This window comes from Paenibacillus sp. NPDC057886, assembly GCF_042796655.1.
In the GTDB taxonomy this organism is placed as follows: domain Bacteria; phylum Bacillota; class Bacilli; order Paenibacillales; family Paenibacillaceae; genus Paenibacillus.
Window position 1 is genome coordinate 518478 of sequence record NZ_JBHVMZ010000006.1, and the last position, 91014, is coordinate 609491.

Consider the following 91014-nt stretch of genomic DNA (forward strand, 5'->3'; position numbering starts at 1 on the left):
TGGGGAGGTAGGTGAGTCAGATGCGGGAGATCTTTTTTATCGCTGGCAGATTGAGCCGGGAATTTTACTGAACTGGGCGAATGATGAGGATGAACATGCGGGAAAAAACACCATTTTTGTACAGCCTGACTTTGAAATTATGGTTCTGCCAAATGTAACACCTCAGGTCCGCTGGAATCTGGAAATGGGTGCAGAGCTTGTGAGTCGTGATCGAATGTCCATATACCGGATGACAAAGGAACGAATTGTCGCAGCATCAGAGATCGGTCTTACAGCGGATGTAATGATAAACTTCCTTAGACGGTATGCTGGCTCGGGAGTGCCTGAACATGTGGAGCTAGCGATCCGGCAGTGGGGACAGGAGGCAGGCAGACTTCACATGGACGCTCTGCAGAACGCTGATCAGGATGAATTGGTGGATAAAGTTAAGAAAAGGGATACATGGATATATGAATCGAGAAGTGAATTACCTGAGAAGTTGAATCTGTTAGGGGCGGAAACCATTGCAGATGAGTCCATTGTCGGAGCAAATGGGTTAAATGTCGGACTTGAGGTGCAGAAGGAACTCTTTTATATTCGTGGAAGGGTAGGGCTCATTCAAGTTGACTCCAATCTGCACACGTATGAACAGGATTATTCCATCACGGAACAGTCCGGTCTGTTTCCCGGTTTCGGAGAGATTCCGGAGATGTGGCACAACGAGTGGCGAGGGTATCATGTGTCCACAGCTCGTCAGATTGCTGCAAAAGCCATTGAATGGCAGACAAAATTGGGTCTGAAGCTGGACAGCAATATCGTTTATGTTATCCCCGATCAGATTCACGGTCATGAAGATTGGACACTAACGGGCTGGTCCATATCGGATGGTGGAACAGATCCCGCAGAACGCCGTACTTTCTCACCTAACGAATGGAACCAGATACGCCTGATTATTCCGGACCATGCATAAACTTGATCACCTTTGCCAAAGCAGATCCCATGTTCCCCTTATTTCTATTTGCAGGAAAAACTCTTCTTAACTTTTCGGGGATATGATATGATGAAGTAGTCTACGTTAAGTAGAACTTTATATATAGATAGGATGAATTTCATGAGCGTAGCGGAAATGAACACGGTCGATATGGCCCAAGTGTTAACGGGCGCATATGAACTGGGCGACATGATTAACCAATCAGCCGAAGTATCGGATTATTTATATTGGAAGCAGCAAGTGGAGACGAATCCTGAAATTCAGGCGGGAATACGCAAGCTGGACGCCAAAAAGGAACTATTCGAAGAAACCCAGCGTTTTGGGCATTTTCACCCGGACTATCACGCCGCAAAAGATCAGGTTCAGACTTTAGAGCTGGAATTGGAACATTTCGAGGCGGTAGCCCGCTTCAAACAGGCGGAGAAAGCATTGGACGATATGCTGTTCCAGATGTCGGAGACGATTGCATTCGCCGTGTCAACGACCATCAAGGTACCGAGCAATGATCCGAATCCGAAGGGCGGCTGCGGTAGCGGAGGCAAGTGTGGTTGTAGCTAAGATTTGATAAATAAATAAATTCATGACAGACCGGACCTTTCCGAGGATCCGGTCTCCATTATAGAAAGGCGGGGAAAATGATGTTTGCGGAAAGGACAGGATTCATTATATGGGTCAGTGATTTAAAAGCGGCTCGTAATCTCGAAAAGTATGGCACCGTTCATTACATCTCCCGCCGTATGCATTATGTCGTCATGTATGTTAATGCAGAGCGGGCTGAAGATACGATGAAAAATGTGAACAGACTTTCCTATGTGCGCAAGGTCGAACGTTCCTACCGGAATGAGATTAAAACAGAGTATGCTAGCAAAACGATGGACAAAACGAGTTTTTACGGGATATAACAAAATGGTTTGGGAATGTACAGTGAACTTGTTGCCACTGAACATTTCGAAACGATTAACCAGAGGGGCCCTTCGGGGCCGCTCTTTTATTGAATTAGGCATAAACTGGATTTTGTGAAAAAATCTGAACTTACGCCTTGAGGTTGCGGGACTTATGTTGTAATATATTGGGTAAATAAATAGATAGAAAGTCCTATCTGGTGGAGAGTGATTCCCATGCGTGATAAGGTGATGCAACGTTGGAGCACGTACGAGCCTTTTTTCGTGGCTCTTGGAGACAAAAAAGTGGCCGACATCGTCATTACCAATCATGCCAAGATGCGGTATGCAGACCGTATTGAGCCGGCACGTAATGATGATGACCATATTGCGGCATGGTTATGGGAGTGTCTGAAGCAGGACCGTATTACACCATACTACCGTAATGAGCAGGATGTTTACCTGATCGACGAAGATCTGGTCGTGGTCGCTGAATTTTCCGAACTTGAAGGGGAATATGATATTGCTGGCAATCCGCTTCATAAGATGATTGTTGTTACGTTTCTGGGGAAAATGTCCGAGACGATTGAACTGCGGGATTTAAAATCGTATTATTCTTGGCTAAGACATTCAAGACGAATGACGCTTGTCAAGAACAGTCGCAAGCACAAGTAAGTTGGGAATAATCCATATTTTCGAATTGATAGATTCAGGTTACATCGCATGCAGACAAGCTGCATGCTTTTTTTGTTGGAATTCAGGAAATCGGCTACAATGGGGAAAGCGTACAGAAGAGGGGCGAAGATATGAATTTTCATCAATTGCATATTTTTTATACCGTAGCAGAGAAGGGAAGTTTCTCAGCGGCTGCGCAAGCACTACATATGACACAACCTGCAGTGACGATGCAGATTCAATCACTTGAGGATTATTTTGGGACCAAGCTGCTGCATCGTTCTACCAAGAAAATAGAATTATCCGAGGCGGGTCGGACATTACTACCTCATGCCAAACGCAGTGTAGAGTTGGTCAGACAGACAGATGAGGCGATGTCCGCGTTTACACAGATGCTGCAAGGCAGATTGCAGCTCGGGGCAAGTTTGACGATTGGTGAGTATGTGTTGCCACGAATGCTGGGTCCTTTTGCTCGCCAATACCCGGATATCTCGATCGTTATGAAAGTAATGAATACTACGCAAATTATGGACGATATCTTGAAACATCAGCTTAACTTTGGACTGATTGAAGCGCCAGTTCATCACCCGGATATGATTGTAGAGCCGGTTATGCAGGATGAATTGAAGCTGGTTGTTCCGGCAGGACATGCACTGGCAGATCGAGGGGAAGTAGAGCTGGAAGATGTGCTAAACTATGCATTTGTGTTGCGGGAGAAAGGTTCGGGTACCCGTCAGGTGATGGAAGATCAGTTGCAGAAGAGAAATATTGATCCGCAGGACATGAATGTGGTGATGGAACTTGGCAGTACAGGTGCTGTGAAATCCGCCGTGGAAGCGGGTGTGGGTATCACGATGTTATCCCCGTCGTCGGTTCAGCATGAACTAGCCCTTGGACTGGTTCATATCGTGGATATTCGTGGGCTTGAATTCAAACGACAGTTCTACGCCATACATTTGAAATCTTCATTGCTTCCCTTATCAGCAGTAGCCTTCCTGAATTATTTACGTCAGCATGAGCAGACAACATCAGAAGGACGAGCGGAATAAGAAGGTCATATTAATTTTAAATTTGTTCTGCTAATTGCTGGATATAAAAGGATATAAAAAGGAGCTGTTGTGCATGCATCAATTGAACGGACGTTGTGATCTTCATACCCATAGCCAAGCGTCGGACGGAATGCAGCCACCTGCCGAGAATGTAAAGCTCGCCAAAGAAAGAGGACTGTCTGCGGTGGCGCTGACGGATCACGATACAGTAGCGGGTGTAGCCGAGGCACAGCGGGCTGGCCATGAATATGGGATTGACGTTGTTGCTGGGGTAGAGATTAGCACCCGTGCGGGCGGCAAGGATATTCATGTGCTGGGGTATTATGTGAATACAGAAGATGAGAAATTTCTGGAGCGATTGCGCGGGCTGCGGGAAGCGAGAGAGGAACGCAATCATCTGATCATTGCCAAGCTGCAGGAGCTTGGACTCGAAATCAGCTGGCAGGAGGTCATTGATGGCCTTGGCCGACCGCTGGAGCCGGATGAAAGCATCGGTAGACCTCACATGGCCGATGTGTTGGTACGGAAAGGGTATGCCGCTGATATGAGGGATGCGTTCAATCGTTATCTGGCTGAAGGCCAACCGGGCTTTGTGTCAGTTCCCCGAGTTGCACCGGAAGATGCATGCCAGTGGATTAAAGATGCGGGTGGTGCTGCTGTTATTGCCCATCCTGGTTTATACGGAGACGATGAATTGGTTCGTCGCATTCTGGTGGACGCCCATCCTGACGGTATTGAAGTGGTTCACTCGGATCATGGACCAGAAGAAGAACGCAGATATGCGGAGTTGGCACAGGAATTTGGGCTCATTCAAACAGGTGGTTCGGATTACCATGGTGTAAGACAAGGAGTAGTTTTCCACGGGGATCTGGGTAGCAAAACCGTAACCATTGATGTACTCGATAAACTCCGGGCTGCCGCCGGAAAGTCTTGATTCGGAAACTCCTTTCATATGTTGAATGAGACTGGGGTAGAAGAGACGGTTGTCATCGTGCAGAATGGAACGAAAAAATAATGAAAGGACATAGAAATGGGGTGAGCGTTAGCCGCTAGCCATGTCTCTATGTCCTTTTTGAATCCATTATAATTAGGTTAGGTGATGGAATAATTCACCCATGTGCCGCGAGCAGCTCCGAGACGTTCAAATAATTGCTGTGCCCGCTCGTTGGTTGCTGCTGTGATCCAGGACATGTAAGCACATCCGTGTTCACGTGTATACTGCTGACAATGTTCAAACAGTCTGGTCTCGGCTTCGCCTTCTCTCCAAGCTTCCGTCACAAACAAGTCATTCATAATGGCAACGCGGTTTGCCTTCATCGTGCTATAGGTAAAGTAGAGTGTAGCGAACCCGATGAGTTCACCGTCCTGCTCTGCAACGAATTGAACACCTATCTGCTGATCAAGCAGGTTTTTAATCAAAAGTTCGATTGCCTGATCACCAGGCCAGGGGTTGTTGTAAAACCCGACGACATAATCGTGTATTAATGCACTCAGCGGCAGTAAATCATTAGGCTGAGTTGGTCTGATATGTAGAGTCATGGGACACATCCTTAGAAGATTATTTATAGGTTTCACGATTGAATTATTATACATTAAAATGAATTTATATTCAAAATAAAAAGTGAATCAACAGCATTACGTCCATATTTATCTGAAAAACAAAGAAAATCCCCCGAACAGTCTTTTGTTCCGGGGGATTTTACGTTGTCTAACAGGAAGTGAAAGCAGGCATCCTATCCATTTTTGATCATGGATGGCAAACTTTTAACCAGTTCTTCGTTCGGTGTTACAAACAAGGTCTTCTGGTGGTCATAAATGACAAAGCCTGGTTTGGAGCCACTTGGCTTGCGTACATGTCGGATAAAGGTGTAATCCACAGGCACGCTGCTGGATTCTTTGGCCTGACTGAAGTAAGCCGCGAGTTGAGCAGCTTCCTCCAAGGTTGCTTCGCCAAAGTCTGTGCTGCGAATGACGACATGTGAACCTGGGATGTCTTTGGTATGCAACCAAGTGTCATTGGAAGAAGCCAAACGGTTGGTGACGTACTCATTTTGCAGGTTGTTTTTGCCTACGAGAAGTTCAATTCCCTCCGAAGAAGTAAACTGATGCACTGTAGGGCGGTCGTTTTTCTTTTTCTTTTTGCCTTTTTTGTTGCGGTCACGAAGATAACCTTGCTGCACAAGCTCTTCGCGAATTTCTTCGATGTCATTCATGGATGCAATAGACAGTTGCTGGAGCAGATTGTCGAGATAGTCGATCTCGTCTTTCGTTTTTCCAAGTTGCTCATGAATGACAGCCAGACTGTTCTTATATTTGTTATATCGTTTGAAATAACGTTGAGCGTTGTCAGACGGTGTAAGCAATGGGTCAAGCTGAATGGTAATGTTGGCTTGATCTTCATCATAGAAGTTCACAAGCTCCACACTTTTGTCCCCTTTACGAACCTGATGCAGGGAGGCAAACAGCAGCTCACCCCATAATCTGAATTTATCCGCATCGTCGGCTTCCAGCAGATCCTTGTTCAGGTTGTCCAACTTTTTGATATTTTTGCTTCGCTCATTTTGCAGAAAACGCAGCAGATCGCTCACTCTTTGCTTGACAGTATCCCGCTCGGCCTTGTCTCCGTAATAATCTTCCATACACTTGCTCATCGTGTCATAGGTTTTCTCTGCGTCCTGAATGCTCTGAAGCTGAACGGCAGAGAAAATCATTTTGCCTTTGGCATTCAGCCCTGTCACGGGAGTATAACTGTTATCTCTTACTGGTCCCATGACGGACTCAAAAGCAGTCCACAGCGCATCGGCTTCGATTCGAGCCTCACCTTCGCTTGCAGTTTGATCGTCACCTTGATCGGCAGATACCCGAGAGGTAATCTCTCCTGCGATCAGCGGACTAAGACCGCTGAATGAATTCACCAGCCAGCGAGAGGCATCTTCTTCAGCAGCAGTATAGCTATTTTGGAATTCAGTGCTGCTCACTTCCAGCGGATTGCTTTTATGCTGCTCTGGTGGTTCGGTGTACGAAAATCCAGGCATAATGACCCGGTAACTACTGATGGACGGGGTTACGTGATGAATCCCATCCAGAATCGTTCCCGTTATCGGATCGACTAAAACAATATTACTGTGACGCCCCATCAGTTCAATGATGATTCGTTTGACCGAAACATCACCCAGCTCATCGCGCTGACGCACGTCAATATGAATAATCCGCTCCATGCCAATCTGACGAATCTCCTCAATGATCGCTCCCTCACAGTGCTTGCGCAGCAGCATGCAGAACATCGGAGCTTCAGTAGGGTTAACAAACGTTTTTTCGGTAAAGTGCACACGCGGATATGTTGGGCTGGCCGAAATAAGCAATTTGCTATTCCCGCGCTGAGCACGGAGGGTCAGTACAACATCATGACCGTTAGGTTGATGAATTTTGCTGATACGTCCGCCCTTGCAGCCTTGCAGTTCATGTACGATCGCTCGTGTTACGATGCCGTCCAATGCCATTTTTTTCAACGTCCTCTCTATCTATAACTGAAATGAACACCGGGATATGTAAAAAAGAACCCGTTGCAGATTCGTATTCGTTTGCATAGCAAAAATTCGGATTGCCACTGCGTGTATGACCGCAGACCTTTATTTTAGCTTATTCTGCCCATCAGGGAAAGGATTCGCCATCGGGTGCTAATTAGGGTCCTGTCCGAATACATATAGAGCAGGTAGTTTGTCCGGCATCGCGTACAACCTGTTGATTAGCATAGCCGGTGAAGTAGGTGTGACGTTTTACAGAGGAAATACAGACTGGGAGGGAATTTTGAAGCATGGAACATACCAAGTGGCACCAACTAAGCGTTGAAGAGCTTCGTAACACTCTTGGCGTCAGTCTTGAGGAAGGATTAACCGAAGAGACTGCAACAGAGAAGAGGAAGGCTGCCGGTTCGAATGAACTGAGCGAAGGAAAGCGCATATCTCCAATTACGTTATTGCTTAATCAATTTAAGGATTTCATGGTTCTGGTGTTGATGGGGGCCACATTGGTGTCCGGATTGCTTGGAGAATACTTGGATGCTGTAACGATTGTTGCCATCATCGTCCTTAATGCCATTCTTGGATTTGTACAGGAATTCCGGGCGGAGCGTTCCCTTCGTGCATTGAAACAATTGTCGGCACCACTGGCCAAAGTACTAAGGTCGGGTCAGGAAGTACATCTTGCAGCCAAACTTCTGGTGCCAGGGGATATCGTGCTTGTGGAGAGCGGTGATCGTATTCCTGCCGATGTGCGCTGGCTGTCTACGAACAGCCTTGATGTGGAAGAATCTGCACTTACTGGGGAATCGGTTCCTGTAAGCAAACATTGCCTTCCCATAGCAGCGGATGACGTGCCGTTAGGAGATCAGAAGAACATAGGATTCATGGGAACAATGGTCACTCGCGGTACCGCCAAGGGCGTTGTAATCCGGACGGGCATGGATACCGAGATGGGCAAAATCGCTGATCTGATCCAGAATACGGAGGAACAGGAAACACCGCTACAACACAGGCTGGAGCAACTGGGAAAAATTTTGATTTTTGTGGCGCTCGGATTAACCGTCATGGTTGTTGTTGCAGGTATTCTGCATGGACAACCGGCAGTAGGCATGTTTCTGGCAGGGGTCAGCCTCGCAGTGGCCGCTATACCAGAGGGGTTGCCAGCGATTGTAACGATTGCGCTAGCCCTGGGCGTACAGCGTATGATCAAGCGAAAAGCGATTGTACGCAAGCTTCCCTCCGTCGAAACCCTTGGTTGTGCCTCGGTTATCTGTTCAGATAAAACGGGTACGTTGACCCAGAACAAGATGACGGTTACGGACGTGTGGCTGGAGGGACGCAGCATCAAGGTCACCGGGGATGGTTATGCACCGGAAGGGAAGATGCTGGAGAATGGTCGTACCTTGGAACTGAAGAGTGATCAGACATTGCGGAGAATGCTCCAGATTAGCGCACTTTGTAACAATGCCAGTATTATCGAGAGTGTTACGGATGAGATGCGGAATAAAAAGAAAGGCAAAGAGACAAATAAGGATAGTAAGAAAGAAGCAAAGAAAGGTACAAAGAAAGATCATGTTAATGAAATGGTCAAGGAAGACAGCGTGGTATGGGAGCTGAAAGGCGATCCTACGGAAGGGGCACTCGTAACACTGGCCTCCAAAATGGGGCTTACCCCCGCTGGCCTCAAAGAGTTATATGCACGTGAGCAGGAGTTCCCGTTTGACTCTGACCGGAAGCGGATGTCTGTCTTGGTTCATCATCAGGGTGGGCGGATGGTCTACACCAAAGGTGCACCGGATGTGCTGATTGGGCAATGCAGCTACATTTTGTGGGAAGGCAATGTTGTACCTTTCACAGGAACGTTGCGGCAGAAAGTCATGGCGGCGAACGAGAGTATGGCTGGTTCTGCACTGCGGGTTCTCGGGATGGCTTACCGCGATGTACGGCCGAATGAAAAAGTAGAGAATGAACATGCGGCTGAGAGCCAGCTCGTCTTTGTCGGGCTTGCAGGCATGATTGATCCACCGCGGCGTGAGGCGCGGGATGCAATAGCGACTTGTCGCAGAGCAGGCATACGCACCGTTATGATTACCGGCGATCATGGCACGACGGCAGAGGCTATCGCCCAGCAGTTGGGTATCCTTCCACGGGGTGGGGCTTCACTTAGCGGCCAGCAGTTGGCGGGCATGACGGACGAGCAACTGGATAAGCAGGTGGAGGGCATTTACGTGTTCTCACGAGTATCGCCTGAGCACAAACTGCGGATTGTAAAATCATTGCAGCGCAAAGGACATGTCGTAGCGATGACTGGAGATGGCGTGAACGACGCACCAGCCATTAAAGCAGCAGACATCGGTATTGCGATGGGAATAACAGGCACGGATGTGACGAAGGAAGCATCGGCGTTAATCCTGAGTGACGATAATTTTTCTACTATAGTAGCTGCAATTGAAGAAGGACGTAATATTTATGAGAACATCCGCAAGTTTATCCGGTATTTGCTGGCATCCAATGTTGGCGAGATTTTAACGATGTTTTTCGCGATGATGATGGGATTGCCTTTGCCACTCGTGCCGATCCAGATACTGTGGGTCAACCTGGTGACGGATGGATTGCCAGCAATGGCACTCGGTGTGGATCAGCCGGAAAAAGATCTGATGGAACACAAGCCGCGTGGCGCCAAGGAAAATATTTTTGCCAGACGACTGGGTTGGAAAATCGTCAGTCGGGGTGTATTGATCGGACTTTGCACACTCGGGGCATTCTGGCTTACCTTACAGGCCGCGCCGGATCAACCGGGTCAGCTCATTAAAGCTCAATCTGTAGCCTTCGCTACTCTCGTTTTGGCACAGCTCATCCATGTATTTGACTGCCGAAGTTCCCGTTCCATTTTCCACCGGAATCCATTGCAGAACAAGTATCTGGTGTTTGCAGTCATTTCATCCATCGTGCTGATGCTGGCGGTCATGTATGTAGAGCCGTTGCAGCCTATCTTCAAAACAGTACCATTGGGTATGCGTGAATGGGCCATTTCCATCGTTGCCGCAGGTATTCCAACCTTCCTCATGGGAGTGGGCAGCGTGTGGGGAGGTCGTCGCAACCGTCGCCGCATGGGCCCTGGGCGCTTCGTACCGAAAAGTACAAAGTTTTCGGCATAAAATCAATAGCAATTGCTTATCGTTTTCGTTATGCTATCCTCAAAATGATTCGAGGCGAGATCGCTCGGCATTTTGCAGGATAGCTTTTTTTATTGGGAATGTTGGATATGAATTTTCCAGGAGTATCCTGTAGAGGAGTAAGAATAACGCTTTGGCAGCAGACTGCCAAAAGGAGTGGGCAAGGTTATGGAATTTACAAAAATGCATGGACTCGGCAACGATTTTATTGTTGTGTTTGGAGAACAACAGCTTCCGGCTGATGCCGCAGAATTGGCTGTAAAATGGTGTAACCGTTTCTTCGGCATTGGTGCGGATGGCCTGGTTTATATACTGCCTTCTGAGAAGGCGGATTTTCAGATGCGCATCATGAACTCGGACGGTTCGGAAGCAGAGCAATGTGGCAATGCCATACGCTGTGTATCCAAATATGTATATGATCACGGCCATGTGACTCAAGAACAGATTACGATTGAAACCATCGGTGCGGGTGTACAACCCGTGAGCTTGAACATTCGTGATGGTAAAGTGGAAACCGTTCGTGTGGACATGGGGGAGCCTATCCTGAATGGACTTCAGGTTCCAACCACTGTTGATGCCAATCCGGTGGTAGATCATTCCATTGAAGTGAGCGGACAGGAGTTCAAATTTACGGCAGTCTCCATGGGTAATCCCCATGCAGTCATCTATGTAGATGATGCTGTGAATTTTGATCTCTCGACATGGGGGCCACTTCTTGAGGTTCATCCCATGTTCCCGAAAAAAATCAATGTAGAGTTCGCAACAGTTCGTGATCGCGGATATGTAGACATGCGTGTGTGGGAACGCGGTGCTGGACCAACACTTGCCTGTGGAACCGGAGCTTGCGCAACCCTGGTATCCTCCGTTCTGAACGGACATACGGATCGCACAGCGGTGATCAGCCTCAAGGGTGGCGACCTTCATATTGAGTGGAGTGAAGCTGATAATCACGTGTATATGACTGGACCTGCTGAGGTTGTTTTCAAGGGAGTCACTTCGTAAAGAATACGTTTAAATGAGGAGGCCTGAGGGCCTCTTTTTTTGCAGTTGTACGAATTCATACTTATTCAGATGGTTATGGAGACTGAATTTCACGAAAAACCTGTGTTTTTCTTCGTTTTCAGATGTTTTTTGTGTTACATTAGTATGAAATGATCAGTCAGGCGGGGGGAAAAGGGATGAAGGCGGATTTACGCAGTGTAATGCAGGAACGGGTCCTCATAGGGGATGGGGCGATGGGAACTTTCCTGTATCAGATGGGATTCCCGGTAGGGATTTCTTATGAAGAGTTGAACTTGATATCACCTGAAGTGGTGGCAGATGTGCATCGTCGTTACCGCGATGCGGGTACGGAAATTCACGAAACCAATACGTACTCTGCCAATTATGATAAGTTGTCCAAGTTTGGTCTGGAGTCCAAGGTGGAGGATGTCAACCGTGCCGGTGTACGTATCGCCAAAGAAGTAGCAGGCGCAAACGGTTATGTTCTGGGCGCGGTTGGGTCCATTCGTGGAGGAAAGCGGACGAACGTTTCAACAAGTGAATTGAAGCGTTTCTACCAGCAACAGATTTTTGCACTGCTCGATGAAGGAGTAGACGGCATTCTGCTCGAAACCTTCTATGATATCGAGGAGATGGACATCGCCCTTCTGCAGGCGCGCAAGCTGAGTGATCTGCCGGTAATTGGACAGTTTGCTGTTGAGGATGTAGGGCACACACTGGATGGATATACGATGCCTGAAGCTTTCCGAATCATGCGTGAGCAAGGGGCTGACGTCATTGGTTTTAACTGCCGTTCCGGTCCAAACGGAATTATGCGGGCGATGGAAACGGTATCAGGCCGTATCGGTGTCCCCATGTCGGTTTACCCGAATGCGGGTGCAGCGGATTACGTCGATGGTCAGTTCCGCTATGGAGCGTCCCCGGAATACTTCGGACAGACCGCAGTGCAATTCGCTGATCTGGGCGCACGTATTATTGGAGGCTGCTGTGGTACGACACCTGATCATATCGCGGCAATTGCCCAGGCTCTTGTTGAATATACACCTGTTCCGATACTGGAACCTGATCCATCCGAGTCGAAACCGCGTATTATCCTGCATGAGAATGTAGATGAACGGTCTGGACGGGGTGGGCAGCCTACGATTGTGGATCTGGTCAAACAACGCCATACGGTTATCGTCGAACTTGACCCACCGCGTGATCTCGACATTGCGAAGTTTATGAAAGGTGCCGAGACATTGAAAGCGGCTGGTGCAGATGCGTTAACATTGGCTGATAATTCCCTTGCGGTTACCCGGATGAGTAATATGGCTCTCGGTCATCTTGTTCAGGACCGTACAGGATTGCGCCCACTGGTGCATATTGCATGCCGTGACCGGAATCTCATCGGCACCCAGTCGCACATGATGGGGTTTGATGCGCTGGGCATTAATCATGTACTTGCGGTAACAGGTGACCCTGCACGATTTGGTGATTTGCCCGGATCAAGCTCGGTATACGATCTGACTTCTTTTGAAATTATACGTATGATCAAGCAGTTGAACGACGGGGTGTCCTTCTCCGGTAAACCGCTCAAGCAGAAGGCAGGCTTTGTTATCGGTGCCGCATTCAACCCGAATGTGAAACATCTGGATAAAGCTGTACAGCGTCTTGAGAAAAAGATTGCTTCCGGAGCCGATTATATTATGACGCAGCCGGTGTACGATCCCGAACTCATCGTAGCCATGCATGAAGCGACCAAGCATCTGGATGTGCCGATCTTTGTAGGGGTGATGCCGTTAGCCAGCGGCCGAAATGCAGAATATCTGCATAATGAGGTTCCGGGTATTCAACTGTCAGATGAAGTGCGCTCCCGGATGGCTGGTCTCGAAGGCGAAGAAGGTCGAGCAATGGGTGTGAAGATCGCCAAGGAGCTTCTGGATGTAGCAACAGAACATTTCAAAGGAATCTATTTAATGACTCCATTTATGTTCTATAGTATGACGGCCGAACTGACCCAATATGTGTGGGAGAAGTCGGAGCATCAATGTCCTACTTGTTTCAACCCTAATAATCAATTACAATAGTGTAACGGATGTGATGCCGATGTCATTCAGTATGACCGGATACGGTCAATCCGCCTTTCATTTTGGAGGCTATAAGGTACAATTGGAAATCAAGTCTGTCAATCATCGTTATTGCGAAGTGATGATGCGTCTCCCGAGAGAGTGGACGTGTTATGAAGACGGATTGAGGAAAAAGGTACAGAGTCGCTTAAAACGTGGGCGGATTGATGTTTATGTGATGAAAGAAAAAGATGAAGACCAGGCTCTTCCCGCTGTTCTGAATGAGCAGGCGGTCAGGGCCTATCTTCAGGCCGCAGAGCAATTGGAGAGCCGCTATGGTATGCAGGGCAAACCGAGCATTATGGATATGCTGGTACTTCCAGAGGTCATGGTTCATTCGGATGGGACGAGTTCGCTTCCGGAAGAGCAGAAGGACGAATGGGAGCGTGTCCTGCAGCAGGGGTTGGAAGAGGCTTTATCCGGTCTGGAGCAGATGCGCGCCCGCGAGGGTCTTCATTTGGCCAGTGATCTGGAACGACGTGTCAGTCGTCTGGAATCGCTGCATACCGAGATGCTTGCTCTTGCGCCGACTGTGGTGAGTGATCATCGCAACAAGTTAAGACAAAGGCTTACGGAAATGCAGGAAGAAGGCTCTTTCCCTTTTGACGAGCATAAATTGGGTATGGAAATTGCTATGTTTGCCGATCGTTCTAACATAGAGGAAGAGCTTACGCGTCTACTGAGTCACTTTGGACAGAGCAGGGAGCTGCTGAAAAGTGATGAGCCAGTAGGCCGCAAGTTGGACTTTCTTATTCAGGAGATGAATAGGGAAGTCAATACGATTGGATCAAAAGCCAACCATTTGGCTCTGGTGAACCGTGTTGTCGAAATGAAGGCGGAACTGGAGAAAATTCGTGAGCAAGCGGCGAATATCGAATGAACGGTCATATTTCGGCAAAAGAGTCGCATGTATAGGGGGAAGAACCTGATTATGGCAATCAAACTCATTAACATTGGATTCGGTAACATCGTATCGGCGAACCGGATTATATCCATCGTGAGTCCGGAATCGGCGCCGATCAAGAGGATTATACAAGAGGCAAGAGACCGTCATATGCTGATAGACGCAACGTACGGAAGACGTACTCGTGCCGTTATTATTACGGATAGCGATCATGTCATTCTGTCTGCGGTTCAGCCAGAAACGGTCGCCCATCGTCTTTCTTCGAAAGATGATGACAACGACGAATAAAATGGAGTGTAATATGTCTAAGGGATTACTGGTAGTGTTGTCCGGCCCATCTGGGGTCGGGAAGGGTACAGTATGCAGCGCTTTGCGCAAACGGGTGCCGGAATTGATTTATTCTGTATCGGCTACGACTCGTCAGCCACGTCTGGGTGAGGAACATGGCGTCAATTATTTCTTCAGAAGCCATGAAGAATTCCTGAACATGATTGCTGAAGATCAATTGCTGGAACATGCAGAATATGTAGGGAACTATTACGGAACACCGCGTGATTTTGTGGAGAAAACGATTAACGAAGGCCGGGACATCATTCTTGAGATTGAAGTTCAAGGCGCGTTGAAAGTGAAAGAAAAGTTTCCGGAAGGGATCTTTGTATTTCTGTTGCCTCCTTCATTGGACGAGCTTAAAGATCGCATTCAAGGCCGTGGTACGGAAAGTCAGGCGACGATCGATCATCGGATGTCCGTCGCGGTAGATGAGATCAGTTTGCTGGAGCAGTACGATTACGCTGTCGTTAATGATGAAATTGATTTGGCGTGTAAACGAATAGAAAGCATCATTATCGCCGAACATTGTAAGATCAATAAATAATCCATTTGCCGCCGCAAAATGCGATAATCAGTGGAACTGCTGTCATAGAATATATGTAGAGCAGCTCCAGTCTGGTTAGCGTATCGAGCGGTGCACTATGATTCCGTCAGGCGGCGAATTGTGATTATACTAATGCAAAGAGGTGTTTTGTAAATATGCTGTATCCTTCTATTGATGAAATGATGAACAAAGTCGACAGCAAGTATTCCCTTGTTGTTGCCGCTTCCCGCCGGGCAAGACAGCTTCGTGAAGGTGAGAAAACGGATTTGAGAAATGCCAGATCCCATAAACAGGTTGGCGTTGCACTTGAAGAAATTTATGGTGATCTGCTCGTTGTCATCAAAGGACAGGACGAAGAGGAAGAAGAGTAAGCCGCTTGCGGCTGCTCTTCAACTGCATACGGCGCAAGCCGGATTTATTTGACAACCGCGAGGTTGTTATTTTTTTCTCTATTCATCCTTATAAACGTCGTATATATCGGGGGGATAACCATGTTGAACGGTAAAAAAATCGTGCTTGGTGTGACTGGCGGCATAGCCGCATACAAGGCGGCTACATTGTGCAGCAGGCTGGTGCAAAAAGGAGCGGACGTTCATGTCATTATGACGAATTCCGCGAAACAGTTTATTACCGAATTAACGCTGCAAACCTTGACCCGAAATGTGGTATATAGTGATACTTTTGATGAGCGGGAGCCTTCGGTCGTCTCGCATATCCATCTGGCTGATATGGCCGATCTTGTGTTGGTTGCGCCGGCAACAGCCAATGTAATTGCCAAAATGGCACATGGCATGGCAGATGATATGCTCTCAACAACCCTGCTTGCAACCACTGCTCCGGTGATGATTGCGCCAGCGATGAATGTACATATGTATGATCATCCGGCGGTACAGCATAATATGTGCCTGTTAACCGAGCGGGGAACCATGATGATTGAACCGGGTGAAGGTCAACTGGCTTGCGGGTATGTGGGCAAAGGGCGTTTGGAAGAGCCAGAGACGATTGTCGATGTGGTGGAACGTTTTTTTGAACAGCAGGAGTCTGCCAAACGGGAACGCAATGAACAGCTTTCTTTATTGAGCGGGAAGAAGGTTGTGGTCACTGCAGGAGGAACCATTGAACGCATTGATCCGGTGAGATATATTACCAATGATTCTTCAGGAAAAATGGGTTTTGCCATTGCAGCAGCAGCTCGCGATCTGGGGGCAGATGTGACTTTAGTTATGGGGAATACCCAGGTTCAGCCACCAGCCAATGTACATGTGATCCCGGTACAGTCTGCGCAGGATATGTATGATGCGGTAGCAAGCCAATGGGATGATGCAGATATCGTGGTTAAGGCCGCAGCTGTTGCGGATTATCGCCCCAAAGAAGTGTACACGGAGAAAATCAAGAAGAAAGGCGATACATTATCGCTTGAACTTATTAAAAATATAGATATTCTTGAAACGCTGGGCAAGCAGAAGAGCCATCAATTTTTGATTGGTTTTGCTGCGGAGACAAATTCAGTAGAAATGTATGCACGTGAGAAACTGGAACGGAAAAACTGTGATCTGATCGTAGCCAATGATGTCACCCAGGCGGGTGCCGGATTTGGAACAGATACCAACGCGGTGCACATCTATGACCGTGAAGGTTTGGTGGAAGAGCTTCAGGTGGTGGCCAAGGAAGAGGTGGCTCGCCGGTTGCTTTCGATTGCGGCGGAGCGCATTGCCGGGAGGAATTAATATGGAGATCGCCAAAGTTATTGTCGATGTTCCTGTGAAGGAAACGGACCGGCCGTTTGATTATCTGGTGCCGGAATCCATGCGTGAATGGATTGAAATTGGCAGCAGGGTAGGTGTACCTTTTGGTCATCGGACGGTGCAGGGCTTCGTGATTGATCTGGTGCCTCGCACGGGCACGGAGACTTTCAAACTCAAACCGATTCAGGAATTGTTGGATATCGTTCCACCGTTGTCTGAAGATTTGGTTGAATTAGCCGAATGGATGAGTGAACGTTATGCCAGCAACCGCATTCTGTCTTTGCAGGTGATGGTACCGACTGCGCTGAAAGGGAAAGCAGAACGGTATATCTCACTTGGAGATGCCCTGGATGGACAAATGGCAGGTTCGGCGTCAGGCGAAGAAGTTCTTTTTGTGTGGGGAGAAGAATCGACCTCGGAAAAGGTGCAGCAAGATATTATTCGTTTTGTGAAGAGTCGTGGGCAGGTTCCCCTCCAGCAACTGAGTCGTAAATACCCCAATCATGCTGCGCTGATCAAGAAGTTGTTGCTCAGTGGTGTTCTGCTGGAGAGCCAGGCAATCAAGGACAAGCTGAATAAAAAAACGATGAAATCCATTGATCTAGCTGTAGATGTAGCGGCTGCGGAGGAGGCATTGGATTCATTTCCGGCAAAGGCACAACGGCAGAAGGAAGTTCTGGCATTTTTGCTGGAAATGAAAGAACTGTTGCCAATGGCGATGAAAGAATTGCTGTCCACACTTCAGGTATCAGCGGCTACAGTCAAAGGACTGGAGGAGAAAGGGTTGGTTGTAACGGAAGACGTCGAAGTCTTTCGTGACCCTTATCAGGGACGTAAGTTCCGTGCGACCGAGCCACTGACTCTGACCGACGAGCAGCAGCATGTCTATAACAATATTAATGGTCGATTGCAGGAAAGGCGCCATGGCGTCTTTTTGCTTCATGGTGTAACAGGCAGCGGCAAGACGGAAGTATACCTCCAGACCATTCAACGCTGTATTGAACAGGATCGGCAGGCGATTGTGCTTGTACCCGAAATAGCACTGACACCACAAATGGTTGAGCGTTTTAAAGGACGTTTTGGTGATCAGGTTGCCGTGATGCACAGTCGTCTGTCTGGTGGAGAGCGTTATGATGAGTGGCGCAAAATTCGGGAAGGTCAGGTGAAGGTTGCCATTGGCGCCCGTTCAGCAGTCTTTGCTCCGTTCAGTCGTCTGGGTCTGATCATTATGGACGAGGAGCATGAGACTTCATATAAACAGGAAGAAACCCCGAAATATCATGCCCGTGATGTAGCGGTAAAAAGAGCTCAGCAGCACCAGGCGGTCGTTGTCCTGGGCTCAGCGACACCTTCGCTGGAAAGTTACTATGCTGCTCGTTCACAGAGTAATGATGACTTTGCACCACTTTTGTTGGAGATGCCTACCCGCGCACTTGGTAATAAGCTGCCGGAAGTACGGATTGTTGATATGCGCGAAGAGTTGAAGGACGGAAATCGCTCGATGTTCAGCCGCGCCTTGCACAAAGGACTGGAAGAGCGGTTGGAGCGTGGGGAACAGACCGTTCTTTTGCTGAATCGACGTGGATATTCCACCTTTGTGATGTGTCGCAGTTGTGGATACGTCGCAGGTTGTCCCGAGTGTGATATTTCATTAACCTATCATCAGCGCTCCAACAATCTTCGTTGTCACTATTGTGGATATGCGGAAGCCGCACCAGAAGTGTGCCCGGATTGTGGCAGCGAGCATATTCGATATTTCGGTACAGGCACACAGCGGGTAGAGGAAGAATTGGCGAAGCTGTTCCCAGGTATTCGCGTTATTCGGATGGACGTGGATACAACGAGCGAAAAAGGTTCGCATGAGAAGCTATTGAAGCAGTTTCGCGAGAAAAAGGCAGACGTTTTGCTGGGTACCCAAATGGTTGCCAAAGGGCTTGATTTTCCTGATGTCACCCTGGTTGGTGTAATCACAGCAGACTCGGCACTCAATTTGCCGGATTTCCGGGCTGCCGAAAAAACATTTCAGCTGCTCACCCAGGTGGCAGGCCGTGCAGGTCGACATCAACTACCGGGCGAGGTGTTTGTCCAGTCCTATACACCAGAGCACTATTCGATTGGGCATGCGAGCCAGCATGACTATGTTTCGTTTGTCCGTGAGGAATTATTGCATCGGCGCAATTTGCAGTACCCGCCTTACTGTCGCCTGATTTTGGTGACTTTCTCACATGAGCAGCTTCCGGTACTGATCCGGCTGGCTGAGAACTACACACGAATACTGAAAGAAAAGGCAAACGCTGCTGGCTGGTTAGGTAGTTTGGATCGTTTCAGCAATGATGCCTTTGACGTGCTTGGCCCGGTAGCATCACCGATTCCTCGGATCAAGAATAGATACAGATTCCAATGTATGATAAAATGGCGGGGGGATGTCGACGCCATTGGACTGGCGCTCGCGACGGCCCGGCGCATGGACGACGATGTTCAGGCGCAGAAGCTGCAAATTAGTCTGGATGTAGACCCGCAAATGTTAATGTGAGCATTGGTAGTAAAATGCGGATGTAAACAAGCGGTATAAACATAGATTAAAAACAACATGAATGATGGCTCGATCTTAAAATCAGTTTTTGATACCTGCTACATAGCAGAAAATCAGTACTTATTTTTGAAATGAGCCTGATGTCCTGAAATTATGATGAGGATTAGGAAGGTGCTTACAACATGTCGATTCGTATTATCGTGAAAGAACCGGATGAGGTACTACACAAAAGAGCTAAAGAAGTAACCAAAGTTACACCCAATGTACAGAAACTGCTGGATGATATGGCAGATACGATGTATGACGCTGAAGGCGTAGGTCTTGCTGCACCACAGGTTGGTATTTTGAAGCGCCTCATTGTGATCGATTGCGGAGATGAGCAGGGCCTGATCAAGATGATCAATCCGGAGATCATTTCGAGCGAGGGAGAGCAATTTGGACCCGAAGGCTGCTTGAGTATCCCTGGCATTAATGGTGATGTGCGTCGTTTTGAGACGGTTACAGTCAAAGGGCTGGACCGCGAAGGCAAGGAACTGATCATCACGGGCAGCGGATTGTTGTCTCGCGCATTCCAACATGAGATTGACCATTTAGATGGCGTACTCTTTACGGATATTGCTGAAAAGGTGTACGAAATTGCAGCCGATCAAACCGGGCCGCGTCGTAACTAAGGAGTGATCGATTTGAATATTGTTTTTATGGGAACGCCTGAATTTGCAGTTCCGTCTCTAGATATGCTTATTGAAGAGGGATATAACGTGGTTGGGGTAGTGACACAGCCGGATAAACCACAGGGTCGCAAAAAGGTGCTTACACCAACACCAGTCAAGGCTGCGGCAGAACGCCACGGCCTGCCTGTATTTCAACCAGTGAAACTGCGTGCTCCAGAAGCGGTAGCCCGATTGGCTGAATGGAAACCGGATCTGATTGTGACTGCGGCTTTTGGGCAGATTCTGCCCAAAGCTGTGCTGGATATGCCCGTTCGTGGTTGTGTGAACGTGCATGGCTCTCTTTTGCCAAAATATCGCGGTGGTGCCCCGATTCAACGTTCCATTATTAATGGAGAGCCGGTGACGGGAGTTACACTGATGTTCATGGCAGAAGGCTTGGATACGGGAGATATGATCTCACGTGTGGAAGTGGCGATTACGGATGAAGATACGTCAGGGTCCATGTTTGTAAAGCTCAGCGAAGCGGGTTCCAAATTGCTTCAGGAAGAAATGCCGCGGCTGGTTTCAGGCGAAACAACGGCTGTCCCGCAGGATGAAGCCGAGGCTTCGTATGCACGTAATCTGACTCGGGATGACGAGAAGATGGACTGGAATCGAACGTCGCGTGAATTGTTCAATCAGATTCGCGGTCTTGTGCCGTTCTCGGGTGCATTTACGATGTGGGATGAGCAGGTCTTCAAGGTCTGGGCAGCAGCAAACCCGGAGCAGACGGATGTGCTCACGTCTTCGGATGCTGGACAAGCTGAGCCGGGAACGGTGTTACAATTGGGCAAAAACGGCATTGAAGTTCGCACAGGTGACGGCTCTCTCTGGCTTACTGAGGTTCAGCCCGCAGGCAAAAAAGTAATGCAAGCTGCTGACTTTGCCCGTGGTGGTACCCTGAAACCAGGAACGGTGCTGCAATGAGCGGAAATACATCGGGCCGTCCGTCAGGAAATGGTCATAAAGTCGCAGGAAATGCGTCCGGGCGCGGAGGAAACCAGCGTCGTCCGAATTCGGGAAAATTGGGTCTTGCAGGAAATTCATCTGCATCCCAATCTGCCGCAAATGGTGCATCTCGCTCCCAGAAACTTAAAACATCTGCTCGTGCACTAGCCGTTAAGGTACTCAGCGCCGTTGAGCAAGAAGGAGCTTACAGCAACCTTGAGCTGAACCGGCGTCTGAAAGAAGCTGAGCTAAGTCCGGCAGATGCCGGACTGGCTACAGAATTGGTCTATGGTACGATCGCGAGACGGAATACCCTTGATTATTTTCTGGAACGCTATGTAGCCAAAGGTGTATCCAAGCTGCAACCTTGGGTTCGCAGTCTGCTGCGCATCAGCGTGTACCAGATGTTATATCTGGACCGTATTCCGGAACACGCGGTGGTAAGTGAAGCTGTCAATTTGGCTAAGAAATTGGGTCATCAGGGCATCTCCGGTATGGTGAATGGCGTTCTACGGAACATGATTCGCAATCGGGATGAACTGCGCATTCCCGAACATTTGCCTGCAGCTGAACGTATCTCACTTGAGCATTCTCACCCGCTGTGGATGGTCGAACGTTGGATCAGCCAATATGGTGAAGAGACAGCGGAAGCGATTTGCCGTGCAAATAATGAACCGCCTGCGGTTAGTGTTCGTGTGAACACGACAATGACTACACGTGAGAAACTGATGCAAGAGATGGAGAGCACGGGGGCGATCGTGGAACCTTCCCGACTTAGTCCGGACGGTATTCTCGTTCGCAGTGGTGGCAACATGGCTCTTACGTCCTGGTATCGGGATGGCTTGCTGTCCGTTCAAGATGAAAGTTCCATGCTTGTAGCCGAGGCAGTTGGGCCTGAAGAAGGTCAGACTGTACTGGACTGCTGTGCAGCTCCCGGCGGAAAGACAGCCCATATGGCGGAGAAAATGCAGGACCGTGGACGGATTGTGGCCAATGATGTACATGCTCATAAACGTCAGTTGATCATGGATCAGGCAGATCGTCTGGGACTTAGCTGCATTGATGCTGTAACAGGTGATGCGCTTGATCTGGATGAGCGTTATCCAGAGGCATCATTTGACCGCATTCTGCTGGATGCGCCATGTTCAGGTCTAGGTGTTATTCGCCGCAAGCCGGATGTCAAATGGACGAAAACTGTGGAAGATATCCAGGAGATCTCCAATCTGCAAAGTGAACTGCTGGATCGGGTTGCACCGCTATTAAAGCCGGGTGGTATTCTGGTGTATAGTACGTGTACAATCGAGCCTGCGGAGAACGAGCATAGGGTCGCTGACTTTTTGGACCGGCATCCGGAATACAAAGCCGCTGAAGAGTCTGGCTGGTCTGGTATGGAAACAGCCGAGTGGAAGGTTGTGAACGGTGGCGTGCAGATCCTGCCACAGTACGCTCACAGTGACGGATTTTTCATTGCCAGGTTGACAAGGATGGCGGATTAACAGTTTAATAGAGCACTGAAGGATAGCCGCCGAGGGGAACTTCGGCGGATTTCTTTGTGATTAGACTGAAGGTGTTCAACATCAGTAAAATGTGATGATAGGGTGCGATGCAGGCATTGAGGTGTTATAATGCATGAAGTAAAGGCATCAAGGGTATACATGGATGTAAAGTGGTCTTTGTGATAGAATAGTACGAATGGAACGTAAAGAAGCAAGCCAAATGAAAAGAAAAGAAGGAATAGGTGTTGACAACAAAATGAAACCTTTTATATATGATTATTCCCTGGAGGAGCTGCAACAGTGGGCTGTTGAGAACGGGGAGCCGGCTTTTCGCGGTGGTCAGATCTTCGACTGGATTTATGTGAAACGTGTGAATGATTTCAGTGAAATGACGAACCTGTCCAAAGCGCTGCGTGAAAAGCTGACTGAACAATTTGAATTCGTTACACTTACTGAAATTACGAAGTTTGAATCCAAGGATGGAACGGTAAAATTCCTGTTCGGTCTGCATGATGATCATGCGATCGAAACAGTTATCATGAAGCACAACTATGGTAACAGCATCTGTGTAACAACACAGGTTGGATGCCGGATTGGCTGCACGTTCTGTGCATCCACGCTGGGCGGACTCAAACGTAACCTTACAGCTGGTGAAATTGTCGCTCAGGTTGTGCAAGCCCAGAAAATTCTGGATGAACGCGGTGAGCGGGTCAGCAGCATCGTGATCATGGGTTCAGGTGAGCCTTTTGAGAACTATGAAGCAACGATGACGTTCCTGCGTATCATGATCCATGAAAAAGGGCTGAACATCGGTCAGCGTCATATCACGGTGTCCACAAGTGGAATCGTACCGAACATCTACAAGTTTGCAGATGAAGATACACAGATTAACCTGGCGATCTCCATCCATGCGCCAAATGATGCATTGCGTTCCAAATTGATGCCGGTAAACCGCCGTTTTCCTTTTGACGATGTAATGGAGTCATTGCGTTATTACTTGGCAAAAACGGGTCGCAGAATTACGTTTGAGTACGCACTTATCGGTGGTGTGAATGATCAGCCGGAACATGCGGCAGAACTGGCAAGCGTGCTTAAGAACATGCTGTGCCACGTGAACCTGATTCCGGTCAACCATGTACCTGAGCGCAAGTACGTAAGAACATCCAGAAGCGACATTTTCAATTTCCAGAAGATTCTTTCGGAGCAGGGTGTTAATGTAACCATTCGTCGCGAACAGGGACATGATATTGCTGCCGCTTGCGGTCAGCTTCGTGCAAAGCATATGGAGTTGAGGTGAGAACGTTTTGATCAAAACAGTTCATGTGAGCCATATCGGACGGGTGCGTTCGGTGAATGAAGATTCAGCCTGGATTCGAAATCTCGATACAGGTTATATTCTGGGTATTGTTGCCGATGGTATGGGCGGACATCTTGCAGGAGATACAGCGAGCCGCCTGGCGGTAGAGACGTTGGTGCAGGATCTGGGAACGCTTGAGCCGGGTCTTTCATATGCGTCTTTGTCAGCCGCATTGAGCGATGCTATTTTGCATGCCAACGAAGTGATCTTCCGCACTGCCTCCTCGGATGATAATTACCACAACATGGGGACCACCGTGGTTGCGGCATTATTGAACGATACGGAAGGCGTTATTGGTCACATCGGTGACAGCAGAGCATACAAAATTGCAAACAAACATGTGATCCAGTTGACCGAGGACCATACGCTGGTCAATGAATTGTTCAAAAATGGTCAGATCAGCAAAGAAGATGTCTCTCATCATCCGCGTCGCAATGTGCTGACACGTGCACTTGGGACAGACGCTGAAGTGAAGGTGGATCTGGATACCGTCAAATTGGAAGAAGGCGAAGTTCTTCTCCTGTGCAGTGACGGGCTTAGTAATCTGGTCAGCAATGAGCAGATCATTCAGGTCGCAGGTAATCTGGAACTGGCATTGGAAGATCGGGCAGATCGCTTGCTTCAGCTGGCTTTGCTTGCTGGAGGAGATGACAATATCACGGTGGCATTATTCGAACTGCAAAAGGAAGGTTCCGTGACATCGGAAACGGGGTGTGAGTCATGATTGGGCACCAGCTAGGCGGACGCTATGAAGTGATTGAGCGTGTCGGCGGTGGCGGCATGGCTCTTGTGTACAAGGCCCAGGATCTGTTGCTCAACCGGAACGTTGCCATCAAAGTGTTAAGGCAGCAATTTGTGCATGACGAAGAGTTTATTCGCCGTTTCCGCAGGGAAGCACAGTCCGCAGCATCTCTGTCCCACCCTAACGTGGTCAGTATCTACGATGTGGGGCAGGAAGATGACGTTCATTATATTGTTATGGAGTATGTTGAAGGCAAAAACCTGAATGAAATTATTAAAGAGCGGGCGCCTCTGCAGGTGGACGAAGCGGTTCGGATCGCCTCCCAGATTGCAGATGCTCTCGATCATGCACATCATAATCAGATCATTCATCGGGATATCAAACCGCACAATATATTGATTGGTCGTAATGGCCGGGTGAAAGTAACGGATTTCGGGATTGCCCGTGCGGTTACGTCCACAACGATTACACAGACCGGCTCGGTGGTTGGTTCCGTACATTACTTCTCACCTGAGCATGCCAAAGGCATCGTGACTGGCGAGAAGTCGGACTTATATTCTCTTGGTATTGTACTCTATCAAATGCTGACTGGGCAGCTTCCATTCCTGGGAGAGAGTCCGATTAGCGTTGCTTTGAAGCATTTGCAGGAAGAGTTTGATGAACCGCGCAAATTCAATCCGCTTATCCCGCAAAGCGTGGAGAACGTTATTCTGAAATCCATGCGCAAAAATCCGCAGGAGCGTTACCAATCCGCCAAAGAAATGCAGACGGATCTGGAAACCTGCCTGATGCCGGAAAGACGCAATGAATCGAAGATTGATTTTCCGGATGAGGATGATATCGATCAGACCCGTGTTATGCCGGCGATCAAGCCGGAGCCGCGTGGAGTTACATCCACAGGTGCTATACCCGTGATGGAGTCTGACGAAGATAACAACAAGGGCAAACCCAAAACAAAGAACTGGAAGAAGCCGGCGCTGCTGATCTCCTTGACAGTGCTTATTCTTATCGCGATGGTTGGAGTTGTGTGGTACGTGAAGGGTATGCTTGTTGTGCCTGATGTGACTGTACCCAATGTGATTGGCCAAACCGAGGAAAAGGCTCGTCAAATGTTGCAGGATCAAGGGCTTGTGGTCAGTGATAATGTCATCCGGGAGTACAAGGAGGATGTGGAGCCCGGTATTGTATTTGAACAGACCCGAAATGAAGGCGATGTGGTCAAGGAAGGCTCTGAGGTCCAGCTGAGTGTTGGGGCGGAAAAAGAACTGACCAAAATGATCAGCGTTGAAGGCAATACCTATGATGAGGCTGTCAAGAAATTGATCGCTCTTGGCATCAACGGGGATCAGATCAAACGCAAGGATGATTTCTCGAATGACATTGCATCCGGGAACGTGATCTCCCAGACCCCTGGAGTCAATGAAGAATTTGATCCTGAAGCGACTGAAATTGTTTTAACCGTTAGCAAAGGCTCCAAAACGATAAAAATGCCGGACTTGAAAAACCATACTCGAAGTGAGGCAGAGAGTATGCTCAAATCCGCTGGGTTAATCCTTGCTCAGGTTCAGGAAGAGTTGAGCTACACCGTAGATAAAGGCAAAGTGACACAGCAATGGCCTGTGGAAGCTGGTGCAGAGGTGAATCCGGGTGATAAAATTACCATTTTCATTAGTACAGGATATCCGCCAGAGGCACTGAACTACGCCTATAACATTAACGTTTCGCCAAAAGAAGAAGGAAAGAGCAGCAAAATTCGAATTACTTTCGAGGATGCTCGTGGCAAAAGTCAGGAATGGGGAACCCGTACAATCAAGTCTGTCCAAATGCTGACAATTCCGCTTATTCTGGCTCCAAACGTCGATGGTGTTGTCTCCGTCTATCGGGATGGCCAATTCCTGGATACGTATCTGGTGTCCTACAGTGATGCTAAAAACGGAACGGTAGTTGTGCCTACCATTGAGCCCGAGAAGGGTGCAGACCCCCCTCCAACAACGGAGGAGCCTGATCAAGGCGGTGGTGGTGATGAAGGCACCGTGGATACGAATCATGAAGGTGAACCGGATACACCTGTTGAGGGTGAAGGGGAGAACAACGAGGGCGATACTTCTGCGATGAAGACCGGAAATGGTCACGCCAAAGGTAAAGATAAGAAAAAGGAAGTCGTTAACGCATCAAGCCGTCCATAAGGGCGGCTTATTGCCGACGTTCAGGGTAAATGTACTATAAATTAAAGGAGGGCGACGGAGCTATGCCAGAAGGTATCATCGTTAAAGCGCTAAGCGGTTACTATTATGTCATGCCACTGGAAGACAACAAGGTGCCTTCGGTTGAAGGCTCCGCCGTTCAATGCCGGGCCAGAGGCATCCTCAGAAAACGGGGTACCTCACCGCTTGTGGGTGACCGTGTCAGCTACATGCTGACAGAAAACGGGGAAGGAACAGTAGATGAGATCCGAAAACGCGAGACGGAGTTAATTCGTCCACCTGTTGCCAATGTAAGTCTGGCTGTTCTGTTATTTTCCGTGAAGGAACCGGACATGAATCTCAATCTGTTGGACAAATTCCTGGTACATATCGAACAAGCCGGACTGGATGCGCTGATTGTGCTCACGAAGCAGGACCTGGCTGATCCAGAAAACGATGCTCGTGATACAGTGACTGAAGTAAAAGCTTTGTACGAGCAAATTGGATATGAAGTTATCTCTACCAGTTCACGAACCGGTGAAGGTAATGAACTGCTCAAGGAGCGTCTTGCTGGCAAGATTAGCGTATTCTCCGGGCAATCCGGTGTAGGTAAATCTTCGATGCTGAATGCCTTGATGCCAGGTCTGACCCTGGAGACCAGTGCAATCAGCATGCGCCTTGGCCGAGGGAAACACACCACCAGGCACGTGGAGCTCATACCGCTGGATAATGGTGGTTTTGTCGCCGATACGCCGGGATTTAGCCAACTGGACTTCCTGGAGATTGGTGTGGAGGAGTTATCCACTTGTTTCCGGGAGTTCGCTCAATATGCGGATCAGTGTAAGTTCCGAGGCTGTACCCATACGCATGAACCAGGTTGCCGGGTGCTTGCAGCCAAGGCGGAGGGAATGATCTCCGAAAGTCGTTATCAGCATTACGAACAATTCCTTACAGAAATGAAAGACAAAAAGCGGAGGTATTAATATGATTAAAATTGCCCCATCTATTTTATCTGCGGATTTTGCCCGTCTCGGCGCGGAAGTGGCGGAAGCCCAAGCTGCTGGCGGAGACTGGATTCATGTTGATGTCATGGACGGCCATTTCGTCCCTAATATTACGCTTGGACCTGCGATTGTAAAAGCGATCGCTCCACATACAAGCTTGCCTCTTGATGTGCATTTGATGATTGAGAACCCAGAGCGTTATGTGGAGGAATTTGCGAAAGCTGGCGCGGCTGTCATTACGGTTCATGCCGAGGCTTGTGTGCATCTGCACCGGGTTATTCATCTGATTAAGGAACAGGGAGTTAAAGCAGGGGTTGCCCTTAATCCGGGAACTCCGGCGAGTGCTATTCAGGAAGTGCTGGACGATGTGGATATGGTGCTTGTCATGACCGTAAATCCCGGTTTTGGTGGACAGGCTTTCATCTCCGGCACTATGAACAAAATCAAGCAAATTCGTAGCTGGCTGAACGAAAAAGGACGTCATGACGTGCATATTGAAGTGGATGGCGGTATTGCTGCAGACACGGCTCCGCTTGTGGTTGAAGCTGGAGCGGATGTGCTCGTTGCGGGAAGTGCTGTATTTGGACGTGAAGATCGCGCTGCCGCCATTGCCGAAATTCGCAGTAGTTACGGAGGCTGAGCATGAACCTCAAGGAGACGCTGTGGACAATGGCTGCGAGTCTCGTTACGGGACTGGTGCTTGCTATGTTTGCGGTTATTCAATCCCCTTACAATGCGATTACGTCATTGATCGGGGTTGGTGTTGTCATTATGTACTTCCGCAAATTTGATCGTACAGGACTTCGGGTTACTTTTGTGATATTCAGCATACTGTATTACTTATTGAGTGTATTCATGATCGCTGTCTATCAATATATCCCTGCCCAAACCTAAATGACCGAATAACAGGCTCGTCATTGTGGAATAGGGACAAAGGGTTCCGCATAAATATGGTTACATGAGCAGGTTTCTCATGTAGCCTTTTTTGTCGTGTTTAAGGCAAAGAAGGCCTGGAGCATAGGATACGGCGGATGCATGAGCATGATGGGGAGGGTGAAGTATGAAATTTTACACATTCAAACTGCCGAAGTTTTTGGGAGGGTTTGTAAAGGCGATTCTTAATACGTTTCAAAAGAACTGACATGATTAAAAGGTTCCATTGGCGAATACCGCCGCTTTGGCTTCAGGATCATCTGGAATTCGAACCTGCGAAGCGCCATGCGGCGGCCATTCACATGCTGATGTGTGTATTCATGATTTTATTTCTGAATACCAAAAAAGCACCTGCAAGGAACAAGGTGCTTTTTGCTTACCCGATTTATAGTAGCTTTGCGTGATTATACGCGAGTCACTTTACCGGCTTTCAGTGCACGGGTGCTTACGTATACACGTTTTGGTTTACCGTTCACGAGAATGCGGACCTTCTGAACGTTTACGCCCCAAGAACGACGGTTACGGTTGTTAGCGTGGGATACGTGGTTACCGGTGCCCGGTTTCTTACCTGTCACATAACATTTGCGAGACATAGATTACACCTCCTATCCTAAAATAACCAGTTGCCCTAAGGAGACACGAATGCCATTCCATACGGGCTAAATTGTTCTTCCTGACCGCAATGGTCAGGTTCCAGTAGCTAATGGCGTTGTTCAAGCCGGCATAGCCGGATCATTTCCATTACTAAACCTGCATAAAACAATACTTGAATATAATATCATATTGAAAAAAGCTTCGTCAACTGATCCAAAAACTTTATTTATTTCTCCTGTCTAATATAGTACAATGTTGAATAGTCCATAATACAGCGGTGAACAGGCTGTTGCCGCGGGGAAGCCGGAGAAAAAACCGGCCTTAGAGGTCGGTGGTCTGCTTTTTTGGCAACGCTGTGAGCTGCGGCATTCCATCATTGGCACCAGTCTCCATGCGGCATTCATGCCGGCTCTTGATACCGGTGCATATCCGTATGCCCCGAAATAGGGGTTACAGAGCAATTGCAGGATATCGGTTGCCCGGCCGCCCAGACCGTTAATCCGGCTGACATGTTGTATTATATGCCTGTGCCGGACAAGGTATGGACGAAGAATAACGCGATAAGCGTTTGCGCATGAACAGACCAGGTAACATCTTGGTGCAAGATGTTCGTGTATCAAGCTAGGAAGGGGAATTCTCACTTGAGTATACGTTCTTTAAATGGAACAGATTTCACCGCAATGGTACTTGCCGGAGCGGAACAACTTGGACAGCATGCAGAGCACGTCAATTCCCTGAATGTTTTCCCTGTGCCGGATGGCGACACGGGAACGAACATGAATTTGACTATGAGTGCAGGAGTAGCAGAGATTAAACGCAAGAGTTCTGCCTCCATCGGAGAAGCTGCCGGTATTTTATCAAAAGGCCTGCTTATGGGCGCACGGGGGAATTCCGGAGTAATATTATCGCAATTGTTCCGCGGATTCAGTCGTTCAGCTGCTCCTTACGAGGAACTGAATACACTCCAGTTCGCCGCAGCCCTGCAGAACGGTGTGGACGCAGCTTATAAAGCCGTAGTGAAACCCGTTGAAGGGACCATTCTTACCGTAGCCAAGGAAGCGGCGAAACATGCCAGCTACTACGCAAGACGGACGAATGATATAACTGAATTAATGAATGAAGTATTGTTAAAAGCAAAAGAAGCACTGGCAATGACTCCGGAATTGCTGCCTGTATTGAAACAGGTCGGTGTTGTGGATTCAGGCGGTCAGGGGCTTGTATATATTTACGAAGGCTTTATGGACGTTCTGTTGCAAACGGACGGGGCAAGTCGTACATCCTTCCAGAGAGACGTACAACCAACCGTAGCGGCATCTGCATTGAAACCGGGTGCACCGTCAGAAGTGGTTTCTGCGAAGCCTGTACAGCAGGTAATCGTGCCGGAGATGCCAATGTCTGCCCAGGCGCGACTGGAAACGGAAGATATTGAGTTCCTGTATGACATGGAGTTCTTTATTAACCGCGAGCTTGGAGAGAACGCAGGTGTTGCATTCGATGACGAAGCATTCCGGAAAGCGTTGTCAGTTAACGGGGATTCCATCATTATCATTGCTGACGATGAAGTGATTAAGGTTCACGTGCATTCCAAGACACCTGGGGATGTATTAAACCTGGCTCTCCGTTATGGAGAAATCACACAAATTCACATTCTCAATATGCGTGAGCAGCATCGTGATCTGCTGACTGCAGGCATGGACATTGCTCCTTCTCCTGAGCTGTTCGCAGAGATTCCACCTGAAGCGACGCGTAGTGTGGAACATGCCGTGCCACCAGCAGATGAGATGGCACCATATGGTTTTATCGCGGTATCTTCCGGTGATGGCATTGCGGAGATTTTCCAGAGTCTCGGCGTGGATGTTGTTCTGTCGGGTGGACAGACGATGAATCCGAGCACTGAAGATTTTGTGAAAGCGGTGCGTTCGATCGCGGCAGAACAGGTATTTATTTTGCCGAACAACTCCAATATTGTACTTGCTGCGCAGCAGGCTCGGGAGCTGCTTGAAGATGAGCGTCGAATTATTGTGATTCCGAGCAAGACGATCCCTCAGGGCATGGCAGCGGCTTTTGCTTTCCAGGAGGATGAGTCTGCGGAAACCAACCGTGACCATATGCTTGAGGCGATTAGCCGGGTCCAGTCCGGTCAAGTGACTCATGCGGTCAGAGATACACAATATGATGAGCTTGATATCAAAGCGGGACACTACATCGGTATCCACAATTCCAAGATCGTGGCAACGGACGAAAGCATGCTCCATGCATGTGAAAGCCTGTTGCAACAGATGATGGAGAGCGGAGATGAAGTGGTGACCATCCTTGAGGGGGACGAGGCTGCCCCTGAGATTACCGCTGCGCTTGTAGCATGGCTTGAAGAACAATATCCTGATGCTGAGGTGGAGGTGCATCTTGGAGGACAGCCGGTTTATTATTATTTGTTCTCTGTAGAGTCCTGAAGCACTTAAGCAAAGAGGAGGGGGATCTGATGAGCCACAAGGTTGCGATCGTAACCGATAGCACGGCAGATATACCGGAAGAACTGATCCGTAAATACGGGATTCATGTCGTTCCGCTGCGTGTTTTGTTCGGGGAAGAAACTTATGCAGACGGCGTTGATCTGACTTCGGAACAGTTCTATGTAAAATTGGAGAAGGCATCTGTGCTGCCTACAACCTCACAACCTTCTCCCACCGATTTTATGAATATCTATAACACACTGTTGGATGAGGACCCGGAACGGCCCATTGTATCGATTCATTTGTCTTCCGGCATGAGTGGCACCTATCAATCGGCACTGCTTGGCAAATCGTTGCTGGAACGTGAGGGCGATATAACGGTACTGGATTCGAAGTCTGCATCCTATGGATATGGTTTATTGGTCGTACAGGCTGCCGAGCTTGCCGAACAAGGCAAATCCGTTGCGGAGATCGCTGCGGCTGCAGCAGCCATGCAGCAGAGCCGCAAGCTGTTCTTTCTCGTAGATACATTGGAGTATTTGCAGAAAGGCGGTCGGATTGGCAAGGCTGCGGCCATCTTGGGAACACTGCTGAATATTAAACCGATCTTGTCCATTGATGAGGAAGGCGTTATTTACGCAGTGGAGAAAGTCAGAGGTCACAAAAAAGCCATGGCACGCATTATTGAGCTGTTTCAGCAGGATCTGGCGGGTCAACGTGTTAATCTGGCGGTAGGTCATACCGCAGACCCCGGATCAGCGATCGCTTGTGCAGAGCAATTACGCGGACATTTTACACTGAATGAAGTGGTATATACCAATATTGGGGCCGTCATTGGCAGCCATGTTGGGCCAGGCGTAATTGCCATCTTTATGTGGCCTGTTCCGGAATGAGGGATTAGACATGAAATGGGAAGAAATATCGGTAAAACAAATTAGCGGCGTGAGTGCTCTCAAAGAGGGAGAGCTTCACGCCTTTGGCATCTCTACTGTAAAAGACTTGCTTGAATATTATCCGTTCCGTTATGAGGATTATCGTCTTCGTTCGCTCAGTGAAGTAAAGGATGGGGACAAAATTACGGTACAGGGTAAAGTGATGGGTATCCCGGTGTTGCAGCGTTATGGCAAAAAGTCACGCCTTACCTGTAAGGTGATGACGGAAGAATGGATGATTTCAGCGACCTGGTTCAATCGACATTTTCTGAAGGAGCAGCTTACGCCCAACCGAGAGATTGTCATTACGGGAAAATGGGAACAGAAGCGTATGCAGATGACCGTAACGGATTCGGAATTCCCGGATAAAGGGGAAGGACGATCAGGCACGCTGCAGCCTGTGTATTCGGTAACGGGTAAGCTTACGCAGTCCTGGATGCGCAAAACGATTAATCAGGGCTTAGTCCAATTCGGGGAAATGATCCCCGAAATTCTGCCTCAATCGCTCATGAAGAAATATGGATTTATGCCTCGCAAACAGGCGATTGCTGGGATTCATCGTCCGCAGGATAACCGGGAAGGCCAGCAGGCCAGACAGCGGATGGTGTATGAGGAACTCTTTTTGTTTCAACTCAAGATGCAGGCGTATCGTGCATTGAACCGGGATCGCATGGATGGTGTAGTGCACACAACGGATAATACGACGATTCGCGAGTTTGTTCGCAGTTTGCCATTTGAACTGACAGATGCGCAGAAGAAGGTAGAGCTTGAAATTCTGCATGATATGCGTTCACCATATTCGATGAACCGGTTGCTGCAGGGAGATGTAGGCTCAGGTAAAACGGTTATTGCAGCAATTGCCCTGTATACGACAGTTCGTTCCGGGTTTCAGGGGGCTCTAATGGTCCCTACGGAGATTCTGGCAGAACAGCATATGCGCTCACTGCAAAAGCTGTTTGAACCTTTTGGCGTAACTGTGGGGCTGTTAACGGGTAGTGTGAATGGACGGAAGCGCAAAGATCTGATTGCATCCTTGCAGATGGGCATGATTGATATCGTTGTGGGTACACACGCTCTGATACAGGAGGATGTATTTTTCCGCGATCTGGGTCTTGTCGTTACAGATGAACAGCATCGCTTCGGTGTGAATCAGCGCAGCGTTTTGCGGCGTAAAGGATATAACCCGGACGTGTTAACAATGACGGCGACGCCGATACCGCGAACACTGGCTATTACGGCTTTTGGTGATATTGAAGTATCGACCATCTCGGAACGTCCAAAGGGACGAATTCCGATCTCGACGTACTGGGTCAAGCATGACATGATGGACCGGGTTCTTGGTTTTATTTCGCGCGAAGTGGACCAGGGACGCCAAGCCTATCTGATCTGCCCGCTCATCGAAGAATCGGAGAAGCTGGATGTACAGAATGCCATTGACCTGCATATTCAGATGCAGCAGAACTTTCCGAAGTACCGTGTAGGTCTGCTGCATGGACGGATGACGGCTGGTGAGAAGGAAGAGATGATGCGTAACTTCTACAGCAACGAGATTCAGCTTCTCGTCTCGACAACGGTTGTGGAGGTCGGGGTCGATGTGCCTAACGCAACGCTGATGGTCATTATGGATGCGGACCGATTCGGTCTGTCGCAGCTGCATCAGCTTCGTGGCCGGGTTGGTCGGGGCGCTCATGCCTCCTATTGTGTGCTGATTGCTGATCCCAAGACGGAGGTCGGGCAGGAGCGCATGAAGGTCATGACGGAAACCGAAGATGGATTCGAAGTATCCCGTCGAGATCTGGATCTGCGGGGACCAGGAGATTTCTTTGGCACGAAGCAAAGTGGATTACCCGAGTTCCGTCTTGCCGACATGGTTGCGGATTTTGCCGTATTGGAGCAGGCGCGAGATGATGTGTCCAGCCTCATTGCGGATGCGAGTTTCTGGACGTCTGTTGACTACGCTCCTTTACGTGAATTTTTACAGCAGCAGCAAGTATTCCAGGGTGATCTGATCGATTAATTGGGGCTGTAGATGTGTGGTTTTCCACATTTTCCGTGTAAAAATGTCAAGTGTACAAGCCCTCCTGTCATATGAATAAGAAGTGAGTTCATTATTCAGGAGGTGCTGTACGTTTTGGGTTACCAACAATATGGAATCAGTCCGCAGCTGGTGGAGCGGATTAAAACAAAGATGAAAAATCCCGCTGTCAAAGAGCGTATCAAAAAGTTGATAGATGGGGTCACCAAGTCCGATTTGCAGGATAAGGCCAAGGTGAGAAGGATGGTCAAGTCGTCAGCGGTCATTTTGAACGAGAATTTTTCTGCGACTCAGGAGGAGCAATTCGTTGCTTTTGTTCTCGCGCAGAAGATTGATCCGAACAATACGTTTCATTTGATTAAGTTGTGGGGCATGTTTAGGTAGGGATTTGATGTAATGTTGGGTGGCATAAAATGAAACAGTTTCATTTACACGGGGCACTACGATGACAGAACAACCTTCCGAGCGCTGTTATCCCCGGATTTTTTGAATTACCTTTTTCAAAGGGTAAAATCCGGGGATAAAGGCGCACGCTTCGCTTCTTCAGGTTTTTTCTGTCCTCTCCGTTATTGTGTAAATTTGGTTTCACTTTATAAAAACCAAATTACATCAAATGTGTATGAAGTAATTTTAGTGGAAGGGGCGGTCCATAAGTCAGGGAGATGACTTATGGACCGCCCTTTTGAATGTTTGAGTCAAGAACAAGTATTTAATGACATTTGAAAAAGCGATTATGCATAACGAAACGGAGCGATTGCTATTTGTGAAGGTGGAGAATTCTGATGGTTTGTGCTTGTGAAGATCCTTTAGTATCATCTCATCACTCTTTATTCTTAACAAAAAAAGGGCTGGTAGCTATTAATGATGCTATAAATACTAAAATTAAAATGGCATTAGAAGGTACTGTTTCGTATATGTGGTTTTCAACTATTAGGACGAGGATCGAAATACATAAAATCACTCTCAGCACATGAGCAGACGAGTGATTAGGCTTTTTGGTACGCTTCGAGATAAAGTAAATGATGAACCACAAACCACTAAACAGCAGAAGTGAACCTAAGAGTAGCATTACAAACATTTAACTACACCTTTCTTTTTCACAGGATTGACTTTGCTTTCCTTCTGGGGGAGCGGTAAACTGTTGCTTACGAGCATACATGGATTTCAAGTGAGGAAAACGCTGCTGCGATAAGGGCGTTTATTTTTGACGGATGTGGAGGAAGTCAGATTGACGGAGATGTTTACGATGCTGCTGGGTTTGTTTGAACGGGCGGCACTGCTGATTATTTTTTTATTCTTTCTGTCGAGGATACCGCGGTTTAGACAGATTTTGCAAAAGGGAAAATTGAGATGGCAGGAGTACATTGCGGTTACGTTGTTATTCTGTGCATTTGCCATCTTTGGTACGTATACCGGTATTAATGTGGAAGGCTCACTGGTGAATGTGCGCATTATTGCGATCATGTCTGGCGGCATTCTGTTTGGAGGGCCTGTGGGCATCATAACAGGGATTGTCTCCGGGGTGCATCGGTACTTGATTGATATGGATGGGGTCACGGCGATTCCGTGCCTGATTACGAGTATCCTTGCAGGTCTGGTCTCCGGGTATATACATAAGTATACGCATAAGTCGAAGCGTTGGATGATCGGTATTGCAGCCGGAATGATCTGTGAGGCGCTTACGATGCTGCTTATCTTGTTGTATTCCTATCCCGATCCTCTTGGGGCCGACATTGTCTCGAAGATTGCGCTTCCGATGATATTGGGTGAGGTGAATATTGGGCTAATCGTGCTGCTGGTGCAGAGTGTGGAAGGGGAAAAGGAAATGATTGCAGCTCGTCAAGCCAAGCTGGCGCTGGAGATTGCCAACAAGACCTTGCCGTACTTCCGTTCCATTGATGAGGACTCCCTGCGGACAATCTGTCGGATTATTCAGGAGGATATTCAGGCTGATGCGGTTGCGATTACGGATACCCGAAATGTACTGGCTTATGTGGGATTTGGGGAGGAACGATATCACATCGGTAATGAAATTATTAGTGAGATGACGAAGAAGACGATCTCCAGCGGAGAGATTACAATCAGCAATGATGTAATTGACGAAAAAACGCCGGATATTCACTCCCTCCTCATCATTCCGCTCAAAGAGCGGGGCGAAGTGACGGGTGCCCTGAAAATCTATTACCGCAAAGCGTACAAGATTACGTATCCTTTGCAAACGATGGCTGTGGGTCTGTCCCAGATTATTTCCACCCAGATGGAAGTATCCCGTGTAGAGGAGATCAAGGCGGCGGCCAATAAAGCGGAGCTGCGTGCATTGCAGACCACGATTAATCCTCATTTTCTATTCAATGCGCTGAACGCCATTGCTTCATCCATTCGCACCAAGCCGGATCGGGCGCGCGAGCTGATTGTGAATCTGTCTGGATATATGCGTTATAACCTGGAGCTGTCGGATGAGCTTATTGATATTCACAAGGAGTTGGAGCAGGTCCGCAATTATGTGGAAATTGAGAAGGCGCGCTTCGGCAGCAGGCTCAACGTCATCTATGATATCGATGAGGTGGCTGTGCATATACCAAGTCTGGTCATCCAGCCGCTTGTGGAAAATGCCATTATACACGGCATTCTCAAGGTAAAAGGACCCGGGACCGTACGGATTCGGGTACAGGATTATGCTGACTTTGTGCGAATTGGGGTCAGTGACACAGGAGCAGGCATTGGAGCCGACATTATTGAGCGTGTATACCATGACCGTATGCCTGCCAACCAGATCGGGTTGTACAACGTGCATCGTCGGGTGAAACTCATTTATGGACAGGGTTTAACGATTACACGGCTGGAGCAAGGAACCGATATTTTATTTGATGTACCCAAAGGAGATGTAGTAACAAGGTGATGAACGGTCAATGAGAGCCCTTATTGTTGAAGATGAAATTCCGGCAAGTGAGGAACTGAATTACTTGATACAGGAACATAGCCAAATTGAAGTAGTAGATTGTCTGGAAGATGGACTGGATGTGCTGAAGTTTCTGCAGGAGCAGGAAGTCGACGTTATTTTTCTCGATATCAATATCCCTTCGCTGGATGGCATGATGCTGGCACATCATATTGGGAAATTTGCGAGCAAGCCATATATCGTATTCACAACGGCGTACAAGGAACATGCCGCTGAAGCGTTTGAGCTGGAGGCGTTTGACTATATTCTGAAGCCCTATGATGAGAAACGAATTGCCACGATGCTGAATAAACTCGAAACGGCATTTAGACGGGATCATGAGACGGAGGAACGTGAACGTAGCAGCGACGATGGACAGACTCACAATACGGCTCAAGCAAACGATGAATGGTCTGCATCCAACAGGCAGGAGCGGGAATCCAATGCCCAGAATGGACGACGTATCAACCTGCTGCGCAATGACAATATTATTGTGACAGACACCGCCGATATTTATTATGCGGAAGCACAGGAGAAAGTAACGAAGGTGTATACCAAAAACGGTGAGTTTACGATGCCGGTCAGCATTTCGGATTTTCACGGCCGATTGCCGCAGGAAACCTTTTTCCGCTGCCATCGTTCTTACGTGGTGAATTTGTCTCAAATCCGTGAAATTGTGCCCTGGTTTAACAATACATACCTGCTTCGTTTGCGTGATCTGGAGGCTGAAGTACCCGTTAGCCGGGGCAAGGTCAAGGAATTCAGGCAGCTCATGCGCATCTAGAGGCATTTCATTCCGCATCTGATGCAACTCATGCTCAAATCGGTGTAATGAATCCCCTTTCATGTATGATTAGCTTGTGAACGCATTCATATATATGACATCGGCAAAGGGGAGATCACGATGAAAGCAGCTATTTCATCCGCACCTAATTCAGCATTTGCATCTATGAAAATGAACCGCTGGCTTATTGTACTGGGAACAATTATTGTACAAATGGGTCTCGGAACCATCTACACCTGGAGTTTATTTAATCAACCGTTGTCTGATCGTTTCGGATGGGACGTCAGCTCGGTCGCGATAACTTTTTCGATTACCAGTTTTGCTTTGGCATTTGCCACACTATTTGCAGGTCGACTGCAAGAACGATGGGGGCTTCGTCGCCTGATTCGGGTAGCCGGAGTTGTGCTTGGTCTGGGACTCGTGCTCAGTTCTCAAGTGAGTTCGTTGACACTGCTCTATATTCTGGCCGGATTTGTGGTTGGATTCGCGGATGGTACGGCGTATATTACTTCCCTGTCCAACCTAATCAAGTGGTTCCCTGAGCGAAAAGGTCTGATCTCAGGTATTTCGGTCGGGGCCTTTGGTACGGGCAGTCTGTTGTTCAAATACGTGAACTCGGCATTAATCGGTGCCGTTGGTCCTGCTCAAGCCTTTATGTACTGGGGCATTATTGTATTGGTATTAATTGTGGGCGGCTCGTTCCTGATCCGTGAAGCGGTTGTTCGTGAACAAGCTCCAGCAAGCCGCACGGACGGTGGGAAGCAACAAGAACCGCGTCATGATTATACGGTCAAAGAAATGCTGCGCACGAAAGAAGCTTATATGCTGTTCGTTATTTTCTTCACGGCATGTATGAGTGGACTGTATCTGATCGGTATTGTGAAAGACATCGGTGTGCAGTTGGCAGGACTTAACGTGGCTACAGCTGCGAATTCAGTGGCGATGGTTGCCATCTTTAACACGGCTGGACGTATCATTCTGGGGGCGCTGTCGGATAAAGTGGGACGGATGAAAGTTATTGCCGGAGCACTGCTGGTTACGGCTGTTGCCGTAATGACGCTGAGCCTGGTACCTCTGAGCTTTGGCATCTTCTTCGCCTGTGTGGCCGCTATCGCATTCTGTTTCGGTGGCAATATCACGGTTTTCCCGGCGATTGTGGCAGATTACTTTGGATTGAAAAATCAGAGCAAAAACTACGGCGTTATCTATCAGGGATTTGGATTTGGTGCCTTGGCTGGATCGTTTATCAGCGCCCTGCTGGGCGGATTCCATCTTACCTTTATTGTGATCGCTGTACTGTGTGCCATCTCGCTCTTGCTGGCGTTGATTATTACGCCTCCGGGTCAAGGACGTCGTACACGTCAACGTGAACAGCAGATGAATCTTAACCCTTCATCCCGGGCAAGCTGAGTGTAGCCAGGGACGAAGTTCTATTTTATAAAAAGCAAGCTGGGCGGTCTCTGCGGAGGCCGCTTTTTTGGTACCTGCTCGACTGGAGAGGAATGAGACTTTTGAACATGAAGCGGTTGTGTGCAATGCATACTTTGCTTCTGGTATACTCTAGGTGAAATAAAAAGAGCAAGTCCTTGTTAGCCATTTGGAGGAGGTATGTTCGTCATGAATTTCTTAAAATATGCACCATCTGATTTTGCTGATTATTATGCTCTCGTGTCCAATATTGAAGTCATGCAGCAGATTACCGAACGTGCTCTGCCTGAGCATGAAGCTACAGCGGAATTTGAGTCCATGCTGAATTATAATCTCGGCAACAATTGTGGCTATTATCGGATATCTGGTGAAGATGGAGTAGGAATGGCCTACGCCAAACTGATCCCGGATGAATCCGATCCGTCCCGGGCGGAAATGGGTTATATGATTTTGCCGGAGCATTGGGGGAAAGGACACGGGACTTCCATCGCAGCTCGGCTGATTATTCAGGCACAGGCGGCGGGAATTGCTGTACTCTACGCGGTTATCGATCCGTCCAATGCGGCATCCCGTCGAATATTGCTCAGACAGAACTTTGTATCCACATGGGTTGGGGACTATCATGGGTTACCCGGCGAGATTCTGGAGTTGAATCTTCAGGTGAAGCGGTAAGGGATCAGACTCGCGGGTAATACATACTATGCCGGGCATTTTGCATCACTCCGATGGGAACTTGTCATTCGGATGCGTGTGAAATGCTCATACAGAGATTTGGAGGAGATGGAGATGAGCAATACTGCAATGGAACGTCTGAATCAGTTGCTGCCGGAATGGCTGGAGACCAGCCGTCTGCACACCGGACAGGGGAAAGTGGCTTCTTATATTCCCGAGTTGTTCAAGGCCTCACAGGACGAACTGGGTATACATATTATGAACGCCGAAGGCAATCATGTGTCAGCCGGAGATTGTGGTGTCCCGTTTACGATGCAAAGTATCTCCAAGGTATTTACACTCATTCTGGCTCTGATGGATCATGGGGAGGAAGCCGTCTTTTTTAATGTAGGAAAAGAACCTACCGGAGATGATTATGACTCCATGATCAAGCTCGAACTGGTCGAACCGGGCATTCCGTTTAATCCATTGATTAATGCGGGTGCGATTACGGTATCGTCCCTGATTGCCGGGGATTGCAAAGAGGAGAAGTCACGGCGCATTTTGGAATTTTTTCGCAAGCTGGCGAATAATGATCGGCTGGGCTATAACGAGGCGGTATATCGGTCCGAATCGGAAACAGGCCATCTGAACCGCTCGCTTGGTTATTTTCTGAAGCACAATGGTGTGCTCAAGGATGACGTCGAAGATGTGCTTGCCGTCTATTTCCGCCATTGCTCCATCGAGGTGACTTGTGCGGACCTGGCCCGTATGGCACTGGTGCTTGCTTATGACGGGACAGATCCCATCACCGGGAATGAGCTTATTCCTCGTCGTTATGTACAGATCGCCAAAACGTTCATGACTACCTGCGGTATGTATAATGCATCAGGCGAATTCGCGATTCAGGTCGGGTTGCCTGCCAAGAGCGGAGTGTCGGGTGGAATTCTGACTCTGGTTCCAGGACAGTTTGGCATCGGTCTTGTAGGTCCGGCTCTGAATCGGAAAGGAAACAGCATTGCAGGCGTACATCTGCTTGAGCGTCTTTCCAATGAATTTGACTGGAGTTTGTTCTAACGAAGTTATCCCCCTACCCTTCTGAGTAGCCGATGAATCACCAATTCGTCCTTTTGCTTCTTTGGAACGAAGTGGTCCGATAGGAATGTAGCTTGTCGGCTGCTTCAGTTTTGGTTCAGTACGTGTAGGAAAACGGTCCTGCATGGCAACGGCTGTGCTGCATCTATTCCGGTATACCCGCAACCCCAGCCCGCATCATTCATTCGCGAGTACCACATCCGTAATAAGATTCATCTGAATGTCCCGGGTCCCGCTCTCCATCAGCAGCTTAAGGGTACGGGCAGGGGAGTCCAATCGGAGCACCTGTCCGGTAAAGCGGATATCATCATGTTCATGGAACAGGGTGATGGTGACTGCATCCCCAAGCAGCATGGAGTTACTAAGCAAACGGGACATTTCCTCCGCTGCCTGGGCATCCAGGGATGGTCGGGTACGGGGAGCAAGTTGTTCCTGATGAATGATGTAGGCTTCCCGGTGTTCGGGAAGCATCATGCGCGACGACTCAAAAATCCCGTTTTGCTGTAATTTTTTACTCATTTATAGTGACCTCCAATTTTATGAGAACGGTCCTGTGCCTGCGCGGACGAGCAGAGCGAGGAGGCCCGCATGATTGCGGTATCTCCGAACTTGCGCTTGATGTCATCCGTGGCACGTTCCAGTTCTCTTTTGCGTTCACGGTCATCGAACCAGGATAGCTGTACTTCGGAATCGGGCACGAGTCCGGTCAATGACACGCTGATGCGGCGAATGGGTAATCCGTCCCAATGGCGCAGAAACAGAGCTGCTGCCGCATCGTATACTTCATCAGTGATGTTGGTAGGTTCATTCACCTTCATCTGGCGGGAGAAGCCGGTTGGACGATCGTAATCCTGCCCCCGACATCCTACAGAGACGACATTGCCCATGAGCGATTTGTCCCGGGAACGCCGACTGACCAGCTCTGCCAGTTCGAGTAGCACCACCTTGATGTCTGCCCACGATTCATAGTCCCGAGGCAATGTCATCTGATGTCCAATGCCCTGCTGCTGGTGAGCATATGTCCCGGGTTTTACCGGAGAATCATCGATCCCGCGGGCAATACGCCACAGTACCTCACCATTTACACCCCAACGCTCTCTCAGCCGGGATAATGGAGTCTGCGCTAGATCACCGATCGTATGAATCCCCATCTTATAGAGATGCTGCCCCATCCGGGAACCGACCATAAACATGTCTCGAATCGGTTTATTCCACAACGTTTTCTGCATGTCCTTGCGCGGCAGTGTATAGATGCCTCCTGGGACTTTTTTGGCATACAGGTCACAGGCCATCTTGCTGACAACCTTGGTGTCGCTGATGCCGACGCGGATATAGACGCCAGTCTCTTCCATGACCCTGTCCTGAATGCTGCGGGCAATCGTTTCAGGACTGCCGAACAGATCCAAACTTCCGGTGACATCGAGAAATTGTTCGTCAACGCTATACGGTTCAACCAAGTCGGTATAGGACTGAAGGATACGGGTAATGTGTAGGGAAACACGAATATATTCGGCCATCCGCGGACGAATGACGACAGCATCGGGGCATTTGGCAAGAGCCTCACCCAGCCGTTCTGCTGTAGTAATTCCATAGGACTTGGCGAGTGGGCAGGCTGCCAGAATAATGCCTGAACGGCGTGCAGGATCTCCCGCAACAACAAGCGGACGGTCTCTGTATTCGGGATGTGCAGACTTCTCCACACTGGCATAAAATGACTGGCAATCGGCCAGCATAATGACACGTCCGTCTTTGCGGGGCATAGTACTTCTCTCCTTTTATTCATGATTCGGCTGCTTCTGTGCAGTGATGAGGTTCATTCAGCCAACGTTATTTTACAGTTTATTTACAGTATGGAACAAGTGTTCCTGTTTTATAAGCATATCTGACATAATTAAATGTGGCAACCGGAATTATTTTGCAAATTGGACACAATTGTTGAATGGACCTAATAGAGTTAAAATTTAGGAAATAAGTTGTATTTTTTTACATTTCATGTAAGGGATCCGTGACTTCCGGGTGATGACCGGGTGTTCATTCGGCTTTTTGTAAAAGTAAGATAAATGGGTACAGTCCTATAGGGGGGGACTGATGTCCTTTTTTGGTTTTCTGCACTTTTCAGAAAACCTTGATAGGGCGCGGATTTTCAAGGATACGTTATCGGACTATAGTATCAATTTTGTAATCTTTATGGTTAATACTGTAAAAATGTCCGCAACTTTAAAATATCATTAGCGTTTAATGGGGTAAGCGTTCAAGCGGAAACAGATCTCGTAATCCGCGTTGCATATAACAATAACGGGTAGAGATGTGCCAGGCTGGAAGAACCTCAAAAGGACGGTTAAAGTGGAAAATAATCATGTCCAAGGTGTAAAGGGCCAGAAGGACTCCTGGATGCTAGTTGATGGCGCATTTTACGAATTATGGGCAGAATGTTGCAGTTCATGTTTGCTTCCATCAGCCTAGTTACAAATGCAGAGTCTTAGAGCTATAGTGAGAACTACACCGCTGACATCTCTACCCAAAGCGGACATCCGATGCGGGATTTCCCGCAGACCTTCATGTCATTTAAGATCCGCAGGTGAAGCAGGATGCATACTAGAGAGGTGAGCAATTAAGAGCCATGAGCAGACGAAGACGAAGACGCTGGTTGCTAACGATGCTGACAGGAGCGGCCGTAGTGACAGGTGGAATACTTGCCGGCTGGCACTATATGCAACCTCAGCTCGTTACGTACACAGCGGAGAATGGCACCGAGATGAAATTCAAGACCGATGGAGACCGGTTCATGGAATATGGACCCGATGGCACATGGCGGGAGATGTTCGTGAAAGGTGTGAACCTCGGCGCTACATCACCAGGACATTACCCGGGTGAATTTCCGTTGACCAAAGAGGATTACTTGAAGTGGTTCCAGCAGATTGAGGATCTGGGGGCCAATGTCATCCGGGTGTACACGGTACATGAGCCGATTTTTTACACCGCATTGGTTGAGTATAACCGTGGCCGGGAGCAACCGTTATATTTTATACAGGGCATATGGTCGCCGGAAGAAGAGTTGATCGAGAAGCAGGATGCCTATGCTGACCATATTGAGCAGACGTTCAAGCAGGAGATTGAAAAGGCGGTATCGGCTGTATATGGAGATGCGGACATTCCCGATAAACCGGGAGAGTCAAGCGGCAAATACAAAACGAATGCCGGGAAATATCTGATGGCTTGGCATGTGGGTACCGAGTGGGACCCTTCGATGGTGAACAACACGAATGAGAGCCACCCCGATGTGCCGCAGTACAAAGGCGTTCATTTTTCCGGGACGCAAGATGCATCACCGTTCGAGAATTGGCTGGCAGAGCTGCTGGACTATACCGCCGTATTGGAGAAGAAATACGGGTGGGAGCATCCGATGACCTTCACCAACTGGGTAACAACCGATGTGCTGGATCATCCGGGCGAGCCACTGTTCGAAGAGGATTTGGTCAGTGTGGATGCGCGACATATTCAACCGGAAGAGTGGCAGGGCGGATATTTTGCAGCATACCATGTGTACCCTTATTACCCGGACTTGTTCCATACGGACCAGACACTCCAGACGATCAAGGATGAGAATGGCGAGTACAACACGTACAAAAGTTATCTGCGCAAGCTCAAAGCCGAGTTTTCCGATATGCCTGTAATGATTACAGAGTACGGTGTACCGTCTTCGCTTGGGATTTCCCATCTGGGTATGGGAGGTCGAGATCAGGGCGGACATAACGAGGTCGAGCAGGGCGAGATCGACGCATCGCTGACTCAGGATATTTATGATGAGGGGTATGCGGGAGCGATTTTGTTCATGTGGCAGGATGAGTGGTTCAAGAAAACCTGGAACACGATGCCGTTTGAAATTCCGGCTGATCGGAGAGCCTACTGGCTGAACGTGCTGACAAATGAGAAGATGTTCGGTCTGCTCGCCATGGACCCCGGTAAGCAGGAACAGCTGACCATCGACGGGAAACTGGATGACTGGAATGTGCTGAAGAAGGAAGAGGTCACCGTCTGGCAAGGCAAGGTAGAAGGCATCAAGGAAATGAAAATGACCCATGATGAAGCCTACCTGTACATTGGTATGACGCTGGACCAACCTTTTGACCCGAATCAGACTTTGCTTCGTATCGGAACAGATACGCTGGATGGTGGCAATCAGCCGGGCACGAGACTTCCGGATCGAACGCTCAGTGATGGGCTCGAAACGGTGATTACACTGGGGCAGGATGATGAATCACAAGTGGAGATCGCCAAGGACTATGACTTTAACCAGCGCCTCTATGGCAAGGAAGGTTACGGGATGCTGCCCGAGGAGCAAGAGAATGCGGCAGATCCATTCCATCCATGGAACCTGGCTGTCAGCCTGCGGATGACTCCACCGGATACCCGGTCGGCCCAACCGTTCATGAATGAGAAGGTTGGTACATTGAAACGGGGAACGACAGCTCCGGATCAGTCCGATACCGATTCATTAACCGCTTGGCAGTATAACGGTAATCAGGTCGAGATGCGTATTCCATGGATGCTGCTTGGATTCGGTGACCCAAGTTCACTGCAAGCGATCAAGTATGGAGCGCTGAAAGGTGGGCGGGAATTCGAAACCGTCGCAGTCAAGGGTGTAACCCTGGTTCCGTGGCTAATGGATCGTTCTACTGGAAATATCTCTTGGCCTGGTGGTGAACAGAAGACACTGGATGTGAAGACATTGCCTGTGTACAGCTGGCAGCCCTGGGAGCAGGTACAGTACAGTGAACGACTGAAACTGAGCTACGAGGAAATGAAGAAACGGTATGAACAAATTCCAAGTTTTCAGACCGAATAAATGAGTATAAAGGAGGACCTTTTCACATGTTTCCGAATTTGGCCTTGGCTTATCTGTTTCTATACATCTGTACGGCGCTCGTCGCTGTGGGTGTAATCCTGCTGTTTGCCATGAAAATGTCCCACAACGGCAAACGGCGCAAGATTGAGTTTTATAAATTAAAGCAGCGTGACTACTTTACGTACCTGCAAACGGCGCTGACAGAGGACAGTCCCCTGAGATTGCCACCTGGGAAGCTGGCCCCACTTGAGCGTCGGGTCATCCAGAGCAAACTTATAGAATGGATTGATCAGTTCAAAGGGGAGTATCGCAACAAATTAATTGTACTCTGCCGTGAAGCCGGATTTGTAGAGCATGATCTGAAGGAACTGAGTCGTATTCGTTACGGACGCCAGATCGATGCGGCTTATCGATTGGGTGGCATGCGTTGTCCAGAGGCCGTTCCAGGTTTGATGGAATTGCTTAAAGATGAGAAGCCAGGTCCAATGGCGATTATGATTGGTCGTTCAATTGCAAGATGTACCACTCGTCAGGGTGAACTGAAAGACATGCTCGCGCTGCTGTTGACCAAAGGAAAATCGATTCATCATCTGGCAGCAGATATTTTGCTCGAAACCAGTCTGGACACCAGTCGAATTCTGATTGAATTGCTGGAAGATCGCAATCCTGACTTTGTCAAAGTGGGACTGGTTGCGATGTGGGGACAAGCTGTGCCGGAAGTGATGCCTGCACTCGACAGACTCGTTGGCGCAGAACATCAGGATGTACGGGCAGAAGCGGTGAAGCTGTATCTAAGCGCAAGTCCGGCACTTCAGGACGAAACCATTCTGAAGCTCATGCAGGATTCGGACCCGGAGGTGCGTGCCGAAGTGGTTCAGGCACTCGGTTCAAAACATGCGGCAGGCAGCATTCCACTGCTGCGTAAAGCGCTGCGTGATGAAGATTGGGGAGTACGCTATAACAGTGCGGAGAGCCTGGGCAAGCTGGGTGAACCGGGATTTGAAGCCTTGTGTCAAGCCGCTGTGGAGGGCACAGGTGCTGAACGGGAAATTGCAATGCAGCAGATTGAGAGCACGATGCAGCACTCAGGAACAGACCACAAAGCCGTTGACCAGATGATTGCACATAACAAAAAAAGGCTGCTGTATGATCGGTACTTCGGTCCCGTACGCGGGAACCGGACAACAAGCAAGAAACGTACAGGTGTGGCTGCGGTAGGAGGGGATTACACTGCTTAGAGATCTACTATTAATCTACGGCATGGTCGCAATCTATTATGTCGTAGCCGTAAATACGCTTTACTTTTCCATTCTGGCCTTATCATTCCGTAACATTTGGACGATCTTCAGGCGGTCGCATTATTCCAAATACAATACGTTGTCAGGCTCGGAGCTGGTACCATCGGTTTCCTTGCTGGTTCCCGCATACAACGAGGAACTGACGATTATTGAAAATGTGAACTGCCTGATGACGCTGAATTATCCAACGTATGAAGTCATCGTGGTGAATGATGGTTCCAGCGATACCACCTTAAAGGTGTTGCTGGAAGAATATCGTCTGAAGCCGGTACCCAACACGAAGATTCGGGGCAAGATTTCCTGTCAGAAAATTCGCGGGATCTACCACAATCCGGAATTCCCAGACTTGTATGTCATTGACAAGGAAAACGGCGGGAAGGCCGATTCCCTCAATGCCGGAATCAACCTGTCTCATTATCCGTTGATTTCTTCCATTGATGCCGACTCTTTGCTGGAGAAGGATGCCCTGATTCGCATGGCTCGCATGTATATGGAGAATCCGGAGGAGACCGTTGCTATTGGCGGGGATGTACGGATAGCTAACGGCTGCAAAATCGAGAATGGGGCAGTGCAGGACGTTTCACTGCCTCGCAAGATTTGGCCTATGTTCCAGTCCATTGAGTATCTCAAAGCCTTTCTCGGCGGACGGATCGGCTGGAGTCACATGAATGGTCTGATTATCGTCTCGGGTGCCTTCGGCATGTTCCGAAAGGATGCGGTTATCGCGGTTGGGGGATACCGGGACGGTTATCCGGGTGAAGACATGAACATTATCATCAAGCTTCACCGTTATATGCTGGAAAACAAATTGAAATACCGCGTAGCCTTCTGCCCTGAAGCCGTGTGCTGGACACAGGCGCCGGATTCCTACCGGATCTTGTCCAGTCAGCGCAAGCGCTGGGGACGTGGAAATCTGAAGAACATGCTCGAAAACCGCGGCATGTTGTTCAACCCGAAATATAAAGTCATGGGCATGCTGACCATGCCGTACAACATCCTTTTTGAAGCGCTGAATCCGTATTTCCGCATTACCGGACTTCTCGCTCTCACGGGATATGTACTGATGGATATGACTCAATGGCCGATACTTCTTCTGTTTGGATTGCTCAACGTAGTGAGTGGTTATCTGCTGAGTGTGGGAGCACTGGTGCTCGAGGAAATTGCATTCAAGCGGTATAACAAGCTGTCCGATCTGGTCAAAATGCTGGTCTACTCCGCTCTGAAATTCGTCGGCTATCATCAGCTCGGCGTGCTGTGGAGATTGCAGGGGCACATTCAGTTCATGCAAAAAAACAATTCATGGGGTACCATGACACGCCAGAGCTGGTCCGAAGAAGAGAAGACAAGCGAGGCGGCTTAAGCACAACGTAATCAAGGTAATACAGCAGAAACAATATAGATGTTCAACTAAACATTTACACGAGAACGGAGAGGACAGAAATAACCTGAAGAAGCGAAGCGTTCGCCTAAAAGCTTTCTGAAAGAAAGCTACATCGGAAGCATACGCTATCCCCGGATTTCCCCTTTTCAGAAAGGAATCAAAAAATCTGGGGATAACAGCGATTGGAAGGTTATTCTGTCATCGGAGTGTCAGTGTAAATACCCATTAGTTGGACTTGTATAGATAACCGAGGGAGAAGGGTGGAAAAGAACATGCCAAATACGGCGACATTGCAGCGTGAGGCTGCCGTTAATGTGTACCGCAGTGTAGAACAGGGATTGAAAGAAACGGGTGCCGAAACATGCGGCTTAATGTTCATCCATTGTGCAGGGCAGTCTCAGCCGGAGCAGCAGGTCAGGACACATCTGGAGCAGACCAGTGAGTCTGCCTTCCAGGTCTGGCAGGATGGAGCCACACAGGCGATTGCTGTCCTGCTGCCAGGGTTGACGCTGGATGAGGTTCATTATGAGGGGCTTCGCATCAAGCATGAATTGCAGGAGACGGTAGCTGGTGCCGATCCGCAAATTACGCTGGCAAGTTTCCCGGCAGGTGAGCGTCCTTCAAAGGCAACCATTCAACATATGGCTGAGTCCGCCAAGCTGGTAGACCCGTCGGAAATTCATATCTACACGCTGGACAAGACGGCAGACGAGCCGGAACGAATTTTGATTGTGGATAACGATCCGACGGTACGCGAGTTTCTGCAATTGCGTCTGAAGATGCAGGGGTACGAAACCTATGAAGCGGTGGATGGACTGGCTGCACTGGAACTGATTGAGAAAATCACGCCCGATCTGGTGCTGACCGAACTGAACCTGTATGGCATTGATGGCCTGCCGTTCATTCAACATATCCAGAACCTGGACATGGAGCAACCGCCCAAAATCGTCGTATTGACGGAACAACGTGTGGAACAGACGATCAGCCAATGCTTCCGCAGCGGAGTCGATGATTATATGACCAAACCGTTCTCACCTGTGGAGCTGGATGCCCGAATCAGACGTTGCCTGCACTAAACGCAACCACAAGCAAAGCCAGGAGAAACAAATAGCCTTCATCAATCTTTATCAGCCAAACAAGTACATCTACAGACAAACATCTATCAAATGGATTCATTAATCAACCAAACAAATACACTGCCCGGAGGGAATATCATGGAGAATCAACAATTCCACACATTACTGAATGCGATTGAAAATAAAGAAGCGGTGCTCGGCGTGGTCGGGCTCGGTTACGTAGGATTACCACTTGCGGTGGAAATGGTCAATCAGGGGTTCACGGTAATCGGGATTGATCTGGATGCATCCAAAGTGGAAAGCATCTATCAGGGAGATTCCTATATTCACGATATTTCGTCTGATGAATTGAAAAAAGTGATGCAAAGCGGCCGCTTCCAGCCTACAACGGATTACAGCATGCTGCGTGTGATCGACGCGTTGAGCATCTGCGTGCCTACACCGCTTAGTGAAAATCAGGACCCGGATACGTCTTATATCGAGACAGTTGTGGATCAGATTAAACTGCACATGAAACCAGGCATGCTGATTACACTGGAGAGCACCACTTATCCGGGTACAACGGAAGAACTGATCCAGGATGAGCTGGACAAAATCGGACATGAAGCAGGCAAAGACTACTTCCTGTGCTTCTCGCCTGAACGTGTGGACCCGTCCAACGGACGATTCACTACTTTTAATACACCGAAAGTGATCGGGGGAACAACTGAAGCTTGCCTCAAACTGGGAACAGCATTGTACAGCAAATACGTTGAAACGGTTGTACCTGTATCTTCGCCAAAAGTGGCTGAAATGTCCAAACTGCTGGAAAATACGTTCCGCAGCGTCAACATTGCCTTTGTTAATGAAATGGCAATGATGTGTGACCGTATGGGCATCGATATCTGGGAAGTTATCGACGCAGCTGCGACGAAGCCGTTTGGCTTCATGCCTTTCTATCCGGGCCCTGGCATCGGTGGTCACTGCATTCCGCTTGATCCGATGTACCTGTCCTGGAAGGCCAAAGGATTCCGTTTCTACAGCAAATTCATTGAGCTGGCGCAATCCACCAATGACAACATGCCATATTATGTACTGAACAAAACATCAACTATTCTGAATGAGTACGCGAAATCGGTACGTAAATCCAACATTCTGTTGCTTGGTATGTCGTACAAGCCGAATATTGCCGATTTGCGTGAATCTCCAGGACTGGAAGTTTATGAACTGTTCAAGGAAGGTGGAGCCAACGTCAGCTATTATGATCCACATGCTGAGTCATTCCTGGACAAGCATGGCGAGACGGTATATAGCGAAGTGTTCAACCTGGAGCAGTTCAAGAAGTACGATTGCATCGTGCTGATCACCAACCACAGCGATTTGCCTTACTTTGATATTGCCGAGATGGGTGTGCCGATTCTGGATACACGTAATGCGTTCAAAACGTATACACATCCGCACATTTACAAGATTGGTCATTCGGTACAGCACCCTGTGCTGGAGCCAAGTGAAGCGTTGCTCGTCTGAGGAATATAACGAACAAGTGGGGCAAACTGTCGGTGAAGGCAAAATGGGCCATCTTGGCCCTGCTGTTCTGCCTGCTTCTTCTGCCCTGGCTACTCAAATGGTTTTCACATGAGGAACACAAAGCGACCTGGCTGTGGGACGCTTCCATTATTGCAGAGCAGACGCCTGAGATTATCTCCTTCTCCAAAGAACAGGGCGTGGATACCATTTTCCTGCAAATTCAGGATGAGGTACCTGATGCGACATACCGCAAATTCATCGCGGCAGCGCGGCAGGCTGAGATTGAAGTACATGCCCTTAACGGTCATGCAGACTGGGCCTATACGGAGAAGCGGGAAGAGGGACTTGCATTTATTGAAAAAGTACGGGCATACAATGCAGCTTCGGCCAAAAATGAACGCTTTGAGGGAATTCAGCTGGATGTGGAGCCTTATCAGCTAAAACGCTGGGAGGACGAGCAGAATAGCGTTATTGCGGAGTGGAGCGACAACATGAAGGCATGGACCAAAGCTGGTGATGATGCCGGACTCTACATGAGCGCCGCGATCCCTTTCTGGCTGGATGCACGCGAGTCGGCAGAAGGCGGAGGTACACTCAGCCGCTGGGTGATTGATCACTTTGATGCGGTGGCTATCATGGCTTATCGGGATAGTGGTCAGCAGATGTATGATCTGTCCAAGGAAGAATTGGACGAAGCGGATGAGCTTGGCAAGAAGGTATGGGTTGGAGCCGAGCTGGCAGACACGCATGAGGGCGATCATTTAACCTTTTTCAGCAAATCCATCACCAATATGGACGAAGAAATGAAGAAAGTGTTTGATCTCGGCGCTTCTCATTCCTCTTTTGCCGGTGTAGCGGTGCATCATTATGAAGCATGGTATGCAAAGGAAAACGGAATTCCGCTGGCTCGAAAAAGCGAGGAGAAGAAGTAGCGGGTGTATATGGTTACAAAAAGATCATTGTAAGTTGTAAGCAGGAAAAGGCAAGTCTCCAGTCAAGGAGGCTTGCCTTTTTGCTATTCGTAGCGTGCGGCTGACGACAAATCAGCTTTTATTGTTCTCGGCCGTTCGATATCGGTTGGGAGGCAGACCGACCTGCTTTTTGAACGCTTTGGAGAAAGAAAATAGGTCAGGATAACCCACCGAGTGCGCTACTTCAGTTAACGTTAACGGGGTCTGAACAAGCAGCCGTTTGGCCTGATTCATTTTGAGACGTTGAATGTACTGGACAGGAGACAGGCCGTAGGCTTTGCGGAATTGTTTGGCAAAATGGGTCCGATCCACGCCTGCGTGTGAAGATACACCTTCCACAGTAATGCCGCCTGCAAAGTGAATATCCATGTACTCCTTGCCCTTTTGCAGCCATGGTGTAGCAGAGTCTGGTTGAAGCACCCGGGTAGCGGGGGATTTGGCAATCCGGTCAAACAATCCGAGAAAACGGGTAAGTCGTCCCAGGTCGCTTGCGCCTCCCTGAGGTTTGCGAACCTCTTCCATAAAAGCACGCATGCCACTTGCCGTCTCCGGCGTGAGTACACCTGAACGATGTGGCGCGTCCGGAGTAAGCCCGATTCGTGCCAAAAGTTCAGCTGCATGTTTTCCATCAAAGGCAATGAAAATTTTGTGCAAAGATTCCTTTGGGTCGGACCAGTACTCATGGGTAACCTGTGGATACAGGCAGAATGCATCACGGGCACGCAGGGAATAACGATGTCCGTTCTGTATGAAAGTACCCTCGCCCTCCAGAACAAAAATTAAATAATGAAAAGGCGTCGTTCGAGGGCCAATATGATAATTGCTTTTGGCTATATTACGGCCAATTCGAATCGGCCATGCTCCACCGGCTTTCTCGAATTCAGACGGAGTAAAAAAAATAATATCCAAAAACTCGTGGTGGTCCTCCTTCATGCTCTCGATCATCAGGAACACCTCTTTAATATAAGTATAGTTTGTAATCTCTGAAAGTTTTTCTTATAACCTATTATACAGGTGGGTTTTGTAAATATTCAAGATCGAGAAGAACTATTCCTGTGAATTCACCACAAAATGACAAAATAAAATTACCGCGAAATGACATTGATCACAGACAAGGCAATTGTTATGATGTCCATACCTATTAAACCAAGTTAATTAATCGGCATTTGGAAGTATTCATCTTTATAAATTCAACTTTAAGAATTACACAGCAACGTAGGGGACAGAAAAGACCTGAAGAAGCGAAGCGTGCGCCTTTGTCACCGGATTTTCCCTTGAAAAGGGAATTAAAAGAAATCTGGGGACAAGAGTGATCGAAAGGTTTTCTGTAACCGAAGTGCTTGAGTGAAACCATTCATTAGATCAATTTATGACCAGAAGGGATTGACTTGCGTGAGCGAACAGGAAGAGATGAAGTTTGGCTGGTTTTTGCCTACAGCAGGAGATGGAAAATATGTGGGGGTTGCCCCGGAGCGGGAACCGAGCCTGGATTATTTGGTTCAAGTGGCCCAGACAGCGGAGACGGCAGGTTTTGAATTTGTATTGATTCCGACAGGGGGAGCCTGTCTGGATGCGTGGGTTGTGGGTTCGGCTGTCATGAGTCACACGAAAACACTGCGTCCACTTGTAGCCATTCGCCCAGGTCTGGTTACCCCTGTATTGGCGGCACGAATGGGAGCGGCACTGGATCAACTGTCTGGCGGTCGTGCCATGATCAATGTGGTGACAGGCAGTTCGGTTCGGGATTTGGAGGAACTGGGAGATCCACTGGCTCATGCCCATGATGAACGTTATGAACGGGCGAGCGAGTACATGGAAGTGATGAAACGCTCATGGACGCAATCAACCGGGCTCAATCTGACTGAGTTTGCCGGAAGCGGAAGTGGTGCTGAGGCAAATGGGGAAGCTGCGGCCAATCAACCATCGGAGTTTAACGGTAAGTATTATAATTTCAAAGGTCCGGTAGGCATGCCTGAAACGGTACAAAAGCCGTATCCGCCGTTCTACCTGGGGGGAAGTTCACCGATTGCGAAACGGGTAGCTGTTGAACACGCAGATACATTCCTCATGTGGGGAGAGCCGCATGACTGGATTCAGGAGCAGATCGAAGAAATTGAAGTCATTCGCGAACAGATCAAAGAGGAAACGGGTCAAGATCGCCAGTTGCGTTACGGCATGCGGGCACAGGTACTCATTCGGGATACCGAAGAAGAATCTTGGGCGGCCGCCTGGGAGATTATTAGCAAAGTCCCACCTGAAGCGATCGAGAAAGCCAAAGCAGCCTTTGCGGAAACGGATGCGACCAACCAGCGCAGACAGAATGAGCTGCGGGAACTGTCCGAGAAGCAGCAGTTCGTCGTAGGTTCTAACCTGTGGACAGGGTTATCCGTTGTACGTTCGGGCGGAGCGATCCTCATTGTCGGTACAGCAGGACAGGTCGCAGAACGATTGATGGAATATGGGGACTTGGGCGTAACGACATTCATTCTGTCCGGTTATCCGCATCTGGAAGAAGCCGAAATTTTCGGCCGGACCGTGATGCCCATTATTCGCGAAAAATGGAAAACAAGACAGAAGAAGCATCAAGTTACTACTAACTAAGTAAGTTCAACTAATCTTTTTATACGAAAACGGAGAGGACAGAAATAACGTGAAGAAGCGAAGCGTTCGCCTTTATCACCGGATTTATCCTTTTAAAAAAGGAATCAAATAAATCTGGGGATAACAGCGATCGGAAGGTTATTCTGTCATCGGAGTGGTCAGTATAAACAATCTTTAGTTGAACTTATAGAACATTAATCATCCTTCAGGAGGTCTTCTTTCATGAGAAAAAAACAAAAATATATTCTGCCCCTTGTCAGTATGCTGGTGATGTCCATCCTGCTGTCTGCCTGCGGTGGCGGGGATAACGCGGCATCAGGAGGCAACGATTCCTCTGGTTCAGGCAAAGTAACGATCAGCTTCATGCACTGGCGTGGAGAGGATGTGGAAGCACTGAACAAGACGATTGATGCGTTTGAAAAGGAAAATCCGAACATCCATGTGGAAATGCAGACTCTTCCTTCAGACCAATATCAATCGACTGTACAATCCAAAATCAGTGATGGTTCGGTTGGGGATGTATTTGCTTCCTTCCCTGGTGCACAGTTCGAAGCCTTCAACAAAGCCGGATTGTTTACGGATCTGACTGGATCGTCGTTTCTGTCGGCCTACAATCCAAAGCTGATTGAAGCAGGACAGCACGATGGCAAGCAATATGCAATTCCTTATCAACTCGTATACAACGATCCAATCTACAATGTGAAGCTGTTCGAAAAATATGGACTGACGCCGCCGACGGATTGGGAAGGCTTCCTGGCGCTTTGCCAGACGCTGAAAGACAACGGCATTATTCCGATTGCATTTGCTGGAGCGGACATTGGTCCGGGCCAATTCATGAATACGATGGTGATGAACAATGCACCGAGTGACGACATTTTTACCAAAGTGGAAGCCGGAGAGGCCAAACTGACGGATGAGTTTTGGGTGAAAACATTAACTCAGATCAAAGAACTGAACGACAAAGGTTACTTCCAGCAGGACGCACTAGGAACGAAAGATCCGGCAGCGGGAGCGCTCTTTATCCAGGAGAAAGCAGCCATGCTGGCGAGCGGATCGTATCAGTTAGCACAGAACAAGCTGCAAAATCCAAATTTGGAGCAGAAGCTGCTCGCACCCATTACAGTAAGTGCAGATCAGGCGAAGTATGAAGGTGTTCATACCACGACATTTATGCTTGCGGTGAACAACAAGTCCAAACACCCGGAAGAAGCGAAGAAGTTCATTGAATTCCTGAGCAACCCGGAAGTGGCTGGCGAATATGCCAACCAGACGGGACAGAATGTAACGGTGAATGATGTGAAGTACGATACACCTGAGCTCCAGGTTGCCGGAGATTGGGCGAGCAAAAAGACCGTGTTCCAGCCACGGTTCACCATCCTGAACGGAGATAATCAGAAAGCAGTAACCAACTCCATTCAGGCTGTACTGAGCGGCACTTCTCCAGAAGAAGCAGCGCAGCAGGCACAGGCGATCATTGATCAGCATATCGGGAAATAAACGATGAAAAACCGTATTCAGCTATCCCTGTTTTTGTTACCCGGGTTGCTGCTGTACGTTGCACTGTTCGTATTTCCTACATTGACGGGGCTGTTCTATTCCTTTACGGATTGGGACGGGGTATCCCCGTCGTATGCATTTGTAGGGCTGGATAATTACAAGGACAGTCTCAGCAGCATCGTATTTCGCAAAGCTTTTGGCAACAACGTTGAGTTCATGTTAACGGTTGTCATTGCGCAAACGTTTATTTCACTTGTTCTGGCGCTGCTCCTGGTACGTAACACCAAGACACGCATCGCGCTCCGGGCGCTCTATTTTCTGCCTGCGATTCTGTCCTCCGTATCGGTGGGTCTGATCTGGGCATTTATGTATGATCCTTCGATCGGGCTGATTAACTATGGATTGAACGAGGCAGGTATGGGGACCATTGCCCACAACTGGATTGGTGATCCCAAGATCGCCATCTACTCGATTGCCGCGGTACAGGTCTGGGCACATGCCGGGCAGATGATGATCGTGTTTATCGCAGGTCTGCAAGGCATTCCGGCGGAGCTGTATGAAGCAGCACGTATGGATGGTGGCAGCAAATGGCAGGTATTCCGTACCGTGACCTGGCCACTGCTCGCACCTTCGGCAACGATTGTCGTGGCATATACCACGATTCAATCTTTCAAGGCTTTTGACCTTATTTTCACCATGACGGATGGAGGCCCGAACTACGCTACTGAAATTTTGACGACATACATCTATCATACCGCCTTTGGCAGCTACTCATTTGGCCTCGCTTCTGCGGGTTCGATGATTTTCCTGGTTCTGCTGGCGCTGCTGACACTATTACAGTTCAAAGCGCTGCGTGCCGACCGGGTAAGCTATTAACGATTGGACGGATTGATATGTTCGTGAGTATGTGAATTATTAAGTTTTATTCTGCCCGGAAGCATCCAAGCAACCAAAGGAAGAAGGGAGGGAATTTATATGTTTTTAAAATGGTTCAACCGCCTGATTTTATTGGTGTACGCGCTGCTGATTATCGTGCCGCTGTACTTTGTATTTGTATCATCGTTCAAAACGAGCAGCAACTTCTTCATCAGTCCATTTAGCTGGCCAGACCCGTTTACGTGGGATAATCTCACTGGCATGTTCCGCAGTCAGCCGATGTGGCAGTATTTCGGGAACAGTCTGGTCGTAACGCTGGGTACGGTTGCGATTGAGTTATTGCTCAGCAGCATGATTGCTTATGCCATTGTACGCTGGGGCGGAAGCGTGGGCAAAATTGTGTTTGCTTTGTTCGTGGCTGGGCTGATCGTTCCTTCCCAAGTGAGCATGCTGCCGATCTATTCCCTGACTCGTACACTTGGATGGTCGGACAGTCTGACAGGACTCATTGTAGTATCAGCCGCGATGTTAATGCCTGTCTCCGTATTTATGCTGACAGGCTTCATGCGTATGCTGAATGCGGAAATACTGGAAGCGGGCAGTATGGATGGAGCAAGCGAGTGGAGGCTCTATACACGAATTGCGCTACCACTCGCTGCACCTTCTCTGGCAGCTACAGCTACGTTCCTGCTCGTGATGGTCTGGAATGACTTGCTCATTCCGATGCTGATGCTCAGCAGTAAGTCCAAGCTGACGTTACCACTCGCGCTCATGCAGTTCCGCGGGGAATACGTGACGAACTATCCGATGATGCTCACGGGTGTGCTGGTAACAGCCATTCCGATGATCGTGCTGTTCATTCTGCTCCAGCGTTATTTTGTAGCAGGCCTGACAGCGGGTTCACTCAAGGGGTAAGGTATGGGAAGAAGATCAACGGATATGGGTATTTTACATTGATTTCTGGATCATTCTGCATAATAATGGTTTAGTGTCAGAATGACTACATAGAGATCAAGGGAGCTATAAGACATGAGCAAACTGGAAGTATTGCGGAATCCCAAGCAGCGCAAGCTGCTGTTCAGTGCCGGCATGAGCTGGCTGTTTGATGCAATGGAAGTCGGCATGATTTCCTTCATCGTGGCTGCACTTGCCAAGGAATGGAGTCTCAGTCCCGGACAAGTCGGGGTGCTTACGAGTATCAACTCCATCGGTATGGCGCTAGGTGCATTGCTTGCGGGGGCACTTGCGGACCGTTTCGGCCGAAAGGCCATTTTGATGTGGACACTGCTTGTATTTACGATTGCTAGTGGCCTGTCAGCATTGGCGACCGGATTCGCCGTATTGTGTGTACTGCGTCTAATTGCAGGTATCGGCCTCGGCGGGGAGCTGCCCGTTGCATCTACGTTGGTATCGGAGTCGATGCCTACGGCAGAACGTGGACGTGCAGTTGTACTGCTGGAGAGTTTCTGGGCAGGTGGCTGGATTGTATCAGCACTCATTGCCAACTTTGTTATCCCGGAATATGGCTGGAGAATTGCTTTTGCCATTGGTGCCGTTCCAGCTTTCTATGCGCTGTATCTGCGCCGTGCCATTCAGGACCCGCCTCGTTACAAGAACAATACCAAGATTAAGAAAATCACGTTCCGCGAAAAGGTTGCGACGGTATGGTCAGCACCTCATCGCCGCACAACGTTAATGCTCTGGATCTTGTGGTTTACCGTCATTTTCTCTTATTATGGTATGTTCCTGTGGTTGCCGTCGGTTGTTATGGCAAAAGGCTTTACGCTGGTCAAAAGCTTCCAGTACGTGCTGATCATGACGATCGCACAGCTGCCAGGTTACTTCACGGCGGCGTACTTCATTGAGCGGTTTGGCCGCAAATTTGTACTTGTCGTTTATCTTACATTGACAGCAGTAAGTGCGATTGCTTTTGGACTGGCAACAACGGAAGCGACGATTCTGACCGCAGGTATCTGTCTTTCCTTCTTCAATCTGGGAGCTTGGGGCGGTCTATACGCGTATAGTCCGGAATTGTACCCCACTTCCGTTCGTTCCACAGGTGTGGGTCTTGCCACATCGGTAGGCCGGATTGGGGGCGTGCTTGCTCCATTAATGGTTGGTATGTTGGTTCAGCGTGAGGTTGCAATCAGCCTGATTTTCACGATTTTCTTCGTGACCATCCTCATTGGCGCAGCCGCTGTGCTGTTCCTGGGCCGGGAAACGAAGGGTCTGGAACTGGCCGAATAAATGTCAATAAATACAACGCAACTTTTGTACGGGTCAACCTGCCTACGGAAATGATGGGCTGGACAAGCGGTACAAGGTTGATACAAGAAGAGGCATGACTATGGCGTGACCATGGGCTCATACCTCTTTTTGCTATGTTTGAAGTGGATTTTCGCCTGCGCCATCGGTCCGATAGACGACACTTTTTCTATATCCTATAATGACACTCGGGATGTAGGGCCGTGAGGATTCAGGGGAAAGAAGTGGATCTGGATTCAAAAAAGTGGAGGTTAATGGAATGATGAAGAACAAATTTGAAATGGATCAGACGTGTGAAATGAATGAAAAGAATACAATGAATGAAAAGCATATGATGAGTGAGCAGCATAGCGTGTGTGAAGTGGTACGTGTGATTGAGAATGTCGGGATGAATGTGATGTACAGCTATAGTGGCAACGATAGGATGAGTGAGATAAACGGGAGGTATGATGTGATCGATCTTACTCCTGTAGAAGTGATGAAAGATATGAAGCAGATGAAGGTGACAAGCTATATTTACAGCTCAGATGAAGAACTTAGATTCGATAGCAGGGATGAGAGGCTTGATCAGCATGAATTGCACACAAGCACTGACCACATGGAGCCTATTACCGTCAGCCGGAAAGTCACCCATCGCAGGGGGAGAAAGGCTGGCAAAAGAGCAGGTCTGGTCAGTATGTTTCTCGGTGCCTGCGCGATGACTCTGGGATTGACCGTGGCAGCTCCTTTTGCGGGAGCCCAGAAGCTGGAGCAGGGCGTTCGCAGTGAACATGTACTGCAATTGCAGGAGCAATTAAGTGATCTGGGGTATTTTAAAGCTGGATTGACCGGATATTACGGTTCTATCACCAAAGGCGCCGTCCGTAAGTTCCAACAGGCTCAGGGGCTGAGTGCAGATGGGATTGCAGGTCCGGCAACACTGAATAGACTGAACAAGAAGGCCAAAGCCGAGGGCGAGACGCTGCGCCAGTTGGCAAAGCTGATCCATGGTGAAGCGCGCGGAGAATCCTTTGAAGGACAGGTTGCTGTAGGCGCGGTTGTCTTGAACCGGGTGCATTCAAATGCATTCCCGTCATCAATTCCGAAAGTAATTTTCCAAAAAGGGCAGTTCACGGCCATAGACGATGGACAGTTTAATACCAAGCCTACGGCGACCTCTTATAAGGCAGCACGTAAAGCTTTGAATGGTGCTGATCCCACGCATGGAGCGCTGTATTATTATAATCCGAAGATAGCGACGTCATTGTGGAGTAAGAGTAGACCAACGTTGCTGACGATTGGGCAGCATGATTTTACGAGATGAGTTTAAGTAGAGATATATCGTGTAATATTTGAAATGGTAATGATGAACCTCGGCTGTACGCTGCTGAATGCAGACGTGCTAACGGGGTTTCTTTTATATTTTGGTTGTGCAGGCGAGGAGAGTGGGGAAATCTTCCGTATTTTTATGTCCCTCTTTTCAATTGACAGCGGTAGAAGAATATTGGAATGGTCTCTGGATATCATTGAAACCGAAAACGAATTTACAAAGTATATATAAAGGAGGATATAATTAGTTGCAATTTATAAATTTGTGCTTGGTTACATCCATAGAGGGGAGGACGAATATGCCATTTATTGGGGGAATCATTTTAATCTTTATCCTAGCATTTATTCTATGGTCATTAATGTTCCCGCTATTCAATAAAATAGGTAGTAGAATTTTGAAAAAATACAATAAATTCAAACAAGAGGAGAATGTAGATGAAAAATTCAAAGACGTTTAGAGTAGGGGCGATCACGGTTGCATTGGTTATTATAGTGGGAGTATTACTGGTGACTTTCTTTCTAACACGAATTCCTAACGGATATGTTGGGGTCGTATATTCACCCAATGGAGGGGTAAAAGATAGTACACTGAGTCAAGGGTGGAAACTGGTTGGAGCGTTTGATAAAGTAACGAAATATCCGATCCGAATTCAAACGGTAGAATACAGAGACATTCAGATTGCAACTTCTGACGGGAAAAACATCACCATCGATTTTGCTTACAACTACCAGGTAGAACCAAGTAAAGTATCTTCTATATTCAATACATTTGGGCCAATTAGCATTCAAGAAATTGAGGATACATATCTCAAAACACGTTTCCGTGACGCAGCTCGTAAAGGTATTTCCAAGTTTACAGTCATTGATGTGTATGGTGAAAAGTCATCCGAAGCAGGAGTGGACGTGCAACAACGTTTCTCTGATGACGTGAAAGAGTTAGGCTTTATTGTATCCAACGTTACCGTAGGTGTTCCTCAACCTGATGCCAAGACTCAGGAAGCAATCGATAAGCGTGTCGAAGCTTCTCAAGAACTGGAACGTAAAACGACTGAACTTGAGATCGCGAAGAAAGAAGCAGAGCGCAAGCGCGTGGAAGCACAAGGTAATGCAGACAAACTATTGATCGAAGCAGAAGGTCAAGCTAAAGCCAATAAAGAGCTTCAACAATCCTTATCGAGTCAACTCGTTGAATATGAAACCATCAAGAAATGGGATGGAGCCCTTCCATATGTAAGTGGGTCCAACACGCCAATGATTCAATTGCCGGGTACTAAAGTAGAGCAAAATAGCGCTGCGGGAAGCGTATCTCCCTAATAGCGGTTGAAAATGCAATGCCTTGCTTTCTCACCCAATTGAATTTATTGAATTGTAATGAACAAGCCGGTCCAATCGTTGGGCTGACTTGTTCATTTTTGAGTCTTTTCAAAGATACCGCGAGGAGAAACAGTGAGCTTCACCATTGGATTCACTTAGCCAATCCTGTACAATGGATAACGACAATAACAACGGTAGATTAAGGATGGATCAGCACGATGAGAATTATCATATCACCCGCTAAAAAGATGAAGATCGATACCGATCTTATGGCTATTGCGCAGATGCCGCAATTTATAAATGAGTCAGAACAGCTATTGAGTTTGCTTCAAAAGTTATCCTATGACGAGCTCAAAGCGATGTGGAAGTGTAACGATGCAATCGCCGAACAGAACGTGGAGCGGATTCGAAATATGAATATAAAAGCAAATCTTACGCCAGCCATCTATGCCTATGAGGGGATTCAGTATCAATATATGGCTCCGGGTGTTTTTCAAAATGAGGAACTGGCGTATCTTCAGCAGCATTTACGCATATTATCCGGCTTTTATGGCATGTTGCGGCCTTTAGATGGGGTTACACCTTATCGGTTGGAGATGCAGGGCAAGCTGCAAGGTCCGGGTTTCAAGTCACTCTATCATTTCTGGGGCAGCAAGCTGGCAGATCAGCTTCAATCGGAAAGCAACTGCATTCTGAATCTGGCTTCCAAAGAGTATAGCAAAAATATTTTGCCGTTTCTGAAGGAGGAAACCCGGATGATCACTTGTGTTTTTGGACAAATGGTTGATGGGAAGCTTATTGAAAAGGCAACCCGGGCCAAAATGGCCAGAGGTGAGATGGTGCGATATATGGCAGAGCGGAAGATTACAGATGTGGAGGACGTAAGAAACTTTGATCGGTTAAACTTTGCCTTTTCAGAAGAACGATCCGACGAGAGTACGTATGTATTCATACAAGCAGAGGGAAAGTAGCCTGCTGTACAACGGTGGGTTCCTATACAAAGTCGGCCCTTTAATGTCACAAAGAGAAAAGACGCAGGGGATGTATATCCCTGCGTCTGATCAAGAATCAAATCCGTATCCAAAGCTGATGAGCTTTTGGGCTTACCTCCCGTATTCCTCATGATAGAACCAGGATAGCCAATTCCCCCAATATTCAGATTACATCTTTCCTGTTAACGAACATTAATCCAAGCGGTCCACTGTGTTGGAATGTTAATGGAATAGACCGTACCTACAAATTGTCCGCCTGTTGTATTAGGGGATTCATAAACCCAAGAATGGGCAAAAGCATCTATGACACGATCACCGTCCAGATCAATAGCTTCAGACCAGTTATTAGTCATTGTATTGCCGGCGAGTTTGCCGTAGTGACTGCTGTCATAACCGATCTGGAACGTAATACACTGAATCCAAGCCCCACCATGATCATTGGTCGTGGAGAGCGGGTTATTATTGAAGCCGTAAATTTCTTGACCGCCATTAGGAGATACAACACCGTATACATTAATGTGAGATACCTTCGGTGCAGGCGCAAACAGAACTGGACCACCCGCATTATCAGCCTTTTGCGATTCAAATTCAGCCTTAGCCGCTTTCACAGCTTCACGGAATTCTTTGGAATTAATAATTTCTTCCTTTGTCAACGGTTTGGCTTGAGTCACGTCACCATCTGCATAGGCAGCTACATTAAACGAAAGCACTAGAACAAGAATAAGAGCTAAACTAAACATTTTTCTCATAGCAATAAATTCCACCTTTCTTGTTATGGGTATTCTTTTACAAAACATGCCATTACGACAAATAGACCTACTTGCAGATATAAAGCCCCTTGCCCTCCTCTCTTATAAAAATGGTTCTTCCCTCTTTTTCTTTACTGAAAACAGAAATAAAGAGATAGAACTCTACAGGCTAGAAAACTCTATGAAGTAGGAATGTATATGTAAAATGAATGCCTGCCAATGGTTAAGTGTTGCAGACAAAATGTAAAACTTATTTAAAAGTATTGATAACTTAGCTGTGGTAGGCCCTGATACTCATGGTGAAAATATAAGATTTCAAAATGATTATTTAAATTGAAATATATTCCATTTATATAAACATATAGTACATCTTGCTGTCACTTTGAGTCAAGTATTTTCATTAATACGATGAATTATTAAAGTTTTCCACTTGTCGCGAGTAAAATGTCACGTTATCCTGTAGTCGTTAAATAAAAGGAAGCCACTACAACATGTATACACCTGCATAGAAATCGTATGGGACTGAAGGACGGAAATAAATCATTTTTAGCGTGAATTCATGCAGTGAAATCAGGAGATTAGCCGGATGTCATTGGCATTAAACTTCTGCTAACATAGTCTTATCATATTTCAGATGAGCGGTGAAAATGGATGAGTACCATTAAAGTTACCCCTGAACAGTTACATAACGTATCGAATCAAGTAGATCAGGCGAGACAGCAATTGGAGCATATACGGGAGGATCTCTCAAGACAGATCATGTTCCTTCAGCAGATGTGGCTGGGTGTGACGCAGGAGCGATTCTATTATGAGTTTGAGCAGTCGCGCCCTATATTGGGTAAAGCACTGGAGAGTATGGTGGGCATCTCCAAGGAACTCAAGGATATCGCCATGCGGTTTGAGAATGCTGATGCTCAGAAGGTGAGTTTGGGTAATGCCGTTGGTACTGTTGGCGCTGTAGCGATGATGGAGACCTCGAGATATTATGCCGGTTCGGATGATAAGGGCTATGGGATGGCACAAGTCAATGTTTTTGGGAAGTGGATGTCGATGCCTGTCAACGAGAATGGAGTTACGGATCAGTCTGCGCTCCAAGCTTATGAGAGAGATCAAGGGCATTTGGATATTAATCGAATGCAGGCTGTAACTGCTGAACCGTCAGGGGAAGATATTTTTGCGATGCAGATCAAAGCCTTTGAAATGGGAATTGATCCGTTCACAGGCGAGCCTGTATCCGATAAATATGCTCAGATGATGTTGACTTCTCTAAAGTTCAGCCAGCTATTTATGGCATTTCAGATGGTTCGCGGGAGTATGCCGGGTGGCAAAGGGCCTTTTCGGTTGCCTTCAACTCATCCAGCTGTGGCGAAGATTAAAAAGAATTTGGAAGCGGCTGAAGCAAGGAAAGGTAGTAAGATTAAGGGGACGGGTGATGTTTCAGGGGTTAAGAGTGCAAAAGAGGTTGAGATTATTAATAAAAGGGGAGAATCTCTTGGTGAATTTGATGAAATTGACTTGAAAAAAGGAGTCTTCTATGAAGATAAGTCTGCTCAAGGTCTTCATAAAGTTAATCCTAAAACAGGACTGCCTGCACAAACACCACAAGAATTCGCGGATAAACAAATACTTACGAAAACGCGAAATCGGATTTTTGCTCTAGAGAACGCCACATCGACAAGAACAACTGTGCATGGGTCGCAGGAAATACCAACACTTCAAGAAATAAAAGGCATTAAAGAGTTTGTTTTTAGACTAGACGGTGATACACCTAATTTGAGGCAAGCTGTTAACAAAAGCATTAATAAACTAAAAGAAGAGTTCCCTGACTACAAATTTAGTGCTACTTTTGGAGGTGAATAAGTGCATGTCAATCAGTGCTGTAATATATGAACCGCAAAATGATTTTGAACAGAGTTTCTTTATTCCCATTGCTACAGAATCGTTTTTTAAAGAATGTTGGCAACCTGCGATTGAAGCACTAGGCTTACAATGGACAGACCTCTTTTCATCAGGTGTTGATGTAGAGGAGGAAGATGTACCGTCAATTATTGAGGAACTAATTCAAATCAAAGATTGGGCGGTAAAAAACTTAACTGAGGAAAAAAGGGATAAAATGTTCGAAAGAATAACAATTCTTCAAAATAAATTGCCACTAGCATTTCAGCGCAAAGATGCTGTTATTTTTATAGGATAGATAGGTTATTCGTCATGTTACAGTTTGAGGGGACTACCCAGTGCAGAATGAATCCATCATTCAATCAATAACATAAGATCTGTATAAAGACTTCATCAATTGAGTTGTACGGAGGAAAAGGCTTTGGGTTCATCCCTAATTAATGTTACTCTGTTACATCGAACAGGTGGATTATGGTTAGATACCACTATGATTGATCTGTTTTTTTTTACCTTGGTTCTTCTGCGTATTTTAAGAAATGACTTGGACACAACTGATTGGAGATATCATCATGATTAGATATAGGTATACAATCGAATATAAAGAAGATTTCAACGAAGTTATCGTGGACTTAGGCATCGATTCATCGTTAAAGAATGGTTATCTGATTAGTAATTCTTTGGGATCGGATATATTTGGAGACTTGGCAACGATCCAGGAAGAGATCGGAAATTTAATCGAATTACTGAAAGGGAAAATAACGTTATACGAGGGAGGAGGGAATGTAAACTTAATAAAATCTGACAAGTCTTTCACAACTTTTGAAGATATCTTTGCAGAAGAAGATGAAGAGGACAGTACATGTGAAATTGAGACGTTAGAATATGTAAAGATCCTATTGTTATGGGCAAAAGAGAACTTTCAATATAAAAGCCAGCGAGGCGTTATCTTGAAAGAAGAAGCGGAATTAGCATTAGAGTGGGTAGACGAAAAATATATTGAGGTTTTCGTTTTTGGTCAAAAGATCGAGCGTATCAACAATAGATATGTAATATTTTGCCTAGAAAGGTGTAATTTTTCATTTCTCAAAAGTTACTACAGTATAGTGAATTCGGAAAAACGTGTGCGATTCAACGATTAATAATATATCAAGAAAGTAATTAATAGATCCATTACATATACCTAAATTGTTTCACTAAATGCGCGTAAGAACCAATTCATCTGCAATACTCAATGAATTTCCCAAAGGAATAACATCAAGAGCGCGAAATTCAAAATATAAGGAATCTTAAAAGACAAAAAAGCCTAAGCCCTCAGTATCTTGAACGAGGAATTTGGCTTATGATCTTCAGCTTTAACAGCTGCATCCGATTGGTGATAAAAATTATCCATTCATTTCAAATTCTTTATCACTAGTTTCTGTATACTCGAATCCGTTTTGCTCTAAAACTTTTTGAGATGCTATATTGTTAGTGGTTGTTTTTGCCTTAACTTCTTTTATATCTAAATCAACTATTGTATTGAGTAATAATTTTAATGCTTTTTTAGCAATACCTTTTCCAGTGTGGATTTGTCCCACTCTGTAGCCAAGAAATCCTATTTTATAGGAATCATCAATATCAACTAAATTTATTCTTCCAAGAATAGAGTTATTTTCGTCTTTTATTAAATAAAAAAAGGAGAGTCCTTTGACTTGTTAATGAAGGAGAGATTCATTTCTTACTTTAAAAACCTCAGGTATGTAATAATCATCTCCTCGAGACGGTACCATTTCCTCGAAAAAAATTCTGTTTTCAATTTCGAATTCATACAAGTCTTCAATATCTGTATCTTTTAACTTCTCAATTATTATATTCATGAACCCTTTCCTCCAATCAACTTAAATGCTAAATACTACGAATCTGCTTCTATAAACTATAATTTGTACTATGATAGTTTGTTCTAGTTCCGTATTTTGCTTATGTTGAATGAATATTGAATTTATTGCAATTAAGTTTTTATACAGCAAGTATAATATCCTATTTCGTTATTCAACATTATGGGCGATTAATGGATATTCAAATCCCTAGTAAATTTGAGCAATCTTTGGATGAACATTATGGAAACCTAGGCTCGAAGATGTAGGTGTATATTAAAGGTCAACTGGAACAAAACATGAGCAATTATATAAACAACGATTCTGCGGTCTTACAACTACCCGATGACGATGTACTTACTTCCCAATTGACTGCAAGAAAATGGTCAATGACCAGCAAGGGCAAGATACTTCTTGAAAGTAAGAAAGACATGAAGAAGCGTGGATTAAAGTCACCTGACCGAGCTGACGCATATGTTCTCACATTCGGTGAATATTTGATGGGAACCCCTCAGTCTATTATAGTTCCAACAATAGGCGGTGTATCAATAAAAAGATAACAAGAAACTTTGAAATCATATTAAGAGGGAGGGTGATTGTAAAGTAACTTGTATCTTCAATAAAAATAGATCTGCTGCGGGCAAGACGGCAAACGCTACGATTCTTATAGAGAAACAGCGTTGGGTGTACAAAAGATATGACTTCTATACACACCAATTGGAAAGGGCACAACGACTAATCAAAGACGAAGAAGCCCGTATAGCCGTTGATTACAGGTACATTCAAGGTTATTCACGCAAGGAAACGATACTCTTCTTCAGGCGTTCACTCAGTGACAGTACTATCAAACGCAAAATCGATGAGGGACTGGAGAGTGTGGCAAATATTTTGAAGCTTATCGGCTTTTTTGAGCAAGATGATGCTGAATTCTAAAAGAGAAGCTGACGATTAATTCGTCAGCTTCTCTTTTTTTGCATTATTATCCTTTAATGAAATCTTGCAGTTCGTTTTTAAAGAATTCCAGTTTTTTTGGAGTATTATTTAACACTTTTTTAGTCAGTTCCACTCCATGATCTACTTTATTATAGTGTAAAGAGTAATTTTTAAATAATCGTTCTAACACTTCACTTCCAACGACATCTTTTAACACATCTATAGAACCTCTAGGAAATAATTTAATGTCATCGGCTGCTAATAATAATTGTTCAATATCGCCCTTTATTCGATTTGGGTCTGTAACAACTATTGATGTATATTGGTTAATGATTTCAGAAAGCTCTTGAAAACAGTCCAAAAAGTAGTTCTCGTACTCTCGTCGTCCCAAGATAATTATACTATCTCCATAGCTTTCTCTTAATGTGAGAAGTTTTTCGTCGGTTTTGTTATCTGCATCAATAATTATTTTATAAGGTATTGGGCTCTCAGATATGCCACTTAGAATTAAGTCAAGTTTGCCTTTATGCTCTCGCATAGAAGAATTCTTAGTGAAATAATTACCAGTTCCCTTCATGTTTAATATTCTGTAATTATAACCGATCTGTTTTAAGCCGAAATGAGAGAGGATCATCGGAAGTACAAGTTCTTCAGTTTGTCCTTCTACAAATATTACTTTATCAGACAAAGCATAGTCGCTGTTACTTACACCTATATCCTGTAGTACTTCTTGTATTTGTTCTAATTGTGTGAAAGTACTTTTACCTTTCATCTTATTAACATGAATTAAATATTTTTCTGAGGGATAATTAATTAAGATAGGTGAGTGCGTAGTGAATATAAATTGGTGCTCACTGCCCTCACTTACTAAATCATATATGGCCTTCTCTGCAGAAGGATGTAAGAATACTTGTGGCTCATCAAATAGAACAACACTATTTTTTTTTGTATAGAGAACACACAATAATAATAGAACGTGAGTATAACCACTTCCGCAATCTGATAGGGGAATCGGTGTATCAAAGCCTTCAAAGGATACACTAATAAAAGTTTGCCTCGCACCGTTAATAGGAGTTCTAATAGAGGTAACATCAGGGAAGATTTGAATAAATGTTTCCACAATTTTATCAAAAATTTCTTCCTCATTGTTATGCAGAGTATAGAGCAAACCATGGAGATTAGAGCCATTAATATTCAAAGAACGGTTTAAAGTGGAATCTTCGGTCGGAAGAACGTGTCTGGAGCCAGCTATATATACTATTTTTTCCTTGAGAAAAGTCATTAAATTTTTTAAGAAGGTAGGTGTGTCTGAAAAGGAGACAACACCTGAATTATTTATATACATTAATTTATAACTTGGAGTCTTATTATTATAATAATTTTGATTAACGTAAAAAGGTTTATATGAACTCTCATGATAGACTTCTACCGCACCAATAGTAGTAGCAAGGGTATTCTCACTATATTTAATAGAGATACTAAATTTGGGATAATTGTCCACTATATATTCGCTTTCAACCTTCTTATTTAATTCATAAATTTCTTCGAATGATAGGCTTACTTCTAAAATGATTTCTGTTGAATTGAAAGTGTCTGCTATAACACTTTCCAGATTGCCTCCTAGGACTTTATATATAGCTTCAATGAATGCCGATTTACCTGTATTATTTCTCCCTGCCAAGGCATTGATTTTATTATGTAAATCAATTTCTTCTGAATCTTCAATACTTTTGTAATTTCTAATACGTACACTAAGTATTTTCATTATGTATACCTCGTTTCTTTATTTCGATTTAATAGAACAATATCATTATAGTCTATCTTAGCTTGTAATTTGAGAGGGGATTATTGACCCGAAGGTAAACCTAGTCTGCCCTAATTTTAAAACCATGTTGAACTCCACGTGAATATTTTTACATGATACATTAGGAGCATAGAAAAAGGCGAGAATGAAACGCACAACTGCAATAGCGGTATATATGACTGGGGCGTTCCTCTTATCGCTTTCTGTTAACTTACGAAGGTAATTCAATTTAGGTACCGAATTAGTTGTAGGGGAGGTGTCGATCATTGGATTTCTGGCAACTATTAATTGCATGGATTGGTATCATCTGCTGGGTAATCGCGTATAAAGATCGGGTAAGCAGTTGGATACTGTATCCTGTGTCGCTTGTTTGCTTATTTGGTACATTCATATTTTGGATTCTTAATCAATAAAGTGAGAAAATAGACAAGATCAGGAGCTAACGAAAAGTTATTCTACTATAATGAAGCATAGTGTTTTTGACTCAATAATGTAATCTCAGTAAAATGGTCTTGTTCTTCCTGTCTTGTAACTTAGAACGTATGCATTTAAAGCAAAGAGCGTAGCGTTTTTGCTGCGGACGGTACGGACGCCAATCTTTTAATTACACAGGAGGTGATATTCTGGACATAATAGGAGAAACGGGGAAAAACACTTTTAACGCCATGGCCTATGCAATTTTTGAGACGTTTGGTCTATATTTAGTTTTACCAGCAGTAGCAATAGCAATTATCTTAAGGTTTGTTTTAAGATTGAGAGGATCAAATCTCAAAATCACATTTAGCATTTTATTTCTCGTATGCGTATATTTCTTTATATACAAAGGAATTCCTCAATTCGAAATTGCATATCAAAGCAGGTTAAATCAATAAAGTACATATTACAGCCAAAGTCGTTCCTTCACTGGATCGGCTTTTTTTATTTGAAGGTATCGAAGTGATCAGCAGCAGAAGACGGAAGAAGATACGTATTCGCCCCAACAAGCAGCCTGAGAAGTGCAACGGATGTGTATGGGGTAGATTGGATGGGGTTAAGCAGTTTTGTAGTTGGCCTATATGTCCCAAAGAGGAAAAACCTTCCTGATGTCGAATTATGATGTCGAAGGAGGTGAATACCTTGGATAATACAATTAAATATGCGTTGGCTCTAAATGTATTAGGAGATAAAATCAATGCTGTTTCAACTGAACTTAAAGAAGCTGAGAAGCTTGCGTCAGAATTAAAATACAATGAGCTTCTGAAACATAAGAGCGTTCTTGAGAGTGCGATTAGTCGATATGCTTCAATTAGAAACGAGCTGGCTGTTCTGGACCGTCCAGCAGTAATTGAACGGGAGCACCATCAGCTTGTTGATGCTTTCGATGAATTAATTCATGGTACTAAGTTAATGGATCAGGGTTTGAATTTAAAAGATATGAAAGTTACACCTGAGAAGATTCTCAATGGGTTTCAACTTCAGTTGAAGAGTCAAAAAGATACAATGGATGTAACAAACCGTATAGTGGAGAAGCTTAGTAAATAGTAGCGCCTGCAAAGGCGTTTTTCTTTTGCTCTCATATGACAGAATGTGAGCCGATCTGAGCCTCTTAACATAAGAACGTACGTTTGCAGGGATCAGTCGATTGAAGAGCAGAGAACAGCGTCTGAGTGAGCCTACGCATGCATATAATGGTCACCCAAACGTTGAAACCAACTCAACACAAATGAATAAAAGGATTTCTCTTAATTACGTCGAAAATCGACATTAAAGGGGGAATCTTGATGGGGTTTGATTGGGGAAGCTTTACAGGTGGTATAGTGGGGACGTTAGGAGCTATAGGGGCTGTTAAGTATTCCATGCATCTACAAGAAAAGAAAGAGAAACCAAATAAAATTAAGCAACAAGTACAAATTATTGATATCCTAATAGGCATCTTTGAGCGTCATTGGGTTGAAGTTAATAAGGAACCTTTAGATACTTATGAGAATGCTTTCGAAAAGACAATTACTATTGTGAATACTCTAAGACAGTATTTAACGGTTGCTTTAGATAGTGACAGAGAACTTGTTTCTTTCTTATTGGGTGCTATTGATGAATTTAATAAAACCGGTAATGATTTTTCGCAACGCGAGAGATCCCGGGATGAGTTGTGGAGATTTCAAACAGCGATTCTAACTGTTATTGGCTTTAAACAATCTGATTTAAGAAAAATGAAAGAAAAACTATTTTCAGAGTATAAGTAATCTTAATTTTAGACTCCAAAGAGCGTCTTTTTTTATTGGAGGTAGAGAACATGAACATCAGAGTCGTACCGATCGATCAGATTAATTCAGCAGCCTACAACCCCGTGTTGATCTTCAGCCTGGGGATGTTGAATATGATAAGCTTCACCGCAGCATAGAGGAATGAGGAATTCGGTTATGTTGAACCAATTGTCTGGAACGAACGTACCGGAAACATGGTCGGTAGCCATCAACGGTATAAGATCATGGTCAATGAACTTGGCCACACTGAGTTGCAGGTATCCGTGGTGATCTGGACGATCAGCAGGAACGGCTCCTGAATATTGCTTTGAATAAGGTATCAGATGATTGGGATGAAGATGTCCTATCGCAGTTACTTGTTGAGTTGCAACAGGAAAACGTGGATATTTCCTTGTCCGGGTTCGACGATGTGGATCTGAAACAGATGCTTGGTGAGATTGAGATCCCGAATTTCGATGCGGGTACTTCCGAGGATCAAGGCGATTTGGATGTGTTGAGTTCAAAACTAGTGACTTGTCCGCACTGCAAAGAGGAATTCGAACATGATTGATTTAAAAGTGGATTGAGCGACACATGCAGCAGCGAAGTTTTCCTGTGAGAATTTCCACTACAGCCGCAGCTTGCCCGCAGGGAAGTCGGTCAAATTGGGAGCATGGGAGGATGGCCAGTTAACCGGTGTTGTTATATTCAGCCGCAGGGTGTCTCAGAATATTGGTTCTCCATGTGGCCTGACACAGCGTGAATGCTGTGAGTTGACACGGGTTGCCTTAACCAAGCATCAATCATTTGTATGCGAGATCCTTGCCAAAGCGATCCGGTTTCTTGCAGGAGCAATCCCCCAACGTGGAGTTGATCGTCAGTTATGCAGACGTTGAGCAAAAGCATCACGGCGGAATTTATCAGGCTACGAACTGGATCTATGAGGAGAAGACAGACGGGGAGCATTACTTCATCATTCGGGGCAAGAAGACACATCCAAAATCGATCCACAGCAAGTATGGTACCGGCAGTCGACGCATCGATTGGATCAGGAACATCCTGGATGCCAATGCCGAATTGTACCGGACAGAGGGGAAGCGCAAGTACCTGATTTCCTTGAACAAGAAGATGCTGCCAAAGATCATGCCTTTGCACAAACCATAACCAAAATATAAAAGGGAAGATTCCTGTTTTCTAGGACGATGGAGATTGATCCGAAGTTTTGCGAAGCGGCGAACCCATTTTAGTTAGATTGATCTTTTAGAGAGAAGGAAAAGTTATATAGATCGACTGATGAAAACTATTAACATGCATTTAAACATGTGTTATAATTTACCAAATATCCGAAAGGAATGAGAACCATGTAGTCGCATTAATTTTTGGTCCTCGAGCAAGATCTCCACCTTCTTCTTTCTATTAATAATGTAAGAAGAAATAAGGATGAAAATTGAGGAGGATCAGTATATGAGTAATTACATTTGGGCTGGGATGAAAGTTAGATTGCGCCCGGTATCACCAACAGACGGGGAAAAGTTTCATTTCAATGATCAAGATTCGGAGAATGCAAGATTATGTGACGAGTTACATTTTCCAAGGTCAGAAGAAGGTACAATCAGTTGGGCAGAGCATCAATCCAAAAACACTTCTCATGGCGACAACGTTTTTTTGGCTATAGAAACGCTTGATGGAACACTTATCGGGAGCATTTCTACAAACAGTTGTAATCTTCGATGTGGTACATTTAAATATGGAGTTTCGATATTCCGTGAGCATTGGCGCAAAGGTTATGCATCTGATGCTATTAAAACTATGCTGCAGTACTACTTTGAGGAATTAGGATATGTGAAGGTGAATGCTCATGTGTATGCATTTAATGAGGGATCTGTAGCATTGCATGAGAATCTAGGCTTCATTCAAGAGGGAAGAATAAGAAACATGATTTTTACAAAAGGACGGCACTATGACGAATATATCTATGGTCTAACTAATAAAGAATTCGATGAAATTCATACGTTAGGGAAGATATAGCAGTTCTTTGTACAGTTTCGTCATATCATGAAACGATAGCTCAGTAAAAACCGCCTATCAATGAAATGACCCCGTAAAGTTAGACAGATTATATCTTTAGGCAACTTGTTGGGCATGAATCCGGTACCATACCGGACTCATGCCTTTTAGTTTTGTCTTAATGCGTTTGTTGTAATAATCGATGTATTTGGATAGCTCTTGTTTAAAATGTGAGATATTTTCAAATTCCTTTACTTTAATTTCGACTCAATAAAAAACTAGCGGATTTTTCGCTAAATTCCCATCTCACCTCATCCCTTGAGTTACAATCTCCATGAGGTGACCTTACCATGAAAGATAAAGTATCAAACCTGATCGAAGATTTGTTTCACGGGAACTTGCGGTTGGATGAGTCGATTCTTCCTGAGCAAGAAGAGTATCAGGAGATCAATCGCCAGATATCGGACCTGATGCAGGACTACAAAACACAGCTTACGGGGAACGAATACGATGCCTTGGAACAATTGATCGACTTGATTGGACAATCCACATCCATGTATGTGGAAGCGGCATTTGAGCAAGGTTTTCGCACAGGCGGCAGATTGATCATTGAGGTTTTAGCCAAAACGTAAGTATTTATCTATCTACCTTATAAGCCAGTAGACAATACAAAGTAATTTAAAAATCCCCTCCCCCATACCAGCAATCGGCTGGTATGGGGGAGGGGATTTTGCATTTAAATTATTCTTTTATCTTATTTACTCACATACCTACCTCGCACCAATATTCGAACCCGATGGCGTACCCGATCCAATCAGATCACTACCACCCGCAAGCTTCAGGAAATTGCCTAGGACAGGTGTTCCATCCGCGCTACGCGCTACCGAAGGCACGAGGGAGACAAAGTCGGCTGCGCTGGCGAGCAGGCATTTGTCGTTAACGCTTTTTTTGTTCTTCCACCAAACGTTGGTGCTGCTGACATCGGTTCCGCTTGTTTTGTCGCTGGCGCCACCTTGGAAGGACAGGTTGTTGGTGAAGATGTGGGTGCCTACATCAAAGGCAAAGTTGCTTTGCCCGTTGTTCCAAGAGGTGTTATTTTTCATCTGGATCGAACCGGGATTGCTGTTGTAGGTGAAGCCGTGCTTTTTGTTATTAAACGCAATGTTGTTCTCCACAATATGATTGACCGCAATTTTCTCGCCGCCGAGCTTAAAGCCGTTGCCATCACTGTTGGAGGTAGAAGTACCGTCTGATGTTGCACCGTTACCGTAGGCGATGCTGTTGCGGATCGTGACCGCGCCGATGGCGCCTGTATCCGTTTTGCTATACAAATCCCAGCCATCGTCCACGTTATAAGCGGCAATGCAACCGTCAAAGACGTTTCCTGGGCCTACCGTCAATTTCGCGGCAAAACCGTCTGCATCCTCGCCATCATCCGGGTCATAGTTGTTGTGGGAGTAGGAACGAATCACTTCATTATACGCAGGCCATTCACTCTTGGCGGCTGTGGAAGCATAACGTCCCATTTGAATGCCCGTATCCCGGTTGTGATGGGCTTCGATCTGCTCCAAGCGGTTGTAGCTGCCTCCGATGAAGATGCCGTTATCGCCGGCACCCTTCACCTCAAGCCCTTTGACGAACCAGTAGTCTCCGAACATTTGCAGCCCGCGATTGGTAGAAGCGAAGGCTTGCGCTGAGAAGTCAAAGACCGGTTTTTCCGATCCATACGCCACCAGATTTTTGCGTTGTCCGGATGTGCCGCTGTTGCCACGTTCAATGGTAATGGTTTGGGAGAAGTTATAGGTACCGCCCCGTAGATAGATCGTTTTGCCTGGTGCGATCTGGGATAATGCGTTAGCCAGTGACGTTGGACTGTTGATCGTACCCGGATTGCTGGCTGAACCGTTAGGAGACACATACAAATCACCGGCAGCAAGTGTGATATTCGAAGTGGCTACCGATTCAGAAGGATTTTGCAAGCTGCTCTCAATCAGTTCCTCAGCTCCAACCGACCCACCACCAATCAGTAAAAGAGGGAACGCGGCGCTCAGACAGATCTGGGCCATTTTCGATTTCAGAGAACGTTCGGATCGTACAGATGCATGAGTGGATGTGGATGGGAATAATTTCATTACGGAAACCTCCTTGGTTAATTGGGAATAAAATGAAGAGCATGTGGTAGCCGTGTTCCAGACCGTGATCTATGAGGAAAGTCAGGCCGGCTGGTTAAATACAATCTCCAGGGCACAGGTTTATGGTAAATGTTGTAAGCGTTATCATCAATAATCATCTGATCAGATGGAGTTACATGCAGGCAGGTCAGGCCTGGAAGCTTCCAATGCCTGTAATATCACTGGGTTTATGTAATCTTTCCATTAGGTGATAGCTCTCATTTAACGAAGAATCATCTGAAATGAACGTAAAGAAACACGCTTTTCCATCCTCGGAGCACCAGTCTTACTTCTGATCCACTCCTATGAACTTCATTTAATTTAAAATAAATAGCAGCATGCATCCTGAAGTGAAGATTACACCCCAAGCTAATTATGAAAAAGCCCTGATCGCAGCTGCAACTGGCAACTTGACGATCAGGACTATGTTTATTCAGAATGCAAATTGCTTACTCAAAATACTCACACACATGTATTAACATTGTCAGACTTATCAGTCTAAACACTGTCCAGCCACCTTAATAACCATCCGTCTCACGACTGCGTTTCTCTGCTTGCTCGAGACTTGGTTCATGTTTCGGTTGGACTGTCGCACTATCATCGGTTGGTACAGAAGCCAGTCCTTCGGAGACGCGACGACCGTAATCCGCATCGGCTTGAGTGAAGTAAGAGATCATGCGCTCCCGGATATCCGGTTTGCATTGTGCCAACGCGCCGACCATGTTGCTGATCAGCTCATCCCGCTCCCAATCCTCGAATGCCCGGTACGTATCACCCGCTTGTCCAAAGTCATTGGTACGCTCAATCTTCTCACGAACAAGACGACCCTCAATGTGAGGTTCATGTTCCTTGCCGCGTGGTACTGCTTCCTTTAGTCCACCGAGCGAGGAAGGTTCGTAATTCACATGCGGGTTCTGACCCGGTGCACGATATACCTGATACTGCATCTGTCCGCCGCTTTGATTGGTCGCAACACGGTTCTTCGGCGCATTCACAGGCAGCTGCAGATAGTTCGCACCGACCCGGTGACGCTGTGTATCCGAATAGGAGAAGGTGCGTCCTTGCAGCAGTTTGTCATCCGAGAAATCGAGCCCATCCACCAATACACCTGTACCAAATGCCGCTTGCTCCACTTCAGTGAAATAATCCTCGGGATTGCGATTCAACGTCATTTTGCCTACAGGCAGAAACGGAAACTGATCCTGTGGCCACAGCTTGGTAGGGTCTAGCGGGTCAAAATCCAGCTCCGGATTCTCGCCATCCTCCATCACCTGAACGCACAGTTCCCATTCGGGATAGTCGCCTTGTTCAATGGCATGATACAGATCCAGCGTAGCATGATTGAAATTTTGCCCTTGAATCTCGCTTGCATCTTTTTGCAGCAGGTTGCGTATCCCTTGATTGAGCGGTTCCCAGTGGTATTTGATGAGTACGCCTGTGCCTTCCTGATTGACCCATTTGTATGTATTGACACCTGATCCTTGCATCTGGCGATAATTGGCCGGAATACCCCAAGGGGAGAAAAGGAACGTCACCATATGGGTAGCTTCAGGACTTAGCGAGACAAAATCGAAAAACCGCTCCATATCCTGTGCATTGGTCAACGGGTCTGGTTTGAATGCATGTACCATGTCCGGGAATTTGAGCGGGTCGCGAATGAAGAAGATTTTCAGGTTGTTACCAACGAGATCCCAGTTGCCATCTTCGGTATAGAATTTCACGGCAAAGCCGCGCGGGTCACGCAGCGTCTCGGGAGAATGCCCACCATGAATAACCGTTGAGAATCGAACGAATACGGGGGTTTCTTTTCCTTTTTCCTGAAACAGACGTGCACGTGTGTACTTCGATACCGGCTCATCTCCGGCCGTTCCATACGCTTCAAATACGCCATGAGCGCCAGCGCCGCGGGCATGAACCACCCGTTCTGGAATACGTTCACGGTCGAAGTGAGTGATCTTTTCAAGAAAATGATAGTTCTCCAGCGTGGTTGGTCCACGGCTGCCCACAGTTCGTACGTTCTGATTGTCTGTTATGGGGTGACCCTGTCGGTCTGTTAATGTGTCTGCCGCTGTGTCTGAGGAATGCTCAGGTTGTGAAGACTGATTATCATCCATGGAGCACCGCCTTTCCTTAAAGTGGATTCCTGTATATATTTTCCCTGTAAATTGGTTCTATACATTAAACCTCGCAAATAACCTAGCAAAAAAAGCTTGTCACCAGCCTCACTGCGTGAGATAATTAACTTTTGCCCAGCGGCCTTTTTTGAACGGAAAATGAAATTCGGACCGCTTGTCTAAGAATGGAGGCTGACCTAGGATTGTCTACACAACGTTATCCTTTTGCATATGATCCGGCAGAGCCCTTTGTATCCCGTTTAGGGGAATGGGTTGCCGATGTTTTTTACGATATTTTGCCTGAGTCCGGCTTCGAGGTACGGGATGAACAGATTTTTATGGCGTACCAGCTCGAACGGGCCTATGGAGATAAAAAGACCATTATGGCTGAGGCCGGTGTCGGAACAGGCAAGACATTAGTCTATCTGCTCTATGCGGTCTGTTATGCTCGTTATACGGGTAAACCGGCGGTAATCGCCTGTGCCGATGAGTCCTTGATTGAACAGTTGGTGAAGCCGGGCGGAGATATTGCAAAGCTGGCTGCACATCTGGATCTAGAAGTGGACGCACGTCTGGGCAAGTCACCCGACCAATACGTCTGTCTGAACAAATTAAGTGCTGTGCGATTTGCGGATGAGGATGCACCTGTCATTGAAGAAGTGCATGAGAGCCTTCCGGATTTTGTGAATACGCCGGGTACGCTTCAGGCTTTCCATCCGTATGGTGATCGCAAACAGTATCCACATCTGAATGATCGTCAGTGGAATAAAATTAACTGGGACCCGTTCCAGGATTGCTTTGTTTGTCCCAAACGTCAACGCTGCGGCCTGACGCTGTCGCGTGACCACTACCGCCGTTCCAAAGACATCATCATCTGTTCCCATGATTACTACATGGAGCATGTGTGGACCTATGAAGCGCGCAAACGTGAGGGACAATTGCCACTGCTGCCAGATCACAGCTCGGTTGTATTTGATGAAGGACATTTGCTGGAAGAAGCGGCTCTGAATGCACTGAGCTACAAATTGAAACACCGCATCTTCGAGGAACTGGTGACCCGCCTGCTTGAAGGTGAGATTCGTGAATCCCTCGCCGAGCGTGTGGATGAAGCGATTGAGAGCAGTGAGCGACTGTTTGCATTGCTGGATACGTATACGGTAGCAATTCCCGGATCGGAACGGAAAGAAGTGCGGGTAGAACCGCCGCTGCTGCGTGAGATTGAACGACTGACCAGCGTATTGGATGCGATCGGCGAAGAGTTGGTATTTGAGAGTGGATTGTTCTCGCTGGATGGCTATCAGATGCGAGTAGTGGAAGAACATCTGGACATGATTCAGTCTGCACTTGCATTGTTCCGTAAGGAAGATGGGTACATCTGCTGGGCTGAAGAGAGCGAAGACGAGACAACCTTATCGATTATGCCGCGTACCGTGAAGGAAATTCTGAACGAGCGTGTGTTCAATACAGGTATTCCGATTGTTTTCTCATCCGCAACGTTATCCGTGGACAGTTCATTCCGTTATGTAGCGGACAGTTTGGGGATTGATGATTTTGTATCGTTCTCCGTCGCTTCTCCGTATGATTATGCGGACAAAATGCAGATGAAGATTACGAATGAAGCCATACCAGGCCACCCGGAGAACGAAAATCGCTTGCGTGACGCGGTGTCCATGCTCCAGGAGAGTGGAGGCCGTGCGCTGATTCTGTTCCGTACGATGGAGGAATTGCGTGCGTTTAAGCAGGACATTGTTCAGGTTCCTGAAGCAGAAGGATTGCGATTTATGTACGAGGGCGACCGGGAGATCAGTGATCTGATTGCGGCGTTCCAGCAGGATGAGGAGAGTGTGCTGTGCTCCGTCAATTTGTGGGAAGGGCTGGATGTTCCAGGACCATCATTATCCAATGTCATGATCTGGTCGCTTCCGTATCCACCACAGGACCCTGTCTTCAATGCGAAACGCAGTGCGTCAGCAGCACCTTACGAAGAGATCGATCTTCCATATATGCTCCTGCGGGTGAAGCAAGGTCTCGGACGTCTGATTCGGACAAGCACGGATTCCGGTTCTGCGGTCATTCTCGATGAATCGTTGTATAGCAAAAAGGAAGCCAAAGACCGCATTGCGGCTCTGCTTCCCGAAGGTGTAGAATGGACAACCTTGACACACTAGTTCACATTCATATTTAGATTTTTTAACTGGCTCCTTTCCAGAGTAAGTACTTGTACGCTGCGGATTCAACGTTCGGCTGTGATCAAGCGCTCATTTTGGAGGGGAGTCTTTGGCTTGTGTAAGAGTTTTTCTTTGTTAAAAAATACCCATGCTCAAATACCGTTCCCCGGTATCGGGCGCAATGCAGAGCACTCGGTGACCCGGCCCCAGTTCCCGCGCGATGCGCAGGGAGGCCCACACCGAAGCGCCAGAGGAAGGGCCGAGCAGCAGCCCTTCCCGGGCAGCAAGCTGCCGCATCGTATCCAGTGCATCCTCATCGGACACCTGGATGATGGCATCCCATACGTCGGTATTCAGAATGTCCGGAATGAACCCCGGACTTGTACCGACGAGCTTGTGCGGTCCGGGCTCGCCGCCGGACAGCACAGGTGAACCTTTCGGCTCTACCGCATAGATGCGAATGTCCGGCAGCTGCTTGCGCAGTTCTTCTCCAGTTCCGGTAATGGTACCGCCAGTTCCCGCCGTGGCAATGAAGGCGTCCAGCTTGCCTTCCATTTGCTGCATAATTTCGGGAGCCGTGGTGATTCGGTGGATGTCCGGGTTCGCTTGATTCTCAAATTGCTGGGGAATGAAACTTCCAGGAATGTCGGCCTGAAGCTCTTTGGCCTTACGAATCGCACCAGGCATCCGTTCCGCAGCAGGGGTAAGTACGACATCTGCGCCATAGGCTTTCAGGATGTTGATGCGTTCCTTGGACATGTTGTCCGGCATGATCAGAATGGCCTTATATCCTTTGGCAGCGGCATTCATCGCAAGACCGATCCCGGTATTGCCGCTGGTCGGTTCGATAATGGTTGCACCGGGAAGCAGCAGTCCTGCCCGTTCAGCCTGAATGATCAGGTTGTAGGCGGCACGGTCTTTGACGCTGCCGCTGGGATTGAAATATTCCAGCTTGACGTATACGTCAGCGGAATCGCTGCCTGTAAGTCTGTTCAATTTAACGGCAGGTGTCTGGCCGATCAGTTCGGTCACATCTGCGGCAATGCCTGTATGTGCGGGTGTTTGATTTTGAATTAAATGCGAATTCAAGTCCATGAAGTACAACTCCTTGATTGATAAGACGTTGAAAGCAATTCCAATGAACAAGTCTGTCCGCCGTTAATGGCTGGCAGGCTTGTTTGGTTATAGGAATCAATTTTCATTGCAAGTCTGAACGGAATGTACAGACAAGTCTATTCCATCTTAATGAACGCAGCCTCCCGGGGTCAACCTGTTTCGATTTAATCAGGGAGCTTCGAACCAGAGGAGCCGTGGATAGGAGAAAGCGAGTATAAGTCGGACTCGAACGTAATGACGGATAAGTGGGTCAGATCCATCTGCTGAGATAACAATAGGGCGTATGCCTGGGTGCAATGCTGTCAAAGCCATCAAGTTTGCGCCAAATCCATATCCAGATGCCGACTGAGCTCTTTTTTGACTTCATTCCGCGCAAACGTCCACAGCATATAGAATCGCTGCAAATAGCCTCTGCACAGATACTGGGTTTCGATTCCATCGACTTGCCGTTTCTCCTCCAGAACCTTGACTCCACGGGTTCTCATCTGTTTGCGAAGCGTCAGCATTTCCTTAAGCACATCATTCTGAATGCGGGTTAGAGATAGAATGTAGACCTCTGGCATTTTCAGCTGCAACGTATCCAGTGTGCGAATATCCCGTTCAAGCACATCCAGCAGCAGGGTGCGTACAACCATACTTTTAATCAATCGGTGGTCTTCATCCGCAGGGGATGGGGCGGAAGGGGATGATGCCATACTTTCACTTCCTTAACCTTGAATATTAAATCGATCAAATTAAGAACAAATGTTCCTGCTCTGTATTATAGTCAGCATAAGCTTGACTCATACTGGTTTCAACCTGAAATTTTTTACAATCCCTTTATTTAACATAGGCTTGATCGCTTGAAACTCTTATATAATACGGGTCAAAGCTCATATTCGGAACACCGTTATGTAGTAGAGAACTCACCACTTTAGCATAATGTTCAGAATCGGTTCAGAATCAATCGTTATAATGTCCGTACATTATCTAGTTACACAGGAGGGGAGAGTAAAAGTCAGAGATACATATCAGAAGAGTATACGTAGCTAATTCGTCTACCAGCAAAGTAGCTATTTTTTTCAGTAGATTTCGTAGGATGTGCATGCAGATAGAGTACTGATTGTGGATGTGGATTAACAAACGGATGTTATAAAGCAAGGGAGAGGATGAGGATGATGAATAGGAAGGTGCTGAAGTTTAAAAAAACGGTAGCCATACTGTTGGTGTGTCTATTAATTTTTGGAGGTTTTCCCGTATTCCAAACGTTAGGCATGGATCGCGCCTATGCTGCAAGTGGGATATGGACAGATGTAGGTGGGGCTGGATTCACGACAGGGCAGGTAGAAAATATTTCGTTAGTTTTTGACAGAACAGGTATACCTTATACGATTTTTAGGGATGCAGACAATGATAATAAAGCAACAGTTATGAAATACATCTCTGGCGGATGGCAATCTGTTGGACCGGTCGGCTTCTCTATTGGTGAAGTCTGGACTTCATCGCTCGCATTTGACTCTCAGAATGTTCCATATGTAGCTTACCAGGATATGGACAATAGCAACAAAGCCACCGTTATGAAATTCAACGGAAGTCAATGGGAAGTGGTGGGCGGCGCTGGTTTTACAGGTGCAGCGGCGGTGTACGTTACAATTGCATTTAGCCCCGATAATATTCTTTATATTGGATACCGGGATCAATCTGTAAATGATAAAGTGACGGTTAAAAGATTAAATGGAAATCAGTGGGATACGGTTGGTTCCTCCGGTTTTACAACAGGTGGTATAGTACTCGAGATGTCCAAACTGATTTTCGATGCTAACGGAATTCCCTATTTTGCTTTTATAGATTTAAATAATCGTAAAGCCACTGTAATGAAGTTTGCAGGCAATCAGTGGGAAATTGTAGGAGCGGCAGAATTCACACCAGGACAAGTATCATATCCTTCGCTAGCTTTTGGTCCCGATAATGTGCCTTATATTGCTTTTCAGGACGAGGCCAACAGTTACAAAGCAACCGTAATGAAGCTGAATGGAAACCAATGGGAGGCCGTTGGAAGTGTAGGGTTCTCATCAGGAGCATCGTATAATTTGTCTTTGGCTTTTGATCCGCAAGGTGTGCCTTACACAGCGTTTAGAAATATAGTTAATCATAGCATGGAACCGCAGGGTGTAATGATGAAGCTGGACGGTAATCAATGGACTGTAGTTGGAGGTAAGCCGTTCTCTGCCGATCAAATAAGCGAAACTTCACTTGCTTTTGGCCAAAACGGAATGCCTTATGTTGCTTATGTAGACAACTCAAAAAGTAATAAGATGACAGTCATGACGCTTTCTACGGAACATTCAGTGGTTTACAATGCCAATGGTGCGACCACAGGAAGTGTCCCAGTAGACAATCTGAAATATGAAAAAGATACAACAGTGACAGTGCTGGATAACACGGAAGCACTTGAGAAGGAAGATTATCAGTTTACAGGGTGGAACACAGCCGCAGACGGGAGTGGCACTAGCTACAGCGCAGGGAATACTTTCTCCATGAATGATAATGACGTTACCCTGTATGCACAGTGGCAACCCCTTTATGTAAATATCAGTTTTGAATCTAACGGGGGAACAGAGATTGAAAGTCAAAAGGTGAGCTATAATAGCTCGGCAATCATTCCTGACGCCCCGGAAAAGACGGGCTACACGTTCTTTGGCTGGTATAAGGACGGCCAGCTGCAGCAGGCTTTTGATTTTAATACCAATTTGACGAAAGATATTACACTTTATGCAAAGTGGAAGTCTTCTACAGCAATTCTCTCAGGCCTGACGGTAAGTTCAGGAATTTTGACTCCTGATTTCTCAGTAGAGGAACTTGATTATCGTGTGGATGTCGAATCTGGTGTGACGAGTGTAAGCTTCTCCTTTGGGAAAGCAGATGCAGGACAAGACGTAACCGTAACAGGTGCTACGTATGAGGCGATGACGGATGATATATACACATACACCATTTCGGAGCTGGCATATGGATCGAACCCCGTAGTGATAAACGTTCAAGCAGAGGACGGCAGTAGTAACAGCTATACCCTTAATATTAACCGCATCGACATCACTAACGCCAAACTGAGTGCAATAAATCTAACTAACGTCACATTGTCTCCGGTGTTCAGTTCGGATGTGGAGTTGTACGAAGCGACGGTCAGCAATTCGGTCAGCACGACTGAGATTAGCGTTGAACCGGATCAAACAGGTGTTACGGTAAAAATTAATGGTGTTAGCGGCAACAATACAGTTGTGCCATTAGTCAGTGGAGTCAATACAATCACTATTGAAGTGACTGCATTGGATGGAGTAAGCAAGAAAACATATACGCTGAACATCAAGCGCAATAGTAATAGTTCAGGTGGATCGGGTGGAAATGGTAACTCCGGTGTGGGATCTGGCGGCTCGGGTGGTTCCAGTTCTGGAGGAAGCAATGTAAGTACACCAGGGACCACCACAGTCGTAACTCCGCCATCGACAGGTGCTCAGGTGCTCGTGAACGGTAAAGCCGAGAACGCTGGAAGCTTGACTACTACTGAAGTGAATGGACGAAAAGTCATAACCCTTGCAGTCGACCCAATTCTTATTGCACAAAAGCTCCAAACTGAGGGGAACAACGCCATCGTCACGATTCCCGTGACAGGCAACAGCCAAGGAGATCAGATTGTAGGTGAGCTGACGGGCCAGACGGTCAAACTCATGGCTGACAAACAAGCAGTGCTGGTGCTTCAAACCGATTTTGCCTCCTACACGTTACCTGCACAGCAGGTTAATATTGAGCAACTCGCGCAGCAACTTGGTGTGAAATCCAGCACTTCTTTGGAGAACATTAAATTGCGCATCGAAATTTCACAGCCATCAGAAGTTGTCATACAGACAGCACAGTCAGCAGCTCAGCACAATGGATATGCTCTTCTGGGATCACCGGTTGATTTCAAAGTAACAGCCACCTTTGATAACAAATCCGTTAGCGTGGATAAGTTCAATAGCTATGTATCCCGTACGATTGCATTACCAGGTAACGTAGATCCAAATCAGATCACCACGGGTGTTGTAGTAGATGAAGATGGTACTGTACGTCATATACCAACGAAAATTACACAGGTCAATGGGATATACCATGCACAGATTAACAGCTTGACCAACAGTGTATATGCCGTCATCTGGCATCCGCATACATTCACCGATGTTGCCAGACACTGGGCCGAGATCGACGTGAATGATATGGGTTCACGTATGGTGATCCAAGGCATCACGGGCACCACCTTTGAACCGAACCGTGGCGTTACACGTGCAGAATTCGCTGCTATCCTGGTACGAGGATTGGGATTAAAGCCTTTAGAACAGGTTGATTCCTTCAAAGACGTGAATGGAAGCGAATGGTACGCGGATGCTGTGATCACGGCGTCCAGCTACGGTTTAATCGATGGATATGAAGATGGAACATTCCGTCCAAAGACACAGATTACACGTCAGGAAGCTATGGTGCTCATTAAACGTGCTACGAAACTGACTGGAATGGATACGACTGTGAGTGGCAGGGACGTTAAGGAATGGTCTGATTACGCAGACGCCGAGCAGGTAGCAAGTTGGGCGGAGGAAGCAGTATCAACCAGCATCCACACTGGACTTGTGTCTGGACGTGGAAAAGATACGATTGCCCCGAAACAATCGATTACCCGCGCTGAAACAGCAGTAATTGTACGTAGGTTGCTTCAGCAGTCCGGTCTGATCTAGGTTCGTAACAGAACAGTTTTCGAATTATTTTGATGTTGTTAGTGAAGCGGGCAGCGCGAGACATGCGTTGCCTGTTTTTTTGCATATGGTATTGGACTACATAAGGATGAAAACGTCTCTTCTATTTACTTGTAAAAACTATAATTTGTTATTTACAGAACACATGTTCTTATATTATAATTGGGAATATGAATGGAGAGGGGAGAGTTAATAACTGTGATTCATTTTCTCCTTATTACTCATCTTTTCTTCTTTTAAAAACATCATTCCGGACAGGCCTTCTCCAAAATAAGGTATAATTTTTGGGTTTTGCAGGAAACCTAAGGGTATAAAGAAAACGACTTGATGCATCAGAGGGATGATGAAATGTCTTTGGTCCGTTGGTACTAGCGAAGGTATGAAGGATTGCCAATGTGTTGCAACAAAAAAGCCCTGCCTTGGGCGACGGGGCCAGATGATCTGCCGAACCAGACGGCAGAGTTGTATATGAGCATAAAGCGGTTAAGCCAGATACTGAGGCTTCTCGTAAAGAGCCTCTTTTTCCAGAATCACTTTGTAAGGTCTTTCCTTACCCTTCAGCGAAGGGCCAATTGTAGTCAGCGGTACAGCCGGTTTGTGGAAACGATCTTCTTCCTTGGGTTCCGGAACCGGTCGTGATGCTTCGGGCGCAGAACTGAGGCGTACCTTTTTATCGCTGCCCCAGCGCTTGCTTATTTTTTTCGTTTCCGGTTTCATTCCGGTTCGCCTCCTAACAAATCGTTGATGGCGTTGAACAGATGACGGTTCTCCAAATCCATCTGCTGAAATATCGCCTCATCCGCTTCAATATGTCCAATAATATGGACTGTGATTACATACCTCTTGGCTACAGGATAGCATAGCAGATACTCTTTCTCAAGGTAATCGTCGTAGAGATTGATCTTGATTTTGTTCTCCCGATATGAATCAATAACCAAAATTCGCTTTGGATCATCAGGCTGTTTGTCGTCGTTGGCGGACAAGTTATATTTTCTCCCCGGTTCCCCAACATTACCACATAATTGCTCAATATGACCACTGTCATCTGTACGGTATATGGCAGTTCCACGCACGGCAAATGGAGGATGGGATACAAATGCACTTCGAAGTGCATCGCTCATTCGCTCCAACATAACCGAATCTGCTTTGCGGGTACGCAGTAACTCCCTGAAGAATCGCAGCAGCTTGAGCAACTGTAACCGGGCTTCGCCCTCAGACCTCTTGTGTTTCTCAATGATTTCTTCCACTTCGGGATCGCTCCATCGTCCCTGTTCTTCGATGCTGTCTGCGATTTTGGAACAGGCCACCGAGACGGCTGGTGCCCATTTCCCGTCTGAACGAATTTCATAAACCAGAGGATTTAAACCCAGCAGGTCTGTAGGCATGCGTAAACCTTCGATCTTGGAAGCGTCTTTGATGTCCGTAATATCTTCAGGGAGAATGAAAAAAATACGCTTTCGTCCTAGCCGACCCATAAACAAACCCATTTCCAGCATTGTATTATCACGGACAGAGGCATAGTACTTCCCGCGAATTTTCGATATATCATCCGGATGAAAAATAAAAATGGCAAAGTCAGTCGTACGCACTTCTGTTTCCAGATCGTCCATGGTATAACTGCTTGGATTAAAAACTCCGGAGTACCAAGGGGTAACTTCGGCCGAGAAACGCAAGTTTTCGTGTACTGCGGCTGCAATCGGCTTCGCTTCCAGCGAGCAGCCAATAAAGACTCTTGGCTTTAACGTTTTCATCAATCCGCCTCGCTTAAACGGTAGTGGGAATCAATTGTTATATTATACCATAAACAGCAGAGTAAGTCTGGAAACGTTTAGCTGGACCAAAGATAAGCGATTACGTTTTGCTATAGTGTATGTGCAGGAGGGAAATGATTCCTTTAAAATCCGCGGAAAAATAAAAAATGGACCCAAATTGTCACAGTTGGGTGACTGGACAGTTATATTTGGAAGCTTCAGTCATAGAATGAAGGAGCAGGTAGCACCATTAGTTAGAGAAGCCTGTCCTGGTGTGGCTGTTTGGCGGCTCAAGCAGGCCAGAGTATGCTTTTTGCGCATATTTGAAGGGTCTGCTGTTTCGACCCAATCACATCGGTGTTATATAATAGAAGAATAAGCAAGTTAGCTTAGATTTTTAAACTAAACCTTTACACGGTAACGGAGAGTGTAGACCCGTCTGAGAAACGAAGTGTTCGCCTTTATCACAGGATTTTTCCCTTAGAAAAAGGGAATCAAAAAAATCCGGGGATAACAGCGATCGGAAGAGGGTGCTACAATCGAAGTGATTAGTGTAAAGTATACGTTTAATTGGCATAGCTAACCACCAACAGACAGAAAGGATCAGGATACCATGAGTTCCCGAAGGATAATCTCCCCAAGGACGATCTGGAAACGTTACGATCTCTCTTACACTTAGCGCCCCTTGTAGAGTACACCACCGTAAAGAAAAAAACGGCTGACTCTGCGAAAGAGGGGATTGGAATGAATAATATTCGAAGGACAAATACGATGATTTCTTCCAGGCTTGCCTTTTGCAGGGTACGGTCGGTGCAAACCAACCTTTACAAACTGCGAGGGAACCTGAATGAAGAGAACATCGTTAACCTTACAACAAGTTAAGACAGAGGCGGGAAAGTTCGCCATTATGCTGCTCGGAACATTTATCTTGGCATTTGCCTACTATCACATTAATTTTCAGAATCATTTATCGGAGGGCGGATTTGTCGGTCTGGCCCTGCTTGGAAAATACGCGACAGGCTTATCACCTGCGATCGGCATGCTGCTGCTGGATATTCCAGTCATGATTCTGGCCTGGTTCATCAAGGGCTGGAAGTTCATGATTCAGGCGCTGCTGGGTGTGGCTGCATTCTCATTGTTCTATGACGGGTTTGAGCGGTACTCCACCCTGGTCATTCCGTTTCACGGTAATCTGTGGATTCCGGCAGTCCTGTCCGGTGTTATCACCGGCGTGGGAGCTGGCATGGTGCTTCGATTCGGAGGAGCGACAGGCGGAGATGACATTCTGGCGGTGCTCATTAGCCGTTGGAAGGGCTGGAAGCTGGGAACGGTTTTCTTTGTCAGCGATGCGTTTGTACTCGGATTGTCGCTTTTCTTTCTACCGGTAAAAGAAACTTTATATACCATTCTGGCCGTATGGATTGCCAGTAAAGTGATTACGTACATGGTCAGTTTCCCGGCTCGCCGGACGGTTACGACCTCAGCTGTGAAGCTGCCCGTGTCGACTGCAGCCAAAGTAGTCAGCGGTGCTTCACAACGAGCTCCGGTGGCTAGAGGGGTTTCGCATTAAACGTAACGACCACCCTATTCGAATGAATGTTGTTCGAGTAAGGTGGGCTTGCCTCATACCAAACATAAAGCCCTTTTGCATGCTTGATGGGAATCATTCCATTAGCGGCGAAAGGGCTTTTTTGCTTGCCTTCAGTAAACAAATAGACGTAGTACATTCTAAATTGTACCCTCTGTAAAGGACATTTAAAAAAAAGGTTAGGCAACTTCTTTAAGCTGCTGTCTGTATTTTGCAGGCGGTAGCTTTTTTAAATT

At 46.8% G+C, this 91014-nt stretch carries 76 protein-coding genes and 2 pseudogenes (1 of these 78 cut by a window edge); 62 read left to right on the top strand and 16 right to left on the bottom strand.

Annotated elements, in window-relative coordinates; all coding sequences use genetic code 11:
• From ACFVQB_RS22580 to ACFVQB_RS22605, 6 genes are all read left to right on the top strand, one after another.
• A protein-coding gene (locus ACFVQB_RS22580) for a helicase-associated domain-containing protein (RefSeq protein ID WP_379444232.1) crosses the window boundary here: on the top strand, positions 1-949 show its 3' end. It extends 962 nt beyond the left edge of the window; 949 of the gene's 1911 nt are visible here — the last part of the coding sequence; its start codon lies off the left edge, out of view; its stop codon occupies positions 947-949.
• A gap of 141 nt (positions 950-1090) precedes the next feature.
• Positions 1091-1528 (top strand): YlbF/YmcA family competence regulator, encoded by a 438-nt coding sequence (locus tag ACFVQB_RS22585; protein WP_379444234.1) that lies wholly within the window; start codon positions 1091-1093, stop codon positions 1526-1528.
• Positions 1529-1608: 80 nt separating this feature from the next.
• A complete protein-coding gene (locus tag ACFVQB_RS22590) occupies positions 1609-1872 on the top strand; it encodes a YlbG family protein (protein ID WP_063565591.1) in 264 nt (87 codons plus the stop codon).
• Between the two features lie 216 nt (positions 1873-2088).
• Positions 2089-2526 (top strand): hypothetical protein, encoded by a 438-nt coding sequence (locus tag ACFVQB_RS22595; protein WP_063565592.1) that lies wholly within the window; start codon positions 2089-2091, stop codon positions 2524-2526.
• A gap of 131 nt (positions 2527-2657) precedes the next feature.
• Positions 2658-3575, top strand: a complete 918-nt coding sequence (locus tag ACFVQB_RS22600) for a selenium metabolism-associated LysR family transcriptional regulator (RefSeq protein ID WP_379444237.1) — start codon at positions 2658-2660, stop codon at positions 3573-3575.
• A gap of 73 nt (positions 3576-3648) precedes the next feature.
• Positions 3649-4509 (top strand): PHP domain-containing protein, encoded by an 861-nt coding sequence (locus ACFVQB_RS22605; RefSeq protein ID WP_379444239.1) that lies wholly within the window; start codon positions 3649-3651, stop codon positions 4507-4509.
• A gap of 158 nt (positions 4510-4667) precedes the next feature.
• Here ACFVQB_RS22605 and ACFVQB_RS22610 read toward each other — a convergent pair whose 3' ends face one another.
• Together ACFVQB_RS22610 and ACFVQB_RS22615 are read right to left on the bottom strand one after the other, a co-directional pair.
• Complete coding sequence (locus tag ACFVQB_RS22610; protein ID WP_379444241.1) at positions 4668-5114, bottom strand: GNAT family N-acetyltransferase; 447 nt, start codon at positions 5112-5114, stop codon at positions 4668-4670.
• Between the two features lie 194 nt (positions 5115-5308).
• A complete protein-coding gene (locus tag ACFVQB_RS22615; RefSeq protein ID WP_379444243.1) occupies positions 5309-7075 on the bottom strand; it encodes an Rqc2 family fibronectin-binding protein in 1767 nt (588 codons plus the stop codon).
• Positions 7076-7389: 314 nt separating this feature from the next.
• Here ACFVQB_RS22615 and ACFVQB_RS22620 point away from each other — a divergent pair, with 314 nt between their 5' ends.
• From ACFVQB_RS22620 to spoVM, 19 genes are all read left to right on the top strand, one after another.
• On the top strand, positions 7390-10254 hold the full coding sequence (locus ACFVQB_RS22620; RefSeq protein WP_379444245.1) for a calcium-translocating P-type ATPase, SERCA-type: 2865 nt from the start codon (positions 7390-7392) through the stop codon (positions 10252-10254).
• A gap of 186 nt (positions 10255-10440) precedes the next feature.
• Positions 10441-11274 (top strand): diaminopimelate epimerase, encoded by an 834-nt coding sequence (dapF, locus tag ACFVQB_RS22625; protein ID WP_379444248.1) that lies wholly within the window; start codon positions 10441-10443, stop codon positions 11272-11274.
• 176 nt (positions 11275-11450) lie between these two features.
• Positions 11451-13340 (top strand): bifunctional homocysteine S-methyltransferase/methylenetetrahydrofolate reductase, encoded by a 1890-nt coding sequence (locus ACFVQB_RS22630; protein ID WP_379444251.1) that lies wholly within the window; start codon positions 11451-11453, stop codon positions 13338-13340.
• Positions 13341-13359: 19 nt separating this feature from the next.
• Positions 13360-14259 (top strand): YicC/YloC family endoribonuclease, encoded by a 900-nt coding sequence (locus ACFVQB_RS22635; RefSeq protein WP_379444253.1) that lies wholly within the window; start codon positions 13360-13362, stop codon positions 14257-14259.
• A 51-nt stretch (positions 14260-14310) separates the two neighbouring features.
• Entirely contained in the window at positions 14311-14571 is a 261-nt protein-coding gene (remA, locus tag ACFVQB_RS22640) for an extracellular matrix/biofilm regulator RemA (RefSeq protein WP_006209218.1), read from the top strand.
• A gap of 13 nt (positions 14572-14584) precedes the next feature.
• The gene (gene gmk / locus ACFVQB_RS22645) at positions 14585-15157 is read left to right on the top strand and encodes a guanylate kinase (RefSeq protein WP_024631121.1); all 573 of its coding nucleotides are present in this window, start codon (positions 14585-14587) and stop codon (positions 15155-15157) included.
• A 155-nt stretch (positions 15158-15312) separates the two neighbouring features.
• Complete coding sequence (gene rpoZ, locus ACFVQB_RS22650) at positions 15313-15528, top strand: DNA-directed RNA polymerase subunit omega (protein ID WP_024631120.1); 216 nt, start codon at positions 15313-15315, stop codon at positions 15526-15528.
• Positions 15529-15648: 120 nt separating this feature from the next.
• Positions 15649-16884 (top strand): bifunctional phosphopantothenoylcysteine decarboxylase/phosphopantothenate--cysteine ligase CoaBC, encoded by a 1236-nt coding sequence (gene coaBC / locus ACFVQB_RS22655; protein ID WP_379444256.1) that lies wholly within the window; start codon positions 15649-15651, stop codon positions 16882-16884.
• Position 16885: 1 nt separating this feature from the next.
• Positions 16886-19435: a primosomal protein N' gene (gene priA / locus ACFVQB_RS22660; protein WP_379444258.1), complete on the top strand. Its 2550-nt coding sequence runs from the start codon at positions 16886-16888 to the stop codon at positions 19433-19435.
• A 182-nt stretch (positions 19436-19617) separates the two neighbouring features.
• Entirely contained in the window at positions 19618-20106 is a 489-nt protein-coding gene (gene def, locus ACFVQB_RS22665) for a peptide deformylase (protein WP_024631117.1), read from the top strand.
• Positions 20107-20118: 12 nt separating this feature from the next.
• Positions 20119-21072 carry a methionyl-tRNA formyltransferase gene (gene fmt / locus ACFVQB_RS22670; protein WP_379444261.1) on the top strand — a complete coding sequence of 318 codons (954 nt, stop codon included), beginning with the start codon at positions 20119-20121 and terminating at the stop codon, positions 21070-21072.
• Complete coding sequence (rsmB, locus tag ACFVQB_RS22675) at positions 21069-22589, top strand: 16S rRNA (cytosine(967)-C(5))-methyltransferase RsmB (RefSeq protein ID WP_379444263.1); 1521 nt, start codon at positions 21069-21071, stop codon at positions 22587-22589. The genes fmt and rsmB overlap by 4 nt, the downstream gene beginning before the upstream one ends.
• A 256-nt stretch (positions 22590-22845) precedes the next feature.
• Positions 22846-23886 carry a dual-specificity RNA methyltransferase RlmN gene (rlmN, locus tag ACFVQB_RS22680; RefSeq protein WP_090901040.1) on the top strand — a complete coding sequence of 347 codons (1041 nt, stop codon included), beginning with the start codon at positions 22846-22848 and terminating at the stop codon, positions 23884-23886.
• A gap of 7 nt (positions 23887-23893) precedes the next feature.
• Entirely contained in the window at positions 23894-24670 is a 777-nt protein-coding gene (locus ACFVQB_RS22685; protein WP_379444267.1) for a Stp1/IreP family PP2C-type Ser/Thr phosphatase, read from the top strand.
• A complete protein-coding gene (pknB, locus tag ACFVQB_RS22690; RefSeq protein WP_379444270.1) occupies positions 24667-26874 on the top strand; it encodes a Stk1 family PASTA domain-containing Ser/Thr kinase in 2208 nt (735 codons plus the stop codon). The genes ACFVQB_RS22685 and pknB overlap by 4 nt, the downstream gene beginning before the upstream one ends.
• A 62-nt stretch (positions 26875-26936) precedes the next feature.
• Positions 26937-27854, top strand: coding sequence for a ribosome small subunit-dependent GTPase A (gene rsgA, locus ACFVQB_RS22695; protein ID WP_379444273.1), 918 nt, complete (start codon positions 26937-26939; stop codon positions 27852-27854).
• A 1-nt stretch (position 27855) separates the two neighbouring features.
• Positions 27856-28515 carry a ribulose-phosphate 3-epimerase gene (rpe, locus tag ACFVQB_RS22700; protein ID WP_053784310.1) on the top strand — a complete coding sequence of 220 codons (660 nt, stop codon included), beginning with the start codon at positions 27856-27858 and terminating at the stop codon, positions 28513-28515.
• A 2-nt stretch (positions 28516-28517) separates the two neighbouring features.
• Entirely contained in the window at positions 28518-28769 is a 252-nt protein-coding gene (locus ACFVQB_RS22705; RefSeq protein ID WP_315793133.1) for a hypothetical protein, read from the top strand.
• A 166-nt stretch (positions 28770-28935) separates the two neighbouring features.
• Entirely contained in the window at positions 28936-29016 is an 81-nt protein-coding gene (gene spoVM, locus ACFVQB_RS22710; RefSeq protein ID WP_019424875.1) for a stage V sporulation protein SpoVM, read from the top strand.
• A 196-nt stretch (positions 29017-29212) separates the two neighbouring features.
• On the opposite strand, the gene rpmB is transcribed toward spoVM, so the two are convergent.
• Entirely contained in the window at positions 29213-29401 is a 189-nt protein-coding gene (gene rpmB / locus ACFVQB_RS22715; protein ID WP_024631107.1) for a 50S ribosomal protein L28, read from the bottom strand.
• A gap of 642 nt (positions 29402-30043) precedes the next feature.
• Between rpmB and ACFVQB_RS22720 the strand changes: the two genes are divergently transcribed.
• From ACFVQB_RS22720 to glsA, 9 genes are all read left to right on the top strand, one after another.
• On the top strand, positions 30044-31852 hold the full coding sequence (locus ACFVQB_RS22720) for a DAK2 domain-containing protein (RefSeq protein WP_379444287.1): 1809 nt from the start codon (positions 30044-30046) through the stop codon (positions 31850-31852).
• A gap of 29 nt (positions 31853-31881) precedes the next feature.
• A complete protein-coding gene (locus ACFVQB_RS22725) occupies positions 31882-32745 on the top strand; it encodes a DegV family protein (protein ID WP_379444290.1) in 864 nt (287 codons plus the stop codon).
• 10 nt (positions 32746-32755) lie between these two features.
• On the top strand, positions 32756-34801 hold the full coding sequence (gene recG / locus ACFVQB_RS22730; protein ID WP_379444294.1) for an ATP-dependent DNA helicase RecG: 2046 nt from the start codon (positions 32756-32758) through the stop codon (positions 34799-34801).
• A 114-nt stretch (positions 34802-34915) separates the two neighbouring features.
• A complete protein-coding gene (locus ACFVQB_RS22735; protein WP_379444298.1) occupies positions 34916-35203 on the top strand; it encodes a stage VI sporulation protein F in 288 nt (95 codons plus the stop codon).
• Between the two features lie 862 nt (positions 35204-36065).
• Positions 36066-37718 (top strand): LytS/YhcK type 5TM receptor domain-containing protein, encoded by a 1653-nt coding sequence (locus ACFVQB_RS22740; protein ID WP_379444482.1) that lies wholly within the window; start codon positions 36066-36068, stop codon positions 37716-37718.
• Positions 37719-37728: 10 nt separating this feature from the next.
• Positions 37729-38541 carry a LytR/AlgR family response regulator transcription factor gene (locus tag ACFVQB_RS22745; protein ID WP_379444302.1) on the top strand — a complete coding sequence of 271 codons (813 nt, stop codon included), beginning with the start codon at positions 37729-37731 and terminating at the stop codon, positions 38539-38541.
• A 120-nt stretch (positions 38542-38661) separates the two neighbouring features.
• Positions 38662-39951 (top strand): L-lactate MFS transporter, encoded by a 1290-nt coding sequence (locus tag ACFVQB_RS22750; protein ID WP_379444306.1) that lies wholly within the window; start codon positions 38662-38664, stop codon positions 39949-39951.
• A 207-nt stretch (positions 39952-40158) separates the two neighbouring features.
• The gene (locus ACFVQB_RS22755) at positions 40159-40641 is read left to right on the top strand and encodes a GNAT family N-acetyltransferase (RefSeq protein WP_379444310.1); all 483 of its coding nucleotides are present in this window, start codon (positions 40159-40161) and stop codon (positions 40639-40641) included.
• Positions 40642-40755: 114 nt separating this feature from the next.
• Positions 40756-41697, top strand: coding sequence for a glutaminase A (gene glsA / locus ACFVQB_RS22760; protein WP_109998611.1), 942 nt, complete (start codon positions 40756-40758; stop codon positions 41695-41697).
• A gap of 195 nt (positions 41698-41892) precedes the next feature.
• Here glsA and ACFVQB_RS22765 read toward each other — a convergent pair whose 3' ends face one another.
• Together ACFVQB_RS22765 and ACFVQB_RS22770 are read right to left on the bottom strand one after the other, a co-directional pair.
• Positions 41893-42234 carry a YolD-like family protein gene (locus tag ACFVQB_RS22765; protein ID WP_076288242.1) on the bottom strand — a complete coding sequence of 114 codons (342 nt, stop codon included), beginning with the start codon at positions 42232-42234 and terminating at the stop codon, positions 41893-41895.
• Positions 42231-43475 carry a DNA polymerase IV gene (locus ACFVQB_RS22770; protein WP_379444316.1) on the bottom strand — a complete coding sequence of 415 codons (1245 nt, stop codon included), beginning with the start codon at positions 43473-43475 and terminating at the stop codon, positions 42231-42233. Before ACFVQB_RS22770 ends, ACFVQB_RS22765 begins: the two co-directional genes overlap by 4 nt.
• A gap of 860 nt (positions 43476-44335) precedes the next feature.
• Here ACFVQB_RS22770 and ACFVQB_RS22775 point away from each other — a divergent pair.
• From ACFVQB_RS22775 to ACFVQB_RS22800, 6 genes are all read left to right on the top strand, one after another.
• Positions 44336-46561 (top strand): hypothetical protein, encoded by a 2226-nt coding sequence (locus ACFVQB_RS22775; RefSeq protein ID WP_379444317.1) that lies wholly within the window; start codon positions 44336-44338, stop codon positions 46559-46561.
• Positions 46562-46587: 26 nt separating this feature from the next.
• A complete protein-coding gene (locus tag ACFVQB_RS22780) occupies positions 46588-47799 on the top strand; it encodes a HEAT repeat domain-containing protein (protein ID WP_113053953.1) in 1212 nt (403 codons plus the stop codon).
• Between the two features lie 22 nt (positions 47800-47821).
• Entirely contained in the window at positions 47822-49219 is a 1398-nt protein-coding gene (locus ACFVQB_RS22785) for a glycosyltransferase family 2 protein (RefSeq protein WP_379444318.1), read from the top strand.
• Positions 49220-49512: 293 nt separating this feature from the next.
• Positions 49513-50316 (top strand): response regulator, encoded by an 804-nt coding sequence (locus ACFVQB_RS22790; RefSeq protein ID WP_379444319.1) that lies wholly within the window; start codon positions 49513-49515, stop codon positions 50314-50316.
• 138 nt (positions 50317-50454) lie between these two features.
• Positions 50455-51822, top strand: a complete 1368-nt coding sequence (locus tag ACFVQB_RS22795; protein ID WP_379444320.1) for a nucleotide sugar dehydrogenase — start codon at positions 50455-50457, stop codon at positions 51820-51822.
• A 32-nt stretch (positions 51823-51854) separates the two neighbouring features.
• Complete coding sequence (locus tag ACFVQB_RS22800; protein WP_379444321.1) at positions 51855-52754, top strand: hypothetical protein; 900 nt, start codon at positions 51855-51857, stop codon at positions 52752-52754.
• Positions 52755-52865: 111 nt separating this feature from the next.
• On the opposite strand, the gene ACFVQB_RS22805 is transcribed toward ACFVQB_RS22800, so the two are convergent.
• Positions 52866-53738 (bottom strand): helix-turn-helix transcriptional regulator, encoded by an 873-nt coding sequence (locus ACFVQB_RS22805; RefSeq protein WP_063565624.1) that lies wholly within the window; start codon positions 53736-53738, stop codon positions 52866-52868.
• A 465-nt stretch (positions 53739-54203) separates the two neighbouring features.
• Between ACFVQB_RS22805 and ACFVQB_RS22810 the strand changes: the two genes are divergently transcribed.
• The 8 genes from ACFVQB_RS22810 to yaaA all read left to right on the top strand — a co-directional run bounded on the left by ACFVQB_RS22810 (position 54204) and on the right by yaaA (position 63625).
• Positions 54204-55394 carry an LLM class flavin-dependent oxidoreductase gene (locus ACFVQB_RS22810; protein ID WP_379444484.1) on the top strand — a complete coding sequence of 397 codons (1191 nt, stop codon included), beginning with the start codon at positions 54204-54206 and terminating at the stop codon, positions 55392-55394.
• Positions 55395-55616: 222 nt separating this feature from the next.
• Complete coding sequence (locus tag ACFVQB_RS22815) at positions 55617-56891, top strand: ABC transporter substrate-binding protein (protein ID WP_379444325.1); 1275 nt, start codon at positions 55617-55619, stop codon at positions 56889-56891.
• A 3-nt stretch (positions 56892-56894) separates the two neighbouring features.
• Entirely contained in the window at positions 56895-57767 is an 873-nt protein-coding gene (locus ACFVQB_RS22820) for a carbohydrate ABC transporter permease (protein WP_379444329.1), read from the top strand.
• A gap of 99 nt (positions 57768-57866) precedes the next feature.
• Positions 57867-58682 carry a carbohydrate ABC transporter permease gene (locus ACFVQB_RS22825; RefSeq protein ID WP_379444333.1) on the top strand — a complete coding sequence of 272 codons (816 nt, stop codon included), beginning with the start codon at positions 57867-57869 and terminating at the stop codon, positions 58680-58682.
• 114 nt (positions 58683-58796) lie between these two features.
• Positions 58797-60014 carry an MFS transporter gene (locus ACFVQB_RS22830; RefSeq protein WP_076288250.1) on the top strand — a complete coding sequence of 406 codons (1218 nt, stop codon included), beginning with the start codon at positions 58797-58799 and terminating at the stop codon, positions 60012-60014.
• A 694-nt stretch (positions 60015-60708) separates the two neighbouring features.
• A complete protein-coding gene (locus tag ACFVQB_RS22835; protein ID WP_379444486.1) occupies positions 60709-61335 on the top strand; it encodes a cell wall hydrolase in 627 nt (208 codons plus the stop codon).
• 440 nt (positions 61336-61775) lie between these two features.
• Positions 61776-62654 carry a prohibitin family protein gene (locus tag ACFVQB_RS22840; RefSeq protein ID WP_379444339.1) on the top strand — a complete coding sequence of 293 codons (879 nt, stop codon included), beginning with the start codon at positions 61776-61778 and terminating at the stop codon, positions 62652-62654.
• Positions 62655-62872: 218 nt separating this feature from the next.
• Positions 62873-63625 carry a peroxide stress protein YaaA gene (yaaA, locus tag ACFVQB_RS22845; protein ID WP_379444342.1) on the top strand — a complete coding sequence of 251 codons (753 nt, stop codon included), beginning with the start codon at positions 62873-62875 and terminating at the stop codon, positions 63623-63625.
• A 203-nt stretch (positions 63626-63828) separates the two neighbouring features.
• Here yaaA and ACFVQB_RS22850 read toward each other — a convergent pair whose 3' ends face one another.
• Entirely contained in the window at positions 63829-64395 is a 567-nt protein-coding gene (locus ACFVQB_RS22850; protein WP_379444346.1) for a DUF4879 domain-containing protein, read from the bottom strand.
• A gap of 651 nt (positions 64396-65046) precedes the next feature.
• Here ACFVQB_RS22850 and ACFVQB_RS22855 point away from each other — a divergent pair.
• The 3 genes from ACFVQB_RS22855 (at position 65047) to ACFVQB_RS22865 (ending at position 67430) form a co-directional block, all read left to right on the top strand.
• Positions 65047-66255, top strand: coding sequence for a WXG100 family type VII secretion target (locus ACFVQB_RS22855; RefSeq protein WP_379444350.1), 1209 nt, complete (start codon positions 65047-65049; stop codon positions 66253-66255).
• A gap of 4 nt (positions 66256-66259) precedes the next feature.
• The gene (locus ACFVQB_RS22860) at positions 66260-66589 is read left to right on the top strand and encodes a hypothetical protein (RefSeq protein ID WP_379444353.1); all 330 of its coding nucleotides are present in this window, start codon (positions 66260-66262) and stop codon (positions 66587-66589) included.
• A gap of 271 nt (positions 66590-66860) precedes the next feature.
• Entirely contained in the window at positions 66861-67430 is a 570-nt protein-coding gene (locus tag ACFVQB_RS22865; protein WP_379444356.1) for a hypothetical protein, read from the top strand.
• A 243-nt stretch (positions 67431-67673) separates the two neighbouring features.
• Here ACFVQB_RS22865 and ACFVQB_RS22870 read toward each other — a convergent pair.
• Positions 67674-68147 (bottom strand): annotated as a pseudogene (locus ACFVQB_RS22870) (GNAT family N-acetyltransferase).
• A gap of 681 nt (positions 68148-68828) precedes the next feature.
• Here ACFVQB_RS22870 and ACFVQB_RS22875 point away from each other — a divergent pair.
• A complete protein-coding gene (locus tag ACFVQB_RS22875) occupies positions 68829-69077 on the top strand; it encodes a hypothetical protein (protein ID WP_379444360.1) in 249 nt (82 codons plus the stop codon).
• Between the two features lie 46 nt (positions 69078-69123).
• Here ACFVQB_RS22875 and ACFVQB_RS22880 read toward each other — a convergent pair whose 3' ends face one another.
• Positions 69124-70842 carry an AAA family ATPase gene (locus ACFVQB_RS22880; RefSeq protein ID WP_379444364.1) on the bottom strand — a complete coding sequence of 573 codons (1719 nt, stop codon included), beginning with the start codon at positions 70840-70842 and terminating at the stop codon, positions 69124-69126.
• Between the two features lie 1155 nt (positions 70843-71997).
• Here ACFVQB_RS22880 and ACFVQB_RS22885 point away from each other — a divergent pair.
• The 6 genes from ACFVQB_RS22885 (at position 71998) to ACFVQB_RS22910 (ending at position 75131) form a co-directional block, all read left to right on the top strand.
• Positions 71998-72402, top strand: a complete 405-nt coding sequence (locus tag ACFVQB_RS22885; RefSeq protein ID WP_379444368.1) for a hypothetical protein — start codon at positions 71998-72000, stop codon at positions 72400-72402.
• A gap of 239 nt (positions 72403-72641) precedes the next feature.
• Positions 72642-73103: a hypothetical protein gene (locus ACFVQB_RS22890; protein WP_379444371.1), complete on the top strand. Its 462-nt coding sequence runs from the start codon at positions 72642-72644 to the stop codon at positions 73101-73103.
• A 328-nt stretch (positions 73104-73431) separates the two neighbouring features.
• Positions 73432-73674, top strand: a complete 243-nt coding sequence (locus tag ACFVQB_RS22895) for a hypothetical protein (RefSeq protein ID WP_379444375.1) — start codon at positions 73432-73434, stop codon at positions 73672-73674.
• Positions 73675-73744: 70 nt separating this feature from the next.
• Positions 73745-73999, top strand: coding sequence for a Mom family adenine methylcarbamoylation protein (locus ACFVQB_RS22900; protein WP_483874957.1), 255 nt, complete (start codon positions 73745-73747; stop codon positions 73997-73999).
• Positions 73968-74267, top strand: coding sequence for a Mom family adenine methylcarbamoylation protein (locus tag ACFVQB_RS22905; protein WP_379444382.1), 300 nt, complete (start codon positions 73968-73970; stop codon positions 74265-74267). The genes ACFVQB_RS22900 and ACFVQB_RS22905 overlap by 32 nt, the downstream gene beginning before the upstream one ends.
• Before the next feature lie 300 nt (positions 74268-74567).
• Positions 74568-75131: a GNAT family N-acetyltransferase gene (locus tag ACFVQB_RS22910; RefSeq protein WP_379444386.1), complete on the top strand. Its 564-nt coding sequence runs from the start codon at positions 74568-74570 to the stop codon at positions 75129-75131.
• Positions 75132-75227: 96 nt separating this feature from the next.
• Here ACFVQB_RS22910 and ACFVQB_RS22915 read toward each other — a convergent pair.
• A pseudogene (locus ACFVQB_RS22915) lies at positions 75228-75365 on the bottom strand (IS3 family transposase); the annotation flags it as partial.
• A gap of 95 nt (positions 75366-75460) precedes the next feature.
• Here ACFVQB_RS22915 and ACFVQB_RS22920 point away from each other — a divergent pair.
• Positions 75461-75742, top strand: coding sequence for a DUF6809 family protein (locus ACFVQB_RS22920; RefSeq protein ID WP_379444390.1), 282 nt, complete (start codon positions 75461-75463; stop codon positions 75740-75742).
• 138 nt (positions 75743-75880) lie between these two features.
• Here the strand turns inward: ACFVQB_RS22920 and ACFVQB_RS22925 are convergent, their stop codons facing one another.
• Positions 75881-77242, bottom strand: coding sequence for a right-handed parallel beta-helix repeat-containing protein (locus ACFVQB_RS22925; protein WP_379444394.1), 1362 nt, complete (start codon positions 77240-77242; stop codon positions 75881-75883).
• Between the two features lie 557 nt (positions 77243-77799).
• On the bottom strand, positions 77800-79395 hold the full coding sequence (locus ACFVQB_RS22930; RefSeq protein ID WP_379444398.1) for a catalase: 1596 nt from the start codon (positions 79393-79395) through the stop codon (positions 77800-77802).
• A gap of 185 nt (positions 79396-79580) precedes the next feature.
• Here ACFVQB_RS22930 and ACFVQB_RS22935 point away from each other — a divergent pair, with 185 nt between their 5' ends.
• Complete coding sequence (locus ACFVQB_RS22935; protein ID WP_379444402.1) at positions 79581-81563, top strand: ATP-dependent DNA helicase; 1983 nt, start codon at positions 79581-79583, stop codon at positions 81561-81563.
• Between the two features lie 135 nt (positions 81564-81698).
• On the opposite strand, the gene cysK is transcribed toward ACFVQB_RS22935, so the two are convergent.
• Together cysK and ACFVQB_RS22945 are read right to left on the bottom strand one after the other, a co-directional pair.
• A complete protein-coding gene (gene cysK / locus ACFVQB_RS22940; protein WP_379444406.1) occupies positions 81699-82658 on the bottom strand; it encodes a cysteine synthase A in 960 nt (319 codons plus the stop codon).
• A 332-nt stretch (positions 82659-82990) separates the two neighbouring features.
• A complete protein-coding gene (locus ACFVQB_RS22945; protein WP_379444410.1) occupies positions 82991-83374 on the bottom strand; it encodes a YhjD family protein in 384 nt (127 codons plus the stop codon).
• A 459-nt stretch (positions 83375-83833) separates the two neighbouring features.
• On the opposite strand from ACFVQB_RS22945, the gene ACFVQB_RS22950 reads away from it, so the two are divergent.
• Entirely contained in the window at positions 83834-87421 is a 3588-nt protein-coding gene (locus ACFVQB_RS22950; protein ID WP_379444415.1) for an S-layer homology domain-containing protein, read from the top strand.
• 501 nt (positions 87422-87922) lie between these two features.
• Here the strand turns inward: ACFVQB_RS22950 and ACFVQB_RS22955 are convergent.
• Positions 87923-88156, bottom strand: a complete 234-nt coding sequence (locus ACFVQB_RS22955) for a hypothetical protein (RefSeq protein WP_379444420.1) — start codon at positions 88154-88156, stop codon at positions 87923-87925.
• On the bottom strand, positions 88153-89190 hold the full coding sequence (locus ACFVQB_RS22960) for a nucleotide-binding protein (protein WP_379444424.1): 1038 nt from the start codon (positions 89188-89190) through the stop codon (positions 88153-88155). The genes ACFVQB_RS22955 and ACFVQB_RS22960 overlap by 4 nt, the downstream gene beginning before the upstream one ends.
• 847 nt (positions 89191-90037) lie before the next feature.
• On the opposite strand from ACFVQB_RS22960, the gene ACFVQB_RS22965 reads away from it, so the two are divergent.
• Complete coding sequence (locus tag ACFVQB_RS22965; protein WP_053784366.1) at positions 90038-90760, top strand: YitT family protein; 723 nt, start codon at positions 90038-90040, stop codon at positions 90758-90760.
• Positions 90761-91014 lie beyond the last annotated feature (254 nt).

What these genes read in the sequence shown, in the direction of transcription:
- ACFVQB_RS22585 (WP_379444234.1), top strand. Translation starts at nt 1,091, where the DNA reads ATGAGCGTAGCGGAAATGAACACGGTCGATATGGCCCAAGTGTTAACG.
- ACFVQB_RS22590 (WP_063565591.1), top strand. Translation starts at nt 1,609, where the DNA reads ATGTTTGCGGAAAGGACAGGATTCATTATATGGGTCAGTGATTTAAAA.
- ACFVQB_RS22595 (WP_063565592.1), top strand. Translation starts at nt 2,089, where the DNA reads ATGCGTGATAAGGTGATGCAACGTTGGAGCACGTACGAGCCTTTTTTC.
- ACFVQB_RS22600 (WP_379444237.1), top strand. Translation starts at nt 2,658, where the DNA reads ATGAATTTTCATCAATTGCATATTTTTTATACCGTAGCAGAGAAGGGA.
- ACFVQB_RS22605 (WP_379444239.1), top strand. Translation starts at nt 3,649, where the DNA reads ATGCATCAATTGAACGGACGTTGTGATCTTCATACCCATAGCCAAGCG.
- ACFVQB_RS22610 (WP_379444241.1), bottom strand. Translation starts at nt 5,114, where the DNA reads ATGACTCTACATATCAGACCAACTCAGCCTAATGATTTACTGCCGCTG.
- ACFVQB_RS22615 (WP_379444243.1), bottom strand. Translation starts at nt 7,075, where the DNA reads ATGGCATTGGACGGCATCGTAACACGAGCGATCGTACATGAACTGCAA.
- ACFVQB_RS22620 (WP_379444245.1), top strand. Translation starts at nt 7,390, where the DNA reads ATGGAACATACCAAGTGGCACCAACTAAGCGTTGAAGAGCTTCGTAAC.
- dapF (WP_379444248.1), top strand. Translation starts at nt 10,441, where the DNA reads ATGGAATTTACAAAAATGCATGGACTCGGCAACGATTTTATTGTTGTG.
- ACFVQB_RS22630 (WP_379444251.1), top strand. Translation starts at nt 11,451, where the DNA reads ATGAAGGCGGATTTACGCAGTGTAATGCAGGAACGGGTCCTCATAGGG.
- ACFVQB_RS22635 (WP_379444253.1), top strand. Translation starts at nt 13,360, where the DNA reads ATGTCATTCAGTATGACCGGATACGGTCAATCCGCCTTTCATTTTGGA.
- remA (WP_006209218.1), top strand. Translation starts at nt 14,311, where the DNA reads ATGGCAATCAAACTCATTAACATTGGATTCGGTAACATCGTATCGGCG.
- gmk (WP_024631121.1), top strand. Translation starts at nt 14,585, where the DNA reads ATGTCTAAGGGATTACTGGTAGTGTTGTCCGGCCCATCTGGGGTCGGG.
- rpoZ (WP_024631120.1), top strand. Translation starts at nt 15,313, where the DNA reads ATGCTGTATCCTTCTATTGATGAAATGATGAACAAAGTCGACAGCAAG.
- coaBC (WP_379444256.1), top strand. Translation starts at nt 15,649, where the DNA reads ATGTTGAACGGTAAAAAAATCGTGCTTGGTGTGACTGGCGGCATAGCC.
- priA (WP_379444258.1), top strand. Translation starts at nt 16,886, where the DNA reads ATGGAGATCGCCAAAGTTATTGTCGATGTTCCTGTGAAGGAAACGGAC.
- def (WP_024631117.1), top strand. Translation starts at nt 19,618, where the DNA reads ATGTCGATTCGTATTATCGTGAAAGAACCGGATGAGGTACTACACAAA.
- rsmB (WP_379444263.1), top strand. Translation starts at nt 21,069, where the DNA reads ATGAGCGGAAATACATCGGGCCGTCCGTCAGGAAATGGTCATAAAGTC.
- rlmN (WP_090901040.1), top strand. Translation starts at nt 22,846, where the DNA reads ATGAAACCTTTTATATATGATTATTCCCTGGAGGAGCTGCAACAGTGG.
- pknB (WP_379444270.1), top strand. Translation starts at nt 24,667, where the DNA reads ATGATTGGGCACCAGCTAGGCGGACGCTATGAAGTGATTGAGCGTGTC.
- rsgA (WP_379444273.1), top strand. Translation starts at nt 26,937, where the DNA reads ATGCCAGAAGGTATCATCGTTAAAGCGCTAAGCGGTTACTATTATGTC.
- rpe (WP_053784310.1), top strand. Translation starts at nt 27,856, where the DNA reads ATGATTAAAATTGCCCCATCTATTTTATCTGCGGATTTTGCCCGTCTC.
- ACFVQB_RS22705 (WP_315793133.1), top strand. Translation starts at nt 28,518, where the DNA reads ATGAACCTCAAGGAGACGCTGTGGACAATGGCTGCGAGTCTCGTTACG.
- spoVM (WP_019424875.1), top strand. Translation starts at nt 28,936, where the DNA reads ATGAAATTTTACACATTCAAACTGCCGAAGTTTTTGGGAGGGTTTGTA.
- rpmB (WP_024631107.1), bottom strand. Translation starts at nt 29,401, where the DNA reads ATGTCTCGCAAATGTTATGTGACAGGTAAGAAACCGGGCACCGGTAAC.
- ACFVQB_RS22725 (WP_379444290.1), top strand. Translation starts at nt 31,882, where the DNA reads ATGAGCCACAAGGTTGCGATCGTAACCGATAGCACGGCAGATATACCG.
- recG (WP_379444294.1), top strand. Translation starts at nt 32,756, where the DNA reads ATGAAATGGGAAGAAATATCGGTAAAACAAATTAGCGGCGTGAGTGCT.
- ACFVQB_RS22740 (WP_379444482.1), top strand. Translation starts at nt 36,066, where the DNA reads ATGCTGCTGGGTTTGTTTGAACGGGCGGCACTGCTGATTATTTTTTTA.
- ACFVQB_RS22745 (WP_379444302.1), top strand. Translation starts at nt 37,729, where the DNA reads ATGAGAGCCCTTATTGTTGAAGATGAAATTCCGGCAAGTGAGGAACTG.
- ACFVQB_RS22750 (WP_379444306.1), top strand. Translation starts at nt 38,662, where the DNA reads ATGAAAGCAGCTATTTCATCCGCACCTAATTCAGCATTTGCATCTATG.
- ACFVQB_RS22755 (WP_379444310.1), top strand. Translation starts at nt 40,159, where the DNA reads ATGAATTTCTTAAAATATGCACCATCTGATTTTGCTGATTATTATGCT.
- glsA (WP_109998611.1), top strand. Translation starts at nt 40,756, where the DNA reads ATGAGCAATACTGCAATGGAACGTCTGAATCAGTTGCTGCCGGAATGG.
- ACFVQB_RS22765 (WP_076288242.1), bottom strand. Translation starts at nt 42,234, where the DNA reads ATGAGTAAAAAATTACAGCAAAACGGGATTTTTGAGTCGTCGCGCATG.
- ACFVQB_RS22770 (WP_379444316.1), bottom strand. Translation starts at nt 43,475, where the DNA reads ATGCCCCGCAAAGACGGACGTGTCATTATGCTGGCCGATTGCCAGTCA.
- ACFVQB_RS22775 (WP_379444317.1), top strand. Translation starts at nt 44,336, where the DNA reads ATGAGCAGACGAAGACGAAGACGCTGGTTGCTAACGATGCTGACAGGA.
- ACFVQB_RS22780 (WP_113053953.1), top strand. Translation starts at nt 46,588, where the DNA reads ATGTTTCCGAATTTGGCCTTGGCTTATCTGTTTCTATACATCTGTACG.
- ACFVQB_RS22785 (WP_379444318.1), top strand. Translation starts at nt 47,822, where the DNA reads ATGGTCGCAATCTATTATGTCGTAGCCGTAAATACGCTTTACTTTTCC.
- ACFVQB_RS22790 (WP_379444319.1), top strand. Translation starts at nt 49,513, where the DNA reads ATGCCAAATACGGCGACATTGCAGCGTGAGGCTGCCGTTAATGTGTAC.
- ACFVQB_RS22795 (WP_379444320.1), top strand. Translation starts at nt 50,455, where the DNA reads ATGGAGAATCAACAATTCCACACATTACTGAATGCGATTGAAAATAAA.
- ACFVQB_RS22805 (WP_063565624.1), bottom strand. Translation starts at nt 53,738, where the DNA reads ATGATCGAGAGCATGAAGGAGGACCACCACGAGTTTTTGGATATTATT.
- ACFVQB_RS22810 (WP_379444484.1), top strand. Translation starts at nt 54,204, where the DNA reads ATGAAGTTTGGCTGGTTTTTGCCTACAGCAGGAGATGGAAAATATGTG.
- ACFVQB_RS22815 (WP_379444325.1), top strand. Translation starts at nt 55,617, where the DNA reads ATGAGAAAAAAACAAAAATATATTCTGCCCCTTGTCAGTATGCTGGTG.
- ACFVQB_RS22820 (WP_379444329.1), top strand. Translation starts at nt 56,895, where the DNA reads ATGAAAAACCGTATTCAGCTATCCCTGTTTTTGTTACCCGGGTTGCTG.
- ACFVQB_RS22825 (WP_379444333.1), top strand. Translation starts at nt 57,867, where the DNA reads ATGTTTTTAAAATGGTTCAACCGCCTGATTTTATTGGTGTACGCGCTG.
- ACFVQB_RS22830 (WP_076288250.1), top strand. Translation starts at nt 58,797, where the DNA reads ATGAGCAAACTGGAAGTATTGCGGAATCCCAAGCAGCGCAAGCTGCTG.
- ACFVQB_RS22835 (WP_379444486.1), top strand. Translation starts at nt 60,709, where the DNA reads ATGTTTCTCGGTGCCTGCGCGATGACTCTGGGATTGACCGTGGCAGCT.
- ACFVQB_RS22840 (WP_379444339.1), top strand. Translation starts at nt 61,776, where the DNA reads ATGAAAAATTCAAAGACGTTTAGAGTAGGGGCGATCACGGTTGCATTG.
- yaaA (WP_379444342.1), top strand. Translation starts at nt 62,873, where the DNA reads ATGAGAATTATCATATCACCCGCTAAAAAGATGAAGATCGATACCGAT.
- ACFVQB_RS22850 (WP_379444346.1), bottom strand. Translation starts at nt 64,395, where the DNA reads ATGAGAAAAATGTTTAGTTTAGCTCTTATTCTTGTTCTAGTGCTTTCG.
- ACFVQB_RS22855 (WP_379444350.1), top strand. Translation starts at nt 65,047, where the DNA reads ATGAGTACCATTAAAGTTACCCCTGAACAGTTACATAACGTATCGAAT.
- ACFVQB_RS22860 (WP_379444353.1), top strand. Translation starts at nt 66,260, where the DNA reads ATGTCAATCAGTGCTGTAATATATGAACCGCAAAATGATTTTGAACAG.
- ACFVQB_RS22865 (WP_379444356.1), top strand. Translation starts at nt 66,861, where the DNA reads ATGATTAGATATAGGTATACAATCGAATATAAAGAAGATTTCAACGAA.
- ACFVQB_RS22880 (WP_379444364.1), bottom strand. Translation starts at nt 70,842, where the DNA reads ATGAAAATACTTAGTGTACGTATTAGAAATTACAAAAGTATTGAAGAT.
- ACFVQB_RS22890 (WP_379444371.1), top strand. Translation starts at nt 72,642, where the DNA reads ATGGGGTTTGATTGGGGAAGCTTTACAGGTGGTATAGTGGGGACGTTA.
- ACFVQB_RS22910 (WP_379444386.1), top strand. Translation starts at nt 74,568, where the DNA reads ATGAGTAATTACATTTGGGCTGGGATGAAAGTTAGATTGCGCCCGGTA.
- ACFVQB_RS22920 (WP_379444390.1), top strand. Translation starts at nt 75,461, where the DNA reads ATGAAAGATAAAGTATCAAACCTGATCGAAGATTTGTTTCACGGGAAC.
- ACFVQB_RS22925 (WP_379444394.1), bottom strand. Translation starts at nt 77,242, where the DNA reads ATGAAATTATTCCCATCCACATCCACTCATGCATCTGTACGATCCGAA.
- ACFVQB_RS22930 (WP_379444398.1), bottom strand. Translation starts at nt 79,395, where the DNA reads ATGGATGATAATCAGTCTTCACAACCTGAGCATTCCTCAGACACAGCG.
- ACFVQB_RS22935 (WP_379444402.1), top strand. Translation starts at nt 79,581, where the DNA reads ATGGAGGCTGACCTAGGATTGTCTACACAACGTTATCCTTTTGCATAT.
- cysK (WP_379444406.1), bottom strand. Translation starts at nt 82,658, where the DNA reads ATGGACTTGAATTCGCATTTAATTCAAAATCAAACACCCGCACATACA.
- ACFVQB_RS22945 (WP_379444410.1), bottom strand. Translation starts at nt 83,374, where the DNA reads ATGGCATCATCCCCTTCCGCCCCATCCCCTGCGGATGAAGACCACCGA.
- ACFVQB_RS22950 (WP_379444415.1), top strand. Translation starts at nt 83,834, where the DNA reads ATGATGAATAGGAAGGTGCTGAAGTTTAAAAAAACGGTAGCCATACTG.
- ACFVQB_RS22955 (WP_379444420.1), bottom strand. Translation starts at nt 88,156, where the DNA reads ATGAAACCGGAAACGAAAAAAATAAGCAAGCGCTGGGGCAGCGATAAA.
- ACFVQB_RS22960 (WP_379444424.1), bottom strand. Translation starts at nt 89,190, where the DNA reads ATGAAAACGTTAAAGCCAAGAGTCTTTATTGGCTGCTCGCTGGAAGCG.
- ACFVQB_RS22965 (WP_053784366.1), top strand. Translation starts at nt 90,038, where the DNA reads ATGAAGAGAACATCGTTAACCTTACAACAAGTTAAGACAGAGGCGGGA.